Source organism: Parvimonas sp. C2 (genome assembly GCF_035282405.1).
GTDB lineage: Bacteria > Bacillota > Clostridia > Tissierellales > Peptoniphilaceae > Parvimonas.
In genome coordinates, this window is the sequence record NZ_JAYKBP010000001.1 from 288,358 (window position 1) to 403,700 (window position 115,343).

General features: G+C 27.6%; 106 protein-coding genes, 1 tRNA gene, 2 pseudogenes and 1 other annotated feature (2 of these 110 only partly in view). Of the genes and pseudogenes, 20 read left to right on the forward strand and 89 right to left on the reverse strand.

The window, feature by feature from the left end:
- The 4 genes from rplC to VJI95_RS01410 all read right to left on the reverse strand — a co-directional run.
- On the reverse strand, positions 1–146 hold the start of the coding sequence (gene rplC / locus VJI95_RS01395) for a 50S ribosomal protein L3 (RefSeq protein WP_324009964.1). The gene continues 481 nt to the left of window position 1, outside the view; only the first 146 of its 627 coding nucleotides appear in the window; it begins with the start codon at positions 144–146; its stop codon lies beyond the left edge, outside the window.
- Positions 147–198: 52 nt separating this feature from the next.
- Positions 199–510 carry a 30S ribosomal protein S10 gene (rpsJ, locus tag VJI95_RS01400; protein ID WP_009354283.1) on the reverse strand — a complete coding sequence of 104 codons (312 nt, stop codon included), beginning with the start codon at positions 508–510 and terminating at the stop codon, positions 199–201.
- A 387-nt stretch (positions 511–897) separates the two neighbouring features.
- Positions 898–2,109 (reverse strand): DNA recombination protein RmuC, encoded by a 1,212-nt coding sequence (locus tag VJI95_RS01405; protein ID WP_323999774.1) that lies wholly within the window; start codon positions 2,107–2,109, stop codon positions 898–900.
- A 7-nt stretch (positions 2,110–2,116) separates the two neighbouring features.
- The gene (locus tag VJI95_RS01410) at positions 2,117–3,118 is read right to left on the reverse strand and encodes a polysaccharide deacetylase family protein (RefSeq protein ID WP_324009966.1); all 1,002 of its coding nucleotides are present in this window, start codon (positions 3,116–3,118) and stop codon (positions 2,117–2,119) included.
- A gap of 338 nt (positions 3,119–3,456) precedes the next feature.
- On the opposite strand from VJI95_RS01410, the gene purB reads away from it, so the two are divergent.
- Entirely contained in the window at positions 3,457–4,887 is a 1,431-nt protein-coding gene (gene purB / locus VJI95_RS01415) for an adenylosuccinate lyase (RefSeq protein WP_324009968.1), read from the forward strand.
- A 38-nt stretch (positions 4,888–4,925) separates the two neighbouring features.
- Here the strand turns inward: purB and VJI95_RS01420 are convergent, their stop codons facing one another.
- From VJI95_RS01420 to VJI95_RS01445, 6 genes are all read right to left on the reverse strand, one after another.
- The gene (locus VJI95_RS01420; protein ID WP_324009969.1) at positions 4,926–6,638 is read right to left on the reverse strand and encodes a M3 family oligoendopeptidase; all 1,713 of its coding nucleotides are present in this window, start codon (positions 6,636–6,638) and stop codon (positions 4,926–4,928) included.
- A 119-nt stretch (positions 6,639–6,757) separates the two neighbouring features.
- A complete protein-coding gene (locus VJI95_RS01425; protein WP_324009970.1) occupies positions 6,758–8,089 on the reverse strand; it encodes an aminopeptidase C in 1,332 nt (443 codons plus the stop codon).
- A gap of 221 nt (positions 8,090–8,310) precedes the next feature.
- Positions 8,311–9,084 carry an ABC transporter permease gene (locus VJI95_RS01430; protein ID WP_324009972.1) on the reverse strand — a complete coding sequence of 258 codons (774 nt, stop codon included), beginning with the start codon at positions 9,082–9,084 and terminating at the stop codon, positions 8,311–8,313.
- 2 nt (positions 9,085–9,086) lie between these two features.
- Positions 9,087–9,866: an ABC-2 family transporter protein gene (locus VJI95_RS01435; protein ID WP_324000396.1), complete on the reverse strand. Its 780-nt coding sequence runs from the start codon at positions 9,864–9,866 to the stop codon at positions 9,087–9,089.
- Position 9,867: 1 nt separating this feature from the next.
- Complete coding sequence (locus VJI95_RS01440) at positions 9,868–10,827, reverse strand: ABC transporter ATP-binding protein (RefSeq protein WP_324009974.1); 960 nt, start codon at positions 10,825–10,827, stop codon at positions 9,868–9,870.
- Between the two features lie 29 nt (positions 10,828–10,856).
- Positions 10,857–12,545 carry an ABC transporter ATP-binding protein gene (locus VJI95_RS01445; RefSeq protein WP_324009976.1) on the reverse strand — a complete coding sequence of 563 codons (1,689 nt, stop codon included), beginning with the start codon at positions 12,543–12,545 and terminating at the stop codon, positions 10,857–10,859.
- A gap of 179 nt (positions 12,546–12,724) precedes the next feature.
- Between VJI95_RS01445 and VJI95_RS01450 the strand changes: the two genes are divergently transcribed.
- Positions 12,725–13,162 (forward strand): hypothetical protein, encoded by a 438-nt coding sequence (locus VJI95_RS01450; RefSeq protein ID WP_324009978.1) that lies wholly within the window; start codon positions 12,725–12,727, stop codon positions 13,160–13,162.
- A gap of 15 nt (positions 13,163–13,177) precedes the next feature.
- Here the strand turns inward: VJI95_RS01450 and yihA are convergent, their stop codons facing one another.
- The 10 genes from yihA to upp all read right to left on the reverse strand — a co-directional run bounded on the left by yihA (position 13,178) and on the right by upp (position 23,972).
- Positions 13,178–13,765 carry a ribosome biogenesis GTP-binding protein YihA/YsxC gene (yihA, locus tag VJI95_RS01455; RefSeq protein WP_324009980.1) on the reverse strand — a complete coding sequence of 196 codons (588 nt, stop codon included), beginning with the start codon at positions 13,763–13,765 and terminating at the stop codon, positions 13,178–13,180.
- A 1-nt stretch (position 13,766) separates the two neighbouring features.
- Positions 13,767–16,115 carry an endopeptidase La gene (lon, locus tag VJI95_RS01460; protein WP_324009981.1) on the reverse strand — a complete coding sequence of 783 codons (2,349 nt, stop codon included), beginning with the start codon at positions 16,113–16,115 and terminating at the stop codon, positions 13,767–13,769.
- A gap of 13 nt (positions 16,116–16,128) precedes the next feature.
- Entirely contained in the window at positions 16,129–17,352 is a 1,224-nt protein-coding gene (clpX, locus tag VJI95_RS01465) for an ATP-dependent Clp protease ATP-binding subunit ClpX (RefSeq protein WP_324000386.1), read from the reverse strand.
- A 10-nt stretch (positions 17,353–17,362) separates the two neighbouring features.
- Positions 17,363–17,941, reverse strand: a complete 579-nt coding sequence (gene clpP / locus VJI95_RS01470; protein ID WP_324000385.1) for an ATP-dependent Clp endopeptidase proteolytic subunit ClpP — start codon at positions 17,939–17,941, stop codon at positions 17,363–17,365.
- Between the two features lie 56 nt (positions 17,942–17,997).
- Positions 17,998–19,323 carry a trigger factor gene (gene tig / locus VJI95_RS01475; RefSeq protein WP_324000383.1) on the reverse strand — a complete coding sequence of 442 codons (1,326 nt, stop codon included), beginning with the start codon at positions 19,321–19,323 and terminating at the stop codon, positions 17,998–18,000.
- 167 nt (positions 19,324–19,490) lie between these two features.
- Complete coding sequence (locus VJI95_RS01480) at positions 19,491–20,219, reverse strand: hypothetical protein (protein WP_324000381.1); 729 nt, start codon at positions 20,217–20,219, stop codon at positions 19,491–19,493.
- 96 nt (positions 20,220–20,315) lie between these two features.
- On the reverse strand, positions 20,316–21,140 hold the full coding sequence (locus tag VJI95_RS01485) for a hypothetical protein (RefSeq protein ID WP_324009983.1): 825 nt from the start codon (positions 21,138–21,140) through the stop codon (positions 20,316–20,318).
- A gap of 96 nt (positions 21,141–21,236) precedes the next feature.
- Positions 21,237–21,968 carry a hypothetical protein gene (locus tag VJI95_RS01490; RefSeq protein ID WP_324009984.1) on the reverse strand — a complete coding sequence of 244 codons (732 nt, stop codon included), beginning with the start codon at positions 21,966–21,968 and terminating at the stop codon, positions 21,237–21,239.
- A gap of 57 nt (positions 21,969–22,025) precedes the next feature.
- Positions 22,026–22,754 carry a hypothetical protein gene (locus VJI95_RS01495; protein WP_324009986.1) on the reverse strand — a complete coding sequence of 243 codons (729 nt, stop codon included), beginning with the start codon at positions 22,752–22,754 and terminating at the stop codon, positions 22,026–22,028.
- 588 nt (positions 22,755–23,342) lie between these two features.
- On the reverse strand, positions 23,343–23,972 hold the full coding sequence (gene upp / locus VJI95_RS01500; RefSeq protein ID WP_324009988.1) for a uracil phosphoribosyltransferase: 630 nt from the start codon (positions 23,970–23,972) through the stop codon (positions 23,343–23,345).
- Between the two features lie 196 nt (positions 23,973–24,168).
- Here upp and VJI95_RS01505 point away from each other — a divergent pair.
- Positions 24,169–24,255 (forward strand) — tRNA-Leu (locus VJI95_RS01505).
- Between the two features lie 127 nt (positions 24,256–24,382).
- On the opposite strand, the gene VJI95_RS01510 is transcribed toward VJI95_RS01505, so the two are convergent.
- The gene (locus VJI95_RS01510; protein WP_324010190.1) at positions 24,383–26,077 is read right to left on the reverse strand and encodes a phospho-sugar mutase; all 1,695 of its coding nucleotides are present in this window, start codon (positions 26,075–26,077) and stop codon (positions 24,383–24,385) included.
- Positions 26,078–26,220: 143 nt separating this feature from the next.
- Between VJI95_RS01510 and VJI95_RS01515 the strand changes: the two genes are divergently transcribed.
- Entirely contained in the window at positions 26,221–26,970 is a 750-nt protein-coding gene (locus tag VJI95_RS01515) for an exodeoxyribonuclease III (protein ID WP_324000341.1), read from the forward strand.
- A 106-nt stretch (positions 26,971–27,076) separates the two neighbouring features.
- Here the strand turns inward: VJI95_RS01515 and VJI95_RS01520 are convergent, their stop codons facing one another.
- The 15 genes from VJI95_RS01520 to VJI95_RS01590 form a co-directional block, all read right to left on the reverse strand.
- Positions 27,077–28,579, reverse strand: coding sequence for a bifunctional metallophosphatase/5'-nucleotidase (locus VJI95_RS01520; protein ID WP_324009990.1), 1,503 nt, complete (start codon positions 28,577–28,579; stop codon positions 27,077–27,079).
- A complete protein-coding gene (gene phnE / locus VJI95_RS01525) occupies positions 28,579–29,394 on the reverse strand; it encodes a phosphonate ABC transporter, permease protein PhnE (protein ID WP_324000339.1) in 816 nt (271 codons plus the stop codon). Before phnE (VJI95_RS01525) ends, VJI95_RS01520 begins: the two co-directional genes overlap by 1 nt.
- Before the next feature lie 5 nt (positions 29,395–29,399).
- Positions 29,400–30,221, reverse strand: a complete 822-nt coding sequence (gene phnE / locus VJI95_RS01530) for a phosphonate ABC transporter, permease protein PhnE (RefSeq protein WP_324009992.1) — start codon at positions 30,219–30,221, stop codon at positions 29,400–29,402.
- Between the two features lies 1 nt (position 30,222).
- Positions 30,223–30,978, reverse strand: a complete 756-nt coding sequence (gene phnC / locus VJI95_RS01535) for a phosphonate ABC transporter ATP-binding protein (protein ID WP_324009994.1) — start codon at positions 30,976–30,978, stop codon at positions 30,223–30,225.
- A 77-nt stretch (positions 30,979–31,055) separates the two neighbouring features.
- Positions 31,056–32,108, reverse strand: a complete 1,053-nt coding sequence (locus tag VJI95_RS01540; RefSeq protein ID WP_324009995.1) for a phosphate/phosphite/phosphonate ABC transporter substrate-binding protein — start codon at positions 32,106–32,108, stop codon at positions 31,056–31,058.
- A 177-nt stretch (positions 32,109–32,285) separates the two neighbouring features.
- A complete protein-coding gene (locus VJI95_RS01545) occupies positions 32,286–32,927 on the reverse strand; it encodes a ComF family protein (RefSeq protein ID WP_324009996.1) in 642 nt (213 codons plus the stop codon).
- On the reverse strand, positions 32,927–35,146 hold the full coding sequence (gene recD2 / locus VJI95_RS01550) for an SF1B family DNA helicase RecD2 (RefSeq protein ID WP_324009997.1): 2,220 nt from the start codon (positions 35,144–35,146) through the stop codon (positions 32,927–32,929). The genes VJI95_RS01545 and recD2 overlap by 1 nt, the downstream gene beginning before the upstream one ends.
- A gap of 50 nt (positions 35,147–35,196) precedes the next feature.
- On the reverse strand, positions 35,197–36,459 hold the full coding sequence (gene murA / locus VJI95_RS01555) for a UDP-N-acetylglucosamine 1-carboxyvinyltransferase (protein ID WP_324009998.1): 1,263 nt from the start codon (positions 36,457–36,459) through the stop codon (positions 35,197–35,199).
- Between the two features lie 208 nt (positions 36,460–36,667).
- Positions 36,668–38,497, reverse strand: a complete 1,830-nt coding sequence (typA, locus tag VJI95_RS01560) for a translational GTPase TypA (RefSeq protein ID WP_324009999.1) — start codon at positions 38,495–38,497, stop codon at positions 36,668–36,670.
- A gap of 258 nt (positions 38,498–38,755) precedes the next feature.
- Positions 38,756–39,295, reverse strand: coding sequence for a hypothetical protein (locus VJI95_RS01565; protein ID WP_324010000.1), 540 nt, complete (start codon positions 39,293–39,295; stop codon positions 38,756–38,758).
- Positions 39,296–40,001: 706 nt separating this feature from the next.
- The gene (locus tag VJI95_RS01570; RefSeq protein WP_324010001.1) at positions 40,002–40,202 is read right to left on the reverse strand and encodes a hypothetical protein; all 201 of its coding nucleotides are present in this window, start codon (positions 40,200–40,202) and stop codon (positions 40,002–40,004) included.
- Between the two features lie 46 nt (positions 40,203–40,248).
- Positions 40,249–40,806 (reverse strand): hypothetical protein, encoded by a 558-nt coding sequence (locus VJI95_RS01575; RefSeq protein WP_324010002.1) that lies wholly within the window; start codon positions 40,804–40,806, stop codon positions 40,249–40,251.
- Positions 40,807–40,859: 53 nt separating this feature from the next.
- Entirely contained in the window at positions 40,860–44,213 is a 3,354-nt protein-coding gene (locus VJI95_RS01580; protein ID WP_324010003.1) for an alpha/beta fold hydrolase, read from the reverse strand.
- A gap of 409 nt (positions 44,214–44,622) precedes the next feature.
- On the reverse strand, positions 44,623–45,126 hold the full coding sequence (locus VJI95_RS01585; RefSeq protein WP_324010004.1) for a GNAT family N-acetyltransferase: 504 nt from the start codon (positions 45,124–45,126) through the stop codon (positions 44,623–44,625).
- A 9-nt stretch (positions 45,127–45,135) separates the two neighbouring features.
- The gene (locus tag VJI95_RS01590; RefSeq protein WP_324010005.1) at positions 45,136–46,062 is read right to left on the reverse strand and encodes a lipoate--protein ligase family protein; all 927 of its coding nucleotides are present in this window, start codon (positions 46,060–46,062) and stop codon (positions 45,136–45,138) included.
- 197 nt (positions 46,063–46,259) lie between these two features.
- On the opposite strand from VJI95_RS01590, the pseudogene VJI95_RS01595 reads away from it, so the two are divergent.
- From VJI95_RS01595 to VJI95_RS01605, 3 genes and pseudogenes are all read left to right on the forward strand, one after another.
- Positions 46,260–47,228, forward strand: a pseudogene (locus tag VJI95_RS01595) (IS30 family transposase).
- Between the two features lie 238 nt (positions 47,229–47,466).
- Entirely contained in the window at positions 47,467–48,771 is a 1,305-nt protein-coding gene (locus VJI95_RS01600) for a hypothetical protein (RefSeq protein ID WP_324010006.1), read from the forward strand.
- Positions 48,753–49,283, forward strand: a complete 531-nt coding sequence (locus VJI95_RS01605; RefSeq protein WP_324010007.1) for a hypothetical protein — start codon at positions 48,753–48,755, stop codon at positions 49,281–49,283. Before VJI95_RS01600 ends, VJI95_RS01605 begins: the two co-directional genes overlap by 19 nt.
- 52 nt (positions 49,284–49,335) lie before the next feature.
- Here the strand turns inward: VJI95_RS01605 and lpdA are convergent, their stop codons facing one another.
- From lpdA to VJI95_RS01625, 4 genes are read right to left on the reverse strand one after another with little or no spacing between them, the layout of a single operon-like run.
- Positions 49,336–51,054: a dihydrolipoyl dehydrogenase gene (gene lpdA, locus VJI95_RS01610; RefSeq protein WP_324010008.1), complete on the reverse strand. Its 1,719-nt coding sequence runs from the start codon at positions 51,052–51,054 to the stop codon at positions 49,336–49,338.
- A gap of 15 nt (positions 51,055–51,069) precedes the next feature.
- Positions 51,070–52,107, reverse strand: coding sequence for a dihydrolipoamide acetyltransferase (locus VJI95_RS01615; protein ID WP_004833153.1), 1,038 nt, complete (start codon positions 52,105–52,107; stop codon positions 51,070–51,072).
- Between the two features lie 9 nt (positions 52,108–52,116).
- The gene (locus tag VJI95_RS01620) at positions 52,117–53,106 is read right to left on the reverse strand and encodes an alpha-ketoacid dehydrogenase subunit beta (RefSeq protein WP_324010009.1); all 990 of its coding nucleotides are present in this window, start codon (positions 53,104–53,106) and stop codon (positions 52,117–52,119) included.
- Between the two features lie 22 nt (positions 53,107–53,128).
- Positions 53,129–54,103 (reverse strand): thiamine pyrophosphate-dependent dehydrogenase E1 component subunit alpha, encoded by a 975-nt coding sequence (locus VJI95_RS01625; RefSeq protein ID WP_324010010.1) that lies wholly within the window; start codon positions 54,101–54,103, stop codon positions 53,129–53,131.
- Between the two features lie 235 nt (positions 54,104–54,338).
- Between VJI95_RS01625 and VJI95_RS01630 the strand changes: the two genes are divergently transcribed.
- Together VJI95_RS01630 and VJI95_RS01635 are read left to right on the forward strand one after the other, a co-directional pair.
- Positions 54,339–55,787 carry an ABC transporter substrate-binding protein gene (locus tag VJI95_RS01630; protein ID WP_324010011.1) on the forward strand — a complete coding sequence of 483 codons (1,449 nt, stop codon included), beginning with the start codon at positions 54,339–54,341 and terminating at the stop codon, positions 55,785–55,787.
- Between the two features lie 64 nt (positions 55,788–55,851).
- Complete coding sequence (locus VJI95_RS01635; protein ID WP_324010012.1) at positions 55,852–56,853, forward strand: asparaginase; 1,002 nt, start codon at positions 55,852–55,854, stop codon at positions 56,851–56,853.
- A 56-nt stretch (positions 56,854–56,909) separates the two neighbouring features.
- On the opposite strand, the gene VJI95_RS01640 is transcribed toward VJI95_RS01635, so the two are convergent.
- The 7 genes from VJI95_RS01640 to VJI95_RS01670 form a co-directional block, all read right to left on the reverse strand.
- Complete coding sequence (locus VJI95_RS01640; protein WP_324010013.1) at positions 56,910–58,055, reverse strand: hypothetical protein; 1,146 nt, start codon at positions 58,053–58,055, stop codon at positions 56,910–56,912.
- A gap of 173 nt (positions 58,056–58,228) precedes the next feature.
- Complete coding sequence (locus VJI95_RS01645; protein WP_324010014.1) at positions 58,229–59,572, reverse strand: sodium-dependent transporter; 1,344 nt, start codon at positions 59,570–59,572, stop codon at positions 58,229–58,231.
- Between the two features lie 84 nt (positions 59,573–59,656).
- On the reverse strand, positions 59,657–60,952 hold the full coding sequence (locus tag VJI95_RS01650; RefSeq protein WP_324010015.1) for a glycine/betaine/sarcosine/D-proline family reductase selenoprotein B: 1,296 nt from the start codon (positions 60,950–60,952) through the stop codon (positions 59,657–59,659).
- Positions 60,953–60,966: 14 nt separating this feature from the next.
- A complete protein-coding gene (locus tag VJI95_RS01655) occupies positions 60,967–62,253 on the reverse strand; it encodes a glycine/sarcosine/betaine reductase component B subunit (RefSeq protein ID WP_324010016.1) in 1,287 nt (428 codons plus the stop codon).
- Between the two features lie 14 nt (positions 62,254–62,267).
- Positions 62,268–62,645, reverse strand: coding sequence for a GrdX family protein (locus VJI95_RS01660; protein ID WP_323998680.1), 378 nt, complete (start codon positions 62,643–62,645; stop codon positions 62,268–62,270).
- A gap of 371 nt (positions 62,646–63,016) precedes the next feature.
- Positions 63,017–63,658, reverse strand: coding sequence for a GntR family transcriptional regulator (locus VJI95_RS01665; RefSeq protein ID WP_323998682.1), 642 nt, complete (start codon positions 63,656–63,658; stop codon positions 63,017–63,019).
- 10 nt (positions 63,659–63,668) lie between these two features.
- Complete coding sequence (locus tag VJI95_RS01670) at positions 63,669–64,886, reverse strand: hypothetical protein (protein ID WP_324010017.1); 1,218 nt, start codon at positions 64,884–64,886, stop codon at positions 63,669–63,671.
- Between the two features lie 133 nt (positions 64,887–65,019).
- Here VJI95_RS01670 and VJI95_RS01675 point away from each other — a divergent pair, with 133 nt between their 5' ends.
- Entirely contained in the window at positions 65,020–65,409 is a 390-nt protein-coding gene (locus VJI95_RS01675) for a zinc ribbon domain-containing protein (protein ID WP_324010018.1), read from the forward strand.
- Positions 65,410–65,453: 44 nt separating this feature from the next.
- On the opposite strand, the gene VJI95_RS01680 is transcribed toward VJI95_RS01675, so the two are convergent.
- The 6 genes from VJI95_RS01680 to rplJ form a co-directional block, all read right to left on the reverse strand.
- Complete coding sequence (locus VJI95_RS01680) at positions 65,454–66,563, reverse strand: FAD:protein FMN transferase (protein WP_323998685.1); 1,110 nt, start codon at positions 66,561–66,563, stop codon at positions 65,454–65,456.
- Positions 66,564–66,579: 16 nt separating this feature from the next.
- Positions 66,580–67,452 (reverse strand): hypothetical protein, encoded by an 873-nt coding sequence (locus VJI95_RS01685; RefSeq protein WP_324010019.1) that lies wholly within the window; start codon positions 67,450–67,452, stop codon positions 66,580–66,582.
- 16 nt (positions 67,453–67,468) lie between these two features.
- Positions 67,469–67,807 carry a type II toxin-antitoxin system PemK/MazF family toxin gene (locus VJI95_RS01690; RefSeq protein ID WP_009372758.1) on the reverse strand — a complete coding sequence of 113 codons (339 nt, stop codon included), beginning with the start codon at positions 67,805–67,807 and terminating at the stop codon, positions 67,469–67,471.
- A gap of 221 nt (positions 67,808–68,028) precedes the next feature.
- Entirely contained in the window at positions 68,029–68,544 is a 516-nt protein-coding gene (locus tag VJI95_RS01695; protein ID WP_324010020.1) for an NUDIX hydrolase, read from the reverse strand.
- A 250-nt stretch (positions 68,545–68,794) separates the two neighbouring features.
- Complete coding sequence (gene rplL, locus VJI95_RS01700; RefSeq protein WP_323998689.1) at positions 68,795–69,169, reverse strand: 50S ribosomal protein L7/L12; 375 nt, start codon at positions 69,167–69,169, stop codon at positions 68,795–68,797.
- 29 nt (positions 69,170–69,198) lie between these two features.
- Positions 69,199–69,702: a 50S ribosomal protein L10 gene (gene rplJ / locus VJI95_RS01705; protein ID WP_324010021.1), complete on the reverse strand. Its 504-nt coding sequence runs from the start codon at positions 69,700–69,702 to the stop codon at positions 69,199–69,201.
- Between the two features lie 20 nt (positions 69,703–69,722).
- Positions 69,723–69,840 (reverse strand) — a sequence feature (ribosomal protein L10 leader region).
- 207 nt (positions 69,841–70,047) lie between these two features.
- Here rplJ and VJI95_RS01710 point away from each other — a divergent pair.
- A complete protein-coding gene (locus tag VJI95_RS01710; protein WP_324010022.1) occupies positions 70,048–70,833 on the forward strand; it encodes a Fic family protein in 786 nt (261 codons plus the stop codon).
- Between the two features lie 247 nt (positions 70,834–71,080).
- On the opposite strand, the pseudogene VJI95_RS01715 reads toward VJI95_RS01710, so the two are convergent.
- A pseudogene (locus VJI95_RS01715) lies at positions 71,081–71,506 on the reverse strand (DDE-type integrase/transposase/recombinase); the annotation flags it as partial.
- Positions 71,507–71,800: 294 nt separating this feature from the next.
- Between VJI95_RS01715 and VJI95_RS01720 the strand changes: the two are divergent.
- Together VJI95_RS01720 and VJI95_RS01725 are read left to right on the forward strand one after the other, a co-directional pair.
- Positions 71,801–72,256 carry a COG2426 family protein gene (locus VJI95_RS01720; protein WP_324010023.1) on the forward strand — a complete coding sequence of 152 codons (456 nt, stop codon included), beginning with the start codon at positions 71,801–71,803 and terminating at the stop codon, positions 72,254–72,256.
- Between the two features lie 100 nt (positions 72,257–72,356).
- The gene (locus tag VJI95_RS01725) at positions 72,357–73,799 is read left to right on the forward strand and encodes a leucyl aminopeptidase (protein ID WP_324010024.1); all 1,443 of its coding nucleotides are present in this window, start codon (positions 72,357–72,359) and stop codon (positions 73,797–73,799) included.
- 46 nt (positions 73,800–73,845) lie between these two features.
- Here VJI95_RS01725 and VJI95_RS01730 read toward each other — a convergent pair whose 3' ends face one another.
- The 9 genes from VJI95_RS01730 to trkA all read right to left on the reverse strand — a co-directional run bounded on the left by VJI95_RS01730 (position 73,846) and on the right by trkA (position 85,749).
- A complete protein-coding gene (locus VJI95_RS01730; RefSeq protein ID WP_324010025.1) occupies positions 73,846–76,173 on the reverse strand; it encodes a heavy metal translocating P-type ATPase in 2,328 nt (775 codons plus the stop codon).
- Complete coding sequence (gene holA, locus VJI95_RS01735) at positions 76,163–77,209, reverse strand: DNA polymerase III subunit delta (RefSeq protein WP_324010026.1); 1,047 nt, start codon at positions 77,207–77,209, stop codon at positions 76,163–76,165. Before holA ends, VJI95_RS01730 begins: the two co-directional genes overlap by 11 nt.
- Complete coding sequence (locus VJI95_RS01740; protein ID WP_324010027.1) at positions 77,206–79,581, reverse strand: DNA internalization-related competence protein ComEC/Rec2; 2,376 nt, start codon at positions 79,579–79,581, stop codon at positions 77,206–77,208. Before VJI95_RS01740 ends, holA begins: the two co-directional genes overlap by 4 nt.
- A gap of 231 nt (positions 79,582–79,812) precedes the next feature.
- Entirely contained in the window at positions 79,813–80,286 is a 474-nt protein-coding gene (locus VJI95_RS01745; protein ID WP_324010028.1) for a GNAT family N-acetyltransferase, read from the reverse strand.
- Between the two features lie 22 nt (positions 80,287–80,308).
- Positions 80,309–81,127, reverse strand: coding sequence for a class I SAM-dependent methyltransferase (locus VJI95_RS01750; RefSeq protein ID WP_324010029.1), 819 nt, complete (start codon positions 81,125–81,127; stop codon positions 80,309–80,311).
- A 151-nt stretch (positions 81,128–81,278) separates the two neighbouring features.
- Entirely contained in the window at positions 81,279–82,304 is a 1,026-nt protein-coding gene (locus VJI95_RS01755; protein ID WP_324010030.1) for an L-threonylcarbamoyladenylate synthase, read from the reverse strand.
- 3 nt (positions 82,305–82,307) lie between these two features.
- The gene (locus VJI95_RS01760) at positions 82,308–82,928 is read right to left on the reverse strand and encodes a ribonuclease H family protein (RefSeq protein ID WP_324010031.1); all 621 of its coding nucleotides are present in this window, start codon (positions 82,926–82,928) and stop codon (positions 82,308–82,310) included.
- Positions 82,929–82,940: 12 nt separating this feature from the next.
- Entirely contained in the window at positions 82,941–84,386 is a 1,446-nt protein-coding gene (locus tag VJI95_RS01765) for a TrkH family potassium uptake protein (protein ID WP_323998706.1), read from the reverse strand.
- 7 nt (positions 84,387–84,393) lie between these two features.
- Positions 84,394–85,749 (reverse strand): Trk system potassium transporter TrkA, encoded by a 1,356-nt coding sequence (gene trkA / locus VJI95_RS01770; protein ID WP_323998707.1) that lies wholly within the window; start codon positions 85,747–85,749, stop codon positions 84,394–84,396.
- Positions 85,750–85,928: 179 nt separating this feature from the next.
- Here trkA and VJI95_RS01775 point away from each other — a divergent pair, with 179 nt between their 5' ends.
- Positions 85,929–86,567 (forward strand): superoxide dismutase, encoded by a 639-nt coding sequence (locus tag VJI95_RS01775; protein ID WP_323998708.1) that lies wholly within the window; start codon positions 85,929–85,931, stop codon positions 86,565–86,567.
- A gap of 190 nt (positions 86,568–86,757) precedes the next feature.
- Here the strand turns inward: VJI95_RS01775 and VJI95_RS01780 are convergent, their stop codons facing one another.
- From VJI95_RS01780 to VJI95_RS01845, 14 genes are all read right to left on the reverse strand, one after another.
- On the reverse strand, positions 86,758–88,092 hold the full coding sequence (locus VJI95_RS01780; RefSeq protein WP_323998709.1) for a hypothetical protein: 1,335 nt from the start codon (positions 88,090–88,092) through the stop codon (positions 86,758–86,760).
- Between the two features lie 21 nt (positions 88,093–88,113).
- On the reverse strand, positions 88,114–88,452 hold the full coding sequence (locus VJI95_RS01785) for a DUF192 domain-containing protein (RefSeq protein ID WP_323998710.1): 339 nt from the start codon (positions 88,450–88,452) through the stop codon (positions 88,114–88,116).
- A complete protein-coding gene (locus VJI95_RS01790; protein ID WP_323998711.1) occupies positions 88,449–89,390 on the reverse strand; it encodes a type II secretion system F family protein in 942 nt (313 codons plus the stop codon). Before VJI95_RS01790 ends, VJI95_RS01785 begins: the two co-directional genes overlap by 4 nt.
- A gap of 8 nt (positions 89,391–89,398) precedes the next feature.
- On the reverse strand, positions 89,399–90,346 hold the full coding sequence (locus tag VJI95_RS01795) for a type II secretion system F family protein (RefSeq protein WP_323998712.1): 948 nt from the start codon (positions 90,344–90,346) through the stop codon (positions 89,399–89,401).
- Positions 90,347–90,354: 8 nt separating this feature from the next.
- Positions 90,355–91,707, reverse strand: a complete 1,353-nt coding sequence (locus VJI95_RS01800) for a CpaF family protein (protein WP_323998713.1) — start codon at positions 91,705–91,707, stop codon at positions 90,355–90,357.
- A complete protein-coding gene (locus tag VJI95_RS01805; protein WP_323998714.1) occupies positions 91,707–92,909 on the reverse strand; it encodes an AAA family ATPase in 1,203 nt (400 codons plus the stop codon). The genes VJI95_RS01800 and VJI95_RS01805 overlap by 1 nt, the downstream gene beginning before the upstream one ends.
- Before the next feature lie 9 nt (positions 92,910–92,918).
- Positions 92,919–93,722, reverse strand: a complete 804-nt coding sequence (cpaB, locus tag VJI95_RS01810) for a Flp pilus assembly protein CpaB (RefSeq protein ID WP_323998715.1) — start codon at positions 93,720–93,722, stop codon at positions 92,919–92,921.
- A 50-nt stretch (positions 93,723–93,772) separates the two neighbouring features.
- On the reverse strand, positions 93,773–94,312 hold the full coding sequence (locus tag VJI95_RS01815; RefSeq protein ID WP_323998716.1) for a hypothetical protein: 540 nt from the start codon (positions 94,310–94,312) through the stop codon (positions 93,773–93,775).
- A 14-nt stretch (positions 94,313–94,326) separates the two neighbouring features.
- A complete protein-coding gene (locus VJI95_RS01820; protein ID WP_324010032.1) occupies positions 94,327–94,836 on the reverse strand; it encodes a TadE/TadG family type IV pilus assembly protein in 510 nt (169 codons plus the stop codon).
- On the reverse strand, positions 94,833–95,417 hold the full coding sequence (locus VJI95_RS01825) for a TadE/TadG family type IV pilus assembly protein (RefSeq protein WP_323998719.1): 585 nt from the start codon (positions 95,415–95,417) through the stop codon (positions 94,833–94,835). The genes VJI95_RS01820 and VJI95_RS01825 overlap by 4 nt, the downstream gene beginning before the upstream one ends.
- A gap of 142 nt (positions 95,418–95,559) precedes the next feature.
- Complete coding sequence (locus VJI95_RS01830) at positions 95,560–95,724, reverse strand: Flp family type IVb pilin (RefSeq protein ID WP_323998722.1); 165 nt, start codon at positions 95,722–95,724, stop codon at positions 95,560–95,562.
- 72 nt (positions 95,725–95,796) lie between these two features.
- Positions 95,797–95,967: a Flp family type IVb pilin gene (locus VJI95_RS01835; RefSeq protein ID WP_323998724.1), complete on the reverse strand. Its 171-nt coding sequence runs from the start codon at positions 95,965–95,967 to the stop codon at positions 95,797–95,799.
- Between the two features lie 88 nt (positions 95,968–96,055).
- Complete coding sequence (locus VJI95_RS01840; RefSeq protein WP_323998726.1) at positions 96,056–96,256, reverse strand: Flp family type IVb pilin; 201 nt, start codon at positions 96,254–96,256, stop codon at positions 96,056–96,058.
- Positions 96,223–96,924: a prepilin peptidase gene (locus tag VJI95_RS01845; protein WP_323998727.1), complete on the reverse strand. Its 702-nt coding sequence runs from the start codon at positions 96,922–96,924 to the stop codon at positions 96,223–96,225. The genes VJI95_RS01840 and VJI95_RS01845 overlap by 34 nt, the downstream gene beginning before the upstream one ends.
- A gap of 594 nt (positions 96,925–97,518) precedes the next feature.
- Between VJI95_RS01845 and VJI95_RS01850 the strand changes: the two genes are divergently transcribed.
- Both VJI95_RS01850 and VJI95_RS01855 read left to right on the forward strand, forming a co-directional pair.
- A complete protein-coding gene (locus VJI95_RS01850; RefSeq protein ID WP_324010033.1) occupies positions 97,519–98,244 on the forward strand; it encodes an ABC transporter ATP-binding protein in 726 nt (241 codons plus the stop codon).
- Positions 98,237–99,925 (forward strand): hypothetical protein, encoded by a 1,689-nt coding sequence (locus tag VJI95_RS01855; RefSeq protein WP_324010034.1) that lies wholly within the window; start codon positions 98,237–98,239, stop codon positions 99,923–99,925. Before VJI95_RS01850 ends, VJI95_RS01855 begins: the two co-directional genes overlap by 8 nt.
- Positions 99,926–100,074: 149 nt before the next feature.
- Here the strand turns inward: VJI95_RS01855 and VJI95_RS01860 are convergent, their stop codons facing one another.
- Positions 100,075–100,548: a flavodoxin gene (locus VJI95_RS01860; protein WP_324010035.1), complete on the reverse strand. Its 474-nt coding sequence runs from the start codon at positions 100,546–100,548 to the stop codon at positions 100,075–100,077.
- A 19-nt stretch (positions 100,549–100,567) separates the two neighbouring features.
- Complete coding sequence (locus tag VJI95_RS01865) at positions 100,568–102,322, reverse strand: 1-deoxy-D-xylulose-5-phosphate synthase (RefSeq protein WP_324010036.1); 1,755 nt, start codon at positions 102,320–102,322, stop codon at positions 100,568–100,570.
- A gap of 134 nt (positions 102,323–102,456) precedes the next feature.
- Between VJI95_RS01865 and VJI95_RS01870 the strand changes: the two genes are divergently transcribed.
- The 3 genes from VJI95_RS01870 to VJI95_RS01880 all read left to right on the forward strand — a co-directional run bounded on the left by VJI95_RS01870 (position 102,457) and on the right by VJI95_RS01880 (position 105,690).
- Positions 102,457–103,086: a thiamine diphosphokinase gene (locus tag VJI95_RS01870; RefSeq protein WP_324010037.1), complete on the forward strand. Its 630-nt coding sequence runs from the start codon at positions 102,457–102,459 to the stop codon at positions 103,084–103,086.
- Positions 103,087–103,183: 97 nt separating this feature from the next.
- Positions 103,184–104,041 (forward strand): pyridoxal 5'-phosphate synthase lyase subunit PdxS, encoded by an 858-nt coding sequence (gene pdxS, locus VJI95_RS01875; protein WP_323998737.1) that lies wholly within the window; start codon positions 103,184–103,186, stop codon positions 104,039–104,041.
- Between the two features lie 149 nt (positions 104,042–104,190).
- A complete protein-coding gene (locus VJI95_RS01880) occupies positions 104,191–105,690 on the forward strand; it encodes a C69 family dipeptidase (protein ID WP_323998738.1) in 1,500 nt (499 codons plus the stop codon).
- 355 nt (positions 105,691–106,045) lie between these two features.
- Here VJI95_RS01880 and VJI95_RS01885 read toward each other — a convergent pair whose 3' ends face one another.
- The gene (locus VJI95_RS01885; RefSeq protein ID WP_324010038.1) at positions 106,046–107,002 is read right to left on the reverse strand and encodes a hypothetical protein; all 957 of its coding nucleotides are present in this window, start codon (positions 107,000–107,002) and stop codon (positions 106,046–106,048) included.
- Positions 107,003–107,147: 145 nt separating this feature from the next.
- Complete coding sequence (locus tag VJI95_RS01890) at positions 107,148–107,846, reverse strand: hypothetical protein (protein ID WP_324010039.1); 699 nt, start codon at positions 107,844–107,846, stop codon at positions 107,148–107,150.
- A 372-nt stretch (positions 107,847–108,218) separates the two neighbouring features.
- Here VJI95_RS01890 and VJI95_RS01895 point away from each other — a divergent pair, with 372 nt between their 5' ends.
- Positions 108,219–109,244, forward strand: a complete 1,026-nt coding sequence (locus VJI95_RS01895; protein ID WP_324010040.1) for a M42 family metallopeptidase — start codon at positions 108,219–108,221, stop codon at positions 109,242–109,244.
- 45 nt (positions 109,245–109,289) lie between these two features.
- Here VJI95_RS01895 and VJI95_RS01900 read toward each other — a convergent pair whose 3' ends face one another.
- The 8 genes from VJI95_RS01900 to ftsH form a co-directional block, all read right to left on the reverse strand.
- Positions 109,290–110,324, reverse strand: a complete 1,035-nt coding sequence (locus VJI95_RS01900) for an ABC transporter substrate-binding protein (protein WP_323998747.1) — start codon at positions 110,322–110,324, stop codon at positions 109,290–109,292.
- Entirely contained in the window at positions 110,317–111,093 is a 777-nt protein-coding gene (locus VJI95_RS01905) for an ABC transporter permease (RefSeq protein WP_324010041.1), read from the reverse strand. Before VJI95_RS01905 ends, VJI95_RS01900 begins: the two co-directional genes overlap by 8 nt.
- On the reverse strand, positions 111,083–111,910 hold the full coding sequence (locus VJI95_RS01910) for an ABC transporter permease (RefSeq protein WP_324010042.1): 828 nt from the start codon (positions 111,908–111,910) through the stop codon (positions 111,083–111,085). Before VJI95_RS01910 ends, VJI95_RS01905 begins: the two co-directional genes overlap by 11 nt.
- Positions 111,911–112,960, reverse strand: coding sequence for a spermidine/putrescine ABC transporter ATP-binding protein (potA, locus tag VJI95_RS01915; protein WP_324010043.1), 1,050 nt, complete (start codon positions 112,958–112,960; stop codon positions 111,911–111,913).
- 9 nt (positions 112,961–112,969) lie between these two features.
- Entirely contained in the window at positions 112,970–113,512 is a 543-nt protein-coding gene (locus VJI95_RS01920) for a helix-turn-helix domain-containing protein (RefSeq protein ID WP_004833108.1), read from the reverse strand.
- 183 nt (positions 113,513–113,695) lie between these two features.
- Complete coding sequence (locus VJI95_RS01925; protein ID WP_324010044.1) at positions 113,696–114,571, reverse strand: DNA-3-methyladenine glycosylase family protein; 876 nt, start codon at positions 114,569–114,571, stop codon at positions 113,696–113,698.
- Entirely contained in the window at positions 114,571–115,047 is a 477-nt protein-coding gene (locus VJI95_RS01930; protein ID WP_323998752.1) for a DUF5673 domain-containing protein, read from the reverse strand. Before VJI95_RS01930 ends, VJI95_RS01925 begins: the two co-directional genes overlap by 1 nt.
- A gap of 44 nt (positions 115,048–115,091) precedes the next feature.
- Positions 115,092–115,343: the final stretch of an ATP-dependent zinc metalloprotease FtsH gene (gene ftsH / locus VJI95_RS01935; RefSeq protein WP_324010045.1), read on the reverse strand. It continues 1,707 nt past the right edge of the window; only the last 252 of its 1,959 coding nucleotides appear in the window; its start codon lies beyond the right edge, outside the window; its stop codon occupies positions 115,092–115,094.

Below are 115,343 nucleotides of genomic sequence, written 5' to 3' on the forward strand. Positions count from 1 at the left end.
TGGACTGCGTTATAACCATCAGTTTCAACAGTTTTAACTTGAGTAACGAACATAGGGCCCGCTTCAACAACTGTTACAGGAACAACTGCTCCATCTTCAGTAAAAATTTGAGTCATTCCAATTTTTTTACCTAAAATACTCTTCATTGAGTACACCTCCTATTACTTACAGCGGATTGATTTACAATCATTCTAAGATTTATAACTTAATTTCGATATCTACACCACTTGGAAGATTTAGTTTCTTTAAACTTTCCAAAGTTTTTTGGTTTGGATTTAGGATATCAATAAGTCTTTTATGTGTTCTTTGTTCGAATTGTTCTCTACTATCTTTGTATTTGTGAACAGCTCTTAAGATTGTAATGATTTCCTTTTCTGTTGGTAGTGGAATAGGTCCTGATACTTCTGCACCAGTTCTCTTTGCAGATTCCACTATTTGTTGTGCTGAGCTATCGATTAATTCATGATCGTAAGCTCTTAATCTAATTCTGATTTTTTGCTTGTTTGCCAATTTTTTTACCTCCTTATTTCGCATGTTTTGGCATCATGCAACTAGGTCCTCCGTATCAACTCATCCGTGTGTTCCATTTTTACTTCCAAAAAATACGGCGACCCGTCGCCGAAATCTAGTTCGACATACTCAGAAATAATTACCTCAAAAAGCTGGAAAATAGCCATAATTTGAGCAACCTATTTCGTCAACGCCTATTATGTGCATATGAGCACCCATATATTATACTACATCACTTCTATTATTGCAATACTTTTTTTGCATTTTTTCAAAAATATTTTAAAATTTTTTCAATCTTATATTGTAAAATTAAGTTAGCCACATATATTAAGTTAGCCACATATAAAAAAGATAGTGTATAATTTTTATACACTACCTTACCTAAATTTATTCCTCAATTTTTAAAACTTCGTTAGCTTCATCTTTTTCAAATACTTCAACGTTTTTTATGTTATCAAATCTTCTTGTAATCTTTGTTGAAGTTGTAAAAATATCTTTAACATCTTTGCTTACTTTGTTTATATCTTTCTCTAGTGTCTCCCATCTTTTTGCATATCTTTCAAACTCATCAGAGAGTAAACTTAATTCTCTTTGAATCTCTAAAGCATATTGAGATTGCTTTAAGTTTTGAGAAACTGCTTGTATTGTTGTTAATATTGCCATCATTGTTGTAGGAGATGTAATCCAAACTCTCTTTGAATATGCATATTCAACAATTTTAGGCATATAAGCGTTAAGATATGCAAATATAGCCTCTGCTGGTAAAAACAAAATAGCTTGGTCCGTTGTTTCATTTTTTATAATATATTTTGAAGAAATGTCATCAATATGTTTCTTTAAATTTTGTTCAAAACTTTTTTCATTTTCTAACTTATTTTCAGATATATCCTCAAAAATTCTCCTATAATTTTCCAATGGGAATTTACTGTCGACACAAATAGTTCCAACAGGTTCTGGTGCAAATATAACTGCATCTGCCATCGTTCCATTAGAAAGTTTATATTGTTTTTGATAAATTTCATTGTTATTTCCAAATGCTGAAGTCAAAACTTGATACAATTGTACTTCTCCAAAAATTCCACGAGTTTTTTTATCAGTCAAAACATTATTTAAGTTTTGAACATTATTAGATAAAAACTCCATCTTCTTTTGAGCTTCGTCAAGTCTTCCTAAACTTTGCATAACATTACTAAATGTCTTTTTAGTATCTTCAAAGCTTTTTTCAAGTTTTGTTTCAACACTTTCATTTATTTTATCGAGTCTTCCCTCAACAACAACGGTAAGATTTAAGAAGTCCTTTTTTAACTCTGACTTTAATTTGTCATTGAAATTAAAAATCGAATCAATATTCTCTTTACCCGCTTTTATAATATTGTCATTAGTAGAATTTTTAAATTCAAGCAATTGATTAGAAATTTTTTCATTGTTTCCATTTAATTTTTCGTTTAATTTATTAAATTCATCTGAAAAACTAAGTTTTAATTTTAAAATATCTTCATCTCTTATGACATCACCATTTGATTTTTTTAATAGTTTTAAAATCAAAACAATCGCAATAACAACTAATAAAATTAAAGTTCCAATTAAAAAATAAATCATATTTCACCTATTTTAAAATACCAAATTCATATCCATTAGATTTAAAATAATCAATTATACTAGGCAAAGTTTCTACAGTCAAATTCTTTCCCTGAGAATCATGCATTAAAACAACAGCAACATTTTGTTGTTTCCAATAGCTTAAAGATGTTTTAACATATTTTAACATTTCCTCTTTGTTTGTAGGTCTAACCTTTAGAGGTTCTGCATCTCCTGATAAGCTATTCCAATCAATCCATTCAAGTCCTAAACTTTTTAAAGTTTCATCCCCATTACCAGCATTTTCAAGACCTTTCCATGACATATGACCACCTGGATACCTCCAAACACCTGTATTGAATTTATCACCTAAAAGTTCTTTCAATCTCGCCATAGTTTTTTCAGCTTCATCCTTTATAACAGCAGGATTTGGAACCCTCTTAGGATACAATTTATTATAATCATGAGAAAAACTATGAATAGCTATTCCATGTCCCTCTTTTAATTGTCTTTCTAAATATGGTTTTGCTTGATCGTTTAAAGTTTTACCTACTATGAAAAAAGTAGCAGGAACTTGTTTTTCTTTAAGAATATCTAAAACTTTATCAGTTACACCCGGAGTAACTCCGTCATCAAAAGTTAAAAATACCATTTTCTTTCCTGTATATTCTTTTTTACTCATAATATAGTCTCTAATTTCTGCTGTATTATACGCATATGAGTCTGCTGATTTTATATGATTTCCAGATTCTGCAAAATCTATTCCATTTGGATTATTTTGCTCAGTTTCTTTTTCAGAAGAATTTTGTTTGTCAACCGAATTATTATCTGAATTCCCTTTTTTATTCTCTTCACTGTTTTTATTTTGTGTTTGATTTTTGTTCGGATAAATTAAGTCATAAGCATATTTACCACCTATAAACACAAAAAGTGCTAAGAAAACTGCAGTTATAATAACAAAATTTTCTTTCCTTCTTCTTTTCTTTCTTTTCTTTTTCATTACTTTTATTTTTTCTTCATTATCTATCATTGAATTTACCTCCTAATTTAAAACTATTATTAATTTATCAACCACATTGATAAATTAACAATTCGTTCATCCCCAATATAAAGCATAAAGTTTCATTTATTATAACATATTTTCAAACAAATTGTAAACTTAATTATTAGTTATTCCAACTATTTTTTAAAAATATAATATATTTATTTTGTCTATTTATAATAACTAAAATATGATATAATAAATATATATTTATGCCTTGTGATAAAGGCATCCCTATTTTATCAAAATAAATTATGATATAATACATGGATAAAATTAAGTTATGAGATTAAAATATATATCAAAAATTATACTGAGGAGTTTTTATGAAAGACATTTATTCAAATCCACTTACTAAGAGATATTCAAGTAAAGAAATGAGTTATATTTTTTCTGATGATTTTAAATTTAAAACTTGGAGAAAATTATGGATAACTCTTGCAAAAGGAGAAAAAAGTTTAGGACTAAACATAACTGATGAACAAATTAAAGAACTTGAAGCATTCAAAGATGATATTAACTTTGATGTTGCATTAGAAAGAGAAAAAATTGTAAAACATGATGTGATGAGTCATGTTTATTCCTATGGGGTTCAGTGTCCTAATGCAAAAGGGATTATTCATTTAGGTGCTACAAGTTGCTTTGTTGGAGATAATACTGAACTGATAGTTATGAAAGAAGCACTTTTAATTATAAAGAAAAAAATTATAAATGTTTTAAATTTATTAAAGAAAAATGCTCTAAAATATAAAAATATTCCAACTTTGGCATATACACATTTTCAAGCTGCACAACCTACAACAGTTGGAAAAAGATTAACTCTCTATATGCAAGATTTAATTATAGATCTTGAAGAATTAAATTTTATAGTGGAAAACTTAAAACTTCGTGGTGCAAAAGGAACAACAGGAAGTCAAGCATCATTCATGGAGCTTTTTGATAATGACGAAGAAAAAGTTAAAAAGCTTGATAATTTTATAGCTACAGAAATGAACTTTAAAGGAGTTTTTGCTGTTTCAGGTCAAACATATACAAGAAAAATAGACAGTAAAGTTTTATTTTTATTATCAAATATAGCACAATCTGCTCATAAATTTTCTAATGATTTAAGACTTTTACAACATCTTAAAGAAATTGAGGAACCTTTCGGAAAAAGTCAAATAGGCTCCTCCGCAATGCCTTATAAGAGGAATCCTATGAAATCAGAAAGAATTGGAGCTTTATCAAATTTTGTTATTTCCAATGTGATGAATCCTTCAATAACTTTTGCAACACAATGGTTTGAGAGAACTTTAGATGATAGTGCAAATAAAAGACTTTCAATTTCTCAAGGATTTTTGGCAGTAGATGGAATATTGGAACTTTATGCAAATGTAGTCGATGGAATGGTAGTTTATGAAAAAGTAATTGAAAAACATTTAATGGCTGAATTGCCTTTTATGGCAAGTGAAAATATCATGATGAATCAAGTAAAAAAAGGCGGAGATAGACAAGAACTTCATGAAAGAATTAGAGAGCTTTCACAAATTGCAGGAAAAAATGTAAAAGAAAAAGGACTTGAAAATAATTTATTGGAATTAATCGAAAAAGATGATTTCTTTGACATAAGTAAAGATGAACTTACTGAAGTTCTTAATCCAATGAAATATATTGGAAGATGTCCTTCACAAGTAGATGAATTTATAGAAAATGAAGTTAATCCTATTTTAGAAGAAAACAAAAATCTCATTGAAAGTATAAAAGAAGTTGAAATATAAAAACGCTCCGACTGGAGCGTTTTAAATTTGCCTTTTACTTAAAATTTACTTGCATCAACAGAATTTAAATATTCTTCTAATGGTTTAACAGCCTTTTTAATAGTTCCTTCTTTAAACGGATTTTCTAAATTTGCAACTTCAAGAAGTTGTAAGAAAGGTTTTGTTCCCCCTGTTTTACATAATCTTAAATAATCTGCAAAAGCAGTTTTATGATCTTTTCTATCTTTATTCCAGAATTGGAAAGCACATACTTGAGCCAAAGTATAATCTATATAATAGAAAGGCATTTGATAAATATGTCTTTGTCTAAACCAAAATCCACCCTCTTCAAGAACCTTTATTCCGTCATAATCTCTATGTGGCAAGTATTTCTTTTCCAATTCTCTATATTTTTCACGCCTTTCTTTTGGAGAAAGTTCCGGATTTTCATATACAACATGTTGAAATTCATCAACTAATGCTCCATAAGGTAAAAACATCAAACAATGAGTTATATGTTTATATCTAAATTTATCAGCTTCTTCTTCAAAGAACAAATCCATCCAAGGCCAAGTGAAAAATTCCATACTCATTGAATGAATTTCTGCTGATTCCATTCCTGGCCAAGTATATTCAGGAATATAATCTCTTGATGAAAAAACTTGAAAAGCATGACCCGCTTCATGAGTTAAAACCTCAACGTCATGAGTTGTTCCATTAAAATTGGCAAATATAAAAGGACTTCTCCAATTTCTTAAATAAGTACAATATCCACCTGCTGCTTTTGTACTCTTAGCATCCAAGTCAAACAAATCTTTTGTTTTCATAAAGTTAAAAAATTCTTTTGTTTCAGGAGATAACTCACTATACATCTTTTCAGCTCTTTCAAGCATCCAGTCTTTTTCTCCATGAGGTGCAGGGTTCCCTGATTTAAAGAAAATAGGTTCATCATAGAAAGTAAGTTTATCTAAACCAATTCTCTTCCTTTGCTCTTCTCTTAACTTATTACAAATAGGAACGATAGTTTCTACAATTTGTTTTCTATAAGATTCAACATCTTTTGCATTGTAGTCAACTCTACCCATTTTTTTATAACCAAGCTCTATAAAATTCTTATAACCTAATTTTTTAGCCATTCTATCTCTTATCTTAACTACTTTATCATAGATTTCATCTAGTTTTTCTGTTTGCTCTTCATAAACTTCTGAAATAAGATTTGTAGCTTTTCTTCTGATATCTGCATCTGAATCTTGAGAGTATTTAGCAAGCTGAGTAAGATTTAATTGTTCCCCATTCCATTCTTTTGAACAAGAAGATAAAAGTTTTTGATATTCCATAACAACCTTTGCTTCTTCAACTAAATCATCCATAATTGAAGGATTAAAAGTCAATAAATAATTTTCATATTTTTGGAATAGATAAACTCCAAACTTTTCTTCAAGCTCTTTTCTAAATTTACTGTTTACAAATTCTCTAATATATTCAACTAAAACTTCTTCAATTTTCGGAGAATTTTCTTGAATAAATTGCATTTCTTTATCATAAAATTCATCTTTAGTATCTATTGAATTTTTTACATGAGCCAAAGCAACCATACTGTCAGCATTTGAATTTAATTCATCAAGTTCATTATACGTTTCAATAGCTTCTTCAACCGTTTTAGCATTTACAAGTCTTTGAGTCAAAGTTCTAATATCAGTTCTAAGTTTTTCAAAATCTGGACGAATATATTTATAGTCTCCAAACTTTAAATCTAAATTATCTTTAGTCATAAATACCTCCTATTTAATTAATATTTCAAAACTATTTTAACATAATTTGACAATAAAAAATAGTCTTATAAAGATTTAAAAATCCAAAAAAAGGAATTACCGTAGTAATTCCTTAAAAACTATCTTTTTAACATCATTGCATATGGTTCCCAAGGTTCAATCTTTATAGATTCTTCTTCTAAACCTTTTAACCATTTTTCATCAACGAATTTTTTATCTACTATTGCTGAAATATTTTCATTTGTAAACCAAGAGTCGCTCATTGAGAATATTCCCTTTTCTCCAACTTCATCTCCCCAAGAGTTTTCAACTTGCCACTTAATTGGATTCCCATTTTCATCCAAATCAACTCCTACAAATGTCATAGCATGAGTTAAATCTGTATATCTATAGTCGATTCTATCTGCTTTAGAAAATTCTCCAAGTTCTGTTAAAGTTTCATCATAATTAAATAAATCTTTATCCATTATTCCTAATTTTCTATCGCAGTTCTTCATAACATCACAAGCAAACCATACAGCTTCTCCCGCTTTTATAGATGCAATTATAGCTTTTTTAATTTCTTCTTGAGGAACATTTAAAGACGCAACAGGATTTCCTTCTCTTACAGATTTAAAATATTTTAATTCAATTCTTTTTCCAAATGGATATTTACCTCTTGGATCTTCAATTAAATCAACTTTATTTTCAAAATAATCTCCAACATATTCTTTATAGAATTTTTTTGGAGTTAAATTTGTAATCTTTTGGAATTTATCATCCTTATCTGTATATTCAAAATCAAAAGTTTCTGGTAATTTTCCTAAAACTTTTGTGCAAATATTGTACACTTCATAAAGAGTTTCTTCTTTTAATTTCTTTAATTCTTTAACAGAAGCTCCGTTTGAATGTGCTTTTCTCATATTCATTGCAGTTCTCTTCAATCTTACATTGATTTGTTCAACAAAAGCACCGGAGTCGGATGAGCTGAAAGTTTCAGGCATAACTGACTTAGGAACAATCCCATGTTTTGAAATTAAATCATCAAAACATTCAAAGAAGTTTCCATCATCTGCTCCTAAATCTAACAAACTATCCATAAGTCTTGAGCCCAATGGTTCATCTATATGTTCAATCATAAGTTCTAAGAAATTATTTGATTTTTCCATTTTATCCATAAAGAAAAGATAAACTTGTGAGAACTCAAAAGTTTTTAAATTAAGTTTTTCCATAACTTTTAATCTCAAAACATTAAGTCCTGAAAACATCCAACAACGACCGGATTTCTTTTGGTTTGTAATTTCAGCTTTCTTTACGCTGTCTGAAAACTTAAAATTATGAAATCTTAAAGCATCATTGTTAATTGAACTATCTTGAATACCATTTTTAGCAATTGCATTCGAAATTACTCTACTTGATAAATCGCTTTCAAAACGTTTTTTAAATTTTTTCATCATTTCATTTGTTACCATAAACTATTCCCTCCATTTTTTTATTTTTAACATACTCATAATATCACAACAAAAAAATTATTTCAATAGATTTTTAGATATAATTGATATTTTTTATCGATTTTATTTTTCTGTGCTAATTTTCAAATATAATACTTTCTATTAGAATAAATAAACCCCAATGAAATAAAATTTACTTTATTCATCAGGATTTAGTCAATTTAAACTTTTTCCATTACTAATTAATTTGCAGATACGTACTTTTTCAAACCTTTTTTCCAAAGAAATATTGCAAAAACTGTTCCCAAAAAATTAAATAAGAATATATATAATATACTTAAAACGGAAGCCTCTCCCCTAACTATAAGTACAGGCAGATTAATTGACAGTAAAATTGGAACTATATAAATTAATACAAACTGTATTGATTTTGGATAAATAGACTTCGGTCTGCTTGAAAAATCAATTAGGTATTCTGGTATTCCCATTATGGCACTTGAATGTTCTTTCCAAAATGATATAGTAATTACAATCTGATTTAATAAAAATACCAAGTATATGGATAACAAAATTGAAATCGTAAATTCTATTATTATAAATAAATTTAAACTATATTTTGTCAGCATAAATACTTGAAAACACAGAGCTATAAATAAATTAATCAAACTAGGAAAATCTACTCTGTATAATGAGTAAAACAAAAACGAATTGACCGGTCTAATCAAAATATAATCCAACTCTCCACCTAAAATAAATTCATATAAATTTTCATGAGCAACGATAAATAAAAACTGATAACCATAACTTATTACGGAAGCTACAGATATTAAAAGTAAATAGTCATTTTTCACCCAACCATATATCGTTTCTGTATAATCAAAATAGATTACACCTGCAATAAACTCCGCAAGAAAAAAAATCAAGCCAAAAACTATTGTTACAATTGCAGTAAATCTGTAAATTAAAAACTCTTGAAAACTATGAGATAAAAACTTTTTATACAATCTAAAATTCATATTTACGCTCCCATTCCCTCATATCTTTTCAGTCCAAAATAATAAGTAATTTTATATAGAACAAAAAATAGAATAAACCAAGAAAAAGATAGAATTATGTAAAAAATTAATTCTTCAATTGTTAATTTTCCTTGCATAGCCCTTGTAAAATTAAATCCAACTATTGCAAACGGGTTTTTATCAACTAATTTATAAATTTTATTTCCCAATAAATTTAAAGGAAAAAGCAGTCCTCCAAACAGTAAATATACTGAATTTATTAAAGGTCTTAATGTCCACATATTTATCAAATAGAATCCAAGATTTCCAACAAGAGAAACCAGCATAAAAAACATACAAAAATTTATTATAAAGAACAAAAATACCAACAAAAAATATCCTATATTTGCATTAACAAAAAAAGACAGAATAAACATAAGGACATAAAAAACAATAAATATAAACTTCTTTCCTAAAAATGCAAAAAAGGAATTTACTAATATAGAATATGGTCTAATCAACATGGAAGTAAGCTTCCCACTTCTAACAAGATGCCCCATATTAACTACATTTTCACTTGAAAATAGAATCATCCCAATATTTGAAATAATTATATAATAAATCATTTGAGTTTTAGTAAAACCTCCAATGGTTTCAACTGAAGTACTTTCAAAAATACCCTTCCAAGTAAATATAGAAATTAAAATACTTAATATATTAACAAATATATTGGAAATAAAGTTAAACTTATAGCTTAATTGTATATTCAGCTGATTAAAAAAAGTTGGTAAATATTTACTCATCTTAATCCTCCTTTTTACATTCACTGAAAATATCAAAAACTACATCTTCAAAGCTTTTATTTTCACAGGATATATTTTTTATAAGTGAAAAATCAACATTTTTTAATATAAATTTTGCTTCATCAAAATTTACCTGTAATTTTTTCTTGTCCAAAAATTTAAAACGATTAAATTCATCAGGTATAAAATCTTTAAATTCTATTATGTATTCATCTTTAACAGAGAACTTATTTATAATTTCATTTATATTTGAATCTTCCACCTTTTTTCCATTTAGCAAAATTACAACTCTATCACATAATGTCTCAATGTCTTTCATATAGTGAGACGTTAAAAATATAGTAACATTATCTTTTTTATTTATATCAAGTAAAAACTCATGTATCGACCTTTGACTTGTTATATCCAATCCTATCGTAGGTTCATCTAAAAATAAAATTTTAGGACTATGAATTAAAGCACAGATTATCTCAAACTTAATTCTCTCTCCAAGCGATAATTTTCTAACCGGAATTCTTAGCTTATCTTCTAAATTTAATAATCTTACCATATTATTCAATTTATTTCTATAACTTGTTTTATCAATCTTGTAAATACATCTTAACATCTCAAGAGTTTCTTCAGCAGGTAAATCCCATATTAATTGGCTCTTCTGTCCTATAACCACACCTATTGATTTAAGATAAGATTTTTCCTTCTTAAAAGGAATATTTCCATCACACTCAATAATTCCACTCTCCGGATTTAATATCCCCGTAAGCAATTTTATTAATGTCGTTTTTCCGGAACCGTTGGGACCTAAGATTCCTATTATTTCTCCCATTTCGACTTCTAAATTAAAATCTTCAATAGCTAATTTTTTTATTTCTCTTCTTTTGAAAAAATCCTTTAAAGAACCTAAAAAACCACTATCTTTTTCAAAATAATTATAACTATAAAATAAATTTTCAATTTTTATCATAAATAAATTAATTCTCCCAAGTATAATAATTAATTATTCTCAACTTCAGAAATTGTATATAATTTTTTAAAATATGAATCAAAATTCATAAGTTCTTCAAAATTACCTTTTTCTTCTATCTTCCCATCTTTTAATACCAATATTTTGTCATATTGTTTTAAATTTTCCTTTATTAATCTATGTGTTACAGAAATCAATGTTATATTTTCAAGCTCAAGTAGTCCCTTTTCTATGGAAAATGCAATTTCATTATCCAAACTTGATAAAATTTCGTCAGCAAGTATTATCTTTGTATCCTTTATCAAAGATCTTGCAATTGAAATTCTCTGTTTTTCTCCTCCTGATAAATTATTTGCATTTTCAGAAATCAATTCCTTATCATACAATCTATCCAAATATTTACCAAGTTCAGCTTTCAATATAACATCTTTTACTTTTTCTTCCGAATAATCTTTACTAAATAATGTTATATTATCATAGATACTTCCTTTGAATAGAAATACATTTTGATTAATTGTTGAAATTAAATTTATAATAGAATTTCTTGAAATTTCATCCAAATCAGTTCCATCTATACAAATTTTTCCCTCATCTGCTTTAATTCTTTTTGAAATTAGCTTCATCAAAGTTGATTTTCCACTTCCTGATAAACCTACTAAAGCATATTTTTTGCCTTTTTCAAAATCAAAACTTATATTTTCCAAAACTTTTTTATCATCATATTTAAAGCTAACATCCTCTAAAGAAATCTTATTATTAAAGTCTTTAATTTCTGTTGTTTCAACATTTTCTTCTGAAATTAAAGTATTTTCGATTTTATTTAATATTTTATCAACAGACTTAAATTTTCCATAAGATTCTATAGCAAACATCAAAGGATTTACAATATGATTTGTAAGTTGAACACAAACAATCATTTGTCCAAGTGTTATAAATCCTTTATACGCTAAATATCCCCCACAAACAAAACCACCTAAAAATGTAAAACCTCCAAAAAAATATGAAATCATAGTTACTAAACTATACCTTTTTTGATATGCAAGTCCTTTATCATAAACATTTTTTGAGTTATTATAAAACACTTTTGAAATAAATTTTTCTAGTCCAAATACTTTGATTGTTTCATAACCATTAAAATATTCACTTGTTCTTGCAGTATATTCACTTTGAGAATTTGAAAATTTCTCTTTAAAAGTTTTTAAATTTTTCATCGGAATATTTCCAAAAACAAATGAAATTATAGACAATATCATTAAAGCAATTGTCATTTGATAGGAAACATAGAAAATTGTACCAAAAGCAAATATAAATAAAAATCCTGATTTAACTAAATTTAAAAATGTTCTAAAATACTCTGTTTCTATTGTATTAATATCATTAGTAAGAATTGAAATCTTATCCCCTACATCATTATTATAAAAACTTTCGATATCTTGTTTTATCAAATTATTAAATATGTAAATCTTTGTATCTAAAGACATTTTAGCTACAAATTTATAACTCATAACTTCATAAATCCATTTAAAAACGCTCTCTGTAATAAGTAAAGCAAAAGTATAAATCATAACCTTAGAAAATTGCATATTTATTGCTCCACTGGCAGAATCTATAACATAACCAAAAAACATTGCAACTCCTATTTCCAATGAAATATAAATAAACATAACTACAAAAAGTGGCAACAAAATGTTCAAATTATTTTTCCATATTTTTTTCATAATATCTCCCCCTTAACAGATAACCTTTTCAAAGATTATCATTATGAATATATTTTATGAAAAATCCCCCAAAAAGTCAATAGTGAAGATAATTTAGTTCACTTATAAAAAGTATTGAAATAATAAAACTACAATGTTATAATTTAACTAGAATAATTTTTTGTTTAAGGAGGTATAAAATGAGAAAAGTAAAAAACTTACAAATATATATAATTATTCTATCGTTAGCAGGAATTCTATCATCCGTATTATTACCATGGTCTCGTGTTTATATGGGTAGTATTCCACCCGGAAATATTCCCGATACAATATACTACGGATATGAAAAAATCGGATTATATAGTTTAATTCCTCTTGTAATTCTTTTTTGTTTAACTGTATTTTCACTTATCAAGAAAAATTCTTGTAAATATCTAAAGAATTTAAGTATTTTATTAAATCTTATTACTTTAGGAGTATGTCTATTTGATATTATAAGAATTAATTTTAAATATAGAGGAATGGTCGGAAAAATCCCTAGAACAGAAATAGGTCCTTTTGTTATAACTCTAATTTCAGTTTTAATACTTATCATATTATTATGTATTCCTGTTGAAAAATCAAATAATAACAACTAAAAAAGCTGTGAACAATCACAGCTTTAATATTTCTTCTATTTTGTTATGAACTGTCTCTAAATTAGCTTTAGAATCAGAACTGAATGGAATAACTAAGTTCATTTCTTTTATTCCTAAAGTTTCTCTAACAACCTTTAAATGTCTATTCCACTGTCCCTTAGATATTTTATCAGCTTTCGTTGCAATAACATAACCACTAAATCCATATTCTAAAAGCCAGTTATACATCATAACATCTTCTTTACTAGGAGCATGTCTAATATCTACAATAAGAATAACTTCACACAAATTTTCTCTGTTTGAAAGGTAGGTTTCAATAATTACTCCCCATTTTTCTTTTTCACTTTTAGAAACTTGTGCATATCCATACCCGGGTAAATCTACTAATCTAAATGAATTATTTATTTTATAAAAATTTACTGTTCTTGTTTTTCCAGGTTTGGAACTAGTTCTCGCTAAATTTTTCCTGTTTATGAAAGCATTTATAAAACTTGATTTCCCAACATTACTCCTGCCGGCAAAGGCAACTTCTTTTAAATTAGAATCAGGATACTGTGAAATAATCGCAGCTATTTGTTCTAATTCACTTGAGATTATTTTCACATTACACCTCTTTTTCTAAAACTAAATCTAATACTTCACAAACATCGGAAACTGTATAAATTTTTAATGTTTCTCTAATTTCTTCAGGAATTTCATCAATATCAACTTCATTTTCTTTTGGAATGATTATATTTTTTATTCCATATCTATTTGCTGCAAGGATTTTTTCTTTAAGTCCTCCTATTGCTAAAACTCTTCCTCTTAAAGTTACTTCCCCTGTCATTGCAAATTGTCTATTGACTTTCCTATTTGTAAGAGCACTGACTATTGCTGTTGTCATTGTTATACCAGCAGATGGACCGTCTTTTGGTACTGCTCCTTCGGGAACATGTATGTGTATATCTTTTTCCTTATAAAAATCTTCTTTAATATTAAATTTATCAGCTTTACTTCTAACAAATGAAATTGCAGTCATTGCAGATTCCTTCATAACATCACCAAGTTGTCCAGTAAGTTGAATTTTTCCTGTTCCGTTTACAATATCAGTTTCTATTGTTAAAAGTTCTCCTCCTACTTCTGTCCAAGCCAATCCGTTTACAAGTCCAACCTTATCTTCTTTTTCCAAAATATCATCGTGGAATTTTTTCTTTCCTAAGAAATCAACAAGATTTTTTGAATTAACTGTAACTTTTTGACTTTCTTTTGAAACTAAAATCACTGCTACCTTTCTAATTATTTTTTCAATCATTCTTTCTAAATTTCTCACTCCGGATTCTCTTGTATAATAACGAATGATATCTCTTACTGCATCAGCTTTTATATCAAGCATTTTCTTAGTCATTGAAAAGTTTTTAAATGCCTTTGGAATCAAATGATCAATAGCAATCTTTTCTTTTTCATCATAAGTATAGCTTGAAACCGGAATAATTTCCATTCTATCAAGTAATGGAGATGGAATTGTAGAAGTTGTATTCGCAGTAGTTATAAACATAACTTTTGAAAGATCAAAAGGAATATTTATATAATTATCTGTAAATTTATTATTTTGTTCAGGATCTAAAACTTCAAGCAATGCACTTGAAGGATCTCCTCGAAAGTCATTTGAAATCTTATCAATTTCATCGAGTAGCATTACCGGATTATTAACTTTACATTGTTCTAATAAAGTTAAAATTTTACCCGGCATTGCTCCAACATAAGTTCTTCTATGACCTCTTATTTCACTTTCATCATGAAGCCCACCCAAACGCATAGAAACAAATTCTCTATTCAAAGATTTTGCTATGGATTTTGCAATAGAAGTTTTACCAACTCCCGGAGGTCCAACCAAGCAAATTATTGAGCCCTTTTGATTATTTGAAATTTTTCTTAAAGCTATTGATTCAATAATTCTATCCTTGACATCCTTAAGTCCGAAATGATCTTTATCTAAAATTTTTCTAGTATAAGCTACATCTAATTTTTCTTTTTTAGATTTTTTCCAAGGTAATGCAACTATTTTATCGAGATAACTTCTAATCACATTCCCCTCTGGAGAACCTGAAGGTATTTCGGAAAGTTTTCTAATTTCCTTAAATAACATTTCTTCAATATTTTCATCAAATACGAAACTCATTATAGCACTAGCATAATCATCCAATTCAGAACTTAAATCTTCTCCATCTCCAAGTTCTTCTCTTATTATATTAAGTTGTTCTCTTAGATAATATTCTCTTTGATTTTTATTTAGTCTTGACGAAACTTTTCTAGAAATACTTTCTTCTAGGAATGATAACTTTATAGAATTTTGTAAAATCTCATAAAGTTTTTCAAGTCTTTCTCTCATATCAAAAATTTTAAAGTTTTCATAATGTTCATCATCAGATAATCGAATTATATAACTTGCAACATTATTTGTAAATTTATCCATATTAGAAGAACTTTGAACACTAATTTCCGTATCAACATCTAAATGTCTTTTCTTAGCTGTATATTCTTCAAATGAAACTTCAACCATATTTCTTAAAGTTGCCAATTCAGAGTCTACATCTTCTTCAACTTCATCATAATAGAATTCTTCAACATCTGCTGTTAAAAATTTTCCATCATCATAAATTTTCTTTGCCCTACATCTACAAATACCTTCAGCTAAAACTCTAGTTATTCCATTGTTCATCTTTAAAATTTGTTTAACGATAACAACAGTTCCCATTTCATATAAATCTTCTGCCTTAGGATCTTCCATCCTAACATCTTTTTGAGTAAAAGCAACTAAAATCGAATCCTTTTTTAATGCAGACTCTATTGCATCTATTGACTTTTTTCTTCCGGCATCAAAATGAACTACAGAATAAGGATAAATCCAAAGCCCTCTAAGTGCGATTACAGGTCTATTTAATTTTTCTTCAATATTAAAATTTATATTGCTCATAAATATTTTTCCTCTATTTTTTACTTTCTTTATAAGTTAAAATGGGATTAGCCTTTCCTAAAACTACATCTTTTGTAACTACACATTTTTCAACATTTTTTTCAGATGGCAATGTAAACATTGTATCTAAAAGAGCACTTTCTATAACAGCACGTAACCCTCTTGCACCTGTTTTTCTTTCAAGAGCTATCTTTGCAATTTCTTTTATTGCATCTTTTTCAAACTCAAGTTCTATATTATCCATAGATAATAGCTCTTTATACTGTTTAATTAACGCATTTTTTGGTTCTTCTAAAATTCTAATTAAAGAATTTTCATTTAAACTTTCTAAAGTTACAATCATCGGTATTCTACCTACAAACTCAGGTATCAAACCATATTTTAGTAAATCTTCAGGTCTTAAATTCTTAATTATTTCAGAAAAATCATCAAGTTTTTCCATTTTAACATCTGCACCAAATCCCATTGATTTCTTTTCGAGCCTGGCTTTTAAAATTGAATCTATACCTTGAAAAGCTCCACCTACAATAAATAAAATATTTGTAGTATCAACTTGTATATATTGTTGATCAGGATGTTTTCTTCCACCTTTAGGAGGAACATTTGCAATAGTTCCTTCTATAATTTTTAAAAGTGATTGTTGAACACCTTCTCCACTAACATCTCTAGTTATTGATGGATTTTCACTTTTTCTAGTAATTTTATCAATTTCATCTATATATATAATTCCCTTTTCAGCTCTTTCTATATCATAGTCTGCTGCTTGAACTAATTTCAAAATTATATTCTCAACATCTTCTCCAACATAACCCGCTTCAGTTAAAGTTGTTGCATCAGCTATTGCAAATGGAACATCTAAAACTTTTGCAAGAGTTTGAGCTAAAAGTGTCTTTCCACTTCCTGTAGGTCCAACAAGTAAAATATTAGATTTTTGTATTTCAACTTCGCTTTCAACATCTCTATTAATTCTTTTATAGTGATTATAAACAGCAACACTTAGAGCTTTTTTTGCGTTGTCTTGTTGAATTATATACTCATCCAAAATTTTCTTTATTTCCACTGGAGTTGGTAATTTTTCTAAGCTTTCTTTTTTCTTAGTTCTTTCTTGGTATTCAATCATGGAATGGCAAATTTCAATACATTCATTACAGATATTTGCATTAATTCCACTAACTATTTGATCTACTTCTTCTACCTCTTTTCCACAAAAAGAACATCTTGTTATCTTTTTTTCCAAAATTAACTCCTTAATTTTCTATTACTTCATCGATTATTCCATATTCTTTTGCTTCATAAGCAGTCATATAGAAATCTCTATCCGTATCTTTTTCTATTTTTTTAAGTGATTGACCAGTTCTCTTTGCTAAAATTTCATTAAGAGTTGCTCTAACTTGCAAAATCTTTTGAGCTTGAATTCTAATATCTTCGGCTTGCCCTTGAGTTCCTCCTAGTGGTTGATGAATCATAATATCTGCATTAGGCAAAGCAAATCTCTTTCCCTTTGCTCCTGAAGTCAATAAAAATGCTCCCATACTTGCAGCACGTCCAATACAGATAGTACTTACATCGGGTTTAATATATTGCATAGTATCATAAATCGCAAGTCCTGCACTAACTGATCCCCCTGGACTATTTATATAAATTTGAATATCCTTTTTAGGATCTTCTGATTCTAAAAACAAAAGTTGTGCAACAATCAAATCAGCCATTTGATCATTTACTTCTCCACTTAAAAATATAATTCTTTCCTTTAAAAGTCTTGAATAAATATCATAAGACCTTTCACCTCTATTAGTTTGTTCAACTACCATTGGTATAAGTGCCATAACTACCTCCTAATAAAAAATATAGCTTAGCAAAACGCAAGCTATATTTTAACTAATTATTCTTCAACAGTTTCTTTTTTAGGTTCTTGGAATTTAACAAGACTTACCAAATGATCAACCGCTTTTCTTCTAATTAAACTTGCAGTAATGCCTTCCAGACCTTCTCCTGATTTTAATTCCTTCTTAAATTCTTCAAAATCTTTAACTTTCATATTCTTTCCGAATTCATCAATTTCTTTATCAATTTCTTCTTCAGATACTTCAATATTTTCTAATTTTGCAAAAGCGTCAATAACAAGTTCAGCATTTGCTCTCTTAGTAGCTTCTGGTCTTAATTGTTCTCTAACTGCTTCTTCAGTAGTATTTAACATTTTGAAATAGTTATCTAAACTCATATTATATTGTCTAATTCTACCTGCAAAATCTCTAAAAGCTTTATCAACTTCTTCATTTATCATTGATTCTGGAGCTTCTACATTTGAACTTTCAATAAGAGCATCAATTGCATTGTTTTGTTTTTGAACTAAAGCATTTTTTTCTGCTGATTCAACAAGATTTTTTTTAATATCTGCTCTATATTCGTCTAATGTATCAAACTCTGAAACATCTTGAGCGAATTCATCATCTAATTCAGGAAGTTGTTTTTCTTTAATTGAATTTATTTTTACTTTGAAAAGAGCTTCTTTTCCCTTTAATTCTTCTGAATGATATTCTTCTGGGAAAATAACATTGACATCAACATTATCTCCTATATTTTTACCAATTAATTGTTCTTCAAAACCTGGAATAAAAGTATGAGAACCTACAACTAAATCATAATTTTCGGATTTACCACCATCAAATGGAACTCCTTCAACACTTCCTTCAAAATCAATGTTAACAGTATCCATATCTTTTATTGGTCTATCTTCAATTGAAACAATTCTTGCATTGTTTTCACGTTCTTTATTTACCCTTTCATCAACTATTTCATCAGTTACCTCAATTTTAACATCATCAGCAACTAGATTTTTATAATCTCCTAATTCAGGAACAGGCTTTAATTCTTGATCAAATTTAATAATTATAGCTTTGTTTTTATCAAATTCTTCAATATCAATTTTAGGCATTCCACAAATTTCTTTAGCGATTTCCAATTCTTTAATAGCTTCTTCAAATAACTCAGGTAATAATTCATTAACAGCATCTTCAAAGAAAATGCCTTCTCCATAATTTAATTCAATAATTTTTCTTGGAGCTTTACCCTTTCTAAAACCTGGAATGTTAAATCTTGATTTCATTTTGTTATAAACTTTATTAATTGAAGCTTGAAAAGCTTCTGGACTAATTTCTGATGTAAAAACTACTTTCTTTTCATCTCTTGATACTAATTTAGTATTCATTTAATTTCCTCCTAGTCATTATATAAAAATTATATTATTTTCTATTTACATACCCCAAGATTATAACATAAAATAACATATATTTCAATACATATAATTAATATTAAAGCATTTTATTCTAGAGTTGTCAAAAACATGTTACCCTATCTAGAGCAACATTTTTAATTCTATTTATCTAAATTTACATCATTCCATTTTGAAAAACTTGTAGTATTAGTAATTTTTGTTGTTTCGTTATTTGAGACATGTTCTAAAGTCCAAAACACATTTTTTAAGTAATATGTATCTTTGTCAAAAACTGCTTCAAAAGTTATTGTAACATCATTTTCAGAAATTTTTTTTAAATTCAACTTATACTCAGCTTTCAATATGTTAATAATTTTTGATTTATTATTATCATCATTTTTAATTTTTAAATGGTATTCATCATTAACTTCTTCCAATGTTAAATCATTCTCAGTAAAAGAATAAATACCTTCTAACAATCTAAAATAATCTGGAAACACATCATAATTACTATTTTGTTTTTCAGTTTTTTTATCTACTCCATTTATTTTTCTAGTCATTATACTTGTTTTACTTTCATCTCCAACAAACTCAACATCATAATTATTTTGTTCAATATTTGAAGACCCTGAATATCTAACTATTACTTTTCCTTTGGTAATTTTTTTAGAATCTTTATCATTTATTAATTCCCCTTTTAGAATTTGTTTAGTTGAACTTCCATTTCCCCCATTAATTATTTCATTAAGTAATAATATAGATTCAATATTATTATTTGCATTTTTAAATTTATCAAATAATTCATTAACTCCAACCTTATTTGAACAACCCGAAAAAGTAATTATTACAAACAATAGTCCAATAAAAAAAAGTTTTTTCTTCTTAAACATTATCTATCCTCCAAAAATAAATTTTTGTTTATTATAACATATTTGTCAAAATAAAAAAATGCTATCCATAAAGATTAGCATTTTATGATATTTAGTCTATCTATTTTCATCCAATTTTACATTATTCCAATCTGAATATGTCGTAACATTATCTATTTTAAAAGGACCCTTATTTCCAGTATATTCTAAAGTCCAAGTTACATTTTTTAAATAAAATGTCTTCTTATCAAACACAGCTTCAAATTTTATATCAATTTCATTTTCAGTAACTTTTTTCAAGCTCAAATTATATTCAGATTTCAATAAACTAATAATTTTTGATTTATTATTATCATCATTTTTAATTTTTAAATGGTATTCATCGTTTACTTCTTCTAATGTTAGGTCATCTTCATTAAAAGAATAAATGTTATCTAACAATCTAAAATAATCTGGATGTGCTTCATAAACTCCATTCTGCTTTTCGGTTTTAGTTACACCATTTATTTTTCTAGTTATAATCATTGTTTTATTCTTATCTCCAAGAAACTCAGCATCATAATTCCTTTGTTCATCATTAGAATACCCTGTATATCTAGCTCTTGCTTTACCCTTGATGATTTTTTTAGTATCCTTGTCATTTATCAATTCTGCCTTCAGAACTTGTTGTGTTTCTTTTCCATTGTATTTATTATTTCCCTCATTAAGTAATGCTATTGATTCAATATTATTATTTTCCTTTTTTACTTTTTCAAATAATTCACTAATTTTAATTTTATTTGATTTTTCAGATGATTCACTAGTTTCCCTTTCATTTGATTTTTCAGATGATTCACTAGTTTTCCTTTCATCTGATTTTTCAGATAATTCACTCGAACAACCTGAAAAAATAAATATTATAGACATTAATCCTATTAAGTAAAGTTTTTTCTTCTTAAACATTTTCTACCCTCCAAAAACAAATCTTTATTTATTATAACATATTTGTCAAAATAAAAAAATGCTATTCATAAAGATTAGCATTTTATGATATTTAATCTATTTAGTTCCTTCAATTTTTGTATTGTTCCATTCGGAATATTTTGTAGTATCTTCTATTTTAAAAGGTCCTTTTTTCCCATTATATTCTATACTCCAAACTATACTTTTTAAATAAAACGTCTTCTTATCAAATACAGCTTCAAATTTTAAATCAACTTCGTATTCAGTAACAGTCGTTAAGTTCAATTTATATTGTGATTTCAATATTTCAAAAACCTTTAAATTTTTACTTCCACTTTTTAAGTTTAAATGATACTCATCGTTTTTTTCTTCTAATTCTAAATCTTTTTCTTTAAGAGCATAAATTCCATCCAACAATTTATAATAATCAGGATTTACATAATAACCAGAACCTTGTTTTTCAGTTTTTTCCTCTTTTCCGTCTACTTTAGTAGTTTTGATTAATGTTTTTTTGCTGTCCCCAACAAATACAACATCATAATCTACCTCTCCTTTATTCACTTTTCCTTTATATCTAATGTATCCCTTTCCTTTGATAATTTTTTTGTTATTAACATTATTTATCAATTCTGCGTGAAGTGTTTGAATACTTGTACTTTCCTTAGTTGTATTTTTAGTTTCATCATCCAGTACCAATGAATGAATTTTATCATTTGCCTCTTTTGACTTTTCAAAAAATTCCCTAACTTTCATTTTTCCTGAACAACCTGTAAAAACAAAGATTGTCAATACTAATGTTATTACAAAAATTTTTCTATTTTTAAACATTTCACATCACCTCAATTTTGCACTTTTGTTCATTATCACATTTTTAAAAGTACCCATTTATTTTTTATCTAAATTTACATTATCCCAATCAGAATATGTTGTAGTATTTTCTAATTTGAAAGCTCCTTTATTTCCATTATATTCTATACTCCAAACTATACTTTTTAAATAAAATGTCTTCTTATCAAATACAGCTTTAAACTTTACATCAACTTCATCCTCATAAACATTTCCTAGATCCAATCCATATTGTGATTTCAATATATTAAAAACCTTAAAATTTTTATTTTCACTTTTTAATTTTAAATGATATTCATCATTTTCTTCTTCTAATATTAAATCTTTTTCTTTAAGAGTATAAATTCCATCCATTAACTCATAATAATCAGGAGTTACTCTGTATTTAGAATTTTCTTTCTTTGTTTCTTTATTTTTTCCGTTTTCTTTGAAAGTTGTTATTAATGTATTTTTTGCATCTCCAACAAATACAATATCACAATCTACTTCTCCTTTTTCTCTAGCTCCTTTATATTTTACGCTTCCTTTTCCTTTTTTGATTTTCTTTGTATTAGCATTATTTAATAATTCTGCATGAATAAGTTGAGACTTAATTTTCCCATCAATTTCATTTTTAGTTTCAGTATCCAATATAAAAGACTGAATTTTATCGCTTGCCTCTTTTGATTTTTCAAAGAAGTCCTTGACTTGCATATTGTTAGAACAACCTGTAAAAATAAATAAGGTTAACACTAATGTTATAATAAACAATTTTTTATTTTTAAACATTTCCTATCACCTCGATTTTATATTTTTCTTAATTATATCATATTTATAAAATTTTAAAAAGTTTATTAAATAAATTCCTAAATTTATATCTAATCGTACATTTTTATTTCTTTGCTGGCAAACCACAATAATCAATATATAATGATATAGATAAAATCACTTTAATTATATATTGAAATAAGAACAGAAAATGAAGGAATTGTAACTATATAAAAAGTTGGAGGAAATTAATAACATCTTACTTCTTAGTGTTTATAGAAATTATCGGTTTAATAAAAAAGTATTTAATTATAAAAAAATAATTAAAGTAAAAGAAGTTCCTTATTATAAGGAAAATGAAATTTTAGAAAAAACAAGAGATGATATAATAGAAAAATATGGAAATTTTTACTTAATTATTTCAATAATATATTTTTTATAGCATTATTGTTCAGAAATTCAAGATATATTTATATTGTTACATCTCTTTCAATGATTCCTATTTTCTACTACAAATGGTGGTTACTAAAATTTGTAAAATACAAGACAAAAGATAGATTTAGCGATTTAAAAAGTTGGAGAAAACTCCAACTTTTTAAATTTTATAAATTATTTTGTTCCGAATAACCTATCTCCTGCATCTCCAAGTCCAGGAATAATATAGCTATGTTCATTTAGTTTTTCATCTAATGCAGCTACGAAAATATCCACATCAGGATGATTTTTTTGAACAGCCTTAACTCCTTCAGGAGCCGCAATTATACAAACTAATTTAATATTTTTACAACCCTTTTGTTTTAAAAGTTTAATTGCATCAGATGCTGAACCACCAGTAGCAAGCATTGGATCAAGAACTAAAAAGTCTCTTTCTTCGGCATCTACAGGTAATTTACAATAATATTCAACAGGTTGTAAAGTTTCAGGATCACGATATAATCCAATATGTCCAACTTTTACAGCAGGAAGAATATTTAACATTCCTTCAACCATTCCAAGTCCCGCCCTTAAAATGGGTACTACTCCTAACTTCTTCCCGGATAGTCTCTTAACCTTTGTTTTTTGTAATGGTGTTTCAATTTCTACTTCATCAGTTTTTAAATCTCTTGTAACTTCATAAGCCATAAGCATTGAAATTTCATTTACCAAAGCTCTAAAATCTTTCCCTCCGGTTCTTTTATCCCTTAAATATCCCAACTTGTGAGAAATAACCGGATGATCGAATACTGTTAATTTTGACATATTATTACCTCCTACAATTATGCAAAAATTTTTTATTCTATTAAATTAATTTTTACTATTATACAAAAATTTTTTTAATTAGTAAAGTCTATTTGTTATATTGATAAAATATTTCTAATATTTTTCACAAAAAATTTTCATCAAAAATATTGAAATGTTTTTACTTTTATGTTATACTATTCCAGTAATTAAATTTGCCGGCGTGTCGGAACTGGCAGACGAGACAGACTCAAAATCTGTTATCCGCAAGGGTGTGTGGGTTCGAGTCCCACTGCCGGCACCATTTCTATTATTTAAAAAAATTATTGAAATTAATTTAGTTCATTAAAAGTAGAGTGTTTCGACTCTACTTTTTATATTAATATAGTTTTTTATGAAAAAAGGCATGAATTAACATACCTTCCTTTAATTTATTTTCCATTATTCATTTTTTCTCTACATTCTTTTTCGATTAAGTCTAATTTATCAATACTTTCTTGCTCAGTTTTTCCTATTGTATAAATATATAATTTAATCTTAGGTTCTGTTCCTGATGGTCTTAAAGCATACCAAGATTCATCATTCAAATAATATTTTAGGCAATTTTGTTTTGGAAAATCTAAATATCCATCCTTAAAATCAATTATTTCTTTTAAAGAAATATCTCTCATTTCTTTAATAGGATTTTTTCTAAAGTCTTCCATCATTCTTCCGATTCTTTGTTGCCCTTCAATTCCTTCAAGTTCAAGAGAAATTTGTCTTTCATTGTAATATCCGAATTCTTGATAAATATCATTTAATACATCTAATAGACTCTTTCCTTGTTTTTTATAGTATGCAGTCATTTCTACAACCATCATTGAAGCCCCGACAGCATCTTTATCTCTTATAAATGTACCATAACAAAAGCCAATACTTTCTTCATATCCAAAAACATAATTTTTTTCTTTAGTTACATCATATTCATTTGTCTTACCACATATATTTTTAAAACCTGTTAAAGTTTCAACTGTTTCTATTCCATATTTTTTTGCTATCACTCTAGATAAATCTCCAGTTACAATAGATTTTACTAAAACAGGATTTTCAGGTAAATTATTAAGTGCATATCTTTGTGAGAAAATATAATATGATAATAGAGCTCCTATTCTGTTACCATTTAAAAATACATATTCTCCATTTTTATCTCTAACTTCAAGGGCAACTCTATCACAATCCGGATCAGTTGCAATTAAAATATCAGCTCCAACTTCTTTACCTAATTTTTCAGAATATAGAAAAGCCTTAGGAACTTCCGGATTTGGATATCCAACAGTTGTAAATTCTGGATCCGGCATTTCTTGTTCTTTTACGACAAAAATATTATTAAATCCTCTCCTTTTTAAAACTCCTCTAACTGGTAAATTTCCAACACCATTTAAAGGAGTGTAAACAACCTTAATATCTTTATCTATATTTTCGTCATTTATAGTTAAATTTAAAACTTCTTTTTGGTAATCCTCATCTACTGAATCATCAATATATTTTGCAATTCCGCTCTTTAGAGCATCCTCAAAAGGAATTTGTTTAACATCTTCAAACTTTTCAATTTTATCCATGTAGGCTGAAATTTGATTTGCTATATCATCAAGTATTTGAGATCCCTCTTTCCAATATGCTTTATATCCATTATAAGCTTGAGGATTATGACTTGCAGTAACCATTACCCCTGCTATACAATTTAATTTTCTAATTGCATAAGAACACATTGGAGTAGGTCTAATTCCCTTATAAATATATGATTTAATTCCATTTCCTGCCATTATTGAACAAGTAAGTTCTGCAAATTCTTTTGAGCCATATCTTACATCGTAACTTAAAGCAACTCCTCTATCAATAGCTTCTTGACCATGATCAATAATAGTATTCGCAAGAGCTTGAGCAGCCTTTGAAACCATATACTTATTCATTCTATTTGTTCCTGCTCCAAGTTTCCCACGAAGGCCTGCTGTTCCAAATTCCAAAACTTTATAAAATCTATCTTTAATTTCTTCTTCATTATCTTTTATTGAAAGTAAATCATTTTTTGTTTCTTCATCAAAAAATTTATTATTTAACCATTCTTCATAAACTTTTTTATAATCTATCATAAAATCCTCCTAATTATATATTCTATTATATTTTACATCAAAAGATATTTTATTTCAACAGTTTCAATTTAAAGCTATTTTAAATGATAAATTTATGGTATAATTAACTAGGTTGATTAAAAATAATATGAGGTGATTAAATGAAATTTATTTCTTGGAATGTGAATGGACTTAGAGCTTGTATTAAAAAAGGATTTTTAGATTATTTTAATGATATTAATGCAGATTTTTTCTGTTTACAAGAAATTAAGATGAGTGAAGGTCAACTTGACCTTGAACTGGAAGGATATGAAGCTTATTACAATTATGCACAAAGAAAGGGATATAGTGGAACTGCTATTTTTACAAAATACAAACCTTTAAGTGTAAAATATGGAATGGGAATTGAAGAACATGACAATGAAGGAAGACTTATAACTTTAGAATATGATGATTTCTTTTTAGTAACTTGTTATACACCAAACTCAAAACAAGAACTTTTAAGACTTGACTATAGAATGGTTTGGGAAGATGCTTTTAGAAATTATTTACTTGAATTAAATAAAACTAAATCCGTAATAGTTTGTGGAGATTTAAATGTCGCTCATAAAGAAATTGACTTAAAAAATCCAAAAACTAATAGAAAAAATGCAGGATTTACGGATCAAGAAAGAGATAAGATGTCTATTCTTTTAGAAAGCTTTACAGATACTTTTAGATACTTCTATCCAGATAAGGAAAATGAATACAGTTGGTGGAGTTATTTTGGAAAATCAAGAGAAAGAAATACAGGCTGGAGAATTGACTATTTCTTAACTTCAAAAGATATGGATAATAGACTTGTAGATGCACAAATTCATCAAAGCATTTTAGGTAGTGATCACTGCCCTGTTTATTTGGAAATAAAATAACTTACTTTTAAAAGATGTATTAAAAAATAATATATCTTTTTTTGTCCTTACTTCTTCATGTTTAAATTTAAAAAGACTATTACATCAATTGCAATAGTCTTTTTGTCTAATCAACAATTTTTAATTTTATATTATTCTTGTCCTCAATTTCAACATATTTATTTTCTTTTACATAATCTATTAAAACTTCGGCAATATCCCTTGTATCTTCTTTAAGAGTTTTAAGTTCCGGGAAAAACGAAAAGTTTCCTCCACCAGTAGCCCTATAATTATTTAATACAAGTTTATATTTTTTATCTAAAATTAACTCTTCTCCATCTACTTTTACATCTGTTATAAAATTATTTCCACTTTTTGAAATATTCATTGTATATTCTATTCCGTCAAGCATATCATAATTGTACATTTCTCTTTTCGGATATAAAAATTTCGGATTAATATTAATTTTATTATCTTTAACAATCCAATAAGTTGAAAGCTGTGTTAAGTAGTCTAAAATATTTTGTCCACTCATTTCTTTTAAAACTAATGTATTTGGAAATGGATAATTTAGAATTATATCTCTATATCTTAATTTTTCACCAAAACCGGGCATAACTTCAAAAAGACAACAAGAAGAAATATCAGCTCCCATTGTTTCCTTTTGAATTTTATTTATAAAACTTGTAATTGAATGTTTTTCCAATTGAGCAGTCTTTGTGTCAGAAATATACATTTCTTTATTACAACTACCAATTTCAATATCCAACCATTTTTCAGTTTCATTTAAAACTTCTTTAAATTTTTCTTCCATTTCAACATCAATTTCATATCCTGAAATGTCTTTAAGATTAACTGAAATATTTTCATCAAATAAAACTTCCATACAAGTATAACAGCCATCTGCACATTGTATTACAAGTGTATCTTTTATCTTCCCTGTTAAAGTCCTATGTTGATGACCTGTAACTAAAACATCTATTCCGGAAATTTTATCACAAATCTCATAGCCAACATTTTCTCCTGTCAAGTTTTCAGTAGGATTTCCACTTTCCAAATCCCTTTCAAAACCGCCATGATAAAAAACTACCACATAGTCAACCTTATCTCTAACAGCTTCAACTGAGTTTTTAACAGTTTCAAAAACGCTTAAGATTTCCAAATTTTCTAAATTTTTAGGATTTTCCCAATGGTCAATATAATCAGTTACAACTCCAATTAATGCAATTTTTTTATTATCTATGCAAATAATATCTGTATTTCCAAGTTTTTCATCTTTATACTTTACATTACCAGTAATACATTTTGCATCATTTTCTTTAACATAATTATATAAAAACTCACTACCATAGTTAAAATCGTGATTTCCAATATTTATATAATCACAATGTAAATGATTAAGAGCTTTGGCAACTATATTTTCTTTTAAATTAGCATTAGCATAGGTTACCAAAGGTGTTCCTTGGTTTATATCTCCATTATCAACATAAATTATTTTTCCTTTTTTTCTTTCTTCTTTTAAAAAGGTAGAAAATCTTGAAAGACCTTTACTTGCTATTGCAGAGTTTACAAAATTATATGCCAATAAATTACCATGAACATCAGTGGTAGATAAAATTTTAAAAGCCATTAATATCCCCTCGCCAATTTTCTTCTTACATTATTTGAAAAGACCTCTATAATTAAAACTAAAATAATTATTCCAACTAAAATTGATCCAACTTCATTCCAACGATAATTATTCATTGCAAAAATAAGTGGTGCCCCAATTCCACCTGCTCCTACAAGCCCAAGAACAGACGCATCTCTTAAATTCATATCAAATCTATAAATAACAATAGAAATTAACTTTGAATAAATTTGAGGTAAAATTCCATATCTTATTTGTTCTATTTTTGTACAACCAATCGCTGAAAGAGATTCAATAATTCCAAAATCTAAATCTTCTATAACATCTATATATAATTTAGTAACCATGCCTATTGAAACAACTGACATTGTAAATACCCCTGCCAATGCTCCCGGACCTGTAACACCTATAAACATAAGTCCATAAATAAAAGCAGGAACAGTTCTAACACACATTGTAAAAAATCTTCCAATTACAGCCACATATTTTGAAACAATTTTCTTTGCAGAAATAAATGCAAAAGGAATAGAAATAATCGCTCCAATTATTGTACCCAGAAATGCAATACACATTGTTTCAAAAAGTAAATAAATTACACCTTTATTGTCAAGTCTAAAAAGAAATTCTAAATCGGGATGTAATATACCACTTATAATATTTTTAGCAATTGTCATTGAGTCTTTAACATCATCACCCTTTTTAATTGACATCGCAGACCAAATTAAAAGTCCTAAAACTATTACAATAACAGCTATAATATAAGTATATGATTTTGGCTCTTTTTTTAATTTTTCTTCTACTTTTGAATTCATCATTTCCATTACTCCAACCTTCCTCTAAAATGTTCACTTATAATTTCTATTACAAAAACAGTTAAAAGTAATAAAAATACTATGGTACCAACTTTTGAATATTCTCTCCAGCCGAGTTTTTCATTCAAAATCATACCAATACCACCTGCACCAACATAGCCTAAAATTGCAGCATATCTAACATTACCTTCAAAGTTGAATAATGCAGTTGAAATATATGAAGGTAAAACAACTGGTAATATAGCATATCTAAAAGCATAGAATTTAGTAAATCCCATAGATTCCATACATTCAAAAGCTCCCATATCAACAGTTTCTATTGATTCATACAATAATTTTCCAACATAAGATAATGAAAAAATAAAAATTGCTACAGTTCCAGCAAAAGTCCCAAGACCCCATATATAAGTAGCTATTAAAGCACAAACAAGAGATGGTAAAGTTCTTAAAATACTTAAAAATAATTTAAAAAATCCATTTACAAATTTATTTTTAGTAATATTGCTAGATGCTAAAATAGCAATAGGCAATGAAACTAATGCACCTAAAAACGAACCCATCAAAGACATTTTTATAGTGTCAAAAAGTGGAGTTAAAACCTCTTTAGAATAACTAAAGTCAGGTGGAATCATTCCTTTTAAAATATTAAAAAAGTTTCCAAAATTATTAAAAACTTCAAAATTAAAACCAGTAACCTTTATTGAAATATACATCAATAAAATTACAATAATCGTAATTAAAGGAGTTTTTGAACGTGGTCTAAAAACTACTTTTCCATTGTCTAACTCTATTTTTTCTTTTGGAATTATAGTATCAAATATATTTTTCATATTATTCTCCAGTTGCAAATAAATCTTTTTGGTAAATTTTATCTAAAATTTCTTTTGTAATATCACTTGCCGCTCCATCATAAACAATTCTACCTTTGTTTATTCCTACGACTCTATCGCAATATTTCAAAGCTAAATCTACATCGTGAATATTTATTAAAATAGTAATTTTATTTTCTTTATTTATTTTTCTAAAATCATCCATAACTTGATTTGAAGTTACGGGATCAAGAGCTGCAACAGGTTCATCAGCTAAAATAATTTGTGGACTTTGTCCTAAGGCTCTTGCTAAAGCTACTCTTTGTTGCTGACCACCTGAAAGTTGGTCAACTCTTACATAAGCTTTTTCCAACATATCTACTTTATCCAGTGCTTCTAAAGACTTAATCTTACATTCCTTAGGAAATATTCCAAAGAATTTTCTAAAACCAGTTAAATCTGGAACAAATGCAGTTAAAACATTTTTTATAACTGTGGTTCTAGTAACTAAATTAAAAGATTGAAAAATCATACCAATTTTTCTTCTAAACTTTCTAATATCAGATCCGCTTAATTTTTTTACATCAACATCATTTACAATTAATTCTCCGACAGTAATCTCATGCATCTTATTGACACATCTTATTAGTGTTGATTTTCCTGAACCGGAAAGTCCTATAATAGCTACAAATTCTCCCTGATCAATTTTTAAATCTACATCAATTAATCCCTTCGTTCCATTAGGATAAACTTTACTAACTTTTTTAAATTCTATCATTTTTTTCTCCATATATTTTGTTAAAAAAGGAGAGATTTCTCTCTCCCTAATTCTCACACAATTTAATTAATTCATAATTATTTTAATTTTTTTACAATTTCTTGAGCTTTTGCCTCATTATCATAGTCACTATCTTTTGCTGGTTGATAACCTTCATGACTATAAACAGCTATAACTTTCTTACCCTCTTCTGTTTTAGCAATTTCAATCAAAGCTTTTTCTAAAGCTTTCTTAAATTCAGGTGTTATATTTTTGGACTTCTTAGAAACACTTACAGTATCATTATATATAGGAGTTGTTACACCAATAAGATTTGTTTCATCCCAAATTGATGATTTTCTTCCATAATTTTCAGTCCATTTCTTTTCTTGATCAAGTCTAGCATCAGCATATGTACAAAGCACATCTACTTGACCTGAAGCAAGTCTAGCAAAAGCAGAACCGTAAGAATCACTTAAAATTGCATTATTTCCTAAATCTTTAATAGTTTTTCCAAAATTTTCATTTAACCAAAGAGTTGGATAGATATATCCTGCAGGTGAAGTTGGATTCATAACACTCCATTTTAAATCTTTTACATCATCCCAAGTTAATTTTTCTCCAGCATTTACTTTTTTAGCAATTGCTTGTCCTTTTTCAGATGGACCAGCAATAATTAATGCTCTATAAGATGTAGCTTGATCTTCTGTTTTCTTAGTAGGTTTTTGATTATTCCAAACTTTAGCAGAATCGTCATTCAAAGAAAGACCTTTTCTAGTAGCAGTCAAAAGAACTTCTGCTCCATCTCTATATAAAACATAAGTCCCCGCTGGAATAAACCCAACATCTAAAGTTCCAGCATTAAGTCCTTCACCAACAGCTTCAAAACTTGTTCCAACTGTTATATCAACATTTTTAACATCATAGCCTTCTTTTGCTAATTGTTCCTTTAGTAACTTCTTTAAAGGTTCAGTTGCAGTAACTATTTCTGATGGTTCCCTTGAAGGTACAAAACCAATTGAAAGCTTTTCAATAATAGTTTTTCCGTCAGCAGATTTTTTAGATTCTTTTTTAGAACCACACCCCACAAGAAGTCCGGCACTTAAAACAAGTGCTAAAGATGAAATTAAAATTCTTTTAAATATTTTCATAATTCCCCCTATGTTAGTAAAAAATAAATTGTATGATTTACACTTATATTATATCATTTTAAATAATGGTTTACAATTAAAACTACGACTTTTCTTCAATTTTTTTATAACGAAATTTACAATAATATTTTTATTAAAATAAACAATTTAAAAGCGAGTAAATTCAACTCGCTTAAATTAAAAAACTCCACACAGACATACAACCCAAACAAAATTACAATTAGCTTTTTTAAATTCCTTATAACACTCATCAATTGTAGCTCCGCTTGTATGAATATCATCTATAAGTAAAATATTCTTTCCTGTTAAATCACAATCAACTAAAAAAGAATTTTTTAAATTTACACTTCTTTCTTCAAGAGATAGAAAATGTTGTGATTTAGTATTTTTTATCTTATATAGCTTGTCAAACAACGCTATATTAGAATATTTTGAAATTTCTTCTGCAAGAAGTTTTGAATGATTATACCCTCTTTGTCTAATTTTCTTTTTACTTGAAGGAACATAGGCAATATAATCCATCTTTTTAAGCAAAGATTTATCCAAGTTTTCATACATCAACTTTCCAAAAGGTTTTTTCAAATATACTCCATTTTCAAACTTAAATTCCTTAATTTTTGTCTTTAAGATTCCAGAATAATAGAACAAAATATCTTTTTTAAAATATTCTTCTCCATAATCATTAAAAATTTCCTTATCATATTTTCTGATTTTGGATAAACAGTCCTCACACAAATAAAAGTCTTTTACAATATTATCTTTACAGAAAAAACAATAATCCTCATTAAAAAAGAAACTTTTTAAAAATTTTTTTATCATTATAGTAATTCCTCTACAAGTCCGTAAAAATGTTTTATCCTATTTTCCAAATTAGAATATCTGCTATTTATAGTGTTGTTTCTAATCATATTGTTCATAACATTCTTATCTCCAACTAGTACAATATTTTCCTTAGCTCTTGTAATTGCAGTATATAATAAATTTCTGGTTTGAAGTAGTCTATATCCGTCAAACATAGGAATAATTACAGATTTAAATTCAGAACCTTGAGACTTATGTATAGTTATTGCATAAGCTAATTCTAAATTATCTAAATCTTCTAAGGTATAATCTATAAGCCTCTTATCATCCATTTCAACTGTCAACTTCTTACTTGATTTATCAATGAAAATAATATGCCCCATATCTCCATTATACACACCAAAATTTTCTTCTCCATCAGAATCAAAAAATGAAAGATTATAATTATTTTTAGTTTGCATAACTTTATCATTTACACGAAAGAGTTTATTACCTACTAAAATCTCATCAGTCGTTTCAGTTTTTGGATTTAAAATATCCTGTAACAATCTATTTAATTCAAAAACTCCACACATTCCCTTTCTACTTTGAGTAAGAATTTGAATGTCTTTAGAAAAATCATAACCATAAGCATTTGGAAGTCTTTTACTAATCAAATCAACTACAACATTTCTAGTACTTGCTGGGGTTTCTGTTTTCAAAAAGAAAAAATCACTATTTTTTTCATTTAAAATCGGTTCTTGACCATTATTAATTTTATGAGCATTAACAATTATATTACTACTTTCAGATTGCCTAAAAATATCAACAAGCTTAGTATATTTTATTTTTTCTGAATTAATTAAATCCCTTAAGACATTTCCTGCACCGACACTTGGGAGTTGGTCAACATCTCCAACAATAATTAATCTGGTATTATCCTTTATTCCTCTTAAAAGTTTTTCAAAAAGAACTACATCAACCATACTCATCTCATCAATAATAATTACATCAGTATCTAAAGAATTACCTTCATTATACTCGAAATGTCCAATATCATCATAACTACTTGGAATATAACCTAACATTCGGTGAATAGTTTTAGCCTCTATTCCTGTAGTTTCTTCAATCCTTTTTGCAGCTCTACCCGTTGGAGCACAAAGAAAAATATTATACCCATTGTCTAAATATATCTTAGATATTGTATTTATTATTGTGGTTTTTCCTGTACCCGGTCCACCAGTTATAATAGAAATATTTTCTTCAAAACAAGATTTTATTGCGTCTATTTGAATTTTTGATAATTGTATTGATAGACTTTTAATAGATTTCTTTATTTCCTTATCAATGTCAAATAAAATTTTGAAATCCTCATTTAAAGCCATTTTTGCAAGTTTACTAGCAATATAACTTTCGGAAACATATAAATAATCCAAATAAATATTTGATTCCTCGAAAGAATTGTCTATAACTATATCTGAAGATAAAAGTAAATTCATATATACAGGTCCTATAAGTTCTGTTTCAACTCCTATTAGTTTAGAAACTTCATCAGTAAGTTTTTCTTTTGGATAGTAAACATGTCCAAAATTTATAGCTTTTTGATTTAATACATAAAGGATGGCTGATTCAATTCTATAAGGACTATTTTTGTCCAAATTATTTTTTAAAGCTATTTCATCAGCTTTTAAAAACCCAATCCCTTTTATATTTTTTATCAGCTTATACGGATTTTCATTAATAACTTCTAAAGTATTTTCACGAAAAACATTATAAATTTTTTTAGATAAACTTAGACTTATTCCAAGTCCGCTAAGATGAAATAAAATATTTTTGCTAAATCTTAATTCTTCAACAGATTTTTTTATTTTTTCAATGCTTTTCTTTCCAATTCCTCTAACTTCAATCAATCTATCAGTTTCATCAAAAACTATATTTAAACTTTCTTTACCAAACTGTTCAACTATATAACTTGCATTCTTAGTCCCAATAGTAGAAATAATTCCACTTGCCAAATATCTTTGAATTTCAGCAATTGAACTAGGTAATTTTTTTTGATAGGAAGTTGCGTTCAGCTGTTCACCATACTTATTATCATATGTAAACTCTCCTTCAACTTCCAAACTTTCTCCGACATTAACAGAATCAAAAATACCTACAATTTTGATTTCACCATCACTTGTATTTAAGTCAAAAACAGAATATCCATTTTCTTCATTTACATATCTGACCTTTATAACTTCTCCTGTTAATTTCATAACTTCTCCTGTATATAAATTTAGGAAACTATAACTAGTTTCCTAAAAAATTAATCTTCTACTCTTTCAATATTTGCTCCTAATGATTTCATTTTACCTACAAAATCATTATATCCTCTATCTATATGATAAATATTTCCAATTGTTGTTGTACCTTCTGCAACAAGACCAGCTAAAACAAGAGCTGCTCCCGCTCTTAAATCTGTCGCTTTAACATCTGCTCCAACAAGTTTTCTAACACCGGCAATTCTAGCTTCTTTTCCACTTGTTGCGATAATAGCCCCCATTTTATTAAGCTCATCAACATGCATAAATCTATTTTCAAAAACAGTTTCTGTAACTTTTGCTTGATCTTCACATACACATAAATAAGCCATAAATTGTGCTTGAACATCTGTTGGGAAACCTGGATAAGGTAAAGTTTTAATATCTGTTCCCTTAATCTTGTCGCTTCCCTTTACAAAAATTGAATCTTCATCTTCATTTACTACAACATAGGCGCCTGTTTCTTTCAATTTTGCAATAACAGGTTTGATATGGTTTGAAATACAATTTTGAACTACAACCTTTCCTCCTGTAATCGCAGCAGCTATCATAAATGTAGCAGCTTCAATCCTATCAGGAATAATTGTATGAACTGTTCCTCCTAATTTTTCTACACCAACTATTGTTATGGTAGAAGTACCAGCACCTGATACTTTTGCTCCCATTTTATTTAGAAAATTTCCTAAATCTACAATTTCAGGTTCTTTTGCTGCATTTTCAATTACAGTTTCGCCTTTAGCTAAAGTTGCAGCCATCATTATATTTTGAGTTGCACCTACAGAAGGAAAATCTAAATAAATAGTATCACCATAAAGTTTTTCACATCTTGCAGAAATCTTATCAGGTTCTTCTTCAATTAAAGCACCTAAATTTTTAAATCCTTTTAAATGCAAATCAATAGGTCGAGAACCTATTGCACAGCCTCCTGGTAAAAATGCGTCTGCTCTACCAAATCTTGCAAGCAATGGACCCATAACCAAAAATGAGGCTCTCATCTTTTCCATTAAACTTCTATCTGTTACAAAAGAATTAATATTGCTAGAATCAATAGAAACTCTATTTTCAGATAGAAACTCTATTTTAGCACCCAAACTCTCTAAAACTTTCAAAATTATTTTTACATCTACTAAATTTGGAACATCTTCAAGCACTATCGGCTCTGTTCCTAAAAGTGAAGCAGCTATAATAGGAAGTGCTGCATTCTTTGCTCCATCTATCTTTACAGTGCCTTCTAAAGGAGCACTCTTTCTTACTAATATCTTAGGCAAACAAATCCCTCCAAAATATTTTTTATTTAAAACAACAAGATTCCCGAACATCCTCACCATGAAAAATATCATTGAATAGCGGGATTCTTTAACTTTCAAAATTACATTTTAACTATTATAATAATTTTTCTAAGACAAAGACAAATTTAATATTGTCAAAAAGTATAAACTTATCTTTATTATACCACATTTACTATATATTATTAAACTATTTATTATTTTTCTTAGATTTATATCTCAATTGTGAATCCAATATCTTTTTTCTCATTCTTAAACTTTTTGGAGTTACTTCAATATATTCATCACTTTCAATAAATTCCAACATTTCTTCCAAACTCATAATCTTAGGTGGACTAAGTTTTAAAGCATCATCAGATGCTGATGATCTAATATTAGTTTGTTGTTTCTTTTTACAAACATTCACTTCAATATCAAGTCCCTTAGCATTAGAACCCACAACCATTCCTTCATAAACTTCTGCTTGAGGAGAAATAAATAATATTCCTCTCTCTTGTGCTGAATTTAATCCATAAGCTGTTGCAACACCTGTTTCAAAACAAATTAATGAGCCTACATTTCTCTTTGGAATTTCACCTTTGAAAGGTTCATAAGCTTTAAACTCTGTATTTAAAGTTCCACTTCCTCTAGTATCAGTTAAAAACTCTGAACGATATCCGATAAGTCCTCTTGCAGGAATATTAAAAATAAGTCTTGTATATCCTGCTTGTGAAGGATTCATATTAATTAAGTCAGCTTTTCTTTGTCCTAACTTTTCTATAACAGAACCAACAAATTCTTGATCTACATCTATTGTTACAGTTTCTATAGGCTCTAATAATTTTCCATTTTCATCTTTTTTGTATAGAACTTCTGGTTTTGAAACTTGGAATTCATAACCTTCTCTTCTCATGTTTTCAATTAAAACTGAAAGATGAAGTTCTCCTCTTCCTGAAACTCTAAAACTATCGGTTGAAGCTGTATCCTCAACTCTTAAACTTACATCTGTTTCTAGTTCTTTATAAAGTCTTGCACGAATTTGTCTACTTGTAACAAATTTTCCTTCTTTTCCAGCAAAAGGAGAATTATTTACTATAAAATTCATAGCAAGAGTAGGTTCAGAAATCTTTACAAATGGAAGAGGTGTTACATCTTCTAAAGAGCAAAGAGTATCTCCAATACTAATTCCTTCAACTCCTGTTACCGCAATAATATTTCCTACAGATGAACTTTCAACTTCTTTTCTGGATAAATTTTCAAACTCATATATTTTAGTAATCTTTATTTTCTTATTTACACTACTGTCATTATAATTTACAATTACAGCATCATCTCCAAGTTTTACACTACCACTTTCAATTTTACCAATACCTATTCTTCCTACATATTCACTATAATCAGTAGTAGAAATAAGTAATTTAAAAGGTGCATTTTCATCTCCTTTTGGAGCAGGAATGTAGTCAACAATAACATCCAAAAGAGTTTTCATATCTTTAGTTTTTTTGTTGAAGTCCATTGTTGCATAACCTGATCTTGCAGATGCGAAAACAAAAGGACTTTCTAAATAATCTTCTGACGCATCAAGTTGGATAAATAAATCTAAAACTTCATCAACAACCTCTTCACATCTAGCTTCAGGTCTATCAATTTTATTAATACAAATAATAGTTGGCAATTTAAGTTCAAAAGCCTTTCTTAAAACAAATTTAGTTTGAGGCATAGGGCCTTCAAAAGCGTCAACCACAAGAATAACCCCATTTGCCATTTTTAAAACACGTTCAACCTCTCCGCCAAAATCAGCATGTCCCGGTGTATCAATTACATTAATTTTTATTCCATTATAATCAATGGCAGTATTTTTTGAAAGAATTGTAATTCCTCTTTCTCTTTCTATATCATTTGAGTCCATTACTCTTTCTTTTACATCTTGATTTTCTCTAAAAACACCGCTACTTTTTAATAAGCAATCTACCAAAGTAGTTTTCCCATGGTCGACATGAGCTATAATTGCTACATTTCTTATATTTTCAATATTTCTCATATACTTTCCTTCCTATATTTTATATACAATGCATAACGATTAATTATAGCATATATACGTCAAAAAGTAAAATTTTTGATTGATTTTATACTATGTTTTCAACGATTTCAATAATTCTTTTGTAAAAAAACAAAAAATAGCATATAAAATTTTATAATTTTACACGCTATTCTTAACTAATTTCTATCAAAATATCTTATTGTATAACTCATAGTTCCTAAGTTTTTTCAATTATATTTATCTCTAAAACCAGATTATTTAAATAGTTATTGTAAAGAAAAATATATATGGCGCCGTAAATATTGCTATTGCTAATGCTAATTTTTTCTTCTTTTCGTCATCTATATAAAGTTTTGAAAATGTATATCTTTTATTTAATTTGTAATTTATAACCCTTGACAAAAGAATTGCAAAACATAATATCAATACCTCAAATATCTTCTCCGGTATCTTTACAACAAGAGAATACAAAAAAGACTCATACCAATTAAAAAAAACTAGAGTTGATTTGATAAAAATTGTTAAAATTGCTGCAATCAAAATTAGTAATATAATAGCAATTATATCGCATAAAAACCCAAAACAAGTTACTCTTACTATTATTTTTTTTAAAGGAATATCTACTTTCAAACATAACATAAAAATATCCAAAACAATTGAATAGAAAACAAATAATATTGGTATAATAAATGGCCACAATATAGGCAGTACCCATAAGACCCATAACGGAATAGGAAAGTCAATGTTAACATCCCCCCAAAATTGCGTTGGAAAGAAAACACTATAAAAAATATTCATTTTTTACCTCCTTTTTATGAAGTGAGAGAATTTAATTCTCCAACTTCAATTTTTTTATTTTTTAAAATTTTCATTTTTTACCTTTTCAGATTAATAATATAATAATTATCATATCGAAAAGAAAAATAAATATGGTGCTGTAAATATTGCTATGGCTAATGCCAACTTTTTCTTATTTTCTTCCTCTATATCAAGTTTTGAAAAAGTATATCTCTTATTTAACTTGTAATTTATAACTCTTGACAGTACCATTGGAATAAATATTGTTAAAAAAACAAATATATTTCCTAATTGATTTTTTTCTAAATCATTTAAATATATTTTTTCAAACCAGTAATAAAAATTTGATGTCGGATTAATGGTTTTTGCTCCTACAAATGCGATTAAAAGTATTATTACAAAAATAATTAAATCACATAAAAACCCAAAAAAGTCACTTTTATTATTGTTTCTCTAAGTTTTTTTAGATGCTTATCTATTTTTAAATATAACATAATAAGGTACAATACTATTGAATAAAATACAGTTAATATAGGTATAACAAAGGGCCAAAATATTGGTAATACCCAAAAAGCCCAAAATGGTAAAGTAAATTCAAGATCTATTATACCACCTTTTAAAAATAGAATTGAAAAAAACTATATATAGATAATATATTCATTTTTACCTCCTTTTTAAGAAGTGAGAGAAGTAAATTCTCCCACTTCTATTTTTTAATATTTTCATTTTTTGATGCAGAAATCTTTTCATCCACTTCTCCATCTTTGTTTTTATCTATTTGTAAAACTGTATCTTTATATTTATTTATTCCGGTTCTAATTACCATATCCTTTGTAACAGATATTTCAAAAGTTCTTTCATCCAATAATTTATCATTCCTATCAAAATATCTTATTGTATGATTCATAGTTCCTAAGTTTTTTCGATTATATTTATCTCTAAAATCAAATTATTTAAATATTAATTGAAAAGAAAAATATATATGGTGCTGTAAATATTGCTATGGCTAATGCTAATTTTTTCTTCTTTTCTTCCTCTATATCAAGTTTTGAAAAAGTATATCTTTTATTCAATTTATAATTTAGAATCCTTGACAATAAAATTGAAATACATAGTATTAATATTGCAAATATATTTTCAAGTGGTTTTCTAGTAAGAGCATCAATAAAAGAATTATACCAATCATTACAATCTGATGTTAAATTAATAATTTTCTCTCCGACGAATACAATTAAAATCATTAATACAATAGAAATTAAATCACATAAAAAATTAAAACCTGTTACTTTTATTATTGATTTTATGTATATTGTAAAATCATTATCTATTTTCAAACGTAACATAGATATATACATTACTATTGAACAAAGTACAGCAATTATAGGAATAATAAAAAGCCAAATTATAGGTATTCCCCAAAGTGTCCATAACGCTATATCAGTACCTTTTAAATTTGTAAAACCAATTGGTCCCCCGATTGCAATTGAATAAAAGCTAAAAAATATATTCATTTTTATCTCCTTTTTATGAAGTGAGAGAATTTACTTCTCTCACTTCATTTTTTCTATTTTTTAATATTTTCATTTTTTGATGCTGAAATTTTTTCATCAACTTTTCCATCTTTGTTTTTATCTATTTGCAGAACTGTATCTTTATCTTTATTTATTCCAGTTTTGATTACCATATCCTTTGTAACAGATATTTCAAAAGTTCTTTCATCCAATAATTTATCATTTCTATCAAAATATCTTATTGTGTAACTCATAGTTCCTGTGTCTTTCCCGATTAATTTTATATTTATATCCGAATTTTCATCTAAACATAACATCTTTGTATCTTTTTTCCCACCTAAAAGATCTAATCTTCCATATTTTGATTTTAATTTTAAATTATTTTCATCTGAAGATAACACTTCATTACCCTTTGTTGTTGTTATATCTACCGGACCAGATACTCTTATTACAGCATAGTATTGTTCAGCAAGACTTTCTTCTGACAAATCAACAGCGGTACGGTTGTTTTGTAAACTACATATCATTGACCCTCCATCTAAATGTCCTGATAATACATCCAATATCCAATTTATACAATCTGCTTTCTCTACCACATCTCCATGATTTGCATTTGCAAGTTTCAGTCTTGAATAATATTGAAGTTCAGACAATCGTTCTGAGATACTTGCTGAGTAATATGGTACCGTTCCATCTCCCAATGTACTATAATTTAGGTCAGTTTCGTAATATCTTTCCTGCAATCCCCTCACATACTCATAAATCGAATATTTTTGAAACTTTACAGATATAATAGTCTTTTGATTTATCCCTACAAGAAAATATGATTTATCATGGTTAAGTAATTTATTATATCCATTTTCTAAAATACTATTTTGGAAATTTACAGCAGATAAATATCTCTCTTTTCCAAATATTCTATTACAATGCTCTGTTACATATTCTTCATAACTTAAATCATCTTCCTCTTTTCTTGAGTTTTGTTTCATTGGAAATTTACTTACATAATTTTTAGTAGGTAAAAGCTCAGTAACTCCATCAAAGGATGCTCTTCTAGATCTTGTAAGACCTTCAAATATTAAAAGTCCTAAATCAAATAAATCATTCAAACTAAATGAATCTTGTGCTTTCCCTAAAAAATTTCCATTCATTACTGCATCAATTAGTGATGGAGCTCCTTCATAAGGTGTTCCACAGGTAATTATTTTATCTACTTTTTCACTTCCATATTTTGAATAATATGATGAAGCAACGAGACCTCCCATAGAATGTGCTACTATATCAACTTTTACTTTTCCAGTTTCCTGTAAAATCTTTTGAATTTCTTCATTAAGTTTTTCAGCGCTTATTGAATTACTTTTCCTCCAATCATAGCTAAATACATAAACCTCTCTATTTGGAAATCTTTTACAAATACTATCAACTAATGTTTTGTATGTATCTTTTGTTCCATATTCTCGTCCAATACCTTTAGCTCCTTCTTCATATTTTTGTTGATTTTCGCATGGGCGTACATATAGAACCTTACAAAGTTCATGAGTTATGTCTCCACCAAATGCTTTTAAAAATTTTTCAAAAATATTTGGTTCCCAAACTCTTTTAATACAACTTTCATCTAAATACAACCTACTTCCCATAATTCCAGGAATTATTATTATAGGATCTGTATCTTCTGTACTATAATCAGGCTTCTCATCATTTCCATGCTCAGACTCGTTATCCTCTGAATCTTTTTTATCATCATCAGGATTTACATTACCATTGTTTCCACCACTGTTGTTATCCTTACCGGAATTTTTGTCATTATTGTTTCCATTATTATTTCCTTGATTATTCCCATTATTGTTTTTGTTATCTTTATTGTCTTTGTTACTATGATCATTATCTTTATTATCGTTACTATTACCATTGTTGTCATTATTATCTTTGTCATCAGTCTTATTATCTTCGTTACCTTTGTTATTATCTTCGTTATTATCCTTGTTATTATTGTCGTTACTGTCTTCCTTATACTCTCCTTTTCCTGCTATATCTTTTAAAAATCGCTCTCCAAAAGCTAAATCTTTTTCTTCTAAATTTTGGAAAAATCCGACAGTATATATTGATATTCCCTTTTCTTTCAGTTTCTTTGCAACATTATATGCCTCATTTGCAATTTTATAATTTTCGTTATCACCCTCTGAATAAAGACCCTCCTCTGTTTCTTTTTCTCCCCCTGTTGGTATTCCATTAGAACAAATAACTATATTTTTAACAACTCGTCCTTTTTCTTCCTCTACTTTATCAAATAATTCTTTAGATTTATTTAATCCATAATCTATAAATGATCTTCCAAAAGCTGAGGTGTTTTGCTCCATAGCTCCTTCCAACTTTTCTAAATCATTTGTAAATTCACATATTACTTTACTAGTATTTAGAGTAGTTATACTATCTAATGCTATGAGTGAAACTTTACTTTTACTGTTTGCCTTTATAATGGATTTATAAAACTTTTTCACAGCCTTTCTTTCTTTTTTCATAGCTGCTCTGTCCATATCTCCTGACATATCAACTATTATGACTGTATAGCTTGGTTCTTTACTTTCTACTATTCGTTCAATATTATTATCGCTATTATTTTTCTTATATTCTCCTTTTCCAGCTATATCTTTCATAAGGCGTTTTCCAAAGGCTAACTCTTTTTCTTTTAAGTTTTGGAAAAATCCAGCAGTATATATTGATATTCCATTTTCTCTTAGTCTCTTTGCAATATTATATACTTCATTTGCATATTTATAGTTTTCGTTATCAACATCTGAATATATTCCTTTTTCTCTTCCCATTTCACCACATGTCGGAATTCCATTAGAACAGATGACTATATTTTTAACAACTCGTCCTTTTTCTTCTTCTACTTTATCAAATAATTCTTCTGATTTATTTAGTCCATAATCTAGAAATGATCTTCCAAAAGTTGAGGTGTTTTGCTCCATAGCTTCTTCCAACTTTTCCAAATCATTTGTAAATTCACATATTACTTTACTAGTATTTAGAGTAGTTATACTATCTAACGCTATGAGTGCAACTTGATTTTTACTATTTGCCTTTATAATGGATTTATAAAAATTTTTTACAGACTTTCGTTGTTCTTCTCCCGCTTTTTCATCCATATTTGCTGACATATCAACTACTATGACTGTATAACTTGGTTCTTTACTTTCTATTATACGTTCAATATCATTTTCTTTGTTTTCTGTAACTGATTTGCTAAATTTCTTTATAATTTCACCAGTTTTTTTACTAGTTTTTTCACTAGCGTTTTTTTCCAATTTGATACTAGAATCCTTCGCATATAAATACTGTGGTACAATTGGAAGTACCAAACATAATGCTAGAAAAAATCCTAATATTTTTCTCATTCTTTTCATATTTTCCCCCGTAATTTTGAAATTTTTTTTAGTTTCTTATAAAATTATTTTAATAAAATATATACTTTATTATAATTATGCTTAAATATTTTTTAATCTCCATTTTTATAATCCTAAATATCCATTTGATTTTCTACAAAAAGACCTCCTTTCTAATTTTTGTACTTTTATTTTATAATAAAGCATATGGGAATTATTATATCATATGAAATTCAAGATTTCAATAATAAATCAAAACTTTTTAGTGATTTTTATGCTAAGTTTTAATATGATATATAATTGAATAATATAAAACTATATCTGATATAATATAATTAAAAAAATAACAAAAATAATATATTTGTATATGTTATTGTCAAAAATTTAAAAAAGACAATTCATTTTGAACTGTCATTGTTAAATATAAATCTTAAATTTTAATTCTAGTAAAATATTGGTCTTCATTTTCATTAAATATATAAGCTCCACAGTTTAGCTGAGTTTTTAAAGAGTAAGCATTATCTTTATTTACACTCATATAAATTTCCTCTTCTTCAATTTCATCTTTTATAAGCTCGATTAATAGTTTAAGGCCTCTTGTTGCATAGCCTTTATTTCTATATTTTTTTATAATTCCATAGCCGATATGTCCTGCTCCCTCTCTTAAAGAGTCATTAAGTTTTTTTCGTACTTTAAAAAGACCCACTATTTCATCATCGTCCCATAAAAAATAATAATTTTGAGGAACTCTATTAGGTTTTAAGTCAATTCCCTTAGATTGTTTTTCACAGGTTGGAATTACCTCATTTACAAATTCTTCAAATGAAACATTATAAAATCTATTCACAAACCCATTCTCATCTTCAGGAATTGAAGTCATTGCAATATATTCTTTCTTTGCATCTTCAATATTCATCTCTTTTAAAAATAGCATATAATCTCCTTAAATTTCTATAAGTTTTTTAGCATAATCATCTTTTAGATTTAACTCAGCTATTTTATTTTTTATTTCTTCATATTCAAAATAAATTCCGATTAAACCATCAAGTTTATTCTCGTTACAAATATTTATTTTCTCTATTTTCCCATCATAAATTTCAATATTATAATCTTTTTTTTCATCTAAAATAAAAGTACATTTTGGAGATTGTCCATATATCCAATCTTTTGTAGCATATTTTTCAGATTTTATTTTATCTATTTTAAAAATATCCTCTTTTGTTAATTCGTAAATTTCAAAATTCTCTTGAGTTTTTAAAATTTCATTTTTTAATTTTTCTAAAAAATCTGAAATTTGATAATCTAGTTTTGAAATCTCTTTTAAATTTGCAACACTGCTCTTAACAGATTTTGCAGATTTTGAAATAACTTTTTTATTATTTACATTCAATGCATTTCTTAAGTTATCTAAATTACTATCAAATAAAATACAACCATGATGTAAAACTCTTTTCTTTCTCATAAATTGAGAATGTCCACAAATTTTCTTTTCCAGAACTCTAAAATCATTTCTTGGAGAAATATGAGCATCAATATTCAAATTCAAAAGAGCATTATACATAGGTTTTAAAAATTCCTTAAAATCTAGTGCAGTATCTCCCATTGTATTAGTTATGTAAGTATAATTTAGATTCCCAAAATCGTGAACAACTGTCCCACCACCTGAAAGTCTTCTAGCAATCTTGATATTATTTTCAAAACAGTATTTCATATTTAATTCTTCAATTAAATTTTGATGTTTTCCTATAACTACTGACGGTTCATTTATCCAAAGCATAAAAACTTCATCTTCTTTAAATTTTTCAAAGATGTATTCCTCCATAGCTAAATTAAAATACACATCTGTAGTTTTATTTTTAATAAAAATCATAATTTCTCCTCAATTCCAAAAGCATTAAAACTATTTTATCATATTCATTAAAAAAAGGATAGAATTTCTATACTTTTTTTAAATAAATTTTATTATCGCATATTGTAAAATTAAGTTAGCCAGTAGTAGTATAAAAAATCATCTCAAAGAGGTATAATAGTAATTGACTAGAAAACTAAGAAAGGAACCTAAATGAGATGTATAGTAATTGTAACACAAAACATAAGCATTTAACAATAGAGTTAAGAAAATTAATAGAAAAATGAAAGAAAGAAAAAGCAATATAGAAATTGCAAGGCTTTTAGGAAAAAGTCCTCAAACAATAAATAATTAAATTAAAAGAAGTTTAGCCATTCAGAGAACTTCTTATGGTAAATTAAAAAAGATATACAAAGCAGATTTTGCTCAATTAATTTACGATAAAAATAAAAAAGATGTGGGAGAAAATTAAAGATATATTTTGAAATTAGAGATAAAATTTTACATTTTTTAAAACAGAAACATTCACCTGAAATAATTTCAAAAACAAAAATAGATAATAAAGTATCAACATCAACAATATATTATTGGATAAATAAAAGCGTTTTTGGATTGAAAAGAAGTATTTTAAATTATCCTAGAAAGAATAAAATAAATAATAATTCTAAAGAAAAAATAGAAAGAATATTAGGAAAATCTGTAGGAGAAAGACTGGATTATATAAATGAAAGAGAGAAAATAGGTCATTTTGAAATAAACACAGTGATTTTAACAAAGGAAAAAGGTAATTGTTTGTTGACGATGACTGAAAGAAAAAGTAGATTTGAAATAATAAGATTAATACCTGATAAAACTATAAAATCAGTAAATAATGCATTAAAAGAAATACTTAAAGAATATTAAATAAAAAGCGTTACAGCTGATAATGGCTCAGAATTTGGAAGACTTTTTGAAGTATTTGAATATGAAAAAATCTATTACACTCACCCTTATTCAAGTTATGAAAGAGGAACTAATGAAAATCATAATAGATTAAATCATAATAGATTAATAAGAAGATTTTTACCTAAAGGAACAAAAAATACTACTCACCAAAGAGTAGCATTTATTGAAAATTGGATTAATGATTATCCTAAAAAAAAATATTCAATTACAAAACACCTAGAGAGTTATTTTTATGTGGCTAATTTATTCTTGCAATTTACCTTGAAAATAAAATAACAAACCTCATTAATATTTACTATTGATTTTATTTAATAATTATGATAATATCTATCTAATAAATAATATACTTTTAGTAAGTACCGTATTGCAGTTTTGGAGGTAGATTATGTTTTTCAACTTTACTAGGTATAAAAATGGAGATAGTTTGTGTTTAATAGATTAATAAACGTTTTTTATATATGAATTAGGGAGGAAAATAATATGAAATTAAAATATAAAATATTAGGGTTATTATTGATACTGGGTGCATTTTTTGTAACCAATACTGTGAATGCAAATGAAACAAATACTAGAATAAAGAATGCTTTTAAAATTTTAGATTTAACTAAGGAAAAACTAGAAAAAGAAAATGATACTAAAACAAAATTATGTAATGAAAATATAAATGGTTTCGATAGAAAATTATATAAAAAGAATAATATTATTTATAAGATAAATAATATTTCAGAAATAATATTCGATAGTAATGGAAATCTATTGAATATGGATAGAACATCTGAATTGAAATTAGATAATAATAATAATAGTAGCATATCATTCAACAATATAAAGAAAAAAAATATAATTACTGAAATTACAAAATTGATTCCTGATGGTTTCAGACTCAAAGAAGAGCAAGATTTATTAGATGGTGCTGGAACAAAACTAATTTTTTCAAATGATACAGACAATATTGAAAATAAGTATAATGTAATTATTGTCAGTATTGAAAATTCTACCGGTAGAATTATAACTTATTCAAAAATCGAAGAATTTAACAAAAGAGTTTTGGCAAACATAACAATTCAGGAAGCAAAAAACATTGCTGATGGATATTTACACAAAAATAATGTAGACGCCAACTTTGTAAAAATCAAATTTGTTATAGATAAATTAAAAGAAGACGAAAAACCTAAACCGATTTATAAAGTAATTTATGATAATGAATTTGAAGTCTGGGTTGGTGCAAAGGACGGAAGAGTTTTACTTATTAACGGAGTTAAAAGTTTAGATGGAAAATCTTTTTATATTTCCGAAACTTTTGAGCCTGAAAATGCTGTAAACTTAAGAGAAATATTGAGTATTTTAGGATATAGCACAAGTGTAAATTATTTTTCATCAAGTACTGTAAAAGCTTATTTAAAAGGACATAATTCTTATGGCTTTACTTTTTCGGGACATGGAAGTACTAACTCTATTACTGATAACTCAGGTAATCATGTATCCCCTTCAGATGTCTCCGGAAAATGGAAGTTTGTATTTTTGGATGCTTGCTCAACTGCAGCTAATAATACATGGTCAAATGCTTTTCAAATTTATAATAATTCAAGTAAGATGATTTTTATGGGATGGTTTAAAACTGTCAATATAAAAGTTTCAAATAAATTTTGTAAAAATTTAAATAGATATGTTAAAAGAAATTCTTCAATTTCCTTTTATTCAAATATATGGAATGCGTTGAATGCTACGGATGATTACTACCCATTAAGGTTTAGAGGTGATAAAAGTTGGAATGGAAAAATTTAAACAGCAAATTTATAAAGATATTGAGCGTATTCATTGTACTCTTTTTGATATGTGCTTGTAACAATAAAGAACAAAATAAACCAATTACAACTGTAACTGAAACTGAAACTGAAAAAGCTAATGAAACTACCAAACCTAAAAATTCAATTGAAGTTATGGGTAGCATAGTTATGGATCAAAGTACTAAAAATTTTCATTTTTATATTTCAGATAAAAACGAAAAGGATATTATAAACGAATTTAAAACTCCTTTCTTAGATTTTACTGCTGATTATAAAAGCGGAAATAAAGACAGATATAAAATCGCAATAGAAATACTAGTAAATATAAATGATGATGTTAAATTTGGAATCAGTAGCTATGAAGATTTGAAATCAGGAAAGGAAGTAATCATGGAAAGATATGATCCGAAAGATAAAAATATTGTCGGAACTTTTGAATTAAACAAAGATGAAAAATTATATAATCATGTTCTTAAGTTATGTGATTTGATTATTGAAAAAATCAAGTAATAAATAAGGGACTGCTTTCAGATTAATAATTCTGATACAGTCCCTTAAATTTTTATTGTTTTCTCGGTAAATGTACACTAACTCCTTCAACATCTGCAATAGCTTCATATATTGCTTCTGAGAATGTTGGATGTCCAAATACCATTTTAATTGCTTCTTCAACAATAACTTCTGATTGCATTAAAACTGAAACTTCATTAATCAATTCAGATGCTCTAGGTCCAACAATATGAGCGCCTAAAATTTCGCCATATCTTGCATCAGAAATAATTTTAACCATTCCTGATGAATCTCCATGAGCTAAAGCTCTACCATTTGCTCCATAGTTAAATTTACCAACTTTTACATCATAAGATTTTTTTGCTTCTTCTTCAGTTAAACCTACACTTCCTATTTCAGGATATGTGTAAATTGCTCTTGGAATAATATTGTTATTGTATTTGTCTGATTTACCTTCAACTATTTCTGAAGCAGCAACATATCCCATTTTAAATGCAGCATGTGCAAGAAGATTTTTACCATTAACATCTCCAGGAACATAAATATTCTTTAAACTTGATTGCATTTTTTCATTAGCAACTACATTTCCATTTGAAACTTCAAGATTTACATCTTTTAATGCTGTTAAATCAGCTTCTCTAGTTGTAAGTAAAATTACTTTTGCACTTGCAACTTCTTCTGAACCGGCTAATACTTTTTCTCCGGAAATTTCTGTAATTTCTTTACCAAAGATAAATTTAATTCCTGATTTTTCTAAAGACTTTATTAAAATTGAAGAAACTTCTGAATCTATAACTTCAACCGCTGAATCTTTTCTTTCAACAACAGTCACTTTGCTTCCGAAAGAACTGAATATTTGAGCCATTTCAACTCCAATATAATCTGCTCCGATTATTACTAATGATTCAGGTGCTTCTTTTAAATCTAAAGCTTCATCAGTATCTATAACATTTGAGCTATCTGATCCTTTGATATTTTTAACACATTTAGAACCACCGGCAAAAATCACAGAACCACATACAAGTTCTTTTCCACTTTCTAAAGTAACATTTCCATTTGAATTAATATAAGCTGTTTCTTTAAACATTTCTACTGAATTGCTCTTTAATAAGAATTCAACACCAGCAGTAAGTTTCTTTACGATTGAATTTTTAAATTTTAAAGCCTTTGAAACATCAACAGTAGCTTTATCATTTTCTAAAATAATTCCTCTTTTACTTGATGCTTTAATTCTTTCCAAATCTTCAACATTTTGTAAATATGTTTTTGTTGGAATACATCCTCTATTTAAGCAAGTTCCACCAAATTTATTATTTTCAGCTATTGCAACTTTTGCTCCTTTTTGAGCAGCTTTAATCGCTGAATAATAACCTGCAGGACCAGCACCAATTACAACAACATCATATTCACCATCTTTTAATTCTTTTTTAGTTTCAGCTTTAACTTCAACTACTTTTTCTTCAACCTTTTCTTTTACTTCTTCCTTAACTTCTTCTTTAACAGGTGCTGAAGCAGTTTCAGGTATAACATCTCCTTCATCTCCAATATATGCAATAGTTGTTATTACTGGAACAATCTCTCCATCATGTTTTAATATTTTAAGCAAAGTTCCGGAAGTCTCAGCTTCAATTTCCATATTAACCTTATCAGTCATAATTTCTAAAATTATTTCTCCGGCTTCAACTTTGTCTCCCTCTTTTTTAAGCCATTTTACAATTTGGCCTTCTTCCATTTCACTACCAGCTTTTGGCATTATTACTTCTGTTAACATAATTTTCTCCTCACACTAAACTAAAATTGAAATAGGATTTTCTAAATAATTTTTCAAAGTATTTAAAAACTTCGCAGCTTCCATTCCATCAACAACCCTATGATCAACAGTAATTGATAATTTCATAATAGGTCTTACAATTATTTCTCCATTTACTACAACAGGTTTATCAACAGTTGCACTTACACCTAAAATAGCGCTATTAGGTTGATTTATAATAGGAGCAAAAGAATCAATTCCAAACATTCCTAAGTTACTAATAGTAAATGTACTATCTTCTAATTCTTCTGACTCTAATTTCATTTCAACAGCTTTTTTAGTTAAGTTCTTTAATGAAATCATAAGTTCTCTTAAATTCATTTTCTCAGCATTTTTAACAACCGGAGTTAAAAGTCCACTTTCAAGACCAACAGCCATAGCAAGATTTACATATTTATGAAGTAAAATTTTAGTTCCATCTGCTGATAAACTACAATTTACATATGGATGTTTCATTAAACTCTTCACAGTTGCTAAAGAAATTATATCTGTAATAGTAAGTTTATATCCTGTTTCATCAATTAATTGTTGCATAATATTAGCTCTTAAGTTTTTAACTTCAGTCATATCAACTTCTATATTTGCTACAAAAACTGGAGCTGTGAAATAACTTTCACTCATTCTCTTAGCAACAGTTCTTCTCATCATTGACATTGGAACTTCTTCAACTTCACCATATGATTTTTTAACTTCTTGAGTTTCGATTTGTTGTTCTTCAACTGCTTTTTCTGTAGAAATTACATCTTTATTTGTTAAAAATTCTAAAACATCTTCCTTTAAAATCTTACCATTAACTCCAGTTCCAGTTACCTTAGTTAAATCAACACCTTCAACTTCTGCAATTTTTTTCGCAAGAGAAGAAACTTTAATAATTCCAAAATTTTTAAAATTTAAAACATCTTCTTTTTGAATTCTTCCCTTAGGGCCTGTTCCTTTTAGCAATGATAAGTCGATATTATTTTGCTTAGATAAAAATCTTGCAGCAGGTGTTGCTCTTAATTTTATATCAGACATAATTTCCTCCTATCTATTAACTGCTTTTCTAATTGTATTTTTAATATCTTCAACACTTGGTACAATTACTGCTTCTAAGTTTTTAGCAGAAGGTATATTTGTGTCGGCTCCAGCAAGTCTATAAATTGGTGCATCTAAATAATCAAAAGCATCACTTTCAGCAATTCTAGCTGAAATTTCTCCACCAAATCCACCTGTTTTAAATGAATCATGGCAAAGAACAAGTCTTCCTGTTTTCTTAACAGATTCAACTATCAAGTCTTCATCTAAAGGTACTAATGTTATTGGGTCAACAACTTCTACACTAATTCCTTCAGCTTTTAATTCTTCAGCAGCTTGTAAAGCTCTTTCCAACATTCTTCCCCAAGAAACTAAAGTTACATCTTTGCCTTCAACTTTAACTTCTCCTTTTCCGATTTCAACCATTTCTCCAACCTTAACTTCTCCTTTTCTTCCAAAAAGGGCTTTAGATTCAATGAAAATTACTGGATTATTATCTCTTATTGATGCTTTTAAAATTCCATAAGCATCATTAACTGTTCCAGGAGCAACAACTTTTAAACCCGGAATATGACAGAACCATGATTCAAGAGCCTTGCAGTGTTGAGCAGCGGCTCCAGTACCTGATCCAGACGCACAACGATAAACAACTGGAACACTTACTTCTCCACCCAACATATATCTCATTGGAGCAGCTTCATTTACTATAGCATCCATTGCTATTGTAACAAAATCCATAAAAGTTAAATCAACTATAGGTCTCATTCCAACAGACGCTGCACCTGCGGCAGCTCCTGCTATAGCAGCTTCACTTATAGGACAATCTCTAACTCTTTCTTCTCCAAATTCTTCAAGCATTCCGACAGTAGTTCCGAAATCTCCTCCGAAAATACCAACATCTTCTCCCATTAAAAATACATTTTCATCTCTACGCATTTCTTCGGACATTGCTTCTTTTATTGCTTCACGCAAAGTCATAATCTTTATTTCACTAGCCATAATCTTCTCCTATTAAATAATATTAAGCATAATTGTCAGTACAAGCATCTTTTTCATCTGCTAAAGGTGATTCCTTAGCAAAAGTTATTGCATCAGCGATTACTTTCTTTACACTTTCTTCCATTTCATCAAGTTCACTTTCAGTCGCAATTTTATTTTCAACCAAATATTTTTTAAATGCAACATTAGGATCTTTTTCTTTCCATTCGTCAACTTCTTTTTTATCTCTATATTTTCCTGCATCTGAAGCAGAGTGACCAAACCATCTATAGCTTTTCGCCTCAACTAAAACAGGTCCATTACCTTCCCTAGCGTAATCAAGTGCTTCACTCATAGCATCATAAACATCTAAAACATTATTTCCATCTTCAACATAAATTGACTTTACTTTATATGCATCTGCTCTGTCTACTACTCTTTTAACAGTCATTGATCTTTGTTGAGACATTGAAATACCATAATTATTATTTATTACATAAAATATTAAAGGTAATTTCCAAATTGATGCCATATTTAAACATTCATGAAAACTTCCTTCATTTGTAGCACTTTCTCCCATACAACAAACAACAATATTCCCTGTCTTTTTCATTTTTTGAGCAAGAGCAGCACCTGTACTTAAACCATGGCCACCGCCAACAATACCATTACAACCCATATTGTTTACTTCTAAATTGTAAAGATGCATACTGCCTCCACGACCTTTGCATTGACCGGTAGATTTTCCTAAAATTTCTGCCATCATTTTATTTATATCAATACCTTTTGCAATTGTTTGACCATGTCCTCTATGATTTGAATACATTAAATCTTCTTTTCTCATTGGATAAATAGCACCTACATTCGCAGCTTCTTCCCCAACAGAATAATGTGTCATTCCATGAATAAAACCTCTTGAATATAATTTACTAAGTTCCATATCAAAATGTCTTATAAGTAACATTTTGTCATACATTTCCAAAAGTTCTTTTTTTGTTAATTTTTTTGAACTACTCACAATAAACCTCCAAAATCAAATATCAAAATTATTATTTTGTACTATGTATTTACCTCAAATTAATAAAAAATATCAAAACTTGTTTAATTTTTTAACAATAAAATTTGATAAACATAATAATTGTGATTTAAATCACTATAACTTTTGATTATTTTATTACTTTTTTGTAATCATTTTAATTTTTATATAATTATGATAAAATATATCTGTTAGAAAAATTTTTAAGGAGAATATTATGAAAAAATTTTCAAAAATATTTTTAATATTAATGGCATTTCTTCTAGTGTCATGTTCAAACAATAAAAAAGAAAAAGAAAAACAAAATGATAATTCTAAATCTTCAAATACAGAAATAGTAACGGCGATTAAGAAACAAGAATATAATTTGGATCCAAAACTATCAAATAGTTTAAATAATGACTCAGTAGTATCTCAGCTTTTTGAAGGTCTTACTGAATATTCATCACATGGAAAAATCGCTTTAAATCAGGCTGAAAGTATAGAAAAAAGTGGAGATTTTAAAAAATGGACAATTAAACTTAGAGATAATTTAAAATGGTCTGACGAATCAAATATTACAGCTGAAGATTATGTACAATCTTGGATTAGTATTCTAAACAAAGAGAATAATAATCCTAATGCTTTTAAACTATTTTTTATTAAAGATGCAAAAAATTTATATGATGGAAAGATATCATCTAATGACTTTAAAGGAATTAGGATTACAGATGAAAATACCATAGAAGTCAATATGGAATATCCTGTTAAAAACTTTGATGAAATTCTTTCTAATGTATTTATGTTTCCGACTAAAAAAAATAGCAAGATTGACAAAGAAAATCTTATTACTAATAGTGCCTTTAGATTAAAAAGCTATAATGATGAAGAAATAATTTTAGAACAAAATGAAAATTATTGGGATAATGTAAATACAAAGATTAAAAAAGTAACTTTGAAATTAGTTGAAAATGATATATTGGCCTATCAACTTTTCGACTTAAAACAAATTGACTTTTTCGGTCTTCCATTTTATGAAATCCCTTATGAAAGACGCCTTGATTCCAGCAAAAAGCCGGAACTGCTAAACTTTAAAACTAATATTTTTGAATTTTTAAAATTAGATAAAGATAGTAAAATCTTAAAAAATGATACTTTGAAGAAAAACTTGGAAGCTCTAATAGATTCTAAATTTTTAGCAGAATTTATTTTGTACAATAATTCAGTACCTATTAAGCAAAAAGAAAATTTAGTTTCAGATCAAATTGCCAAATTAAAAAATGAAGTTGACAAAATACTAAAATCTTCAAATTTACAAAATGAAATTCTCACTTTAAAACATAATGGAACAAAGCTATCAGAAAGAATTTTAGCTTCATTATCCAAGGAATGGATTGACAAATACAGAATAAAAGTAAGTATTACAAATAATGGAGATGCATCTATAACACATGCAACCTTCAATATGGGAACAACTGATGAAATGGATATTAAATACTATATAAATCACTATTTACAAAATGATGACTTTTCAAAAATGTACACTTCAATTGAAGATATCAAAAAGGATAATCTCATTTTCCCATTATATAAACGTTCATTTTCAGTACTTGTTCACAACAATATACAAGGGCTATATGTAAGTCCAAATGGGCTATTGTTAATAAAAAATTTATTAAAACAATAATTGGAATTTATATTTTATGATATAATATATCTGATTTAAAAATTATAATATAGGGGTTTAGGTTATGAAAAAAATTTTATTAATTTCAACAGGTGGAACAATAGCGTCAATTCCGACTAACGAGGGATTGACACCAAAAATCAATTCAAAAAAATTACTTGAATATTTAAATTTTACAAAACTGGATTTTGAAATAGATACAGTAAATCTATTAAATGTAGACTCAACAGATATGCAACCTGAACATTGGTTGAAAATAAAAGATGAAATAAAAAATAATTATGAAAAATATGATGGCTTTGTAGTAACTCATGGAACTGATACTATGGCATATACAGCTTCAGCTCTATCATATTTGATACAAAATAGTCAAAAACCTATTGTTTTAACTGGTTCTCAAAAGTCAATAGATATGCATATAACAGATGCAAAAAACAATTTATTAAATAGTCTTTTATATGCCTCAAAAAGCAGTTCAAAAGGTGTAAGTATAGTGTTTGATGGAAAAGTAATTGCAGGAACTAGAGCCAGAAAAGAAAGAACTAAAAGTTTTGATGCCTTTGCATCTGTAAATTTCCCATTTTTAGCAATTATGCAAGATGAAAAAATTTATAGATATATAAACAATGACGAAAATGATAAACAAGTTAAGTTTTATGACTCTCTAAATACTAATGTATTTGTATTAAAACTAATTCCTTCAATGACTGCTAAAATACTACCTGAAATTTTCAAAAATTACGATGCAATAATAATTGAAAGCTTTGGTGTTGGCGGAATTCCAAAAACAATAGAAATAGAATTAAAAAAATTAATTTCAGAATACAGTAATCAAAAAACAATAATAATGACAACTCAAGTGCCTCAAGAGGGCTCTGACGTTGGAGTATATGAAGTTGGAAAGAGAATAAGCTCAATCTCTTACTTAGAGTCTCACAATATGACTACTGAAGCAACTGTTACAAAAATAATGTGGATTTTAGGAAATTTTAGTAATGATTTTGAAACAGTAAAAAAATTATTCTATACAAAAATAAATAACGATATGATATTTAATGAAAATTGAAAAAAAGTTTGTTCAATCCGAACAAACTTTTCTCATATAATATATATATTATATTACTAATGAATATGAAAATCTATTATTTTCCCATCTTTAACTGTTCCTTCTGCTATTGCTTTACGTTTTGTTCCATACTCATTTTTTATTGTTACATCAACCTTTAAAAAACAAGCTCCATCTCTTGATACTTCTTCAGCTCTTAAACCAATTATCCAATGACATTTAAATCCATAAGGAAATAATTTTTTCCCATATGCCTGAAAAACCTTTCTGGCCTCACTTCTTATTTTATCCTCATCTAACTCTTTAAAATCTTCAGGATTTCTATCTTCTCTAATTAGTTCAGGACTAACTGTACAATAAGGGCAATTACCACTTGCAAAGTCACTTATATCAGTTTTTTGTTTATCTGAATTTGTTTTTTTACCCATTAATCCACTTACATTGGAAATAATATAATTTTTTCCATCAAAAGTAATATCTAAACTAGTATTGAAATAAAGTTTGTAAGAAGTCTTTAATTCAATATTTTCAATATGCCAAGTTTTCTCATCTTTAGCAGTCCAATTGCCATCTTTTTCAATTTTTATATGATATTCTGGCTTTTCTGCATAACTATGAAATTTATTAATATCATATGTATTTCCATCTTTTTTAAATACATCTGTTGAATATCCATTGGTAAATGCTACAACAACAGCTCTTCTTGCATTTTCTTTAGGAAATGTTGTTTCTAAAGATTCACTATTTTTTTCAGAAATATCTGATTCTTTATTATTTTCATTTTCTTTAGATTCTTGCACTTCTTCTTTCTTTTTTTCATCAGCAAGTTCTTTAATTCTAACTTTATCATTATTACAATGTATTTGATAATTTAGCTTGGTATCTTCTTTTATTAGAAACTCTACTTTTCCTTCTACACTTTTATCATCTTTATTTTTAAAAACTAAAGTATGTTTCCCATCAGTAAGTTTAACTATATCAACATAATTTTCTCCATGTTTTATGGTAGCCACTTTCTCATCATCAATATAAACATCTACATCATACTTGCTAAAAATTAAGTTTCCATCACATTTTACATTAATCTCAACATTGAATTTTGGTAAATTTGGATCCTCTTCTTTCTTTACTAAATCATCTCCACAAGATACAGTAAATATAACAAAAACTATACCTAAAATAAGTTTAAAAAATTTTTTCATTTAAATCCTCCATATTCCGTATATTATATAACTGCATTATATCATATATATATATATATCAATAATAACTCAAAAAATTCCACGAAAAAACTCAGGCAATCAAACAGCCTGAGTTTTTTTGATAAATTTTATAGGTGAGTTGTGTATTAAATTAACATATTTCTAGTTCTTAATTAAAATATTCCTAACCCTGCAACAAATATAATTATTAATGCTATTGGCAATAAATAAGCTATTGGTTTGAAGAATTCAGGAACTCTTATTTTCTTTGCCCCAGCATTAACTTCTTCTCTGAAGTTATCAAACTTCCAAACAAATAATACATAAAGTATTAATGCTATTGCTCCAAGTGGCATCATTATATTACCTGATAGATAATCTGCAAAGTCGAATAAATTCTTTCCTATAATTTTAACACCCTTCATTACATTCAATCCGAATATTGTGAAAAGTCCAACTATAAAGATTGATGTTAAAGCACAAACAGCTCCCTTAGCTCTTGATAATTTTAGCATATCTGAAAATGAAGAACTAATTGGTTCCAAATATCCTAAAGCACTTGATAATGCTGCAAAGAACATTAATAAGAAAAACATAAATCCAAATACTTGTCCAAATGGCATATTCATAAATACATTTGACATTGTAACAAATAGTAAGTTAGAACCTGAATCTGGTTTTAAACCTAATGCAAAAACTGCAGGGAATGTAGCAAAACCAGCTATTAATGCAGCTAATGTATCAAAACCAACTACCATTAATCCATCTTCAGGAATATTAGAATCTTTCTTTAAATATGAACCATATACGAAAGCTCCACCACTTGCTATACCTACTGAGAAGAAACATTGTCCAAGTGCAGTAAGGAATGTTTGAGGAGTTACTTTTGAGAAGTCAACATTTAAATACCATTTAATACCTTCTCCAGCTCCTGGTAATGTTACGGATCTTATAACTACTATAATTAACATAATAAATAATGCTGGCATCATAAACTTACAAGCTTTTTCAAGACCAGAGTTTAAGTTTTTAGCTGCAATTACACCAATTATAACAGTACAAATGAAAGTCCATAATAATAGTTGAGTAGGACTAGCCATCAATTCATTAAAATTAGCTGTAAATTGTTCTGCTGTAAATCCTTTCATAGCTCCAGTAAGCATTTTAACAATATAAGCCATTATCCAACCCATAATGTTTATATAGTAAGTTAAAATGAAGAATGCACTTAAAACTCCAAGCCATCCAAAACTTACCCATGGACTTCCTTTTTTAGTTAACTTTCTCATACCAACTATTGGGCTTGACATTGCTTTTCTACCTAAAGTAACTTCCATATAAAACAAAGGAATCCCAATAACTATACAAATAGCTAAATAGATCAGTACGAATGCTCCACCACCGTTTGTTCCAACTAGGTAAGGAAAACGCCAAACGTTTCCAAGACCAATTGAAAATCCAGCTGCAGCCATAATGTAACCAAACCTACTATTCCAATTACTTCTGTTTTCTTCCATAAATTTATCCTCCTATAATTTTAGAGTAACACTCCACTTACAGAACAGTCTGTAAGTGGAATGTATTTTATTACAAATTTTTCTTTAGAAAAATTTTGCTTCATTTATAGTTGTTGCTAAAGAGTCAACTGCTCTTTCAACTAAATCTCTTCTAACTGCATATTCTTTATCTTTTTCTAAACTTGCATCCCCTACTGGATATGGAATTGCAACTGTAGGTACAATTCTATTAGCTCCTACTGATTTTGAAATAGTAACAATTGTAGCCATATGAACAATTGGTATACCATATCTTTCGATTTCTTTTACTATCGTTGCCCCGCAACGTGTACAAGTACCTCAAGTAGAAGTTAGTATAACACCGTCAACTCCGGCTTCTTTTAATTCTTTTCCTATTTCAACACCAAATTTTATAGAATTTCCAACTGCTGTACCTGTTCCAGTAGTAGTATAGAAATATTTATAAACTCCACCAATTTTTCCTTCTTTTTCCATTTCCTTTAGAATATCTACAGGAGCTACTCTATCAGGAAGTTCATTAGCATAAACTGGATCGTAACCACCATGGATAGTACAATAATCTTTTCCTAATCCATCTATTGCAGAAATATCATATTTACCCCATTTTTGAGCTGATGCAGATTGGATTTTATCAGGGTTTCCTAATGGAACAATACCACCAGTTGTAACAACTGCAATAACAGCTTTTGATAAGTCTGCAATGGCTTTTGCAGGTTCTACTTTGTCAAATACTGGCATTGGAAGTTCTGTTTCAAATTCTTCTCCTCTTAATCTCTTCATCAACATATCAGTTGCTCTTACAGCACCAATTTTTTCAGATAAAACAGTTAGTCTCTTACCTTGAGCAAAATATCCATCTACTAAAGGTTTAACAACTTCACCATTTAATAATTTTAAAGTTAATTTTCCCATTACTGGAAGTGCTTTACTCATTGAACTAGCAACATTTCCTGTTGGCACTACATAAGCGATTGACTTACAAGCGTCAAGTCCTGGGTTTTCTTCATACATTCCTGTAACAACTGGGATATTGTAATTCTCTGTTACAAATTTTGCAACTCCAGCACAAGCCATACCATATCTACCAGCATTAAATGCAGGTCCTGCTACAACAATGTCAGGATTAACTTTATCCATTACTTCTTTTATAAATTTTAAAGATTCATCTAAATTTTCATTAAAGAAGTTATCACCACAAATAATTGTTCCAACAACTTTTGCATCTTCTCCTAAACTTCTTTCAAAACCCATTGCAGGTCCAACTGCCTTTTCATCAAAAGTTGGAGCTACATGAGCCATTTCTTCTCCACCAATTTGTCCAAAAAATTGGTTGATATAATATAATACTTTTTTACTCAAAACTCTCACCCCTCTTAGTATAATTCAACAGTTGCATTGTGATAACCTATTTCGGAAGTAGCTCCTATAACGGCATTCAATTCACATTCAAGAGTTCCAGTTTCAGGATTATATGCTCCATCCCAACCACCTGCTAAATTAGCAATAGCTTCTGAATCTCCTAATACTTTATCAGCTTTTTCTAAATGAACAACATGGCTTACATTACCTGTTGAAACAACAGCAACTGATTCTTTTGATGTATCTGTTAATGGTTGACTCATTCCATCCCAACCTGAACATTCATCTGTTACAAGAACAGTTTTGATACCTTGTTTTTCAAGTCTTGTACAAATCATTACTAAGTCTGAGTCTGGGTTTCCGTAACCTTCTTCACTTACTATTACACCATTAGCTCCTAATAGTTTACAAAGTTTAGCAGTATAATCACAACATCTGAATTTTCCTGCTAAAGTTGTAAGTTCTGGAGTTAATACAACACCAACGAAATTAATATCTTTTCCATGTCTGTTGTATAAATCTAAGATACAAGCATTATTTTGATGTTGGTAAGTAGTAATCTTATCACATGCAGCAACACAGTTTCCACTTATTACAGCTCCATCTAATTCTTCATTTGGATGAATTAATGTAGGTAAAGTTTGTCTTGTACATGTTCCATAAATATATCCGTCATGAAGTAATCCTTGTGAAATTAACATTTCAACATAAACTACTTTTGGTAAATTAGGATATTTTTTAGTTTCTTCATCATTATCGCCTATGCCATATTCAACAGTTTCATCAATCTTAGCATTTCTTCCTGCTTCACCGATTAATTCACTTGCTTTAAGTCCAACAAGTCTAACAACTTCTTCATGTTCATGTGGATGTAATCCATCAACAACTTTAATATCTACTACGATATTATATGTTCTAGAAAATGGAGTCCATTTTGCTCCTTCTCCCCACATATCAATAACACCTTCTTGGAAACCTACAATGTCTCCAATTGTAACAACTGCTGCTCCATAAAGTACATTAACAACACCTTCTCCTAATTGAGCAACATCAGTTGTAACTCCTGCAAATCCTTTAGCACCTTCAATTTTTACTCTAGGTTCAATAACATCCTTTACAGGTATAATTCTTGCCTTTTCACCAGGTTTTGCAAAGTCAATATCAATATCTTTTACTCCTGGTTCTTTCTTTAATTCATTAACAATTTCTTCTTTGTTAATAAATAAAGTATGATTTTCTACTTTAGTTTCTTCACCAAATGCCAAATCCTTAATGAAGATTCTGTTCATTTTAAGCTTCAAAATACCACCTCCAATTATTTTTCTAGTTTACTTAGCATCCTATATTCTTCTAATGCACTTTCAACTAGTGTTAAATCGACAATTTCATAATCTTTAACATTTTTGAAATCAACATTTCTATTCTTCATTGTTAAATTATATTTGTCAATTGCTTCTTCAATGATTAAAATGCTATTTTCATCAAAACCGTTACCGTCTTCAATAACTATACTTCTAATTGAAGAAAAAACCATTCTGATACTAGCTGGCAAAGGATGACTTACTAAGGAGCATCCTTTATGTATTAAATCTCTTGTAGCAATTAAAACATCAATATAACTTCCATCAACAAATTCAACACAATCAAATTTTTCTTTTACTAAAGAATTGTTTGATACAATTTTCAAACTCAAATAAATCACTTCCTCTGTTAATTGTATTATAATATATTATTTTTTGTATTTCAAAAGTATTTTATAAGTTTTTTATAAGTTGAAAATGTTAAATATATAATTTTCATACAATAAATATTGATTTTTAGCTATAATTTCGAATATAAAAAAATTTTATGAAAATATATTTTTTCATGAATAAAAATTGCAAAAATGTAATAATTAGTGAAATTTTTCCATTGATAAATTTATTATCTATTTTTTAAACAATTAAATTTATTTATAAGCACAAACACAACTCCATCTTCTAATATTTTGCACCATTTGGAGCTATAAAATATTCTTACTCTGTAATAAAAAAAGCGATTAGTTAATCTAATCACTTCAAATTTTTATAATAATGCTGATTTTATCTTTTCTACAAAATCCTCAATATGCTCCTTTGCATATTTTTCAGCCATCTCTTCATCTTTATTTTCAAATGCTTCTACAATTTTCTTAAATGTCCTTGTAAAAATCTCCATATCACTGAAATATATATCACAATAATGCCATAATCTTTCCGTTTGACAATGCAAACTGGATAATATATCTATAAGCCAAGGATTAGCACAAGATTTTGTAACAATTTTGTGAAATTCTTCGTCAAGCAAAATTGCTTCTTGATAATCTTTTGTTGTATCATAAGTTTCTAAGGTTGAAACTATTTCTCTAAGTCTCTTTTTATCTTCATCCGTTAATTTTGAAACTGCAAGTTTTGTAGCAAGTGGATCTAAAACTTTTGTAACTTCAAATAATGATTTTATATTTAAAAAGTTCAAAGTTGCCACCTGAACTCCATATCTTGGAACAATATCAACTAACTTTATAGACTCTAATTGTTGAAATACAGTTCTAATTGGAGTCCTACTAACCCCAAACTCTTCGGATAATTCAATTTCATTTAAAATTTTTCCAGGTTCATATTGTAATGTTACAATTCTTTCTTTTAAGGTATTAAAAATATCTTCCTTTGTTCTCCCTCTTTTATTCATAAAACATCTCCTACATTAACTCAATCATATGTCTTATTATATCCATTGATTCAGTTCCTAAAACACAAATTTCATACATTTTATTTCTTTTTAAATCAATAATCTGACAATTTGTTTCTTCACAATTCATATCATTTTGTTCTTGTGTCGAAACATAGCCATATTCGTCATCTAAATTTTCAAAACCTAAAAAGAATTTATTTTCGTTAATTGTATCAAAAATCAAAATTTTAAACTCATCTGAACTTTTTTCAGATAAGTATTTCTCATCAAAATCAAAACCATTTGGACTTCCATATTCACTTAAAAATATAGCATTATCAGTTGTTAAATAGCCTTTAATTTTACCATTATATTCAAACCAACTTGGTATTCTTAATGAAAAGTCCAAATCTTTTAAAAATTTATCATAAAAATGATATCCAACCTCATATCTAACTTTTCTATATGCAAAATTTGATGTTGAAAATTTATTAACCCCTAAGTATTTATATATTTCTCTAGAATATTTTTGTGGTAAGTGTATTATTACATTATTTTCGATTAAATTTTCAAACATAAACATAACCATAGATAATCTTTCATCAAAATCGTCAACCAATGTCAAATCTTTTAAATTATTCCAAATATGATAAAGCAGATAATTTTCATCAGAATAAGGATCTACTACTTTTTCATTAAATAAGAATACTCTTTTTCTAATAGCTTCAATATCATTTTTATACAAATCCTCAAACTCAGAAAGAGAAACTACTCCCATATAAGTACAAATGTAGTCCTCTGTAGTTATGGGATAAACTTTTTTATTATCCATAAATATTGACTTAATTCTTATATTATCTTTGTTAGTTAAAATAAGTCTTGCTCTATCATCAAACCATTGATTAAACAGTTCTTTAAGCTTTTCTAAATTATTATCTGTATAGAAGCCTGTGTCGTCTTTAATTTCAAATTCACAACCTAAAAAAGAAAATAGTTCATTTATAAAATCTAGAACTAAAACATGAAAACCAAGCCCATAATAACAAGTTTCCGTTTTCATTTCTATTTTTTCATCAATTTTAAAATTTAAAGCAAGATAAGGAATAATTTCAAAATTTAGTATCATCGAACCATCAATTTCTTCAAGAGAAAATCCATAATTTTCATTTTCTGCAAATTCATCGATTTTTTCTAAAAATTCATCTATATCGCATTGAAATTTAACACTTATTCCAAAATTTTTCATAATACACCTCTATCTAAAAATCAAATCACGCTATTTTATTTTATCACAGATTGCAAACAATATCAAACTGTTATTAGAACTATTTTTTGTGGTATAATTAAAATGATTGATACATTATTAAGGAGAGAGTACTATGAAACAAAAATTTTTAGATTTTATGAAAGATAGATATGGCGGAGATATTCTAAATAATATAATAATCTACCTTTCACTTGGATTTGGAATTGTAAATTTATTTAAGAAAAGTGATGTTTTAGCAATAACCTCTTTTATTTTGTTTTCAATTGCATTGTTTAGAATGTTTTCAAAAAATAAAAGAAAAAGAGCCCTGGAGCAAATAAAATTTTTCAATTTAATTTCTCCAATATACTCCAGACTTTTAAAATTTTCATCTAGAGATAGGAAAAATTACAAATATTTTAAATGTAAAAATTGTGGCCAAGAACTTAGAATTCCAAAAGGAAAAGGAAAAATAAAAGTTATTTGCCCACATTGTAAACATGAAGAAATTAAAAAGAGTTAGGATTTTGATGTGTACCCATAAATCCTAACTTTTTTTGCTTAAACTTATTTATTTGTGGCTCCTTTGCTTTGCAACATTTTTTCCATTTTTTCTGTATAATGTACACTTCCATCAGAAAGAATCCAATATGCCTCTGCTCCTTCTACTTTTTCTAAAAGTTTTTTGCCTTCTTCAACATCCATTAAAAACAAACTTGTTGATAGAAAATCTGCAAGTCCAGAATCATTACACAAAACTGTTACACTCTTAATTTTATCTTTAGGATAGCCAGTTTTTGGGTCAATAATATGATTATATGCTTTATCTCCTACAAAATAAAATCTTTGATAATCTCCACTTGTAACCGCACAAGTTTCACTTGAAAAAATAACTTCTTTAATATCAACTTTATCAGAATCAAACTTAGGGTCTTGAATTCCAATTCCCCATTTATTTTTATCTTTTTCTAAAGGACTTCCAATAGCTTTTACATTTCCTCCTGCTGAAATTATTGCGCTTTTTAAACCCATTGATTTCAATTTATTCATAACTTTTTCTACTGAATAACCTTTTGCAATAGCTCCAACATCAAGTTTCATATCTTTATCTTTTAGAAAAACCGTACTATTTTTCTTATCAATTACAATATTGTCAATATTAGTATGCTTTAACCCCTCTTTTATTTTATTATCATCTGGAAGTTTTCCCTTAAGATCAACAGCAGCATCCTTTTCTGCTTTCCAAAGAGAAGTTACACTTCCTATACCAATATTATTTTTATTAGATAATTTTTTATAATTTTCAATTGAAAATTCTAAAAGCTCTATAATTTCTTTGTCAACCTTAACAGGTTCTTTTCCAGCATTGTCATTAATAGTTTTTATATTATTCTCACTAGCATTTTCAAAAGAATTGTAAAGATTATGGTATCTTTTCATATCTTCTTCTAATACTTTATAATATTTATTAAATTCTTCTTCATTTGCACAATAAGCACTGAAAGCTACATCTGTATCAAAAACACCAAAAAATGATTTTGAAAACTTCTTAAAGCTTGCACTTTCATTATTTTTAACATCTTTTTTAGATTCTACGTTTTCAGTTTTTTTTGAACAAGCTCCAAAAACTAAGCAACATAACAATAAACTTATAATTCTTCTATTAAATTTCTTCATTTTTCCCCAACTTCAACTAAATTTTTTTCTGTCTTAAATACCAAATAGGATATATACTCGAAAATCCGTCATAAATATCGTTAATTTTTGTTATCTTTTCATTTATTATCTCATCTTCAAAATCATTACTTTCAACAAAAATATCATATAAATTTTCAATTATAGTATATACTCCTAAAAGTTTAAAAAATGCCCTCGGAACATTATTTTTAAAATATCCATCAACAATTCCTGTCAATAAATTTGCATTATTATCATAATATAGATTCAAATTTCTAAACTCAAAATAAGAATCTGATCTTAAAATTTTATACTCCTCTATAATTTGAAATTTCCCGTCTTTTGAAATTTTTATATCATCAAGTCCATTAATTCCAATTATAGTAGTACAAGTTCTATCATTTAAACAATATCTATTTCTTTCTAAAAAATCAAAAAGAACATAATCTAAGTTTCCTCTAAATTTTCCAAGTCCATACTTATGTAAGAATTTATTTATCCTATAATTGTAATGTTTGTTCCATCTACCACAATCACAGCCTTGAAAACTTTTATGATATTCAAAAATAAATTTTCCAATTTTAAAGCCTACATTATATGCTTCTTCATCAGTTAAATTATTTTTTTCATCAATAACAAAAGGAATAATTCTATAACAGAACTTATCATTGAAAATTCCAATACCTTCATAAGAAATATTAGAAAATTCTTCTGATAAATTATTTAGACAATCAAAAATTTTACTTATCTTAGAAAACTTACCAGAAGGAAATAAATTTAAAATAAACTTTTCACTTTTATTTTCCAAAATATATTCTTTTTCACTTATTTTATTTACTTTTAATTTTCTATTTTTTATAAATTCTATATTTTTTTCTAATTCAAGCATATTTTCCCTCTATGTACTAAACCCCGACAGATTTTAAAAGTGCCTCATTAACTTTTTTCATAAAGAACTCATCTGTAAAGCCAACTTTTTCTCTAAGTCTTTTTTTATCAATAGTTCTTATTTGCTCCAACAATACAACAGAATTTTTAGGAAGCCCAAATTCTGCTGAAACTTCAACATGAGTTGGAAGTTTGACTTTATTCATCTGAGAAGTTATAGCTGCAATAATGACAGTTGGACTGTATTTATTTCCAACATCATTTTGAACAACTAGGACCGGTCTTACCCCGCCTTGTTCAGAACCTACAACGGGACTTAAATCAGCATAAAAAATATCTCCTCTTTTTACTTTCATATATTTTTTCTTTTAGTAAAAACTAAAAGCACTCCCTCTTAAATAATCTTATTTATTTATTATATATTTTTAAGAGAAATAAATCAACACTTGATAACAATTATTAAAAATTTTTATAAAAAAGTGCATCACAATGCAAATTATAAATAATAGATTTCCCATAGAAATCCATTATAATTTTATGCTTTAAAAAACCAAATAACTTTAAAATTTGAACTTTATCACTCAGAAATAAACCCTTTTTGATAATAGTCAATAAATTTAAATAATGTATTAACATGCATAGGATACCAAGATTCTAAATTTTCGTTAATAGAACTATATATGTCATCAACATTCATCCATCTAACATTTCTTGTTTCGTTAAAATTTGGTCTTATTTTACCTTCAGCTTTACACAAAAAAGTTTGAAGAATAATAGAATAACCTCCTGATAAATTCTGAGTACAGCAAAATGGAATATAGCTATTGACAGTATATTCACCCATTTCTCTGATATCTATATTATTTTCACCAAAAATTTCTATAATTGTTAATCCTGTTTCCTCTTTTACTTCTCTTTTTAATGCTTTAAAAATATCTTCATATTCTCTAATCTTTCCTGCTGGCAATTCTAATAAACCCTTTTCAAAAATTTCATTTTCCTTATACCTTTCTTGGACTAAAATATTTAATTTATTATCTTTAATCCTGTAAATTAATGCCCCTACAGCAGGAATAGCAAATACTTCTTTCAACAAATTTTCTCCTTATGTAAATTTATTTACATCATTATACAAATTAATAAAAAATATAACATTTCTATAAGTAATGTCAATCAGTCTTATTATTTTCGTTCAAAAAACTTCCTATTAAATAATCTTATTTGTTTATTATATATTTTTAGAGAAAATAAATCAATACTTAATAATAAGTATTAAAAATTTTTATAAAAAAAAGTGGACAAAAATCCACCTTTAATTCTCAAATTATTATATAAGTAATTTCTTACTTTAACTCTACAGTAGCTCCTACTTCTTCTAATTTAGCTTTCATTTGTTCAGCTTCTTCTTTAGCTACTCCTTCTTTAATAGCTTTTGGAGCGTTGTCAACTATTTCTTTAGCTTCTTTTAATCCTAATCCACTTAAATCTTTAACAGCTTTAACAACTTTCATTTTTTCTGCTCCAACTGATGCTAAAATTACATCAAATTCAGATTTTTCTTCTGCTGCTCCAGCTGATTCTCCACCAGCTACTGCTCCACCTACTACTACAGGTGCTGCTGCAGAAACTCCAAATTTTTCTTCTGCTGCTTTAACTAATTCATTTAATTCAAGAACTGATAATTTTTCAATTGCTTCTAATATTTGTTCGAAATCCATAATATACCTCCTAAAATTTTATGCAACCATTAAGCTGCTTCTTCTTCTTTCTTTTTTCTTACTGCTTCTAACATATAAACTAAATTTGATACTGGAGCCTTTAAGCTTCCTAGTAACTTTGCAACAAGTACTTCTCTTGAAGGAATACTTGCAACAGCTTTAACGCCGTTAATATCTAAAATTTTTCCTTCTAATATACCTGCTTTAATAACTAATTTTTCATTTGATTTTGCAAATTCATTAGTTATTCTTGCTGCCGCTGTTAAATCTTCCCCTGAAAACGCAACAGCACTTGGTCCTTCTAGATATTGATTGAAATCTTCATATCCTAATTCCTTGAAGGCTAATTTCATCATAGTATTCTTATATACCTTATATTGAACACCAGCTTGTCTGTACTTATTTCTTAAGTCAGTTACTTGTTCAACAGTTAAGCCTCTGTAATCAACTAAAACTAAAGAACCTGAATTTTCAATTTTTTCTCTAATTTCTGATATAACAGCTTGTTTTTGTTCTAAAACAAAATCTTTCATCTTTTCACCTCCACAAAAGGCTACATATTAAAAAATCTCTACCAAGAGTAGAGATAAAATACATAATAAAGTATTTCCACCTATGTAGGATTTTTAAACTAATGTCCCTACGGTCTTGGGTAGCCTATAAAATTAACATATATATTATACCATAATTTTAAATAAATGCAATACCTTTTTAAAAAAATTTTAATATTTCTTCTTGTACATTTGTAAATGATGTGAGACCAAAAATTATAAAAAAATATAACCTGTATGTTAGAATTAAAGGATTAAATAAAAAGTTTAAAAGTTTATTCAAATTATGGTATAATTATATAAAAAAGAAGGTGGTGTATATAAAAAATGAAAATAGATTTTCAAAAAATAAAAGAATTAAACGACTACATAAATACTTTTAAAAATGAAAAATTAATAAGTGTATATAGTCAAATAGATAAAGATTTTGAACTTAAATTTACACATGAAAGCACAAAAATTGAGGGGAATACACTATCGATATTTGAAGTTAAGACTATATTAGAAGATGGTTATTCTGTTGCTGGAAAAGAACTTAGAGAAATTTATGAAGTCATAAATAATAAAAATGCTTTTGAATTTATAAAAGAGATGATAAAAAAAGGTGATGAATTAACTGAAGAAAAGATAAAAGATATACATGAAATAGTGGTGCAAAACATTTTTCAAGGTGGGATATATAGAAATGTAAATGTGAAAATAACAGGTGCGTCTTTTAGCCCTCCAGAATTTACAAAAGTAAGAGAGGAAATGAAAAACTTTATTTTTGATTATGAAAATAATAAAAAAAATTTAAACCCAATAGAACTTGCAAGTTTTACACATGCAGAATTTGTAAGGATTCATCCTTTTAATGATGGAAATGGAAGAACATCAAGACTTTTAATGAATTATTGTCTAATGAAAAATGGATTCAAACCTATATCAATAAATCCTGAAGAGAGAAATAAGTACTATGAATTTTTAGATTTCTATGGAAAGAACAAAAATATGAGAAGTTTAAAAGACTTTATAACTTTTTTAATAGAAAAAGAATATAAGATACTTTTAGAATATGAAAAAGAAATAGAATTTTTAAAGGATAATGAAATAGAAAAAGAAATAGAATTTTAGTTTTTATTTTTTATTTAATCATACAGCAAACGAAAATAGTGTTTATTGGAAAAATGGATATAAAGGTTGGTGGGTAAGTCAATGCAAACATAATGGAAAAGTGGGCTGAACTGTTAGCTTTATAAAATAATTAGAATAATAAAAAATAAATTAATGAGAAGTAAAAAAATACTTCTATACATTTGTAAATGATGTGAGACCAAAAAATATAAAAAAATATAACCTGTATGTTAGAATTAAAGGAGAATTAATTCTCCTTTAATTCTAATAATTCTTTACATTTTTCAATAGGCGAAAGCCAATTTAAAGTTTGCATAGGTAGTCTATTAGATTTATAGAGATATTTTTTCATTTGAGCAATCAAATCTTCATAAGAATAAAAAGATAAATTACTGTAAAATCTTTCATTGCCATTTCTATGACTTCTTTCAACCTTACCATTATGTCTAGGCGTTCTAGGTCTGATTAATTGATGTTTAATACCCAATTCATTACATAGTTTGTCAAAAGGATGAACTCTTTTAGTATCTTTAAAATGTGTAAATTCAAAGCCATTATCGGTTTGAATAATTTCAGGAATATAACCAAAGTGTTTAATAGCCATTTTAACAAAAGTAACAGTACTATAAGAAAATTGTTCCTTAAAAGGATAAATAAATCTTTCACGAGTTGCCTACTTGTATCATATCTTCTTGTTGCTTTTGCATTATTTCCATATTTTATTGCATATTCTACTACTTTTTTGATGAAACCTCATCTCTTCTGGTATAATTATTTTCATAGGAGGCCTTTCTTTCTGATAATTTGTTTTTTTGTTACTATTATTTTATCAGATAGCTTCCTATTTTTTTATTTTTTTGTCACATATGTAGTATCTCACAACATTTTTTAAAGTTTTTTTATATTTCTTTTATTTCATTTTTATGGTAGAATATATACATTATTAAAAAAGATTCAAGGAGAGATAATGATAAAATATTTGTTAGTTTTATTAATTTCAATGGTACCTATTATAGAACTAAGAGGAGCAATTCCATATTCTCAAGCTATGGGACTTCCTATTTTAAGTTCATATATAATTGCACTAATAGGAAATTTAATCCCAGTGCCATTTGTTTACTTTCTTGCTAAAAAGATTTTAATTTGGGGCGAACATAAAAGATATATTGGCAAGTTTTGTAAGAAACTTTTATTAAAAGGTCATAGAGCGGGAGAAAAAATTTTAAAAAAATCAGGAAAAAGTGGAATTTTAATTGCACTTGCGGTTTTTATAGGCATTCCTTTTCCGGGAACCGGTGCCTATACAGGAATGCTTGCTGCAAGTATTTTAGATATTGATTTTAAAACAAGTTTTTTAGCGGCTATTATGGGATTAATTATATCAGGAATAATTATGGCTACAATTAGTTTTAATATTTTTTAAATTGGACAACTCAGTTGTCCTTTTCTATTGCAAAAAATCTAATTTTTAGTTATTATATAGGTAAGATAATTTTTATCTAATTTAATTTTGGAGGTAGTGTATGAAATTTAAAATTGGCAATTCCGGAATAGTTAAAGTTATTACTTTATTTGATGGAAATGATATTTGCGGAATAAGTGAAGAACTAAAAGCTTATGTAAAAGAAAACAAACTTTTTAACGGAAAAAGAGGCGAAGTTTTTTCAAATCTAGGTCCAAATTCTGAAAATGTAATTTTATTAGGTTTAGGAAAAGAAAAAGAAAATTCTCTTGAAAACATCAGAAGAGCTTTCCTTTCTCTTGGAAAAATTTTAAAAGCTAATAAAATAAAATCATGCAATATTGAAATCAAAAAGTTTGATGGTATTTGTTATAAATTAACTGCTCAAGCAATGATTGAAGGTATTATAAATGTTAACTATGCTTTTGACAACTTCCTAAAAGAAAAAAAAGACAAATTTGAATGTGAAGTATTCTTTACTGTCTTAGAAGATAAAATAGAACATGTAGAAAGTGGAATAAAAGAAATTGAAGCAATAATGGAAGCAGTGTTTATGTGTAGAGATCTTGTAAATAGACCTGCTAATGATATTTATCCTGAAACCTTAGCAAAATTTGCAAAAGAAGAACTTGAAAAAGTTGGTGTAGAAGTTGAAGTTCTAGAAAAGAAACAAATTGAATCTTTAAAAATGGATGCTTTTCTATCAGTAGCACAAGGTAGTGATCTACCCCCTAAATTTATAATTATGAAACATTTACCAAACAAAGATGAAAAACCTATTGTTTTAGTTGGTAAAGGCTTAACTTATGATTCAGGTGGATATGCAATCAAACCTGCTACAGGAATGGTTACTATGAAAACTGATATGGGTGGAAGTGCCTCTGTTATTTCAACAATGTATGCAGTAGGAAAAATGAAAGTTCAAAGAAATGTAATCGCACTTGTTGCATCTTGTGAAAATATGATTAACGGACATGCTTACAGAAATGGAGATATAATTTCTTCAATGAAAGGTTCAACTATTGAAGTAATTAACACTGATGCTGAAGGAAGATTGACTTTAGCTGATGCTATTTACTATGGAGCATCAAAATTAAACCCTGAATGTATAATTGATGTAGCAACTTTAACAGGTGCTTGTATTCAAGCCTTGGGTTCAAGAGTTATTGGAGCTGTAAGTAATAGTGATGAGGTTTTTGCAAAAATTAAGGAATCAGCAGACTTTATGGGTGAATACTTATGGAGATTTCCTGTTTATGAAGAACATAAAGAAAGTGTAAAAGGAAAAGTTGGAGATTTATTAAATGTAACTGCTCCCGGAACTGGCGGAGCAATTACTGCAGGAGTTTTCTTAGAACACTTTGTTGAAAATACTCCTTGGGTTCATTTAGACATTGCAGGTCCTTCATACTCAAATTCAGCTTGGGGAACAAATCCTGAAGGAGCAAGTGGTACTCCAGTAAAAACACTTTACAATTTTGTAAAAAAATACAATAAAAAATAATTAAGAATTTAAAAATGGTATGCTTTTTTAAAGCATACCATTTTTTCTAAAATTTATATCTTTTTAATCTTAAACTGTTTAAAACAACACTTACTGAGCTAAAACTCATTGTAAATCCTGCAAGCATTGGATTTAAGTACCCAAAAGCGGCAAATGGAATTGCAATAATATTATAGAAAAACGCCCAGAATAGATTTTGTTTGATTATTTTAAGAGTTTGTTCACTTATATTGATTGAATTTAAAAGTGTGTTTAAATTCCCATTCATCAAAGTAATATCTGAAGTTTCCATTGCAATATCTGTTCCGGTTCCCATTGCAAAACTTATATCAGCACTTGCGAGAGCCGGTGCGTCATTGATTCCATCCCCTACCATCGCAACAATTTTTCCTTGTTTTTGCAATTCTAAAACTTTTTGAGATTTTTCATTTGGCATAACCTCATAAAGCACATTTTCAATTCCAAGTTTAGTTGCAACTTTTCTAGCTACAACTTCACTATCTCCGGTTATCATATAAACATCAATATTTTTTTCTTTTAATCTCTTAATTATTTCAAATGCATTACTTGAAATTTCATCCTCTAAAACTACAAAACCTGCAAATTCATTTCCTATAGAAATAAAGATTGTTAATAATTCATTTTCTATATTTAACTCCAATTTACCAAGTTTTTCTTCAATAAATTTTCTCTTTCCAATCAAAATTTCTTTATCATTGTAAACTGCTTGAACACCCATTCCAGCAATAACTTTCAAGTCTGAAATTTCCAATTCGCTTACATTTTTTTCTTTGCAGCAGTTTATAATAGATTTTGCGATAGGATGATCGGTATTCTTTTCTAAAGAATATATTATACCTAAGAAATCTTCTTCTGCTAAATCAGTATTATTTTTTATTTCAACAACTTTTAATTTTCCAGTAGTTAATGTTCCGGTTTTATCAAAAATAATACTATCCATTTTATGAATTTTTTCTAAGACTTCCCCACTCTTTATCAAAATTCCATTTTGTGCAGCGACTCCTGTTCCTGACATAATCGCTGTTGGTGTTGCCAATCCGAGTGAACAAGGGCAGGCTATAACCATTACTGCACAGCTATTTAATAAGCTTGTTGTAAAATCTTTCGAAACAATATAAGTAATTACTAAAGTAGCTAATGATGACAAGATTACACCCGGTACAAAATAACTTGAAATTTTATCTGCAAGTCTTTGAACAGGGGCTTTTTTTGTCTGAGCATTTTGAACTAAATCAAGTATTTTAGATAATACAGAATTTTCTACTGTACTCTTTACTTCAATTTTTAAAATTCCCTCAATATTATTTGTCGCACCGATAACAGTATCTCCAATATTTTTTTCTACAGGAACTGATTCCCCAGTAATCATAGCTTGATTTACAGAACTATTCCCAGAAATAATAACACCATCAACAGGAATTTTTTCATAAGGTTTAACTAAAACAATATCTCCAATTTTCACATCTTCAATATTCTTTTTAACTTCCTTATCTCCCTCAATTACAATTGCATAATCAGCTTTCAAATCCATCAATTTCATAATTGCACCGAAAGTATTTGACTTTGCATTAGCTTCAAAAAATTTACCAAGTAAGATTAAGGTTATAATCATTGCAGAACTGTCAAAATAAACATCAACACTTCCGATTAAAACTTTATAAACTGAATAAAAATACGCCATAGAAGTTCCAAAAGCTATTAAAACATCCATATTGGTACTTTTATTCTTCAAATTTCTATAGGCATTTATATAGTATCTTTTTCCTACATAAAATTGAACAACGCTTGCCAAAGCCCATTGAATATATCCATTTAACATAAATTTATGCAAATTAAACATATGGAAAAACATTGAAACCATAAGTGGAACACTAAATACTATTGAAATGATTAAATCTTTTTTTAAGTCCTTAATTTCATCTTCATATATATTTTGTCTTTGCTTTTTTTCTTTTTTAACCGAAATTTTATATTTCTCTAAAATTGCGTTTATTTCCTCTAGAGATACAACATCTTTTAAGTATTTTACTTTTAAAATATCATCTTCATCTTTTACTAAAACTGTATCTTTTTCTTTTAACTCAGAAATTATTTTTTCAACATCTTCAACTTTGATACTGCTCTTTTCAATTTTTAATTCATCTCTTTTCGGTTTATATCCAAGTCTCTTTATAACTCCAATAAGGCCTTCAACTTTTGCTCCATCTTCAACGGATACTGTAACAGTTTTGCTCATAAGATTTACAGAGACCTCTTCTACTATTTTAAGTTTTGATAGCCCCTTTTCAACTTTCATTGAACAAGCTTGACAAGTCATTCCGTCAACAAAAATATTAACCTTTTTACTCAACAAAAGCACCTCCTAATGACATTTTTGAAATTAAAAGCTCCAACAATAAATCTATATCCCTGTTCTTTGTCTTTATATCAGATTCTACAGAATATGTTAAATCAATATAATCACATAGGGTTTCTAGAGAAAAATTATCACAAGCAAAATACAATTTTTTACATTCATAGTTTGAAATTTTTAGCTCTTTTGAAATATAGTCTATATGTTTTTGTTTTAGTTTCAAAACTTTTACTCCTAAAAGATTTCTTATATATCTCACAATCATATAAAATGTAGAAAAAGAGTCTTCTCCTGATTTTTTTAATTCAATTAAAATTTTAATTGAACTTTTATAATCTTTTTTAGAAATCATATCAAGTAATTTAAAAATACTATTTTCAAATTTATCAACCAAAATTTCATCAACATCTTTAAAATCTAAAACATCTTTAGAAAAAGAGTTAAGAAGTTTATTTACTTCATTTTCTACATCGTAAAGATTTTTTTCTCTGCTACTATCTAAATACCCAATTCTATCGATAATATATTTCAATACATTATCTTTAACTTCGATATTTTTTGAAACAAATCTTTTTTTAATAAATTTAAAAAGTTCAATCTCATTAAACCTTACAAGTTCAATATTATGACCTAAAATTGAAATTTGTTTATAAAATTTACCACGATAAGCAAGACTTCCCTTCATCACAAAAAGAAGAACAGTTGTATTAGGAATTTTATCTATATAATCATACATCTCTTCAAAAAAGTTTTTATACATAGAAATTCCATTTTTTGAAAGATTTACATCATTTACAATAATAAGTCTTTTATTACTAAAAAATGGAGCTGTTTCACAATCAATCTTTAACTTCTGCAAATCAATTTTTGAAAAATCATATTCGATATAATTCATATCAAAAAAATCTTTTGAAACAATATTCTCTTTAAATAATTCTACAAATCTATCTATCAAAAAAATTTCTTCTCCACTCAAAACATATATACCATTAAGTTCTCCGTTATCAAGCAACTTCATAGCTTGTGTATAATTCATAGTTCCTCCTTAATAAAGTCTAAATCTATAATTGAATCATTTTTTATTTTAACTAAAACAAAAAATGCAAATAAATACATTGTAATATTTAAAACATCCATAAAATAGAAATTCAGTAATCCAAATAAATTTCCATCAATTTCTCTAAAACTTTCAATTTTTTCTTCAAATTTATTGATTCTAAGCATAATATTTCCCTGTAAATCAGTTCTAAAAACATCGCTTCCTGTAGATTTTATTCTATCTAAAGCATCTTTATGCGGATGATTGTATCTGTTTTTATAACCGCAGGAAATTATCGAAGCTTTTGGACTTGTAGCTGATAAAAAATTAGGCGAGCTGGAATTTTTACTCCCATGATGAGCAACTTTCAGATAATCACAGTCTATATCATTTTTTATAAGTTGATTTTCTGTAAATGCTCCAATATCTCCGGTAAAAAGTATTTTCTTTCCATTTACTGTAACTCTAACAATTATGGACCTTTCATTTTCTTCTGTAGAATCTTTAGCTTTTAAAACTTCTAAACTTACATCTTCTAAATTTAATTTTAAATTATTCTCAATATTATAAATATTTTCTGCCTTAACTTCTCCATATTTTTTTACAAAATCTCTATATCCGTCTTTTCTAAAAAATAAATTTTTAATCTTCACTTCTTTAGATAAAGAGCTTAAATTCTTACAATGGTCTGCATCTAAATGCGAAATAAATACAAAATCTAGTTTTTTAACTCCATGTTTCTGTAAATATGGAATTAAAACAGATTTTCCGTTATCTCCTTTTCCAAAAGTAATTCCACCCGTATCTATTAGAATATTATTCTGTTTTCCTCTTATTAGACAGGCATCTCCCTGACCAATATCTATGAAATTGATATTTACCTCATTTTTATAAATATAAAATACATTTGAAAAAGCAAAAACTATCATAACAAAAGTTGTCAAAAATTTTATATCCCCAAATGAAAAATACTTAAAATCTCTCCTTTTAAAATAAACTAAAAGTAAAAAATATGTAAAAATTACAAATACTATATTATATTCATAAAAAGTAATATTTATATTTATATCCTTTAAAAAATCAACATTTAGCCTTATAAGATTTAATAAATTATTTACTAATAACCCTAAAACTGCACAAATTTTCAAACTCAACAAACCAAATAGCAAAATAAAGAATGAAATAACTATGCAAATTACAAAAATCGGTGTTAATATTAAATTACTAAAGAAGGTAATAATTGAAAACTTTCCAAAAGTATATAAAATAATAGGTAAAATTATAAGCATAACAGAAAATGTAAGTTTCAAAGATTTAAGAATAAAACCATCTCTCTTCTTTGAAAAATATGGTAAAATTTTTATAATTCCCAGTACTGAAAATGCACTTAAATACAATCCAACATCAAAAATCATATATGGATTTATCAATAAAATAACAAAAATAGTCAAAAAAAGGTCATTGAGTCTATCTTTAACTTTACCATAAAGGGATGAAAATATAGAGATAAACAAAAATATTTCTGCTCTTAAAACACTTGCAGGATTACCAATTAAATATGCATATAAAAATATAAAAAATAAAATTATAATTTCTCTAAAAAGCCTTTTTATTGGTAAAATGACTAAAATTTTACTTAAAATTAAATATATTATTCCAATATGTAAACCACTAACAGCTAAAATATGTGAAAGTCCAATTTCTCTAATATTATTTTCAAAATCTGCATCATAGTTATTTGCAAGAAATATCCTCTTCATAATATTGGAATTATCAGTTGAAAGAAAAGTATCAAATACATTTTCGGCAAATTTATGAAAATCTCTTTTTAAATTTTTATTCTCCCCAATTTTTTTTACATCATCAGAATAAATATTTGAAAAAATTTTCTTTTTCAAATTAAATCTCTTATAATTAAAAAGTCTTGGATTACCATTTGATTTTATTTCTCGAAGTTTTCCCGTTACACTTACAATATCTCCAATTTCAAACTGTTTATGATTTGTAAAAAGTAAAATTTTCTCTGTTTTTTCTGTATTCTCAATATTTTTTAATCTAACCTCATGTCTGAATCCATCTCCATCAGAACGTGCAGTTGAATTTAAAACTTCTCCTGTCAAAGAGACTTCTTGATCAAAGAATGATTTTAAATTACTTTCTTTCTCTGAAAAGAAGCTAACTAAAAAACCTAATGAAAGCATAAAAAGAAATAATCTTATTTTATTAAATCTAAAAATATATGAAAATAAACAAGTAACTGATAAAACCAAAAATATATAAAATTTTGTAAAATGTTCAATTTTTAAAAAATAACAAAATAAAATTCCACATATTAAGGAAATCAGATAAAAAATAATATTCCTTTTCATAATTCCTCCAAATACAAAATCATAAATCATTTTTTATAAAGACATAATTATTATATCATAATCCCTTTTTGATAATTAAATTTTGGTAATTATGATGAAATAATTATAGCTTTATCATAAGGCATAAATCCATAATTATTATATCATATTTTGAACAATAAAAAAGCAGTAAAATTTCGTTTACTGCCTTTTACATTATATTCAATTATTTAATTTAGATATCATATAATGCTAATCTCCAATATATTTAATATATACTTGACAAGGATTCCATTCATCCCATAGAGTTGGAAAAACTTCCAATTCCTTATATCCTACAGATTTGTAGAAATTATTTGTTATATCATATTCTTTATAATATCCACTCTGAACAGTTTTAACTTGAGTATAAGTGTAGCCAAGTCTTTTCGCCAATTCTTCATAAGCATCATTCAACTTTCTTCCAATACCCATTCTATGATAGTTTTTCTTAATACCCATAACAAAAATATCTGCACAATCCACACTTGTAGAATTCAATACTACAAAACCTACTGCCTCGTTATCCATAAAACATGCAATAAATGGTTTGTCTTGTGAATCTGTAATATATTCTTCCGTACTTTCCAGCATACCAAACCATTCAGGAAGATCATTTAGTATTTCCCTAGATATTTTTTCCTTTTCTTTAATATCTACAATTTCTTTAATAATTAATTCTTTCAAATTATTAACTCCTTTAAATTTACTATTTTATATTTTTTGTAACAAATAACAAATGATTTGTTGCTCCTAAAAGTTCTTTATTTTTACAATGATTAAAATGCCATTGTAGATAGTTTTCATAAGCTACATCACTCATTTTTTCAATTTTTTCAAATAATAATTCAGAAAAGCCATCAGATGCAATTATACTTTCTATCTTTAGTCCTGATTCTTCTAACAATCTCTTACTTTCATCAACTGTAAAGAATATAAAAGGTCTGTTCCATACTCTTTGAGTATTCTTATCATATGCACCATTTTCAAAATAATTAAAATTATAGTTTGTTTCCGTAATAGGTACCATATCGTGATTTATAAATGCTATAAAAATATGTGCTCCATTTTTACAAACTCTAATTACATCATTTAAAGTTTTCAGTTGATCCTCTTTATTGGATAAATGATATAGTGGACCAAATAAAAGTACAACATCAAAATAGTCATCTGGTAATATTTCAAGCTCCAAAGAACTTAATTGCTTTGTTATAATATTTTTAAAATTATAATTTTTCAAATTTTCATTTAATTTCAAAAAATTATTTTCAGCAGGTTCAAAAGCGTATATTTCAGAAACTTTATCAGCATAATTTATACTATAAACTCCAGTTCCCGCTCCTATATCAAGCATTTTAGTATTAGAATTTATAACTTTATCTATCTCTCTTATTGTAGTAAATTTTTCCACCATTCCGAACTTACTTTTCAATCTTGAATCTTCATCAAAAAATTTATACAACATCTGATTTCTTTTTAAATCATCGTCTATATTCATAACTTCATCAAAACTTAAATCCTTACTCATAAAAAACCTCCTGATAAATTTTAAATAGTATAACATATTATAATTTTAAAAACAAATTTATGATAAGAATCCCATCCTTTTACGATACTTCATATCCTTTAAATTTTTAGAAAACTTGTTATTTCACAATAAAAAAAAGAGCATAAGCTCTTTAATCAATATATTTTATATTCCCACTTGCTGATTTTTTAAGTCTGTTCATTATTGAAAATCCGAGTCCCTTTTCATCACAACCCTCAACAATAATCAAATCAACATTTTTTTCGTCAAATTCTCTAAGACCTTTAAATAATTTTTTAGACATTTCTTTTAAGTCAAAAACTGAACCCAATGATAAAATATTTTCCCTTTCCAAACTTAAAATAGTTTCGTCAAACTTAAATATTCCAATTTTCAAGTTCTTATTTTCTTTTAATATTTTTTCAATCTCCATTGATGATTTTTTCCTGTCTTTTGCTACAATCACCACAACTTTTGCCTTTGGAGCATAATGTTTATACTTTTGTCCCGGCGATTTTGGAATTGTATTTTCTGTTACAATAGCATCATCAATTAAAATTTCATCTTCATATTTCAAAAAATCTTCCTTAGTGTAAAAGCCCGGTCTTAAAATCGTATAAGGTTTTTTAGTCAAATCCAAAACGGTTGACTCTATTCCGATATTGCAAAGTCCACCATCTAAGATTACTGAAATTTTACCATTCATATCAGTAAAAACATCTTCTGCAGTCGTTGGTGATGGCTTTCCTGAAATATTTGCAGAAGGTGCAGCTATGGGAACACCACATTGTTCTATAAAACTTCTTGCAATTTCATTACTCGGCATTCTAATTGCAACTGTATCAAGTCCACAGCTAACAGCATCAGGAATTATATCTTTCTTTTTCATAACAACAGTTAGTGGTCCAGGCCAAAAATAATTTAAAAATTCTTTTATATCATCATTTAGTTCATAAACCAATTTTTCCATCATATCATAATCTGAAATATGCAATATTAAAGGATTATCCTGTGGTCTATTTTTCGCCTTAAAAATTTTTGAAACTGCAATATCTGATAATCCATTAGCTCCTAAACCATATACAGTTTCAGTCGGAATTGCAACAATTTCATCATTTAATATTAATTTTGCAGATTTTTCTATATTTTCTTTTGTCGGTTTTAATATTTCAGTCATAAACTATTCTTCAATTCCCAAAGATTTTTTTGCCAAATGGTCTGCAAGGTCATTATATTTATCATTTGAATGAGCCTTAACCTTTACAAATAAAATCTCTATTTCCTTTCTAAACTCTTTAATCTTATCTCTATATCCTACCGTAAGAGGTAAATTACATTTCCATTCTCCACTAGCCCAAGATGAAATACCCTGATAATCGTAAAAAACAGTTATTTTTTTCTTTTTAAGCCTTATTGCCTCACTAATAGCTCTAATTGAGCCAAAAAGCTCTCCTGTTACATTTCTACTCTTTGCAACTTCAGGATTTTTTCCCTTTCCAAAAAGCTCAATAACTTCATCTTTTAAAATTAGGACAACTCCATATCCATATTCCAAAGTATCTTTTTTATAAGAACCATCTACATAGGCTAGGATTTCATCATCTGCAATATTTTCTAAATTAAAGCTATTAACTTTATTTTCTACATTTCCATTATTCAAATACTCTTTAGCTTCTTCTAAAGTTGGAAAAGATTTATAAATTGCACCTGAAAAGCCTGTAACTTGTTTTTTACAGTCTTCCCAATTATTATAAATTCCTGTTGATTTTCCAACCTTAACTGCATAATATTTTTTTACCAAAAATATCTCCTCCTATTTCTTTTTCCAAGTTGTTGATGAAAATAAAATTAAAATCGGGAATATTTCAAGTCTTCCTGCTAGCATTGCAAAAGACAAAACTATCTTATTAAAATCAGTAAGACTTGCATAACTCCCCGTAGGTCCCACAACTGCCATTCCGGGACCAATATTATTAAATGTAGCCATTACTGCTGAAAATGCTGTTAAAAAATCAGGAACTGAAAAAGATATTAAAATCGTAAAAATAATAACTAAAAATATATAAATTACAAAATAAGCCCTTACCTCTTCTAAAACTTCACTTCCGACAGCCTTATTATCCATTTTTACACTTAATACTCTTTTTGGATTTATTGCCTTTCTAAATTGTAAAATTGATGATTTTACCAAAATTATGAGTCTTGAAATTTTCAATCCTCCAGCAGTTGAACCTGCACAAGCTCCTGTAAACATCAAGAACAGAAGAATAAAATGTGAAAAAGGCGGCCATTTTCCGAAGTCGGCAGTAGCATACCCAGTTGTAGATATTATTGAAGAGACTGTGAAAAATATATCTTTAACTGCAGTCAAATATGAAGTGTAATTATTCCTTATATTAAAAAATATTAAAACCACACTTCCAAAAACTATAAGTAAATACCATCTTAGTTCTTCACTTTTAAATACATCTTTAGCTTTCCCAATTAAAATTATATAAAACAAATTAAAGTTAATTCCAAAAGTTATCATTGCAATTGCTAAAATCATCTCAACTACTGGGCTGTTATAATGAGCTATTGAACTTGCTTTTATCCCAAAACCACCAGTTCCTGCTGCTCCAAAAGCATGAACAAATGAATCAAAAACCGGATGTCCGACTAAAATAAGCACAATTATCAAAATACCCGTCATAGCAAAATAGATTTTATATAAAATTCTTGCAGTATAACTCATCTTTGCAACAAGTTTCCCAAAAATCGGGCCGGGAACTTCGGCCTTCATAATATGAGAATGTCTATTTGAACGTGGTAATATTGCTAATGCAAATACTAAAATACCCATACCACCAATCAAATGCGTAAAACTTCTCCAAAATAGCATTGAATGACTAAGTGCTTCAACATCTGTTAAGATACTTGCGCCCGTAGTAGTAAACCCACTAGAAGTTTCAAAAAAAGCATCTATAAAACTTGGTATTGTCCCTGAAAAAACAAATGGCATTGCCCCAAAAGCAGATAAAAGTATCCAAGATAAAGAAACTATTACAAATCCCTCTTTCTCGTAAAATGCTCCACTACCATCTGCTTTATATCCGACTGCATATCCAAATAACAATAATAAAAGTATTGTCGCTAAAAAGCTTAAAATATTAGTATAATTTTCTTTATATATCATAGAAACAATAACAGGTAAAAGTAAAAATCCTGCCTCAATATATAAAATTTTACTCAAAATATATCTTATAATTCTATTATTCATAATACACCTATACCAAAATACAATCTATATTTTGTATCAAATTTGCCTTTGAAATCACTATTACAGTATCATTTACCCTTATAAAATCTTCTCCTGTTGGAAAAATCAGCTTATTATCTCTAATTATATATGCTATAAGTACATTATCTTTTATTTTCAACTCTTTTAGTGGGATGTCTAGGACTTTAGATTTTTTATTTACTTTTATCTCAACCGCCTCAGCATTATTTGATAATCTATGCAAAGTCTCTATATTTGATCCCTCACTATTAATAATTGACCTTACTACACTAATTATTATATCAGAAACTAATCTTTTTGGTGTAACAAATGAAAATCTTTCAGTAGATGGAATTATATTTAAAAGAGAAATTCTACTAACTTTCGCAACAGCTTTTTTTACATTAAGCTTTTCAGCAAACATTCCTAACATAATATTTTCTTCATCAATACCCGTTAACGCTACACAAGCATCATAATTTGTCAACCCTTCTTCATCTAAAACATCAGAGTCTGAACCATCTGCACAAATAACTTTAACCTTTGATGGAAATTTTTCGCTAAATGAAGTTGCTAAATCTCTATTAACTTCAACCAGCTTAATTTTAATATTTTCACGAATTAAGTTTGAAATTAAATAATAAGAAATTCTACTACCGCCTATTATAAAAACAGATTCTATCTTTTTGTTTCCACCTTCTAATATATTGTAAAATTTATATGCAAATTCATCAGTTCCTGTGAAATAAATTTTATCATTTTCTCTAATGATAAAATCCCCCGATGGAATAAAAATTTCGTCTTTTCTTTCAACAATTCCAATTAAAACTTTTATATTAAATTTTTGTTGCAAATCCGAAATTTTGGTGTCTTTCAATGGACTGTCCTTCCCAACAGAAATTCCTATAAGCTTCACTCGTCCATCTGCAAATGTTTCAACTGAATGTGCAAATGGATACTTTAAACCTCTAGAAATTTCTCTTGCAGCGACAAATTCAGGATTAATTACTAAATCAATTCCCAGTACTTCCTTGACAAAACCAGACTTAGAAGAATATTCTGGATTTCTAACACGTGCAATAGTATACTTTGCTCCCATATTCTTTGCAAAGATACAAGATATAATATTTATTTCATCACTCTCTGTTACAGAAATAAATACATCGCTATCTGCAACTCCTGCCTCTTCTAAAACATCATAGTTCGTTCCACTTCCAGAAATTCCCATAATATCATATTTAGATAACATTTCATTTAGTATTTCTTGTCTTTTTTCTATTAAAATAATATCATTGTCTTCTGTATTCAAATCAGTAAATAAATACTCTCCAACCTTACCAGCTCCAACTATTATAATTTTCATAAATACCTCCAATTCATAGTATATCATATTTTTAAAAAACTTCAATAGAAAAAAATATTTTATATAAATCGTCATTTTATTGATATTCATTATTAAAGTTTTAAAGATATTCCTATGGGTAAAATAGACTTGAAAAACAAATAAGTTTTTAAATATTTTAAAATTTTAGGAGGAATGAAATGTCATTTGAATTAGTAAAATTAAATTATGCTTATGATGCGTTAGAACCTGTAATAGACAAAGAAACTATGGAAATTCATCATAGCAAACATCATCAAGCTTATGTAAATAACTTAAATAACTTAATTAAAGATACAGTATTTGAAGAAGCTTCATTAGAAGAAATTCTAACACATTTAGAACATGCTCCAGAAGATAAGAAGAACGGAATTAGAAATAATGTAGGTGGAGTTTTCAACCACAATTTATTCTGGGAAAGTATGACTCCAGGTGGATCAAAAGAAGCTGTTGGAGAAGTAGCTAAAAAAATTAACGAAAAATTTGGAAACTTTGAAAATTTCAAAGAAGAATTTAACAAAAAAGGTGCTGGACAATTCGGTTCAGGTTGGGTATGGCTTGTTTGTGATAAAGAAGGAAATATTGAAGTGATTTCAACACCTAATCAAGACTGCCCTATTTCATGTGGAAAAATTATCCTTTTAGGAAATGATGTTTGGGAACATGCTTATTATTTAAAATATCAAAATAAAAGAGCTGAATACCTAAAAGAATGGTGGAAAGTTGTAAACTGGGATGTTGTAGAAAAAAGATATAAAAATAGAAACCATAACGAATGTTCTTGTAGTTGTGGATGCTAATTAAATAAAAATAAGTTTTAGAAGTGATTAAAGGTCACTTCTTTTTTACAATAAAAAACACCTAAAAATAGGTGTAAATTTTAATAACTATCTAATTATTCTAAAAATATAAAAACAGGGAGAATTTTATAAAATTTCTCCCCAGACTTAATTACTGAAAATATTTCCTAATTATACTTATATAATGTAATTATTCATTATCATTAGCAGTAAAATCTTCACTATTGACATCTTTAGTTTCTTCAATATTTTCAACTTTTTCAATATTATTTTCACTATTAGATTTTATATAGTTAATACCACTAACCTTTTCACATAACTCATCCAAGTATCTTAAGAACGCTGAAAGTCTCAATTGTAAATCTTCTTTTTCATTAATTAGGTCTTGATTTTCTTTAACCTTTTCTTCTAATTCTAACTTACAATCATTAACAAGTTTTTCATAATATAATCTTTCAGATTCAAATTTTTCAGAAAGTTTCTTCAAATCGTCATAATATTTAACTTTTTGGTCACTTAATTGACTTTCCAAATCAATTATTTTAATTTCTTGTTCTTTTTCAATAACAGAAAGTTCATTAACAGTCTTATTTAACTCTAAATTTTCTTCAGCAAGTTCTTGATTGTGTACTTTTACCTTATCAAATTCAACATATTGAGATTTTAAATCGTCCAATAGTTTTTGAAGTTCAAAGTTTTTAGCAGCAAGCTCTCCGTTGAATTCATCTGCTTCTTGTAGTAAAACTAATTCCGCAGTTATTTCTTCTAATTCTCCTGAAAGCTTTTTATTATCTTCTTCAAGTTCTCTATTGTGATTTTCCAATCCAGAAATTTTTTCAGCTAATTCATTGTTTATCAAATCATTAGCTTCTTGTAATTTTTGCTTTTCGCTTTCTAATTCAGAATTTAAAGACTCAATACAACCATTAGCATCTTCCAATTTTGTATTTAAATCTGATACAGTATGTGTAATCTCGCTATTGTTGCTTCTCAATTCAGCAATTTCAGATTCAAGAATTTCAATACTATCTTCCAATATCTTTACTCTATCATCATCATTACTTGCAAGTTTGAATTTTTCATTTTCAGATTTAACAATTTCTAATTCTTTATTTAATCTATCTATTAAATCTTGATATTCAGAAATTTTACTTCCCTCTTTTTCATATTTAGCTAAGGAATCTGAAGTTTCCAATAATTGATCTGATAACAAGTTTTTTTCATTTAAAATCTTTTCTTTTTCATCTAAAACTTCTTTAATTCTATCTTTAAAATTTTCTTTTTGATATTCTATTTCTTTTAATAAATTATTAACATATTCTTTAACACTAGATTTTGAATAACCCTTTGTAAGATATACTGTCTTTAATTTAGTTTCTAAAAAATCTTCTATACTTCTATTTCTGATTCTACTGATAGTATCTTTTTTTTCAGAAGAATCACTTGCATCATTACCTTCAAAGTTATCTTTACTTTCAACATTTTCGTTGTTTTCACCATTTTCAATATTATCTTTATTATCCATATCAAATATTCCTCCTTTACTTTATCTATTAATACTTACATATTCATCTAATTTAAATTTACTTCCTATTCCAACATTAAGCTCAAGAACATGTTTTGCTCCTTTAACTTTAGATCCTAGTTTCCAAGGTTTCACAGTTTCAATATGTAAAACTTTATATTCTTCGTCAAAGTAAACAACATCTATAGGAAATCTCATAAAAGAAGTGTGTATTCTATTAACATTTGTAAAAAATATCCCTTCTTCTTCACCTATGCTTTTTTTCAGCATAAGTCCTTTAAATCTAGCAAAAAAAGAATCTGCAAGATGTAAAGGACCTTTTAAAACAGCTTCATTATCTCTTACTATAGTAATTATCATGAAAATAACCCCGTTGATGTAAGAGATTTAATTATTGAAAGTCCAGCAGGTAATAAAAGAACAATAAAGATTACCGGGAATATAAAGATTAACATTGGAAATAATATCTTTATAGGTAGTCTTTGAATTTCTTCTTCAACTTTTCTTTTTCTAGCTTGTCTAGCATTATAAGACTGTGCTGAAAGTATCTTCTTTAGAGAAATACCCATTTCATCGGCTTGAATAATTGCAGCATTAAAAGTCTTAACTTGTTCAACTAAACATCTCTCTTGTAATTTTAATAGAGCTTGCTTTCTAGTACTCCCTAAAGAAATATCTCTCATTACAATTCTAAACTCATCTGATAATTCAGATTTATATTCTCCAACTACATATTGTATAGCTTGATCAAAACCTAATCCTGCTTCTATACATACGGAAAGTAAATCTAAAAACTCAGGAAATTGTCTTTCCATATTCTCTTTTCTTATTCTTATTCTTCTTCTTAACAAGTAAGTCATAAAAAGATAACCAATAATAGCACCAAAGATGCCACCAAATAAAAAGCCAAATAATCCTCTAAGTCCTACTACTTTAGAATAAAATCCACCGATTATAGCAAAAAGAACTACAACTAAAAGTTTTAAGATATAATAATCTCTAGCTTTCATTCTAATTCCCGCTTGAAGTAAAGTCGTTTGGTAAGTTTCATCTTCAACCTCTTTACTACTTGGAAACATATCAGAAACAGCTTTTATAAAAAAGTCTACAATCGGTTTTATAACTCTCTCTGCAAATGGAACATTTTCATAAAAATCATCCGTTTTTATTCTATTTTCTTTTCCAGCTTTATTTATCCTCTTTCTTATATTCTCAACTCTACTTGCTTTTTCTCCTAAGAGTAACAAAATACTTGAATATACACAAAGTCCTGACAATAAAACAATTATATATACCATAATATCACCTAATACTTAACATCTACTATTTTACTAATAACTAAAAAGCCTATCAATTCCCATATAATTGATAAAATTAAAAAGAATATCCCAATTGGTGACTCAAAAAATATCTTCATATATCCAGGATTAATTACAGATACTGCAAGTCCAATTACCACTGGTATTAATGCTATAATAATTCCACCCATTCTTCCTTGAGCAGTAAGGGCTCTTATTTTTCCTTTCATTTCAATTCTATCAGATATTGTTTCGCTTACTTTATCAATTATCTCTGCTAAGTTTCCTCCTGATCTTTGTTGAATTGCAACAGCTGAATTTATCATAGCAAGTTCTTTACTTTGCATTTTTTCAGCTAAAGCTCTCAATGAATCCTCAATATTAGCTCCATAATTTACCTCTCTAATTACTCTTCTTAGTTCTTCAGAAATAGGATCTGGTAAATCTTCTGCTACTCTTGCAACAGCATGTCTAAATGTAAAACCACTTCTTAATGAATTACTAATTATTAAAAGTGCATCATTTAGTTGATAATTAAATTTCTGCATTCTCTTCTTTCTAGCGGTTTTAACCCAAGCGGGTACTGAAAAAAAACAAATCCCTGCTATAATTAATGACATGAAACTAAATCCTTTAATAAGAGAATACAACATCATAGGTAATAATGTAACAACAATCCAAAATACAACATATTCTTCTGCTTTTAACTTAATCCCAGAAGTCATAAGATTTCTCTTAAATTTATCAGAAACAACTATAAAAGAGAAAACTGAAGAACCATGCTGTGAATTTTTGTTTACATTAGCACCATTTATTTCATTCATTTTAGTTAAATGCTTAACTCTTCTATTTACTCTTGATGAAGCAAGCAAATCTCCACTCAATATTGTAAATACTAGATAATACACAATTGTGCCTATAGCTCCAATCAGTAATAATTTAATAATTAAACCCATAAACCCTCCTATGCATTAAACCAATTATCGTTAATCATGACACCTTCATCAGTAATTCTTTGCAATATCTTTGGTCTTACACCAGTAGGAACAAAGTTTCCTCTAATATTTCCAGTACTATCAAAACCTTCTTGTTTGAAACGGAATATCTCTTGTAAAACTATTGTATCAGATTCCATTCCAAGAATTTCAGAAATAGCAACTACCTTTCTGCTACCATCTCTAAGTCTAGCTTGATGAACAATAATATTAAAAGCTGAAGCTATTTGTTCACGAATAGCATGAGAAGGCAAGCCCATTCCTGCCATAAGAACCATAGTTTCAAGACGTGCAAGTAAATCTCTGGTAGTATTAGCATGGGCAGTAGTTAAAGAACCATCATGTCCTGTATTCATTGCTTGAAGCATGTCTAATGCTTCTCCAGAACGAACTTCCCCTACAACAATTCTATCAGGTCTCATACGTAGAGAGTTTTTAACCAAATCTCTTATTGTAATAGCTCCAGTACCTTCAATATTCGCAGGTCTACTTTCTAGGGTTATAGTGTGAGGCTGTTTCAATTGAAGTTCCGCAGCATCTTCGATTGTAACAATACGTTCATTTTCAGGAATAAAACCTGAAAGCGTATTTAGAAGAGTGGTTTTACCACTACCAGTCCCTCCGAATACAACTATATTTGCTTTCCCCTTAACACATGCTTCCAAGAAAGAAGACATTTGGTAAGAAATTGAATTATTTTTTATCAAATCACCAATCTCAAGAGGCCTTTTTGAAAACTTTCTTATAGTTATTGAAGGACCGACAAGAGAAATTGGTGGAATAATAGCATTAACACGAGATCCGTCTGCCAGTCTGGCATCAACCATTGGTGAACTTTCATCACATCTTCTTCCAAGAGGAGAAATAATTCTATCTATTATGTTCAGAACATGGTTGTTGTCTCTAAATTGGATGGAAGAAAGTTCAATCTTACCATTTCTTTCTATATATACTTGAGAAGGACCATTTACCATAATTTCTGTTATAGTTTCATCTTTAAGTAATGTTTCTAAAGGTCCTAGACCTAAAGTTTCATCTTGTATTTCTGAAATTAATCTATTTTTGATAGGACGAGAAATTTCAGCTCCATATTCATCCACAATGTTTTTTATTAAATTATGAATTTCTTCCTTATCCTTAACATCTACAATATTTCCAAAATTAATTTGGTCAAGAATTTCTTTGTGAACTCTATTTTTAAAAGTGGCATACTCATCATAATAGACAGTCTTGTCATCGTCATCATCTGTTTTTTTCAAATTATAACTAGACGCTTTTATTGATTTAGCTTGCTCTAATCTTTTAAGTAGATTACTTGCCATTACTTTCTACCTCCCAATTTTAAGAAATCAAAAGAAAATTTACGAGGCTCATCTTGTTCATCATTTCCAGATTCTGAATCATGTTTTCTAAAAGCACCTGCAATAGTAACAATATCTTTAGCAATAGGGCTCTTACTTCCTTGAACAATTGGAACCCCTTGATTTAAAGACTTAACACATTCAATATAGTCATTCGAAATTGTAGCAAAAACAGGTTTACCCATTATCTTTTCAACATCTCCCTTAGAGATATCTCCTTTGAAAGATTTACTTACAACTATTTTGATTTTTCCACTTAAATTAAGTGAATCCAAAAGTAATAATCCTTTCTTTGAGTTATTCAAAAGTGATATATCAAGTCCTGTTACATAAAGTATAGTACTTGCTTCTTCAAGTAATAAAAGATTTAATTCTGAAAAATCAGCGTTTGTATCAATTATTATATAATCATAATGAGGTCTTAATACATTTAAAAGAGGCTCAACTTGAGAAGCTGTAACATTTTCAGCATATTCTGGACTGATTGGTGCACATAGCAATTGAACACCTGAAGAATGTACCAAAAAATAATTTCTTACACTATCAATTGTTGGAACTTTTCTCTCTTGTAACAATTCAACAACTGTTTCTTTAACATCTAAGCCCAAGAACATATGAGCATCTCCAAATAATAAATCTAAATCTAAAATAGCAACTTTTGCTTTTTTTCTAGAAAGCTCAACAGCTAAATTAACGGCTAAAGTTGTTTTTCCAACTCCACCTTTTGTACCAAAAACAGTAATAACTTCTGCTTTTCTTTGCACACCTGAATTTTCAATTAACATTGAAACTCTTGACTTCTCATTGAAATATATTTTTTTCAATCTGTCACAAAATTCAGAAGAATCAGGAATTGGAGAAATATATGCAGTAGCTCCTGAATCTATTGCCTTTTTAGCAATTTCATATGATTTTTCATCAGATACCATAACAGTAACAACATTAGGATGAAGCAAATAAATTTGTTGACATGCCCTAAAAACCCAGCTTAAATCTGAACAAGACATTACCACTACATCCGGTTCATGTTCTACAACTTCATCTGATGCACTTCCTAATTCTGCAGAAGCTCCGACAATTGAAAAATCATTGTCTGTAATTTTACCTTCAATCTTTTCGAGTTCATCCCAAGACTCTCCAAGTAACAATACCCTAATAGCCATAATTCCTCCCTAACGTTCAAATTCTTCTTTTAATACTTTTAATAACTTAGACTTATCAACAAGGTCATCTATCAATACATCCTCTGTTTTTACGATTTCATGATCTCCCTCAGCTCTTAAGCCTAACCAAACAGTTCCATTATTAATTGCAAAAACTAATTTTGCAAAATCTTGTGGTGAAAGTTCTAGAGTAACAGTCTTATAATTTGATCCTTTTTCACTATCTTTTTGTTCTATATTAGACTCAAGACCTATAACCTTAACATCTTGTAAAAGAAGTTTTGAAAATTCTTTAGTAAGCTCTTCTTTTTGTTTTTCTTTATTATCATTACTTCCTTTTCCAGAGTTAATTACAGTATATTTAACACTTCCAGAATAATAAACATCAATATAGTTTCCTACTTTTAATGAATTAGATACTCCTTGTGGTAGTGTTACTTCAATACTCATAGCTCTTTTCCCAACGGACACTACATAAGCTAATCCATAAGGTGAAGAATTTCCTTCTGCTTTTTCAATAATACGTTCTTTAATAACTACTTCATCCTTATAAATTGCAGATTTTGACATTTTCCCAACAATCTCATCTGGATTTGATATTGAGTTTTCAGGCACAGAATCTTTAGAAACATAAATTTTCTTTAATTGTGACTCTTTAATTATTGAGTTTGCTGGTATATCTTCATTTGCAACTACAACCTCAACACTACCTTTACTTCTCCCTCTAGAACCAGATATTCCAGATAAATAAATTCCTAAAAAAACCATAACTGCAAGTGCAGAAACTAAAGCAACTATTCTAATTTTTTTCATTTTTAACCTTCCTTTTTTCAAATTATTTTTTTATTTTAAATTTTTATATCTTATTTAATCGCTGGAAAAGTCGTTTCATAATGAGTAAAGTTTGGATTGTCTTTAGGATACCAAATTTTACTCTTTCCTCCATGCCACTTATGCCCAGATCCACGAATAACTACAGTTATTGGAAGTTCATTTATATTAACAACCCTAAGTATCATAGTTTCATAAACATCCTCAAGTTTCATATCAATCGTAAACTGTCTTTTAGAATACCCAAATGCTTGTGGATGGGTTTCATTATAGGTAACTGTAATCTTCCCTTTAAATCCATTTTTTCTAGCATATTCATTAAACCCTTTGGCATATTCCTTACCTGGTTCTTCAACATTCATAAAGCGGGATAAAGTATCTTGATCCTTAGTAAATCTAGTTTGTCTCATAACATGACCAATTTCATACATTTTAGCTCTTTTGTTATATGCCATAGCCAAATCTGTCGCAACAGACAAGAACAGCATAAAAACAGTAAACATTGCAGCGGTTAAAACTAAGATATCTCCTCTTTCCTCATTTTTGAATTTAGATAACTTATTTCTTAGCATTATAACCTCCTATTCTAACTCTTAACTTCCATTATTCTTAACTTATCGAGCTTTTTTGTAATATTATGCTCTTTCCCAAAAAAAGTCTTTCCAATCGGAGTAAGAGGTTCAAATTTATATGTTATATTTCCTGTGATATTCATATATCTTCTTCTTTCAACTGATTTTCCTCCATCTGGGTATTTTTTATCTCTTCTTTGAGTTGTTAACTTTATAGTTGCATCACTAATACTGATTTTAGAAAGATTCAATGCAATACTCTTCTTAGAAAATTCATTAAGTAATAGCTTATTTGCCTCACCACCGCTAATAGTACGATCACGATCTATATCAGGATCATCAACTCTAAATTCCCATGATGTTACACGGTAATTATAGTCAAAAGAAATGTAATTATATGCCATCCAACCTATATCCATTATCATAAGAGATAATGGTAAAAATATAAAAAAAGTGACAACGGCAAATTCAACCATAGCCTGTCCTCTTTCAGCTTTTACAAATTTTTTCAAAATATTTCTCATTTTTTACTTACCCTCGTTATAAAACTAGACTTAACATTCACCGTGTTACTTCCAAATATCTCCTTTGTGAGCGGAAGAACTAAATCCACATCATAAGAAACTTCTATTTTCATATCTCTAAACTTATTTGATGTTTCTATTCCTTCATGCTCTAAATTTGAATGATATTTATATTTTTCTTCATACTCAGTTCCCGTTGGAGTCATCTTAAACTTGACTTTATCAGCCTTAAGTCTATTCCCATATTCTGTGTATATAACATGCCTTACATATTTTTCAACACCTTCCGGATCATCGGATTTTTCAACCATATTTATTGCACATTCTGAAGCGGCTGATTGAACCAACAACTTAGCGTCAAAAACTCTCCATAAATCCGCCATCATGCTTAATATAACTAATAAAACAGGTATGAAAAGTATAACTATTTGGACTAAAGCCTGTCCATTTTCATTTTTTATTAAATTTTTTCTAAAATACTTTCTCATTAAACACCCCTTTACTATTTTTATAAGATACTCTTCTAAAATTAACAATTTCAAAATTTTAGAAATATAAACCATACTTGTTTTAGTAATCATACAAAACATGTCTCACGAATATACTACTCTATAATCCATATTTAATAACCTTTAATTCCCTAAGCTGGGGAAGTTTCATCTTAATGAAACTTCCATTGGCTAGGGTTGCTATTAGCAAACATTTAAGCTTTCAAAATATCAATTATTTTAAAGCACCAGCTATTTTAGTAAATATAGCTTTCAAATTAGTTCCAACTGTTGTTAAAATTGCTATTACTACGATTGAAACTAATGCGATAATTAAACCATATTCTACCATTCCTTGTCCACTTTCTTCATTAGCGAACCAATTCATAAATTTGCTCATATTTTTCACCTCCCATTTATTTATTTTTACTAAATTTCTAGTATCTGTTAGATACTATATTGGACTCATCAACTAAGCAGTTTTTAAAGCTTTAGCAATCTTGTCGAATATACCTTTCAAATTAGTTCCAACTGTTGTTAAAATTGCTATTACTACGATTGAAACTAATGCGATAATTAAACCATATTCTACCATTCCTTGCCCACTTTCTTCGTTAGCAAACCAATTCATAAATTTGTTCATTTATTTCACCTCCCCTCAAATAATTTCATATAATATTGATTAAAAATAATTATATGTACATCAAATCATACACCTCAATGTATAATAATTAGATGCCGAATGCACTAAACAATACAGGAGCAATTTTCTCTACGTATATAGAAGTTATTGCTTTTCCAACCAATACAACAGCAGGTAATGCCACTAAAAACACAACCGCAAGTATTAAAGCATACTCTACCATTCCTTGTCCATCTTCTTCAAAAACAAACTTTTCTATATTAGTCCAGTTTTTGGAATTAATTCCCATAAATTCATACCTCCACTAAGAAATCCAACTAAAATCCCCAACATAATAAATCCTGCCATTGGAATGTAAGATTTAAATAATAATCTTTTTGTAATTAATCCAAAGATTATATATATCAACATAACAATCATGGTAAAAAACACTGCAATTATCATATTTGGATAACCGACTAAAAAACCCAATGTCATCATTAGTTTTAAATCACCAGCACCACCAGGTGCTAACCTAGTCATAAACTTTCCAATAAGGAAAAAAGTTCCAACTAAAAAAACAAATATACCTATCATAGACAATACACTATTAAGTAAATACGGAAGACCTCCGTCTATGATACGATATGGTATTGCTATTAAAAGCATAAGAACAACCATTTCGTTTGAAATTATCCTTATTCTATTATCAACAAATGTCCCAACACATGCGATTAAACAAAAAACTAATAAAAACATAACTTTCCATTTTGGAAAATACACAAATGCTAGATAACTAAATACTATCCCCGTAATCGCCGAATACAGTCTACAAAATAAAACAGACGGCTTCCTATCAACATACTCAACTCTAGCGTTTTTCTGTTTATACTGTATTAAACCATCAACAATTATTGGCACAATAAAAGCAAACAACACCCCTACTATTACAGAAATAGTAAAATAGATATAATTCAAAATATGCCTCCTTAAAAATATAAATTAATCAAATTAAAATCTATAAATGCATTTTATTACACACAAAAAAATATATCAAAAATATTAACGAAAATTCATTGAATTATTAAAATACAAACTACAGATATATTTTCATAATACTTTATCAGATAGTATTATATCATAATAAAAAATAAAATTCAATAAATTTTACATAATTTGAAAGATTTTTTTACATGGTTAAGTGTAATATTAGATTACTTGGTCAAAAATTTTCTAAAGAGATTTCATAGTTGACCGCTTTTCTCTTTTATTTTATGCTAAAAACCATCTTTCTTAAAAAATTTGATATATTATTTCTCATCTTTTAAATTTTACCTCTAGTATTATAACCATTATAAACCATATTAAACGTATTTTTTTAAATTTTTTTATTATTAAATTTTATTTTATTTATTATTTTTATATATCATTAGTATTTTTCAATGTTTTGTTAATTGATTTTATATAAGAACGATTAATTTTACTTATGTTAAAAATGGCTTTAATTTTACTTGTATTTTAAAATATTTTTTATTATAATAATTATAAATAGTAAGAAAGGAGATTTTTTACATGATAGAATTTAAAAATGTATCAAAAATTTTTTCCAAAGGAATCAAAGCCGTTAACAATGTAAACTTTACAATTAATGAAGGTGAAATTTTTGGTTTTTTAGGTCCAAATGGAGCTGGAAAGAGCACAAGTTTAAAAATGCTTGTAGGAATTTTAGAGCAAACAGAAGGAACTATAACAGTAAATGGATTGGATACCCTAAAAAACCCTATGGAAGTAAAAAAGATTATAAGTTATGTTCCAGATAATCCAGATATTTATACCAAAATGACCGGAATTAAATATCTAAACTTTATCTGTGATATTTATGGTGTTGATAAAAATCTTAGAACAAAAAGAATTGAAGAATATAATAAAGAATTAGAATTAGGAGATGCGATTTATAACACCATAGAAAGTTATTCACATGGTATGCGTCAAAAATTAGTTTTAATAGGTGCATTAATAATTGATCCTGAAGTTCTAATTTTAGATGAACCGATGGTTGGACTTGATGTAAAGACTTCTTTTAACTTAAAAAATATTTTAAGGAAATTTGCAGATAGTGGAAAAACTGTAATTTTTTCAACTCACATTATGGAGGTAGCTGAAAAAATTTGTGATAAAGTTGGTATCATTAACAAAGGTAAAATTGCATATTGTGGAAATCTACAAGATCTTAAGGAACAAAATGAAGCAAATGAAGATCTTGAAAAAATATTCTTGGAGTTAACTGATAATGAATAATTCAAAACTCTGGATTTTAACAAAATATTTTGTTTCTATTGATTTTTTTGCAATTTTGTCAATAAAACAAAACTTACTATCAAAAAAAGGAAAGAAATCAGCAGCATTTCAAGGAATCATTGGGCTTTTAACAACTTTTATTCTAATAATATTTGTTGCGCCTGTGTTGGGAAAAAATATTAGCAGTTTTATACTTAATACTCACACTATTCCCCTATTTACAACTATTTTTTCAATGATATTTGTAGTAACATTATTCATTGCCCTTTCATCTGCTTTTTCTTTTATAGAAAAAACTGAAGAGAGTGAGTTCTTGTTATCTCTACCAATTTCTGGAAAAGATATTATTAGTGCTAGAATTTATGCATTGACTATAGTGTTTTTTATATCATTACAGACTATAATTTTAGCAGTACTTTATTCACTAGGTTATAATTTAAGTAGAGGATTTGATTATTACATCTTTATAACTATTTCTATGATTTTATTCAATATTGAATCAATAGTACTTTCAGGAATTATAGTTCTGATATTCGGTAAACTTATTAGAAAAAGTAAATTTTTCAATAAATTTGCAAAAGCTATATATACCCTATTTATGATTCTAGGGTTTTCTTTATATATGATAATTACACAAAGTTTTTCATCTCCTAAATTAGGAGCAGAAGTAACTTCTGTCATGAGCAATGTTAATGAAATACTTTCAAAGATATTTTTCTTTGCGGTATGGCCTAAAGATATTATTATTTTTAAAGATTATCAAACAATTTTGATGAGTCTTCTAATCGGAGTTGTTTCTACGATTTTAATAGTACTAATATTTAGAATTCTGGCTAATAGAAACTATCTTGAAATTTTAAGAAGTTCAAATGTTGCATCACAAGAAGACTCTTCTGTAATAGAAAAAAGAAAAAGCCGTGGCCTTGCATACTCTAAACAAAGTAAATTTATGGTATTATTCAAAAGAGAATTTATCGAAATATTAACAACACCAACATATGTATTACAATTAATAGTTCAAAATGTAATGCTTATTGTGGCTTTTGGTATTATTTTCTTTAAGGCAAAAGATATGGTAGAGAGTGCGTTTTATTGGGTTATTACCTCAACAACTTCATTTGAGTTGTTGGTTTATGCTTTTACGACTGGAGCCATCTTAGGTATTGTTTTAGGTTTTACATCTTTAACTACTAGTTCTGTTTCAAGGGATGGAAAAGCCTTTTGGATTGTTGCTTCAGCACCAATAAAAGTCCATACTCAAGTTTTGGCAAGAATATTTGCTTGTCAATTTTTATATTTTATATTTTTGATGATAATTATACTTTTATCACTTATTGTTCATATATTTGATCCTTTAGTTTATATAGCATTAATACTTGGTGCTTCTATAACTTTATTTACAAGTGGATCGTTAAATATGATACTTGGGCTTGTTAATCCTAATTTTGATTGGAAAACTCCAAAAGAAGCTTTAAATAGTGGTTCAGGAATAAGTTTTGTTTCTATTCTTATAAACTATGGTATATATGTTTTCCTTGGAACAATTTTCTATTTTGGTAAAAAGAATAATATAAGAATACCAATTGTATTATTGGTAGATATATTAATTATTCTTTTAATTGGAATAATTTCGTATGTAATAAACTATAAATTATACCAAAAATTATTAAGGAGATTATAGAACCTTAGTTATTTCAAAAAGAGATTTCAAACGAAACTCTTTTTATTGTGGAACAACAGTATTATTGAAAAAACATTAAATATCTAATATTACCGAAAACTTAAGTTTCTTTACTAAAAAACCGACTTAAAATCAAGTCGGTTAATTTTTTATAAGTTTTCAATCCAATTTTTAATTACTTCATCACTATCTTTAGTGTCAAATCTTCTTCCCTCTTTTAAAATTGAACCTTTACAAGAATTTTTCAATTCTTCATTAGTATTTCCCATTAAACTTTCTCCTGAAGTCGCAAAAGGAATAATGGTTTTTCCTGTTAAATTATAAGATTCTAGAAAAGTATTTATAATTGTAGGAGCTACATACCACCAAATTGGAAATCCTACATAGATAGTATCATAATCTCTCATATTATCAACCTTATTAGATATTTCAGGTCTAAATGATTTGCTTTTCATTTCGATACTGCTACGGCTATTTTCATTCATCCAGTTTAAATCTTCATCTGTATAAATTTCTTTAGGCACAATTTCATGTAAATCTGCTCCAGCAATTTTTGAAATTCTTTCTGACAGTTTTTTCGTTACTCCACTCGCACTGAAATATGCAACTAATTTTCTACTCATAACTAGTACCTCCTATCTTTTATTTATCTAGTATTTCCTTTATGTCATTGATGATTAAATCTTTTGAAATTCCATTTTCAAGAAGTAATTTTTCTGCAATAACTCTATTTGGAAAATTCTTTTTAATTCCATAATTCTTAACCTTTAAATCAGATGTTCCGAAAAATCTTGAAATTTTTTCTCCAAAACCTCCATCTATAGCTCCATCTTCTAAAGTTATTACCAATTTGTGATTTTCTTTTAAGTTTTCAAGCAATTCCTCATCCAATCCTGTAATAAATCTTGGATTTATCAAAGTAACTTCTCCCAATTCATCTGCAATTTCTTTTCCAAGTTTATAGAAATTACCAAGGGCAATTATAGCCACATCTTTTCCTTTTTTTGTAACTTTGTATTTATTTAAAACAGAATAATCAGTTTTGTCTTCTTCTCCTGTTGATATTAAATCTAATGCAGGAACTCTTATTGCTACAGGATGTTCCATTTGATTTAATCCCCATTCCATCATCTTCAAATGTTCTTCTTTATTTGTAGGAGCAAGGTAAACCAAGTTTGGAATATTTGAAATCATTGATATATCAAAAATTCCAAGATGAGTTACGTCATTTGCAGTATAAACAGATGCATAATAAACTAATATCAATGCAGGATTGTTATTTAAACACAAATCCTGAGAAAGCTGGTCATAAGTTCTTTGAATAAATGAACTACATACACAAAAAACTGGTTTTGCACCATTTTTCGCAAGTCCTGAAGACATGGCTACTGCATGTTCCTCTGCAATCCCAACATCAATATATTGTTTCCCCATTTGTTCTCTAATTTCTTTTGACAATCCGAAATCTCCAGGTGTTCCTGCAGTTAAAACAGCAACATTTTTATCATTTTTAACTGAATTTATTAAAAAGTCTAAGGTTATGGAACTATAACTTTCATCTCTTTGCCCTTTTTCACTTTTTTTAAATTCTCCTGTTTCAATATCAAAAGGTGCTCCAAAATGAAATTTCTCTTTATTTATTTCTGCAGGTTTAAATCCATTACCTTTATTTGTTGAAATATGAACAACTATAGGTTTGTCAATGTTCTTAACGGACTTAAATGCTGAAATTAGTTCTTCAATATCATTTCCTTCATCAACATAGATATAATCAAGCCCCATAGCTCTAAAAATATTATTTTCAGCTTTTCCTTTGGTTTCTCTAAGTTCAAAAAGATTTTTGTAAAGACCTCCATGATTTTCGGCAATAGACTGATTATTATCATTTATAACTACAATCATATTACTATCAAGTTCAAAAACATTATTAAGACCTTCAAAAGCCTCTCCTCCACTTAAAGAACCATCTCCTATAACCGCTATAATATTTTCATTATCTCCCTTTAAATTTCTCGCTTTTGCAAGACCACAAGCAAGACTTATTGAAGTTGAAGTATGTCCAATGGTAAAGAAATCATGTTCACTTTCTTTTGGCGAAGTATATCCTGTAACTGAACCATATTTTTCAGGAATCATAAATGCATCTTTTCTCCCTGTCAACATTTTGTGAACATAAGTTTGATGAGATACATCAAAAACAATCTTATCTTTTGGAGAGTCAAAAACATAATGAAGTGCAACTGTAAATTCTAATGATCCAAGATTAGGACCTATATGCCCCCCCTTTGCACTAAGTCTCTTTAATAAATGTGTTCTAAGCTCTACAATCAACTCTTTTAATTCATCAATAGATAATTTTTTTACATCTTTTGGTGAATTGATTTTTTCTAAGTACATAACATCTCCTCCTTTTATGTAATAATGTTAACTTCAGTTTATTAGATTATACCCTTAATAAATAAAATATTCAATAGTTTAAAATTTTTAAAATTGTGTTAAAATATAAATATATAAAAATTAGGAGAAAAAACATGAAATTTGCTTATATATTCTTTAATGGAAAACTTTTAGGAGATCTAAATTATTTTAAGAATTTCTTTATGGAAAATAAAGGAGATATCTTTTGTGCAGATGGTGGTTCTAATCTTTGCTATAAATTGAATTTAATTCCAAATGAAATTTGGGGAGATTTGGATTCAATTAATAAAGATATTTTAAAATTCTACAAAGGACAAAATGTAATTATAAAAAAATTCCCTAAAGATAAAGATTTTACAGATTCTGAATTAATTTTAAACTACATTAAAGATAAAAACTATGATAAAATCTATTGTATTGGTGCATTTGGCGGAGATATAGACCATGAACTTACAAATATTAATTTAATGTTTAAATATGATAATCTATATTTCTTAAAAGAAAATGAAATACTTTTTAAGATAGAAAGAGAATTTAAATTTAAAAATCTCTTAAATACAAAAATTTCCTTTATTCCATTTTCAGAAAAAATAAAAAATTTAACATTATCTGGTTTTAAATATAATATCGAAGATATAACTCTTAAGAAAGGTGATTCTCTTTGTATGAGCAATATTATAGAATCAGATTTTGCAAAAATAACTTTTGAAGAAGGGAAAATTTTGTGTGTTATTAAGTCTTAATCTGATACCATTTTTTATATCGATTTTGGTTCTTTCTCTAGTATCAAAAATATATTATACTGTTTATGTAAAATTTATTTAAGGAGAAAAAATTATTATGAAAAAGAAAGATTTAACACAAAATTTTATAGGGGGAGTTATAATGGATGTTACCACACCCGAACAAGCAAAGATAGCTGAAAAAGCAGGAGCCGTAGCAGTTATGGCTTTAGAAAGAATTCCTGCTGATATTCGTGTTGCCGGTGGAGTTTCAAGAATGAGCGACCCTGCAATGATTAAAAGTATAATGAAAGCTGTTTCAATTCCAGTTATGGCAAAATGTAGAATCGGACATTTTGTTGAAGCTCAAATTTTGCAAGAAATTGGAATAGATTATATTGATGAAAGTGAAGTGCTATCCCCTGCAGATAATATTCATCATGTAGATAAAACAAAATTCGATACGCCTTTTGTATGTGGTGCAAGAGATTTAGGAGAAGCTCTAAGGCGTATTCAAGAAGGTGCAAGAATGATTCGTACAAAAGGAGAAGCAGGTACGGGAGATGTTGTTCAAGCTGTATCACATATGAGAAAAATTCAAGGTGAAATTCGTCAAGTAACTGCGATGGCAGAAGATGAATTATTTGAAAAAGCAAAAGAATTTAAAGTTCCTTATGAACTATTAAAATATGTTCGCGAAAATGGAAAACTTCCTGTTGTTAATTTTTCAGCAGGTGGAGTTGCGACTCCAGCAGATGCAGCCCTTATGAGACAATTAGGAGCAGAAGGTGTTTTTGTAGGCTCAGGAATTTTTAAATCAGGAAATCCTGAACAAAGAGCTAAGGCAATAGTTGAAGCTGTTAAACATTATAATGACCCTAAAGTTATTGCTAAAGTTTCTGAAAATCTTGGAGAAGCTATGGTAGGAATTAATGAAAATGAAATTGAAATAATTATGGCTGAAAGAGGAATTTAAAAATTATTAAATTTATTTTTTATTATTTTTGATATTTATTATTAAATATATTTACTTTTTATTTTTTTCAGAGTATAATATATTTGTAGCATAAATGAAAATGTTACACAATTTATGCAAAAAGATATATTTTGAAAGGAGATTTTATTATGGCTTGTACTACAATTTTAGTCGGAAAAAATGCTACTTATGATGGATCAACAATGGTTGCGCGTAACGAGGACTCTCCATCAGGTAGATTTTTAGAAAAAAAATTTATAGTTGTTCATCCAAAAGATCAACCAGTAAAATATAAATCAGTTTTATCTCATGTTGAAATTGATTTACCTACTAATCCTATGCGTTATACTTGTATGCCTAATGCAGTTGATAGTGAAGGAATTTGGGGCGCTTGTGGTGTTAATGAATTAAATATTTCCATGTCCGCAACTGAAACTTTAACTTCTAACGAAAGAGTTTTAGGTGCTGATCCTCTTGTAAATTTTGTTCCTGCCGTTGGAAAAAAAGGAGATAAGAATTATGTTCCTGAAAAAGTTGGTGGAATTGGTGAAGAAGATATGGTTACTTTAGTTTTACCATATATCAAATCCGCTCGTGAAGGTGTAATTAGACTTGGAGAAATTTTAGAAAAATACGGCACTTATGAAATGAACGGTATAGCTTTTCAAGATGTAAATGAAATTTGGTGGTTAGAAACTATCGGAGGTCATCATTGGATTGCAAGACGTGTTCCAGATGATTGTTACGTAATTATGCCAAACCAACTTGGTCTTGATTATTTTGATTTAGACGATGCTTTTGGAAAACAAAAAGAATATATGTGCTCTGCAGATTTAAAAGAATTTATAAATAGATACCATTTAGATCTTTCTATTGATGGAAGTTTAAATCCTAGAGAAGCTTTTGGTAGCCATTCTGACGCAGATCATACTTATAATACTCCTCGTGCTTGGGTATTACAAAGATATTTCAATCCACTTACAAATTATTGGGATGGAATAGAAGCAGATTATGTTCCTGAATCAGATGATATTCCATGGTGCAGGACTCCAGACAAAAAAATAACTGTTGAAGATATTAAATATGCACTTTCTAATCATTTCCAAGGAACTCCTTATGACCCTTATGGAAAATTTGCAGATGAAAAAGGAAAATTCAGACCAATTGGAATTAATAGAAATAACTTCTTAGGACTAGTTCAAATAAGACCCGATATGCCTGAAGCAATTAGAAGCATTGAATGGCTTGCTCTTGGTTCAAATGTATTTAATGCAATGATTCCTTTCTATGTAAATATAGATAAGACACCTGAATATCTTGCAAATACTACAGGAGTACCTACAACAGAAGATTTCTATTGGACAAATCGTTTAGTAGCAGCTTTGGCAGATGCTCATTTTGCATCTTGTAGTTCACATATTGAACGTTACCAATTAGCTATTCAATCAAAATGTACTGAAATAATAAATAAATACGACAATAAATTCCTAGGTAAAAAAGTAGCTAAAGGAAAAGTTGTTGAATTTTGCGAAAAAGCAAATGAAGAAATTGCAACAGAACTAAAGAAACAAACAATTGATTTATTAAGTAAAGTTCTTTACACAGCAAGCTGTGAAATGAAAAATGGTTTTTCAAGATCTGACGCTTAAAAAATTAAAATTTAATTTGATATCTGCCTAATAAATGTATGTTATTAATTAAACAATGGATGTCTCTGTTTTTTAAAGAGGCATCCTTTTTTTGTGAATTTTAGTGAGAATTTTGAGTATAAACAAAAAGTGAAAAAACAGCTATACTAGAATTTTACCTATGAAATTTTTTATGAACAATATTAACCCTAATTAAAAAACTTTTCTAATAACAAAAAAATATTATAAATATATAATTTAAACTTCATTTAGTTTCATATATTTATAATAACAAGCATAAATTCAACAATCCTACTTAAATTTATAAAAAAATCTAATTTTATAAAATAAAAAGAGATGTCGAAACATCCCTTAACTAAATCTCCATTACCCCTATTTCACAACACTCAAAAATAAAATCTATTACAAAATCATCACAACCATTAAATCTTATATGCCTTAAATCATCAGTGCCAAAGTCCCATAAAGGTTCTTGTTTGTACCATTCAAAAAATTCCGAATCTTCTATCTCATAAAAAATTCTAATACCATCGTTAACCATTTCACGTTCAACATCTTTTCCTTTGAAATATTTTCTTCTATTGATCATAATAGAATGTACATTATTATAATAAAAAGTAATTTTATATCTTTTATTAGCATTTTTACTATAAAGTATAAATACATAATAATTACGTTCAAGATTAAAACTCTCTAATTTATAATTATCAAATGGCAATATTATTTCGTCAAAATCATATGGTTCTCCTATATATTCTTCATCTTCATCTTCATCATCGTCAAAATAACCATATTTATTATCTTCTTTAAGTTCTATCTCTTCATTTTCTTTTACCTCAATTTTTTCAAAACTAATCTTTGGTTCTTCAACACAAAAAGCCTCAAAAATATAATTACTACAACCAGTTATAAAATAATTTAAAATCTTATCCTTTAGCTCATCTTTGAAATTTTCGTAATAGTAGTTTTGAAAATATGAATATTCTACTTTAAATATCTTGGTTCTTTCAAATTTTTCTCCAATAGTTTCAATTCCTGTACAAAAGGATCCACATCTATATGTTTCGTCTGTTCCTATGATTTTGAAAAGATTATTTAAATTAAATGTTAATGTTATTTTATATCCTCTTTGATCATTCACTAAACAAAATTTTAATCCCTTATCATTTAATTCAAATCTTGAATCTTCCTCATAATCTCCAAAAAAATCATTATATAAATAGTAATGATTTCTAGGATTCCATTTTTCCCATATACCCATCCCAAGTCTAAGAGAATGTTTTATTTTTTCTTTTAATTGAAAATCATTCATAATCATATCCTTATTTATACCTAATCTTTATTCTCTTTGTTATCTTTTTGCCTACTTCTGTTATAATTTCCAATGTAGACTTTCCTTGTTTTGCAAACTTTCTAACAGTTACTTTTCTTCCATCAGGCAGTACTCCAGTTTTCTTTTATCCTTCAGAGTCAGACACATCTCTGACACCTTCTAATTCCAAACTATTAAAATCTTCTAATGCCTTTTCATATCCTCCATCTTTTTCCCATTGCTTTGATTTTCCTTTTTTATCTTTTAATTTTTTAGCCCCTTCTAATACTTCACCTAAGTAATCTTCCTCTTCAGCTTCAGTTTTTGGTTCTTCTTTTTTATCAACATTTTCTATTAATACTTTTGTAAACCAAGAATAACTGATTGAATAATTATTTACCAACATACCCTCAGGAGTAAAGAAGATATTTAATTTATAACCATCTATACTACATCTCCAAAATTCATAAGCATGTTCAACAAGTCCTAATCTATAGCCTATTATGCCAAAAGCTCCTACAACACCTACTCCTATTGATTTCAATGCTGATGCTGAATTCACATCAAAAGTCAATATTCCACCATATTCTCCACTATCACTAAGTAGCTTAATCTTGGCATTTATTTTCGGTATTACATTTTTCTTTACTAATTTTAAAGTTTTTCTTGCATTTATTACTTCTTCTTTTGTTATACTAACTCCATTTATTGTAATAGTATCTTCAGTAATATCAAATTTTTCACTATTATTGTTGTTACTGTTATCATTATATGCAACAATATTGTTATTAGCTCTATTTTCTGCATTTACAATACTTGAAACTGTAAAGTTAAAAAGTAGCATAAAAATACATAAAGCAGATATTAATTATTTAATTTTAAAATAATTTTTTCTTTCTTTCATAAATACCTCCTGTTATAACGTACACTTTTGATATTTTTATAGATTTTATAATACAAGTAATATAAAAAATTTACCTTCTAGTTAGATGATACACCTTATTTCATTATTTGTCAAAAAATTTAACTTTAATATTGTCTTACTGTGATTAATATAATAATTTGTCAAATTTATTAATGAAAAAATTTTAAAGATTATAAAACACTTTTTGAAATTTTTAGTGAATAACTTATTATTACAATTTGTACATTTAACAATTTACAATCTTTTTAATATCGTGTATAATAAACATATAAAATAAATTTGGAGGTTGTTATGGATAAAAATTATGTTACAAATTTACTTGAAGAGTTATTAAATATCTACAGTCCTACTGGAGATACTGAAAATGCGATTAGTTTTATGGAAAAAAAGTTTAAGGAATTGAATATTCTTACAAAAAGAACTAATAAGAATGCTCTAATAGCTACAATAAAAGGCAAAGAAAAAGAAGCAATTACTTTTTCAGGTCATGTTGATACATTAGGTTTAATGGTAAAAGAAATAAAAGCAAATGGACGTTTAGCTTTTAGTTTAGTCGGTGGTTTTTCTCCAACAAGTATTGAAACTGAAAATGTATTTATTAAAACTTTTGACGGAAAGTTAATTCCGGGAACTGTTCTATATAACGAAGCATCAGTTCACGTTTATGATACTACAACTACTGCTCAACGTTCTATAAAAAATATGGAAGTAAGAATTGATGAAGTTGTTGAAAATGCTGAAGATGTTAAAAAACTTGGCATTTCTGTTGGAGATTTCATCTATTTAGATGCAAGATGCAGAATTTATGAATCAGGTTTTATTAAATCAAGACATTTGGATGATAAGGCTTGTATAGCGGCTATGATGGGACTTGCTAAATATTTAGTTGATAATAAAATCAAACCTAAAAATACAATTAATTTCTTTATAAGTAATTACGAAGAAATTGGTCATGGTTCTAGTTTTATTCCTGAAAATACTGTTGAATTTTTTGCTGTAGATATGGCAGCTCCTGGAGTTGGGCAAGAATCCGACGAAAGAGCTGTAACAATTTGTGCAATGGATTCTTCAACGCCTTATGATTTAGGAATGAGAAATAAATTAAGAAAAATTGCTGAAGAAAAGAAAATTGATTATAGAATAGATATTTATCCACATTATGGATCAGATGCAACTGCTGCACTTAGAGCAGGACATGATATTCGTTGTGCATTAATCGGTCCAGGGGTTGATGCTAGCCACAGTTATGAAAGAACTCATATTTTAGGTATCGAAAATACATATAAATTAATGTTGGAATATTTATTAGATAAATAAATTTTAATTTGAAAAGGCATAGATTTTGAAAATCTATGCCTTTTTTTAATCAGCTTTTACATCTGTCCAGATATTATCATATTCTTTTATAAAATCTGATGGATCTTTGAATACTTCCATTTTTTTAAAATATTTATCGTCAATTTCTGTTACAGATTTTACTAATTTATTTTTATTAATCACTTCTTGATTCGGAACTGCATAACATGTATAATCCATATTTTTTGTTAAAATTTCTTTTTTGATTAAGAAATTTATCAATTTATGTGCATTTTCTTTATTCTTTGAATTTTTTAAAATTACCATTGAATCAAACCAAAGATTGGTTCCCTCTTTGGGTTTTACATACTTAAATTTTTTGTCTGCATTTAAAAGTTCAGTCGCATCTCCAGAATACATCACTGCAATCGCAGCATTTTCAGCTAACATATTATCTTTTGTTTCATCAACAAGATATGCAAGTATTGATTTTTTTTGCTTTATTAAATCTTTTTTAGCAATTTCTAATTCTTCTTTATTTCTCGAATTCATAGAAAATCCATTTTTTAAAAGTGCTGCTGCTAAACTGTCTCTTGAGCTATCCAACATAATAATTTTATCTTTATGCTTTTCATTCCATAAATCAGCCCAAGAAGTGATTTCGCCATCAACTAAATTTTTATTATACAAAATACCTAATGTTCCCCAATATAAAGGAATTGAATATTTTGACTCAGGATCATAGCTCTTATTTAAAAATTTTGAATCTATGTTCTTATAATTTGAAAGCTTATTTTTATCAATTGGTTCAAGCATATCTTCCTTAATCATCTTTTCAATCATATAGTCTGAAGGGACTACTATATCGTAATTACTTCCCCCTTGTTTTATCTTCAAGTACATATCTTCGTTTGTAACAAAGGTTTCATAATTTACTTTAATTCCAGTTTCTCTTGTGAATTCATCCAAGACTTCTTTATCTATATACTCTCCCCAATTATACATATTTACAACATTTCCCTCTCTTTTGTTACAAGAAGAAAACAAAAATATCACACAAAGCGAAAAAAATATTTTTAAAAATATATTCTTTTTAGTCATACAAAATACCATCCTCACTTTTCTTATTTATAATTAGTAAAAGAGCAAGCATTGCAATAAACATCAATGTTGAAAGAGCATTTATTGATGGATTTATCCCTTTTCTTGCCATAGAGTAAATTTGTGTACTCAAATTTACAACACCATTTCCACTGTTAAAATATGCTATAACAAAATCGTCTAACGAAAGGGTAAATGCAAGCAATGCCCCAGCAAAAACTCCCTGTTTAATTTCAGGAAGAATTACTTTTCTTAGTGCATAAAAAGGTGTTGCTCCTAAATCCATTGCTGCTTCAGGTAAAAATTTATTCATATGTTTCATCTTTGGATAAACAGAAAGTATTACATAAGGCGTTGCAAGTACAATATGTGAAGCAAGCAAAGTTAAAAATCCATAATCGATATTAAAAACTTTATATAATACCATAAGTGAAATAGCTATTACTATATCCGGATTTAAAACTGGAATGTAATTCAAATTTAAAACTACAAATCTTTCACTTTTTTTCATATAATATATCCCAATAGCTGCAACAGTCCCTATAAAAGTTGCAATTACTGTAGTTAATACAGCAATTAAAATTGTATAATAAAGTGCTGTCAAAACCTCTCTATCATTAAATAATTCAACATACCATTTAAAAGTAATTCCTGTAAAAGACCCACGAAGTTTTGAATCATTGAATGAATAAAGTATAAGTACAAAAATAGGTGCATATATAAATATGAATACAAGTGAAATATATAATTTTTTTAACTTATTTTCCATTTCCCACCTCTTTTGAATACTCTGGATCAAACTTATTCATAATGAAAAGTGAAACCAAAATCATAACTAAAAGTACCATACTCATTGCAGAGCCAAAATTCCAATTTCCTGTTACTCTAAATTGTTGTTCAATTATATTCCCTATTAAATTTTCTTTATTTCCACCTAAAAGAGCAGATATTTCGAAAGTTGAAATTGCGGGGATAAATACCATTGTTATTCCCGTAATAACTCCTGGTAAACTCATAGGAAATACTAATTTAGTAAAAGTCTTAACTCTATTAGCACCTAAATCGTGAGATGCTTCAATATATTCCTTATCTATTTTAATCAAAGTTGTATAAATAGGTAAAATCATAAAAGGTAAAAAATTATATACCATCCCTATTAAAATTGATACATTAGAATACATTAAATTTACAGTTGATAATCCAAAAAAATTTAAAATCGAATTTAAAAGTCCATTTTTACTCAAAATACTAATCCAAGAATAAGTCCTAAGTAAAAAGTTCATCCACATCGGAATTACAACCAACAAAATCATCATATTTCTAGTTTTAACTTTAAACTTTGAAATAAAATATGAAAAAGGATAACCAATTATAAGGCATAATACTGTAGATAAAACTGCCATCCTTAAAGATCTTAACAAGACTTTAATATAAGTCGGATTAAAAAATCTTTTGTAATGTTCCAATGAAAAAAGAAAATTTTCTCCTCCATAGTCAACAGAATATTTTGCTATGAAAATCAGAGGAACAACAATAAAAATTACTAACCATACAACGTATGGATATGCAAACCTCTTAAATTTCATCTATATTTCTTTAGCTCCTTTTTTCATAATGTGAATATTATCAGGTATAACTCTAAGTCCAACTTTTGAACCTATAGGTTTTGTAATTGTAGAATGCACCATATATTCAACTTCTCCAACCTTAACAAGCAGTTCATAATGAACCCCTTTAAAAATTTCAGACTTCACAATTCCTACCAACATTCCGTTTTCTTCATCAACAAGCTCCAAGTCTTCCGGACGAATTACTACATCAATTTCTTCATTTGGAGAAAAGCCTTTATCAACACATTTGAAACTTCTGCTTGAAAAACTTACGACAAAATCTTCATTCATAACTCCGTCTAAAATATTACTTTCTCCAATGAAAGATGCAATAAAGGCATTTTTAGGTTCGTTATAAATATCTATCGGAGTTCCAACTTGTTGAATTTTACCGTCATTCATAACAACAATAGTATCGCTCATTGTAAGAGCTTCTTCCTGGTCATGAGTTACATAAACGAATGTAATCCCAACTCTCTTTTGAATATTTTTCAGTTCAACTTGCATATCTTTCCTAAGTTGTAAATCCAAAGCACCAAGTGGCTCATCTAAAAGTAAAACTTTTGGTTCATTTACCAAAGCTCTTGCAATTGCAATTCTTTGTTGTTGCCCACCACTCAAAGATAGAATAGATCTTTTTTCATATCCTTTCAAGTTTACAAGTCTTAACATTTCTTTAACTTTTTCATTTATTATGCTTTCTTGCATCTTCTTAATTCTAAGACCGAAAGCAATATTTTCATAAACATTCATATTTGGAAAAAGAGCATATTTTTGAAAGACCGTATTTATATTTCTTTCATAAGGAGGAACATTTGAAATGTCTTTTCCTTCAAATAAAATTTTTCCACTAGTAGGAGTTTCAAAACCTCCAATAAGTCTTAATGTAGTTGTCTTTCCACAACCCGATGGACCTAAAAGAGTTAAAAACTCCTTATCTCTAATATACAAATTTATATCGTCAAGAACAATATTATCTCCAAATCTTTTATTTATATTAACTAATTCGACTGCGTGATTTCCCATATATTCCTCCTAAAAACTTGGTGGATTAGTAATCCACAAAACCTTAGATTCTTTTTTAGACAAATTTATTATACTTCTTTCAAATTGACCACTGGTATAAAAACATTCACCCTCTTTTAAAACAAATACCTTAGTTCCAAGATGAAGTTCAACCTTTCCCTTTAAAACATAACCGAATTCTTCTCCCTCAAAAGGTTCATAAGTCCTTGAAAAACTTTTTTGTTCATTCAAAGTTATTATAATTGGTTCCATTGAATTTTTTTGTGCATTTGGAACAATCCACTCTAATTTACTATTTCCATTTTCAAAAATAGTTTCATAAGCATCAAATTTTTGAAAAACAAATTTTTCTTCCTTTTCTTCTTTAAAAAAATCTGAAATATTAGTTCCAAGTGCTTCTAAAACATCTTCTAAAGAACTAATAGATGGTGAAGTAAGTCCTCTTTCTAGCTGAGAAATAAAGCCTTTAGTAAGCTCTGCCCTCTCTGCAAGTTCTTCTTGTGTAAGTCCCAAAATGGTCCTTAAATTTTTAATTTTTTCTCCAATATCCAATTTTCTTTCTCCCAATATAACAATATATTAAACTATAAATATCTCTATATTAAACAATAAATATTATATCACAAATAAATCTTTATTCAATACTTTTTTACTAAAAATTTAAAATTTTTTATTAAAATTTTAAAATATTAAACAAAAGAATACAAAAAGTACCGATCAAATCGGTACATATTTCTACTTTCCTATTTTTTCTTCTCTTCCGTAGTAGAAAAGATATTGTTGTGCATAGCCTGCATATTTTCCAAATATTTTATCTGCTTCTTTTGCAATTTTTTTCACAGGAGTTTCTTCTTTAATAAAAAGTTCCTCCATCACTCTTTTAATCCAAATGTCAACCGGAAAAACTTCTCCTCTTTTGTATGAAAATAACATTATACAATCTGCTACTTTGTTTCCGACCCCTGAAAATTTTAATAGTTCTTCTCTTAAAATATCAGTTTCTAAATTTTCAAAATTATCTAAGTCAATTTTTTCGTTTAAAATCATATTTACTGTATCAAAAATTCTTTTATCTCTAAAACCTACTTTTGCAAATTCTCTTAATTCTTCTACAGTAGCCTTACTTAGTTCTTCTATAGTTGGAAAGGAATAATATTTTCTATTTTTATCTTCACAGATAAGCTTTCCATATCTCGTAGAAATTACTTCAATAGATTTTTTAATTCTAGGAATCATATTATTAGCTGAAATTATAAAACTTATTAACATTTCAAAATGATTTTGATTTAATATCCTGATACCTTTCCCATATTCTATTGCATTTGCTAAAATTTCATTTTTTGACAGTTCTTTTATTATCTCTTTATAGTCTGTATTCAAATCAAAATAATCCATCCAAATTTCATTAAATTCTTCCAAATTAGTTCCTTTGAATATAACCCTGCCGTTTTCATTTAAAACATTTAAAACTCTTCCTAAATGTATTGTTGTAAAACTTCCATCACTTTCTTCATACCATCTAAAAGCCTGTCCACAAGTGAATATTGCTCTTACATCAAAATTCTCAACTTCTTCTAAAATTACTAAATTATCTTTTTCATATAGTTTCATTATTTTTTCGCCTTTGTTTTTGATTTATGTTGCTTAATAATTGCAGATAGTTTTTCAGAATTTTCTTTAGTAAGAGGAATTGTTAAGACTTCATCTTTTAATTCTCCGGAAACTAACACTTCAAAAAATTTATCATTTAAAGCACCCCATTTTTTTATTTTTTTAAATTCTGCAATCTTTCCATCAAAACAAAATCCATTTTCTCCAATATATAATCTATCTAGAGAAACTATAGAATATGTAATACCAATCAATACATATACTACACTAAAGATATCTTGAACATTTACAGCATATACAATTCCAAATCCCACCAATGCTATAGATAGTCCAAATAACACCTTTCTTCCTCTAAGGCCAATGGTATAAACTTTTCCTGTTAATTTCTTTCTAGTTTGAAACATTGCTACTATTTTCTTAATTACAAATATTAAGATTATACCAAATACTATCAATAAAATATCGTTGCTTCCCATAAATCCTCCATATAAATTAAGTAGAAGCAAGCTTCTACTTAATTTTAATTATCTTCTGTTTCAGTTTTTCCTAATTCAATAGTTTCTTCTGAATTATTTACTTCTCCAGCAGTATTTTTTTCTTCAGCAATAACATTACTATCCTCAAAAACTGTTTTTTCAGAAACTCCATCTTTTTCTTCTTCAATTCCCATGTATTTTTTATACATATCTTCAAAATCTTTTCCACTTATAGTTTCTTCTTCCAAAAGTTTTTTTGCAATTATGTGTAAAAATTCTATATTTTCTCTTAGAAT

What these genes read in the sequence shown, in the direction of transcription:
- VJI95_RS01905 (WP_324010041.1), bottom strand. Translation starts at nt 111,093, where the DNA reads ATGGAAAATAAGTTAAAAAAATTATATATTTCACTTGTATTCATATTT.
- cpaB (WP_323998715.1), bottom strand. Translation starts at nt 93,722, where the DNA reads ATGAAAAAAATTAGAATAGTTGCTTTAGTTTCTGCACTTGCAGTTATG.
- potA (WP_324010043.1), bottom strand. Translation starts at nt 112,960, where the DNA reads ATGGGAAATCACGCAGTCGAATTAGTTAATATAAATAAAAGATTTGGA.
- holA (WP_324010026.1), bottom strand. Translation starts at nt 77,209, where the DNA reads ATGAATTATACACAAGCTATGAAGTTGCTTGATAACGGAGAACTTAAT.
- VJI95_RS01740 (WP_324010027.1), bottom strand. Translation starts at nt 79,581, where the DNA reads ATGAAAAGGAATATTATTTTTTATCTGATTTCCTTAATATGTGGAATT.
- VJI95_RS01795 (WP_323998712.1), bottom strand. Translation starts at nt 90,346, where the DNA reads ATGGGTTTAATTATTAAATTATTACTGATTGGAGCTATAGGCACAATT.
- VJI95_RS01490 (WP_324009984.1), bottom strand. Translation starts at nt 21,968, where the DNA reads ATGTTTAAAAATAGAAAAATTTTTGTAATAACATTAGTATTGACAATC.
- tig (WP_324000383.1), bottom strand. Translation starts at nt 19,323, where the DNA reads ATGAATACTAAATTAGTATCAAGAGATGAAAAGAAAGTAGTTTTTACA.
- VJI95_RS01495 (WP_324009986.1), bottom strand. Translation starts at nt 22,754, where the DNA reads ATGTTTAAAAATAAAAAATTGTTTATTATAACATTAGTGTTAACCTTA.
- upp (WP_324009988.1), bottom strand. Translation starts at nt 23,972, where the DNA reads ATGTCAAAATTAACAGTATTCGATCATCCGGTTATTTCTCACAAGTTG.
- VJI95_RS01430 (WP_324009972.1), bottom strand. Translation starts at nt 9,084, where the DNA reads ATGAATTTTAGATTGTATAAAAAGTTTTTATCTCATAGTTTTCAAGAG.
- VJI95_RS01440 (WP_324009974.1), bottom strand. Translation starts at nt 10,827, where the DNA reads ATGATAAAAATTGAAAATTTATTTTATAGTTATAATTATTTTGAAAAA.
- VJI95_RS01870 (WP_324010037.1), top strand. Translation starts at nt 102,457, where the DNA reads ATGAAATTTGCTTATATATTCTTTAATGGAAAACTTTTAGGAGATCTA.
- VJI95_RS01750 (WP_324010029.1), bottom strand. Translation starts at nt 81,127, where the DNA reads ATGAGTAAGGATTTAAGTTTTGATGAAGTTATGAATATAGACGATGAT.
- rplJ (WP_324010021.1), bottom strand. Translation starts at nt 69,702, where the DNA reads ATGAAAGATTTTGTTTTAGAACAAAAACAAGCTGTTATATCAGAAATT.
- VJI95_RS01930 (WP_323998752.1), bottom strand. Translation starts at nt 115,047, where the DNA reads ATGGGAAGCAACGATATTTTATTGATAGTATTTGGTATAATCTTAATA.
- VJI95_RS01540 (WP_324009995.1), bottom strand. Translation starts at nt 32,108, where the DNA reads ATGAAAATATTTAAAAGAATTTTAATTTCATCTTTAGCACTTGTTTTA.
- VJI95_RS01635 (WP_324010012.1), top strand. Translation starts at nt 55,852, where the DNA reads ATGAAAAAAATTTTATTAATTTCAACAGGTGGAACAATAGCGTCAATT.
- rplL (WP_323998689.1), bottom strand. Translation starts at nt 69,169, where the DNA reads ATGGATTTCGAACAAATATTAGAAGCAATTGAAAAATTATCAGTTCTT.
- VJI95_RS01590 (WP_324010005.1), bottom strand. Translation starts at nt 46,062, where the DNA reads ATGATTTTTATTAAAAATAAAACTACAGATGTGTATTTTAATTTAGCT.
- purB (WP_324009968.1), top strand. Translation starts at nt 3,457, where the DNA reads ATGAAAGACATTTATTCAAATCCACTTACTAAGAGATATTCAAGTAAA.
- VJI95_RS01580 (WP_324010003.1), bottom strand. Translation starts at nt 44,213, where the DNA reads ATGAAAAGAATGAGAAAAATATTAGGATTTTTTCTAGCATTATGTTTG.
- typA (WP_324009999.1), bottom strand. Translation starts at nt 38,497, where the DNA reads ATGAGAAATATTGAAAATATAAGAAATGTAGCAATTATAGCTCATGTC.
- VJI95_RS01680 (WP_323998685.1), bottom strand. Translation starts at nt 66,563, where the DNA reads ATGAAGAAATTTAATAGAAGAATTATAAGTTTATTGTTATGTTGCTTA.
- VJI95_RS01800 (WP_323998713.1), bottom strand. Translation starts at nt 91,707, where the DNA reads ATGGCAAGTAATCTACTTAAAAGATTAGAGCAAGCTAAATCAATAAAA.
- VJI95_RS01820 (WP_324010032.1), bottom strand. Translation starts at nt 94,836, where the DNA reads ATGAGAAATATTTTGAAAAAATTTGTAAAAGCTGAAAGAGGACAGGCT.
- lpdA (WP_324010008.1), bottom strand. Translation starts at nt 51,054, where the DNA reads ATGTTAACAGAAGTAATAATGCCAAAAGCTGGTAGTGAAATGGAAGAA.
- VJI95_RS01420 (WP_324009969.1), bottom strand. Translation starts at nt 6,638, where the DNA reads ATGACTAAAGATAATTTAGATTTAAAGTTTGGAGACTATAAATATATT.
- VJI95_RS01675 (WP_324010018.1), top strand. Translation starts at nt 65,020, where the DNA reads ATGAAACAAAAATTTTTAGATTTTATGAAAGATAGATATGGCGGAGAT.
- VJI95_RS01565 (WP_324010000.1), bottom strand. Translation starts at nt 39,295, where the DNA reads ATGAATATTTTTTATAGTGTTTTCTTTCCAACGCAATTTTGGGGGGAT.
- VJI95_RS01900 (WP_323998747.1), bottom strand. Translation starts at nt 110,324, where the DNA reads ATGACTAAAAAGAATATATTTTTAAAAATATTTTTTTCGCTTTGTGTG.
- VJI95_RS01620 (WP_324010009.1), bottom strand. Translation starts at nt 53,106, where the DNA reads ATGGCTAGTGAAATAAAGATTATGACTTTGCGTGAAGCAATAAAAGAA.
- VJI95_RS01830 (WP_323998722.1), bottom strand. Translation starts at nt 95,724, where the DNA reads ATGAGCAAATTTATGAATTGGTTCGCTAATGAAGAAAGTGGACAAGGA.
- VJI95_RS01880 (WP_323998738.1), top strand. Translation starts at nt 104,191, where the DNA reads ATGGCTTGTACTACAATTTTAGTCGGAAAAAATGCTACTTATGATGGA.
- VJI95_RS01585 (WP_324010004.1), bottom strand. Translation starts at nt 45,126, where the DNA reads ATGCTATTTTTAAAAGAGATGAATATTGAAGATGCAAAGAAAGAATAT.
- VJI95_RS01515 (WP_324000341.1), top strand. Translation starts at nt 26,221, where the DNA reads ATGAAATTTATTTCTTGGAATGTGAATGGACTTAGAGCTTGTATTAAA.
- VJI95_RS01410 (WP_324009966.1), bottom strand. Translation starts at nt 3,118, where the DNA reads ATGATAGATAATGAAGAAAAAATAAAAGTAATGAAAAAGAAAAGAAAG.
- VJI95_RS01485 (WP_324009983.1), bottom strand. Translation starts at nt 21,140, where the DNA reads ATGTTTAAGAAGAAAAAACTTTACTTAATAGGATTAATGTCTATAATA.
- VJI95_RS01910 (WP_324010042.1), bottom strand. Translation starts at nt 111,910, where the DNA reads ATGAAATTTAAGAGGTTTGCATATCCATACGTTGTATGGTTAGTAATT.
- VJI95_RS01815 (WP_323998716.1), bottom strand. Translation starts at nt 94,312, where the DNA reads ATGCTAAGAAATAAGTTATCTAAATTCAAAAATGAGGAAAGAGGAGAT.
- VJI95_RS01520 (WP_324009990.1), bottom strand. Translation starts at nt 28,579, where the DNA reads ATGGCTTTTAAAATTTTATCTACCACTGATGTTCATGGTAATTTATTG.
- VJI95_RS01895 (WP_324010040.1), top strand. Translation starts at nt 108,219, where the DNA reads ATGGATAAAAATTATGTTACAAATTTACTTGAAGAGTTATTAAATATC.
- VJI95_RS01890 (WP_324010039.1), bottom strand. Translation starts at nt 107,846, where the DNA reads ATGCTACTTTTTAACTTTACAGTTTCAAGTATTGTAAATGCAGAAAAT.
- VJI95_RS01725 (WP_324010024.1), top strand. Translation starts at nt 72,357, where the DNA reads ATGAAATTTAAAATTGGCAATTCCGGAATAGTTAAAGTTATTACTTTA.
- VJI95_RS01640 (WP_324010013.1), bottom strand. Translation starts at nt 58,055, where the DNA reads ATGAAAAAATTTTTTAAACTTATTTTAGGTATAGTTTTTGTTATATTT.
- VJI95_RS01780 (WP_323998709.1), bottom strand. Translation starts at nt 88,092, where the DNA reads ATGGATAATAAAGATAATATTGAAAATGGTGAAAACAACGAAAATGTT.
- clpP (WP_324000385.1), bottom strand. Translation starts at nt 17,941, where the DNA reads ATGGCACTTATACCAATGGTAGTTGAACAAACTAATAGAGGTGAAAGG.
- VJI95_RS01445 (WP_324009976.1), bottom strand. Translation starts at nt 12,545, where the DNA reads ATGAAAAAAATATGGAAAAATAATTTGAACATTTTGTTGCCACTTTTT.
- VJI95_RS01685 (WP_324010019.1), bottom strand. Translation starts at nt 67,452, where the DNA reads ATGCTTGAATTAGAAAAAAATATAGAATTTATAAAAAATAGAAAATTA.
- VJI95_RS01825 (WP_323998719.1), bottom strand. Translation starts at nt 95,417, where the DNA reads ATGATTACTAAAACAAGTATGGTTTATATTTCTAAAATTTTGAAATTG.
- VJI95_RS01805 (WP_323998714.1), bottom strand. Translation starts at nt 92,909, where the DNA reads ATGGCTATTAGGGTATTGTTACTTGGAGAGTCTTGGGATGAACTCGAA.
- VJI95_RS01790 (WP_323998711.1), bottom strand. Translation starts at nt 89,390, where the DNA reads ATGGTATATATAATTGTTTTATTGTCAGGACTTTGTGTATATTCAAGT.
- VJI95_RS01450 (WP_324009978.1), top strand. Translation starts at nt 12,725, where the DNA reads ATGAGAAAAGTAAAAAACTTACAAATATATATAATTATTCTATCGTTA.
- VJI95_RS01755 (WP_324010030.1), bottom strand. Translation starts at nt 82,304, where the DNA reads ATGACTGAAATATTAAAACCGACAAAAGAAAATATAGAAAAATCTGCA.
- VJI95_RS01665 (WP_323998682.1), bottom strand. Translation starts at nt 63,658, where the DNA reads ATGAATAAAAGAGGGAGAACAAAGGAAGATATTTTTAATACCTTAAAA.
- VJI95_RS01425 (WP_324009970.1), bottom strand. Translation starts at nt 8,089, where the DNA reads ATGGTAACAAATGAAATGATGAAAAAATTTAAAAAACGTTTTGAAAGC.
- pdxS (WP_323998737.1), top strand. Translation starts at nt 103,184, where the DNA reads ATGAAAAAGAAAGATTTAACACAAAATTTTATAGGGGGAGTTATAATG.
- VJI95_RS01435 (WP_324000396.1), bottom strand. Translation starts at nt 9,866, where the DNA reads ATGAGTAAATATTTACCAACTTTTTTTAATCAGCTGAATATACAATTA.
- VJI95_RS01480 (WP_324000381.1), bottom strand. Translation starts at nt 20,219, where the DNA reads ATGTTTAAGAAGAAAAAACTTTTTTTTATTGGACTATTGTTTGTAATA.
- phnE (WP_324009992.1), bottom strand. Translation starts at nt 30,221, where the DNA reads ATGAAAAATATATTTGATACTATAATTCCAAAAGAAAAAATAGAGTTA.
- VJI95_RS01570 (WP_324010001.1), bottom strand. Translation starts at nt 40,202, where the DNA reads ATGAATCATACAATAAGATATTTTGATAGGAATGATAAATTATTGGAT.
- lon (WP_324009981.1), bottom strand. Translation starts at nt 16,115, where the DNA reads ATGAGCAATATAAATTTTAATATTGAAGAAAAATTAAATAGACCTGTA.
- phnC (WP_324009994.1), bottom strand. Translation starts at nt 30,978, where the DNA reads ATGATAGAATTTAAAAAAGTTAGTAAAGTTTATCCTAATGGAACGAAG.
- VJI95_RS01615 (WP_004833153.1), bottom strand. Translation starts at nt 52,107, where the DNA reads ATGTCTGATATAAAATTAAGAGCAACACCTGCTGCAAGATTTTTATCT.
- VJI95_RS01600 (WP_324010006.1), top strand. Translation starts at nt 47,467, where the DNA reads ATGAAATTAAAATATAAAATATTAGGGTTATTATTGATACTGGGTGCA.
- trkA (WP_323998707.1), bottom strand. Translation starts at nt 85,749, where the DNA reads ATGAAAATTATAATAGTTGGAGCTGGTAAGGTTGGAGAGTATTTATTT.
- VJI95_RS01850 (WP_324010033.1), top strand. Translation starts at nt 97,519, where the DNA reads ATGATAGAATTTAAAAATGTATCAAAAATTTTTTCCAAAGGAATCAAA.
- VJI95_RS01405 (WP_323999774.1), bottom strand. Translation starts at nt 2,109, where the DNA reads ATGATTTATTTTTTAATTGGAACTTTAATTTTATTAGTTGTTATTGCG.
- VJI95_RS01785 (WP_323998710.1), bottom strand. Translation starts at nt 88,452, where the DNA reads ATGATAATTACTATAGTAAGAGATAATGAAGCTGTTTTAAAAGGTCCT.
- VJI95_RS01775 (WP_323998708.1), top strand. Translation starts at nt 85,929, where the DNA reads ATGTCATTTGAATTAGTAAAATTAAATTATGCTTATGATGCGTTAGAA.
- VJI95_RS01720 (WP_324010023.1), top strand. Translation starts at nt 71,801, where the DNA reads ATGATAAAATATTTGTTAGTTTTATTAATTTCAATGGTACCTATTATA.
- VJI95_RS01835 (WP_323998724.1), bottom strand. Translation starts at nt 95,967, where the DNA reads ATGAACAAATTTATGAATTGGTTTGCTAACGAAGAAAGTGGGCAAGGA.
- VJI95_RS01925 (WP_324010044.1), bottom strand. Translation starts at nt 114,571, where the DNA reads ATGAAACTATATGAAAAAGATAATTTAGTAATTTTAGAAGAAGTTGAG.
- VJI95_RS01765 (WP_323998706.1), bottom strand. Translation starts at nt 84,386, where the DNA reads ATGAATAATAGAATTATAAGATATATTTTGAGTAAAATTTTATATATT.
- VJI95_RS01630 (WP_324010011.1), top strand. Translation starts at nt 54,339, where the DNA reads ATGAAAAAATTTTCAAAAATATTTTTAATATTAATGGCATTTCTTCTA.
- recD2 (WP_324009997.1), bottom strand. Translation starts at nt 35,146, where the DNA reads ATGAAATTAACAGGAGAAGTTATAAAGGTCAGATATGTAAATGAAGAA.
- VJI95_RS01545 (WP_324009996.1), bottom strand. Translation starts at nt 32,927, where the DNA reads ATGATAAAAAAATTTTTAAAAAGTTTCTTTTTTAATGAGGATTATTGT.
- VJI95_RS01575 (WP_324010002.1), bottom strand. Translation starts at nt 40,806, where the DNA reads ATGAATATATTTTTTAGCTTTTATTCAATTGCAATCGGGGGACCAATT.
- VJI95_RS01885 (WP_324010038.1), bottom strand. Translation starts at nt 107,002, where the DNA reads ATGAATGATTTTCAATTAAAAGAAAAAATAAAACATTCTCTTAGACTT.
- VJI95_RS01670 (WP_324010017.1), bottom strand. Translation starts at nt 64,886, where the DNA reads ATGAAAAATTTTGGAATAAGTGTTAAATTTCAATGCGATATAGATGAA.
- VJI95_RS01865 (WP_324010036.1), bottom strand. Translation starts at nt 102,322, where the DNA reads ATGTACTTAGAAAAAATCAATTCACCAAAAGATGTAAAAAAATTATCT.
- VJI95_RS01855 (WP_324010034.1), top strand. Translation starts at nt 98,237, where the DNA reads ATGAATAATTCAAAACTCTGGATTTTAACAAAATATTTTGTTTCTATT.
- VJI95_RS01645 (WP_324010014.1), bottom strand. Translation starts at nt 59,572, where the DNA reads ATGGAAGAAAACAGAAGTAATTGGAATAGTAGGTTTGGTTACATTATG.
- VJI95_RS01860 (WP_324010035.1), bottom strand. Translation starts at nt 100,548, where the DNA reads ATGAGTAGAAAATTAGTTGCATATTTCAGTGCGAGTGGAGTAACGAAA.
- VJI95_RS01840 (WP_323998726.1), bottom strand. Translation starts at nt 96,256, where the DNA reads ATGGGAATTAATTCCAAAAACTGGACTAATATAGAAAAGTTTGTTTTT.
- VJI95_RS01710 (WP_324010022.1), top strand. Translation starts at nt 70,048, where the DNA reads ATGAAAATAGATTTTCAAAAAATAAAAGAATTAAACGACTACATAAAT.
- VJI95_RS01690 (WP_009372758.1), bottom strand. Translation starts at nt 67,807, where the DNA reads ATGAAAGTAAAAAGAGGAGATATTTTTTATGCTGATTTAAGTCCCGTT.
- phnE (WP_324000339.1), bottom strand. Translation starts at nt 29,394, where the DNA reads ATGATGAATTCAAAAGTAGAAGAAAAATTAAAAAAAGAGCCAAAATCA.